At 34.1% G+C, this 115,343-nt stretch carries 102 protein-coding genes, 1 other RNA gene and 6 pseudogenes (2 of these 109 only partly in view); 49 read left to right on the top strand and 60 right to left on the bottom strand.

The genetic code is table 11. The annotated features are described in order from the left end of the window. From G7A72_RS15685 to G7A72_RS15575, 23 genes and pseudogenes are all read right to left on the bottom strand, one after another. Window positions 1–1,340, bottom strand: partial view of a magnesium transporter MgtE N-terminal domain-containing protein gene (locus tag G7A72_RS15685; RefSeq protein ID WP_165153306.1) — the 5' portion only. 253 nt of this gene lie to the left of the window's left edge; 1,340 of the gene's 1,593 nt are visible here — the first part of the coding sequence; its start codon is at window positions 1,338–1,340; the stop codon falls past the left edge of the window. 81 nt (window positions 1,341–1,421) lie between these two features. Continuing rightward, window positions 1,422–2,897 carry a nitrate/nitrite transporter gene (locus tag G7A72_RS15680; protein WP_165153304.1) on the bottom strand — a complete coding sequence of 492 codons (1,476 nt, stop codon included), beginning with the start codon at window positions 2,895–2,897 and terminating at the stop codon, window positions 1,422–1,424. Between the two features lie 384 nt (window positions 2,898–3,281). Next, window positions 3,282–4,286: a GTP 3',8-cyclase MoaA gene (gene moaA / locus G7A72_RS15675; RefSeq protein WP_165153302.1), complete on the bottom strand. Its 1,005-nt coding sequence runs from the start codon at window positions 4,284–4,286 to the stop codon at window positions 3,282–3,284. After that, complete coding sequence (moaCB, locus tag G7A72_RS15670) at window positions 4,276–5,190, bottom strand: bifunctional molybdenum cofactor biosynthesis protein MoaC/MoaB (protein WP_165153300.1); 915 nt, start codon at window positions 5,188–5,190, stop codon at window positions 4,276–4,278. The genes moaA and moaCB overlap by 11 nt, the downstream gene beginning before the upstream one ends. 190 nt (window positions 5,191–5,380) lie before the next feature. Continuing rightward, complete coding sequence (locus G7A72_RS15665; RefSeq protein ID WP_165153298.1) at window positions 5,381–5,887, bottom strand: molybdenum cofactor biosynthesis protein MoaE; 507 nt, start codon at window positions 5,885–5,887, stop codon at window positions 5,381–5,383. A 143-nt stretch (window positions 5,888–6,030) separates the two neighbouring features. Then, entirely contained in the window at window positions 6,031–7,086 is a 1,056-nt protein-coding gene (locus tag G7A72_RS15660; RefSeq protein ID WP_165153296.1) for a HesA/MoeB/ThiF family protein, read from the bottom strand. A gap of 10 nt (window positions 7,087–7,096) precedes the next feature. Beyond that, window positions 7,097–7,339: a MoaD/ThiS family protein gene (locus G7A72_RS15655; protein WP_165153294.1), complete on the bottom strand. Its 243-nt coding sequence runs from the start codon at window positions 7,337–7,339 to the stop codon at window positions 7,097–7,099. After that, the gene (locus G7A72_RS15650) at window positions 7,336–7,905 is read right to left on the bottom strand and encodes a molybdenum cofactor guanylyltransferase (protein ID WP_165153292.1); all 570 of its coding nucleotides are present in this window, start codon (window positions 7,903–7,905) and stop codon (window positions 7,336–7,338) included. Before G7A72_RS15650 ends, G7A72_RS15655 begins: the two co-directional genes overlap by 4 nt. Window positions 7,906–8,052: 147 nt before the next feature. Beyond that, a complete protein-coding gene (locus tag G7A72_RS15645; protein WP_165153290.1) occupies window positions 8,053–8,802 on the bottom strand; it encodes a sulfite exporter TauE/SafE family protein in 750 nt (249 codons plus the stop codon). Beyond that, window positions 8,799–9,128 (bottom strand): winged helix-turn-helix domain-containing protein, encoded by a 330-nt coding sequence (locus tag G7A72_RS15640; RefSeq protein ID WP_241258530.1) that lies wholly within the window; start codon window positions 9,126–9,128, stop codon window positions 8,799–8,801. Before G7A72_RS15640 ends, G7A72_RS15645 begins: the two co-directional genes overlap by 4 nt. Before the next feature lie 53 nt (window positions 9,129–9,181). Then, window positions 9,182–10,351, bottom strand: coding sequence for a gephyrin-like molybdotransferase Glp (gene glp / locus G7A72_RS15635; protein WP_165153288.1), 1,170 nt, complete (start codon window positions 10,349–10,351; stop codon window positions 9,182–9,184). A gap of 155 nt (window positions 10,352–10,506) precedes the next feature. Further along, the gene (locus tag G7A72_RS15630) at window positions 10,507–11,769 is read right to left on the bottom strand and encodes an alginate export family protein (RefSeq protein WP_165153286.1); all 1,263 of its coding nucleotides are present in this window, start codon (window positions 11,767–11,769) and stop codon (window positions 10,507–10,509) included. A 2-nt stretch (window positions 11,770–11,771) separates the two neighbouring features. Beyond that, window positions 11,772–12,452 carry an SCO family protein gene (locus G7A72_RS15625; protein WP_241258529.1) on the bottom strand — a complete coding sequence of 227 codons (681 nt, stop codon included), beginning with the start codon at window positions 12,450–12,452 and terminating at the stop codon, window positions 11,772–11,774. A gap of 18 nt (window positions 12,453–12,470) precedes the next feature. Then, complete coding sequence (locus G7A72_RS15620) at window positions 12,471–13,169, bottom strand: formylglycine-generating enzyme family protein (protein WP_371807572.1); 699 nt, start codon at window positions 13,167–13,169, stop codon at window positions 12,471–12,473. A 101-nt stretch (window positions 13,170–13,270) separates the two neighbouring features. Next, window positions 13,271–13,576, bottom strand: a pseudogene (locus tag G7A72_RS15615) (cytochrome c); the annotation flags it as partial. Window positions 13,577–13,700: 124 nt separating this feature from the next. Next, the gene (gene nirK, locus G7A72_RS15610) at window positions 13,701–15,191 is read right to left on the bottom strand and encodes a copper-containing nitrite reductase (RefSeq protein ID WP_165153282.1); all 1,491 of its coding nucleotides are present in this window, start codon (window positions 15,189–15,191) and stop codon (window positions 13,701–13,703) included. Window positions 15,192–15,300: 109 nt separating this feature from the next. Beyond that, window positions 15,301–15,537, bottom strand: a complete 237-nt coding sequence (locus tag G7A72_RS15605) for a cytochrome C oxidase subunit IV family protein (RefSeq protein ID WP_165153280.1) — start codon at window positions 15,535–15,537, stop codon at window positions 15,301–15,303. A 3-nt stretch (window positions 15,538–15,540) separates the two neighbouring features. Then, a complete protein-coding gene (locus G7A72_RS15600) occupies window positions 15,541–16,122 on the bottom strand; it encodes a cytochrome c oxidase subunit 3 (protein WP_165153278.1) in 582 nt (193 codons plus the stop codon). 23 nt (window positions 16,123–16,145) lie between these two features. Then, the gene (locus G7A72_RS15595; protein WP_165153276.1) at window positions 16,146–17,111 is read right to left on the bottom strand and encodes a DUF438 domain-containing protein; all 966 of its coding nucleotides are present in this window, start codon (window positions 17,109–17,111) and stop codon (window positions 16,146–16,148) included. A gap of 8 nt (window positions 17,112–17,119) precedes the next feature. After that, entirely contained in the window at window positions 17,120–18,895 is a 1,776-nt protein-coding gene (locus tag G7A72_RS15590; RefSeq protein WP_165153274.1) for a nitric oxide reductase activation protein NorD, read from the bottom strand. Window positions 18,896–18,906: 11 nt separating this feature from the next. Then, window positions 18,907–19,686 carry a CbbQ/NirQ/NorQ/GpvN family protein gene (locus G7A72_RS15585; protein ID WP_165153272.1) on the bottom strand — a complete coding sequence of 260 codons (780 nt, stop codon included), beginning with the start codon at window positions 19,684–19,686 and terminating at the stop codon, window positions 18,907–18,909. Between the two features lie 134 nt (window positions 19,687–19,820). Beyond that, window positions 19,821–21,248 (bottom strand): cbb3-type cytochrome c oxidase subunit I, encoded by a 1,428-nt coding sequence (locus G7A72_RS15580; RefSeq protein ID WP_165153270.1) that lies wholly within the window; start codon window positions 21,246–21,248, stop codon window positions 19,821–19,823. A gap of 15 nt (window positions 21,249–21,263) precedes the next feature. After that, window positions 21,264–21,695 (bottom strand): cytochrome c, encoded by a 432-nt coding sequence (locus tag G7A72_RS15575; RefSeq protein ID WP_165153268.1) that lies wholly within the window; start codon window positions 21,693–21,695, stop codon window positions 21,264–21,266. Window positions 21,696–22,000: 305 nt separating this feature from the next. On the opposite strand from G7A72_RS15575, the gene ric reads away from it, so the two are divergent. The 20 genes and pseudogenes from ric to G7A72_RS16780 all read left to right on the top strand — a co-directional run. After that, complete coding sequence (gene ric, locus G7A72_RS15570; RefSeq protein ID WP_165153266.1) at window positions 22,001–22,732, top strand: iron-sulfur cluster repair di-iron protein; 732 nt, start codon at window positions 22,001–22,003, stop codon at window positions 22,730–22,732. 37 nt (window positions 22,733–22,769) lie between these two features. Then, entirely contained in the window at window positions 22,770–24,881 is a 2,112-nt protein-coding gene (locus G7A72_RS15565) for a ribonucleoside triphosphate reductase (protein WP_165153264.1), read from the top strand. A gap of 111 nt (window positions 24,882–24,992) precedes the next feature. Beyond that, entirely contained in the window at window positions 24,993–25,154 is a 162-nt protein-coding gene (nrdD, locus tag G7A72_RS15560; RefSeq protein ID WP_165153262.1) for an anaerobic ribonucleoside-triphosphate reductase, read from the top strand. Beyond that, on the top strand, window positions 25,138–25,827 hold the full coding sequence (locus tag G7A72_RS15555) for an anaerobic ribonucleoside-triphosphate reductase activating protein (RefSeq protein ID WP_165153260.1): 690 nt from the start codon (window positions 25,138–25,140) through the stop codon (window positions 25,825–25,827). Before nrdD ends, G7A72_RS15555 begins: the two co-directional genes overlap by 17 nt. Window positions 25,828–25,946: 119 nt before the next feature. Beyond that, on the top strand, window positions 25,947–26,411 hold the full coding sequence (locus G7A72_RS15550; protein WP_165153258.1) for a hemerythrin domain-containing protein: 465 nt from the start codon (window positions 25,947–25,949) through the stop codon (window positions 26,409–26,411). A 64-nt stretch (window positions 26,412–26,475) separates the two neighbouring features. Next, the gene (locus G7A72_RS15545) at window positions 26,476–26,910 is read left to right on the top strand and encodes an Rrf2 family transcriptional regulator (protein WP_086455120.1); all 435 of its coding nucleotides are present in this window, start codon (window positions 26,476–26,478) and stop codon (window positions 26,908–26,910) included. 135 nt (window positions 26,911–27,045) lie between these two features. After that, window positions 27,046–27,756, top strand: a complete 711-nt coding sequence (locus G7A72_RS15540) for an endonuclease/exonuclease/phosphatase family protein (protein WP_165153256.1) — start codon at window positions 27,046–27,048, stop codon at window positions 27,754–27,756. A gap of 206 nt (window positions 27,757–27,962) precedes the next feature. Next, complete coding sequence (locus tag G7A72_RS15535) at window positions 27,963–29,222, top strand: pyridoxal-dependent decarboxylase (RefSeq protein ID WP_165153254.1); 1,260 nt, start codon at window positions 27,963–27,965, stop codon at window positions 29,220–29,222. A gap of 73 nt (window positions 29,223–29,295) precedes the next feature. Then, window positions 29,296–30,225 carry a quinolinate synthase NadA gene (gene nadA / locus G7A72_RS15530; protein WP_165153252.1) on the top strand — a complete coding sequence of 310 codons (930 nt, stop codon included), beginning with the start codon at window positions 29,296–29,298 and terminating at the stop codon, window positions 30,223–30,225. Then, complete coding sequence (gene nadB, locus G7A72_RS15525) at window positions 30,225–31,745, top strand: L-aspartate oxidase (protein ID WP_165153250.1); 1,521 nt, start codon at window positions 30,225–30,227, stop codon at window positions 31,743–31,745. The genes nadA and nadB overlap by 1 nt, the downstream gene beginning before the upstream one ends. 298 nt (window positions 31,746–32,043) lie before the next feature. Beyond that, the gene (locus G7A72_RS15520; RefSeq protein WP_165153248.1) at window positions 32,044–32,655 is read left to right on the top strand and encodes a TetR/AcrR family transcriptional regulator; all 612 of its coding nucleotides are present in this window, start codon (window positions 32,044–32,046) and stop codon (window positions 32,653–32,655) included. A 3-nt stretch (window positions 32,656–32,658) separates the two neighbouring features. Next, window positions 32,659–33,909 (top strand): TolC family protein, encoded by a 1,251-nt coding sequence (locus G7A72_RS15515; RefSeq protein WP_165153246.1) that lies wholly within the window; start codon window positions 32,659–32,661, stop codon window positions 33,907–33,909. A gap of 25 nt (window positions 33,910–33,934) precedes the next feature. Beyond that, on the top strand, window positions 33,935–34,822 hold the full coding sequence (locus G7A72_RS15510) for an HlyD family secretion protein (protein ID WP_165153244.1): 888 nt from the start codon (window positions 33,935–33,937) through the stop codon (window positions 34,820–34,822). A 3-nt stretch (window positions 34,823–34,825) separates the two neighbouring features. Further along, window positions 34,826–35,194, top strand: coding sequence for a cupin domain-containing protein (locus G7A72_RS15505; protein WP_241258528.1), 369 nt, complete (start codon window positions 34,826–34,828; stop codon window positions 35,192–35,194). After that, window positions 35,194–36,090: an ABC transporter ATP-binding protein gene (locus tag G7A72_RS15500; protein ID WP_206531510.1), complete on the top strand. Its 897-nt coding sequence runs from the start codon at window positions 35,194–35,196 to the stop codon at window positions 36,088–36,090. The genes G7A72_RS15505 and G7A72_RS15500 overlap by 1 nt, the downstream gene beginning before the upstream one ends. Window positions 36,091–36,183: 93 nt before the next feature. Next, window positions 36,184–36,918, top strand: a complete 735-nt coding sequence (locus tag G7A72_RS15495) for an ABC transporter ATP-binding protein (RefSeq protein ID WP_165153242.1) — start codon at window positions 36,184–36,186, stop codon at window positions 36,916–36,918. 76 nt (window positions 36,919–36,994) lie between these two features. Further along, entirely contained in the window at window positions 36,995–38,101 is a 1,107-nt protein-coding gene (locus G7A72_RS15490; RefSeq protein WP_165153240.1) for an ABC transporter permease, read from the top strand. Window positions 38,102–38,152: 51 nt separating this feature from the next. After that, complete coding sequence (locus tag G7A72_RS15485; protein ID WP_165153238.1) at window positions 38,153–39,274, top strand: ABC transporter permease; 1,122 nt, start codon at window positions 38,153–38,155, stop codon at window positions 39,272–39,274. Between the two features lie 153 nt (window positions 39,275–39,427). Continuing rightward, a pseudogene (locus tag G7A72_RS16785) lies at window positions 39,428–39,601 on the top strand (DUF2141 domain-containing protein); the annotation flags it as partial. A 183-nt stretch (window positions 39,602–39,784) separates the two neighbouring features. Beyond that, a pseudogene (locus tag G7A72_RS16780) lies at window positions 39,785–39,955 on the top strand (tyrosine-type recombinase/integrase); the annotation flags it as partial. Here the strand turns inward: G7A72_RS16780 and G7A72_RS15470 are convergent. After that, window positions 39,898–40,945 (bottom strand): annotated as a pseudogene (locus tag G7A72_RS15470) (hypothetical protein); the annotation flags it as partial. The pseudogenes G7A72_RS16780 and G7A72_RS15470 sit on opposite strands and share 58 nt — an antisense overlap. A 342-nt stretch (window positions 40,946–41,287) precedes the next feature. On the opposite strand from G7A72_RS15470, the gene G7A72_RS15465 reads away from it, so the two are divergent. From G7A72_RS15465 to G7A72_RS15455, 3 genes are all read left to right on the top strand, one after another. Beyond that, window positions 41,288–41,881: a Crp/Fnr family transcriptional regulator gene (locus G7A72_RS15465; protein WP_165153236.1), complete on the top strand. Its 594-nt coding sequence runs from the start codon at window positions 41,288–41,290 to the stop codon at window positions 41,879–41,881. A 6-nt stretch (window positions 41,882–41,887) separates the two neighbouring features. Continuing rightward, on the top strand, window positions 41,888–43,120 hold the full coding sequence (locus G7A72_RS15460; protein WP_165153234.1) for a hypothetical protein: 1,233 nt from the start codon (window positions 41,888–41,890) through the stop codon (window positions 43,118–43,120). A gap of 67 nt (window positions 43,121–43,187) precedes the next feature. Further along, a complete protein-coding gene (locus G7A72_RS15455; RefSeq protein WP_165153232.1) occupies window positions 43,188–43,745 on the top strand; it encodes a fasciclin domain-containing protein in 558 nt (185 codons plus the stop codon). Between the two features lie 69 nt (window positions 43,746–43,814). Here G7A72_RS15455 and G7A72_RS15450 read toward each other — a convergent pair whose 3' ends face one another. The 8 genes from G7A72_RS15450 to G7A72_RS15415 form a co-directional block, all read right to left on the bottom strand. After that, the gene (locus G7A72_RS15450; RefSeq protein ID WP_165153230.1) at window positions 43,815–44,186 is read right to left on the bottom strand and encodes a group III truncated hemoglobin; all 372 of its coding nucleotides are present in this window, start codon (window positions 44,184–44,186) and stop codon (window positions 43,815–43,817) included. 11 nt (window positions 44,187–44,197) lie between these two features. After that, window positions 44,198–44,491, bottom strand: coding sequence for a hypothetical protein (locus G7A72_RS15445; RefSeq protein WP_165153228.1), 294 nt, complete (start codon window positions 44,489–44,491; stop codon window positions 44,198–44,200). Next, on the bottom strand, window positions 44,491–45,258 hold the full coding sequence (locus tag G7A72_RS15440; RefSeq protein WP_165153226.1) for an ABC transporter permease subunit: 768 nt from the start codon (window positions 45,256–45,258) through the stop codon (window positions 44,491–44,493). Before G7A72_RS15440 ends, G7A72_RS15445 begins: the two co-directional genes overlap by 1 nt. Then, window positions 45,242–45,964 (bottom strand): ABC transporter ATP-binding protein, encoded by a 723-nt coding sequence (locus tag G7A72_RS15435; RefSeq protein WP_165153224.1) that lies wholly within the window; start codon window positions 45,962–45,964, stop codon window positions 45,242–45,244. Before G7A72_RS15435 ends, G7A72_RS15440 begins: the two co-directional genes overlap by 17 nt. Continuing rightward, entirely contained in the window at window positions 45,961–47,190 is a 1,230-nt protein-coding gene (locus tag G7A72_RS15430; RefSeq protein ID WP_165153222.1) for a nitrous oxide reductase family maturation protein NosD, read from the bottom strand. Before G7A72_RS15430 ends, G7A72_RS15435 begins: the two co-directional genes overlap by 4 nt. A gap of 83 nt (window positions 47,191–47,273) precedes the next feature. Next, a complete protein-coding gene (locus G7A72_RS15425) occupies window positions 47,274–48,290 on the bottom strand; it encodes a nitrous oxide reductase accessory protein NosL (RefSeq protein WP_241258527.1) in 1,017 nt (338 codons plus the stop codon). Between the two features lie 64 nt (window positions 48,291–48,354). Beyond that, on the bottom strand, window positions 48,355–50,328 hold the full coding sequence (gene nosZ / locus G7A72_RS15420; protein WP_165153220.1) for a Sec-dependent nitrous-oxide reductase: 1,974 nt from the start codon (window positions 50,326–50,328) through the stop codon (window positions 48,355–48,357). A gap of 16 nt (window positions 50,329–50,344) precedes the next feature. After that, on the bottom strand, window positions 50,345–50,842 hold the full coding sequence (locus G7A72_RS15415) for a c-type cytochrome (protein WP_165153218.1): 498 nt from the start codon (window positions 50,840–50,842) through the stop codon (window positions 50,345–50,347). Window positions 50,843–51,036: 194 nt separating this feature from the next. On the opposite strand from G7A72_RS15415, the gene G7A72_RS15410 reads away from it, so the two are divergent. After that, a complete protein-coding gene (locus G7A72_RS15410) occupies window positions 51,037–51,501 on the top strand; it encodes a hypothetical protein (RefSeq protein ID WP_165153216.1) in 465 nt (154 codons plus the stop codon). Between the two features lie 95 nt (window positions 51,502–51,596). Here G7A72_RS15410 and G7A72_RS15405 read toward each other — a convergent pair. After that, window positions 51,597–51,858, bottom strand: a pseudogene (locus G7A72_RS15405) (aspartate aminotransferase family protein); the annotation flags it as partial. Between the two features lie 474 nt (window positions 51,859–52,332). Here G7A72_RS15405 and G7A72_RS15400 point away from each other — a divergent pair. Then, entirely contained in the window at window positions 52,333–53,517 is a 1,185-nt protein-coding gene (locus G7A72_RS15400; protein ID WP_165153214.1) for a PAS domain-containing sensor histidine kinase, read from the top strand. A gap of 769 nt (window positions 53,518–54,286) precedes the next feature. On the opposite strand, the gene G7A72_RS15395 is transcribed toward G7A72_RS15400, so the two are convergent. The 8 genes and pseudogenes from G7A72_RS15395 to G7A72_RS15365 all read right to left on the bottom strand — a co-directional run bounded on the left by G7A72_RS15395 (window position 54,287) and on the right by G7A72_RS15365 (window position 63,724). Then, on the bottom strand, window positions 54,287–54,577 hold the full coding sequence (locus tag G7A72_RS15395) for a hypothetical protein (RefSeq protein ID WP_241258526.1): 291 nt from the start codon (window positions 54,575–54,577) through the stop codon (window positions 54,287–54,289). A 680-nt stretch (window positions 54,578–55,257) separates the two neighbouring features. Further along, window positions 55,258–57,894, bottom strand: coding sequence for a cyanophycin synthetase (cphA, locus tag G7A72_RS15390; protein ID WP_165153210.1), 2,637 nt, complete (start codon window positions 57,892–57,894; stop codon window positions 55,258–55,260). Between the two features lie 394 nt (window positions 57,895–58,288). Next, a complete protein-coding gene (locus G7A72_RS16775) occupies window positions 58,289–58,498 on the bottom strand; it encodes a PQ-loop domain-containing transporter (protein WP_165153208.1) in 210 nt (69 codons plus the stop codon). 10 nt (window positions 58,499–58,508) lie between these two features. After that, on the bottom strand, window positions 58,509–59,069 hold the full coding sequence (locus tag G7A72_RS15380) for a DUF72 domain-containing protein (protein WP_371807571.1): 561 nt from the start codon (window positions 59,067–59,069) through the stop codon (window positions 58,509–58,511). A gap of 19 nt (window positions 59,070–59,088) precedes the next feature. After that, a pseudogene (locus tag G7A72_RS16770) lies at window positions 59,089–59,145 on the bottom strand (hypothetical protein); the annotation flags it as partial. Between the two features lie 279 nt (window positions 59,146–59,424). Then, the gene (locus tag G7A72_RS15375; protein ID WP_165153206.1) at window positions 59,425–60,045 is read right to left on the bottom strand and encodes a ferritin-like domain-containing protein; all 621 of its coding nucleotides are present in this window, start codon (window positions 60,043–60,045) and stop codon (window positions 59,425–59,427) included. A gap of 945 nt (window positions 60,046–60,990) precedes the next feature. After that, a complete protein-coding gene (locus tag G7A72_RS15370) occupies window positions 60,991–61,560 on the bottom strand; it encodes a ferritin-like domain-containing protein (protein ID WP_165153204.1) in 570 nt (189 codons plus the stop codon). Between the two features lie 19 nt (window positions 61,561–61,579). Beyond that, window positions 61,580–63,724: a catalase gene (locus G7A72_RS15365; protein ID WP_165153202.1), complete on the bottom strand. Its 2,145-nt coding sequence runs from the start codon at window positions 63,722–63,724 to the stop codon at window positions 61,580–61,582. A 798-nt stretch (window positions 63,725–64,522) separates the two neighbouring features. On the opposite strand from G7A72_RS15365, the gene G7A72_RS15360 reads away from it, so the two are divergent. The 7 genes from G7A72_RS15360 to G7A72_RS15330 all read left to right on the top strand — a co-directional run bounded on the left by G7A72_RS15360 (window position 64,523) and on the right by G7A72_RS15330 (window position 74,178). After that, on the top strand, window positions 64,523–64,846 hold the full coding sequence (locus tag G7A72_RS15360) for a helix-turn-helix domain-containing protein (RefSeq protein ID WP_165153200.1): 324 nt from the start codon (window positions 64,523–64,525) through the stop codon (window positions 64,844–64,846). A gap of 1,214 nt (window positions 64,847–66,060) precedes the next feature. Further along, the gene (locus tag G7A72_RS15355; protein WP_165153198.1) at window positions 66,061–66,756 is read left to right on the top strand and encodes an ABC transporter ATP-binding protein; all 696 of its coding nucleotides are present in this window, start codon (window positions 66,061–66,063) and stop codon (window positions 66,754–66,756) included. Window positions 66,757–66,790: 34 nt separating this feature from the next. Further along, the gene (locus tag G7A72_RS15350) at window positions 66,791–69,244 is read left to right on the top strand and encodes a TonB-dependent siderophore receptor (RefSeq protein WP_165153196.1); all 2,454 of its coding nucleotides are present in this window, start codon (window positions 66,791–66,793) and stop codon (window positions 69,242–69,244) included. A gap of 9 nt (window positions 69,245–69,253) precedes the next feature. Next, a complete protein-coding gene (locus tag G7A72_RS15345) occupies window positions 69,254–70,702 on the top strand; it encodes a DUF3526 domain-containing protein (RefSeq protein ID WP_165153194.1) in 1,449 nt (482 codons plus the stop codon). A gap of 1 nt (window position 70,703) precedes the next feature. Further along, entirely contained in the window at window positions 70,704–72,050 is a 1,347-nt protein-coding gene (locus tag G7A72_RS15340) for a DUF3526 domain-containing protein (RefSeq protein WP_165153192.1), read from the top strand. 138 nt (window positions 72,051–72,188) lie between these two features. Next, complete coding sequence (locus G7A72_RS15335) at window positions 72,189–72,671, top strand: hypothetical protein (protein WP_165153190.1); 483 nt, start codon at window positions 72,189–72,191, stop codon at window positions 72,669–72,671. 358 nt (window positions 72,672–73,029) lie between these two features. Further along, a complete protein-coding gene (locus tag G7A72_RS15330; protein WP_165153188.1) occupies window positions 73,030–74,178 on the top strand; it encodes a saccharopine dehydrogenase family protein in 1,149 nt (382 codons plus the stop codon). A gap of 250 nt (window positions 74,179–74,428) precedes the next feature. Here the strand turns inward: G7A72_RS15330 and G7A72_RS15325 are convergent, their stop codons facing one another. Continuing rightward, the gene (locus tag G7A72_RS15325) at window positions 74,429–75,283 is read right to left on the bottom strand and encodes a DMT family transporter (RefSeq protein ID WP_165153186.1); all 855 of its coding nucleotides are present in this window, start codon (window positions 75,281–75,283) and stop codon (window positions 74,429–74,431) included. A 125-nt stretch (window positions 75,284–75,408) separates the two neighbouring features. Between G7A72_RS15325 and G7A72_RS15320 the strand changes: the two genes are divergently transcribed. Then, on the top strand, window positions 75,409–77,439 hold the full coding sequence (locus tag G7A72_RS15320) for a beta-N-acetylhexosaminidase (RefSeq protein ID WP_165153184.1): 2,031 nt from the start codon (window positions 75,409–75,411) through the stop codon (window positions 77,437–77,439). A gap of 20 nt (window positions 77,440–77,459) precedes the next feature. On the opposite strand, the gene G7A72_RS15315 is transcribed toward G7A72_RS15320, so the two are convergent. After that, complete coding sequence (locus G7A72_RS15315; protein WP_165153182.1) at window positions 77,460–78,392, bottom strand: WG repeat-containing protein; 933 nt, start codon at window positions 78,390–78,392, stop codon at window positions 77,460–77,462. 259 nt (window positions 78,393–78,651) lie between these two features. On the opposite strand from G7A72_RS15315, the gene G7A72_RS15310 reads away from it, so the two are divergent. From G7A72_RS15310 to G7A72_RS15270, 9 genes are all read left to right on the top strand, one after another. Continuing rightward, window positions 78,652–80,271 (top strand): ABC-F family ATP-binding cassette domain-containing protein, encoded by a 1,620-nt coding sequence (locus G7A72_RS15310; protein WP_113635707.1) that lies wholly within the window; start codon window positions 78,652–78,654, stop codon window positions 80,269–80,271. A 115-nt stretch (window positions 80,272–80,386) separates the two neighbouring features. After that, window positions 80,387–80,578 carry a hypothetical protein gene (locus tag G7A72_RS15305; RefSeq protein ID WP_165153180.1) on the top strand — a complete coding sequence of 64 codons (192 nt, stop codon included), beginning with the start codon at window positions 80,387–80,389 and terminating at the stop codon, window positions 80,576–80,578. Window positions 80,579–80,737: 159 nt separating this feature from the next. Further along, window positions 80,738–81,922: a DUF418 domain-containing protein gene (locus G7A72_RS15300; RefSeq protein ID WP_206531509.1), complete on the top strand. Its 1,185-nt coding sequence runs from the start codon at window positions 80,738–80,740 to the stop codon at window positions 81,920–81,922. Between the two features lie 84 nt (window positions 81,923–82,006). Beyond that, complete coding sequence (pyrR, locus tag G7A72_RS15295; RefSeq protein WP_091168558.1) at window positions 82,007–82,546, top strand: bifunctional pyr operon transcriptional regulator/uracil phosphoribosyltransferase PyrR; 540 nt, start codon at window positions 82,007–82,009, stop codon at window positions 82,544–82,546. Between the two features lie 46 nt (window positions 82,547–82,592). Continuing rightward, complete coding sequence (locus G7A72_RS15290) at window positions 82,593–83,519, top strand: aspartate carbamoyltransferase catalytic subunit (RefSeq protein WP_091168554.1); 927 nt, start codon at window positions 82,593–82,595, stop codon at window positions 83,517–83,519. A 73-nt stretch (window positions 83,520–83,592) separates the two neighbouring features. Beyond that, a complete protein-coding gene (locus tag G7A72_RS15285; RefSeq protein ID WP_113666635.1) occupies window positions 83,593–83,925 on the top strand; it encodes a ribonuclease Z in 333 nt (110 codons plus the stop codon). An 88-nt stretch (window positions 83,926–84,013) separates the two neighbouring features. Beyond that, window positions 84,014–84,919: a ribonuclease Z gene (locus tag G7A72_RS15280; RefSeq protein WP_165153178.1), complete on the top strand. Its 906-nt coding sequence runs from the start codon at window positions 84,014–84,016 to the stop codon at window positions 84,917–84,919. Window positions 84,920–85,015: 96 nt separating this feature from the next. Next, window positions 85,016–85,660, top strand: coding sequence for a pyridoxamine 5'-phosphate oxidase (gene pdxH / locus G7A72_RS15275; RefSeq protein ID WP_165153176.1), 645 nt, complete (start codon window positions 85,016–85,018; stop codon window positions 85,658–85,660). Between the two features lie 379 nt (window positions 85,661–86,039). Further along, window positions 86,040–87,701, top strand: a complete 1,662-nt coding sequence (locus tag G7A72_RS15270) for an MFS transporter (RefSeq protein ID WP_113666638.1) — start codon at window positions 86,040–86,042, stop codon at window positions 87,699–87,701. A 113-nt stretch (window positions 87,702–87,814) separates the two neighbouring features. On the opposite strand, the gene fsa is transcribed toward G7A72_RS15270, so the two are convergent. The 3 genes from fsa to ffs form a co-directional block, all read right to left on the bottom strand. Then, complete coding sequence (fsa, locus tag G7A72_RS15265) at window positions 87,815–88,471, bottom strand: fructose-6-phosphate aldolase (protein WP_073353076.1); 657 nt, start codon at window positions 88,469–88,471, stop codon at window positions 87,815–87,817. Between the two features lie 206 nt (window positions 88,472–88,677). Then, window positions 88,678–89,481 carry an SDR family oxidoreductase gene (locus G7A72_RS15260; protein WP_165153174.1) on the bottom strand — a complete coding sequence of 268 codons (804 nt, stop codon included), beginning with the start codon at window positions 89,479–89,481 and terminating at the stop codon, window positions 88,678–88,680. Window positions 89,482–89,561: 80 nt separating this feature from the next. Next, window positions 89,562–89,659, bottom strand: an RNA gene (ffs, locus tag G7A72_RS15255) — signal recognition particle sRNA small type. A gap of 87 nt (window positions 89,660–89,746) precedes the next feature. Here ffs and G7A72_RS15250 point away from each other — a divergent pair. Beyond that, window positions 89,747–90,823 carry a glutaminyl-peptide cyclotransferase gene (locus G7A72_RS15250; protein WP_165153172.1) on the top strand — a complete coding sequence of 359 codons (1,077 nt, stop codon included), beginning with the start codon at window positions 89,747–89,749 and terminating at the stop codon, window positions 90,821–90,823. Window positions 90,824–90,835: 12 nt separating this feature from the next. Further along, entirely contained in the window at window positions 90,836–92,074 is a 1,239-nt protein-coding gene (gene hutI, locus G7A72_RS15245; RefSeq protein ID WP_165153170.1) for an imidazolonepropionase, read from the top strand. A 52-nt stretch (window positions 92,075–92,126) separates the two neighbouring features. Here hutI and G7A72_RS15240 read toward each other — a convergent pair whose 3' ends face one another. After that, window positions 92,127–93,011 (bottom strand): hypothetical protein, encoded by an 885-nt coding sequence (locus G7A72_RS15240; protein WP_113666641.1) that lies wholly within the window; start codon window positions 93,009–93,011, stop codon window positions 92,127–92,129. 101 nt (window positions 93,012–93,112) lie between these two features. Between G7A72_RS15240 and G7A72_RS15235 the strand changes: the two genes are divergently transcribed. The 3 genes from G7A72_RS15235 (at window position 93,113) to G7A72_RS15225 (ending at window position 96,376) form a co-directional block, all read left to right on the top strand. Then, on the top strand, window positions 93,113–94,153 hold the full coding sequence (locus G7A72_RS15235) for a formimidoylglutamase (RefSeq protein WP_165153168.1): 1,041 nt from the start codon (window positions 93,113–93,115) through the stop codon (window positions 94,151–94,153). A gap of 311 nt (window positions 94,154–94,464) precedes the next feature. Beyond that, window positions 94,465–95,721: a DEAD/DEAH box helicase gene (locus G7A72_RS15230; RefSeq protein WP_165153166.1), complete on the top strand. Its 1,257-nt coding sequence runs from the start codon at window positions 94,465–94,467 to the stop codon at window positions 95,719–95,721. Window positions 95,722–95,899: 178 nt separating this feature from the next. Then, window positions 95,900–96,376 carry an Hsp20/alpha crystallin family protein gene (locus G7A72_RS15225; RefSeq protein ID WP_113666643.1) on the top strand — a complete coding sequence of 159 codons (477 nt, stop codon included), beginning with the start codon at window positions 95,900–95,902 and terminating at the stop codon, window positions 96,374–96,376. Between the two features lie 106 nt (window positions 96,377–96,482). Here G7A72_RS15225 and G7A72_RS15220 read toward each other — a convergent pair whose 3' ends face one another. The 3 genes from G7A72_RS15220 to aroC form a co-directional block, all read right to left on the bottom strand. Next, on the bottom strand, window positions 96,483–98,678 hold the full coding sequence (locus G7A72_RS15220; RefSeq protein WP_165153164.1) for a response regulator: 2,196 nt from the start codon (window positions 98,676–98,678) through the stop codon (window positions 96,483–96,485). 190 nt (window positions 98,679–98,868) lie between these two features. Next, window positions 98,869–100,149, bottom strand: a complete 1,281-nt coding sequence (locus G7A72_RS15215) for a dicarboxylate/amino acid:cation symporter (protein ID WP_113666645.1) — start codon at window positions 100,147–100,149, stop codon at window positions 98,869–98,871. Window positions 100,150–100,261: 112 nt separating this feature from the next. Continuing rightward, window positions 100,262–101,320 carry a chorismate synthase gene (gene aroC, locus G7A72_RS15210; protein WP_165153162.1) on the bottom strand — a complete coding sequence of 353 codons (1,059 nt, stop codon included), beginning with the start codon at window positions 101,318–101,320 and terminating at the stop codon, window positions 100,262–100,264. Window positions 101,321–101,503: 183 nt separating this feature from the next. Here aroC and G7A72_RS15205 point away from each other — a divergent pair, with 183 nt between their 5' ends. After that, entirely contained in the window at window positions 101,504–102,343 is an 840-nt protein-coding gene (locus G7A72_RS15205) for a UDP-2,3-diacylglucosamine diphosphatase (RefSeq protein ID WP_165153160.1), read from the top strand. Window positions 102,344–102,458: 115 nt separating this feature from the next. Further along, the gene (locus G7A72_RS15200; protein WP_165153158.1) at window positions 102,459–102,962 is read left to right on the top strand and encodes a hypothetical protein; all 504 of its coding nucleotides are present in this window, start codon (window positions 102,459–102,461) and stop codon (window positions 102,960–102,962) included. 50 nt (window positions 102,963–103,012) lie between these two features. Here the strand turns inward: G7A72_RS15200 and G7A72_RS15195 are convergent, their stop codons facing one another. From G7A72_RS15195 to G7A72_RS15150, 10 genes are all read right to left on the bottom strand, one after another. Further along, window positions 103,013–103,441, bottom strand: a complete 429-nt coding sequence (locus G7A72_RS15195; RefSeq protein ID WP_165153156.1) for a protease complex subunit PrcB family protein — start codon at window positions 103,439–103,441, stop codon at window positions 103,013–103,015. Between the two features lie 70 nt (window positions 103,442–103,511). Next, window positions 103,512–104,645: an N-acetyl-alpha-D-glucosaminyl L-malate synthase BshA gene (bshA, locus tag G7A72_RS15190; RefSeq protein WP_165153154.1), complete on the bottom strand. Its 1,134-nt coding sequence runs from the start codon at window positions 104,643–104,645 to the stop codon at window positions 103,512–103,514. A 77-nt stretch (window positions 104,646–104,722) separates the two neighbouring features. After that, on the bottom strand, window positions 104,723–106,735 hold the full coding sequence (locus G7A72_RS15185) for a heavy metal translocating P-type ATPase (protein WP_165153152.1): 2,013 nt from the start codon (window positions 106,733–106,735) through the stop codon (window positions 104,723–104,725). A 208-nt stretch (window positions 106,736–106,943) separates the two neighbouring features. Then, window positions 106,944–107,564 (bottom strand): phosphatase PAP2 family protein, encoded by a 621-nt coding sequence (locus tag G7A72_RS15180; RefSeq protein ID WP_165153150.1) that lies wholly within the window; start codon window positions 107,562–107,564, stop codon window positions 106,944–106,946. Between the two features lie 155 nt (window positions 107,565–107,719). Continuing rightward, window positions 107,720–110,716 (bottom strand): glycoside hydrolase family 3 N-terminal domain-containing protein, encoded by a 2,997-nt coding sequence (locus G7A72_RS15175; protein WP_165153148.1) that lies wholly within the window; start codon window positions 110,714–110,716, stop codon window positions 107,720–107,722. A gap of 13 nt (window positions 110,717–110,729) precedes the next feature. After that, on the bottom strand, window positions 110,730–111,212 hold the full coding sequence (locus G7A72_RS15170; protein ID WP_165153146.1) for an ABC transporter ATPase: 483 nt from the start codon (window positions 111,210–111,212) through the stop codon (window positions 110,730–110,732). A 65-nt stretch (window positions 111,213–111,277) separates the two neighbouring features. Next, on the bottom strand, window positions 111,278–112,069 hold the full coding sequence (locus G7A72_RS15165; RefSeq protein WP_165153144.1) for a (Fe-S)-binding protein: 792 nt from the start codon (window positions 112,067–112,069) through the stop codon (window positions 111,278–111,280). 95 nt (window positions 112,070–112,164) lie between these two features. After that, complete coding sequence (locus G7A72_RS15160; protein ID WP_165153142.1) at window positions 112,165–113,496, bottom strand: (Fe-S)-binding protein; 1,332 nt, start codon at window positions 113,494–113,496, stop codon at window positions 112,165–112,167. 5 nt (window positions 113,497–113,501) lie between these two features. Next, window positions 113,502–114,467 (bottom strand): MlaD family protein, encoded by a 966-nt coding sequence (locus G7A72_RS15155; protein ID WP_165153140.1) that lies wholly within the window; start codon window positions 114,465–114,467, stop codon window positions 113,502–113,504. Between the two features lie 32 nt (window positions 114,468–114,499). Then, window positions 114,500–115,343 carry the 3' portion of an N-acetylmuramoyl-L-alanine amidase gene (locus tag G7A72_RS15150; RefSeq protein WP_241258525.1) on the bottom strand. The gene runs 368 nt beyond the window's last position, so the window shows 844 of its 1,212 coding nt (coding positions 369–1,212); its start codon lies beyond the right edge, outside the window; its stop codon occupies window positions 114,500–114,502.

Here is a 115,343-nt window from a genome sequence, read left to right as displayed (position 1 = left end):
ATTCCAGTAAATAAAAACATGGCCAATATTACCCCAACAAAAATAGGAAACTGCTCCATACTAGTTGGTGCAACCAATCCTTGGGTAACTAATAAAATAGCACCGGCCAAAATCCCCAAACCGGTAATAGTTGTCAAGATCGCCCCACCTACTTTATCGGCAACAAAACCAAAAACGATTCTACTGGCAGAACCTATAAGTGGTCCATAAAAAGCATATACTAAAGGATCTGGAGCATCTGGAAAATCACCATATAAAAATTTAATCATCAGCGGAAAGGCGGCAGATAATCCTGCAAAAGTCCCAAAAGTCATAACATAAGTAATCGTACAATACCAAGTATGTTTATTGCTGAAAATATCCAATTGTTCTTTTATGGACGCTTTCATCGGAATACTTTTTAGGTAAAACCAACTGATAACTGACAATATTAAAAGAAAAGGTATGTACCAAAAAGCAGCCGATTGAATGTACACTTCCTTGTTTTTGACGGCAGCATTTTCCGGGCTGATATTGTTTAGTATTTTCTCTGCCAATTTTGGATTGGCATTAGCAATCGCCTTCGATTTTGCTTTTAAAGGCAAGGAGGAAAATATAACGGCATTATCAGTAGAATTTGTAACCGCTGCAACCGAATCTAATATAGGTTTTTTAACATTGGATAAAATTTTGGTTTGCACTTCAGTGTCTAGGGCTGCAAAAACTTCTTTTTGTTTTTCAATACTTGAATTTTTAAAAACAGCTAACGTTTCTTTTGCATCTATACTTGTAAACACTGATGCCGCACCGTAAATACTGACACTAAGAATAAGTGGCGTAATAAACTGCGCCAACGAAACTCCAAAATTCCCAATACCCGCCTGAATTCCTAGGGCAGTTCCCTTTAATCTTTTTGGAAAAAACAAACTTGTACTTGGCATATAGGATGAGAAATCTCCTCCACCAAAACCACAGGTAAATGCTAATACAGCGAAAATCCAGAATGGTGTATTGACATCCATTACCGCAAAACCAATTCCAATCACCGGAATTAATTTAATAAAAGTGGCCAAAGTGACTACATGCCTCGTCCCGAAAATAGGCAATATAAATGTGTGAATAATTCTTAAAATCCCTGCTGCTAAACCAGGTATTGCAACCAACCAAAATAGTTGATCTTTTGAAAAAGGGAAACCAAGCCCTGGCAATTTCACTGCTATCACACTCATCATAAACCAAGAGGCAAATGATAAAATCAGTGACAAAGTTGTAATTGTCAACGTTTTCCAAGCGATTTTACTCCCCGCTTCATTCCAGAATTTTTCGTCTTCCGGTTCCCATTTGTCTAGCCAAGTTTTCATGTTCTCTTTTATTTAAATTGATATTGTAATTTTTGATTGACGTTGGAATTGCTCTTGATATTGTAATTTACATCGCAATTTCTAATGATTGTGTTCGATTCCTCTTGTGAAATTAGGCATTTTAGTTCTCATGATATTGATAATCGTTCTGTGCATCCATAATAAACAAATGATAGAAATGATAAAAATAAAAATCCATGAACTTGTCCACAAACCCGTGAAATTAAGCAGATAGCCAAAAATTATTGGCCCAACAAAACCGCCCAAACCGCCTATTAATCCAACCATTCCTCCCACAACACCCACTTCATTAGGGAAATATTCAGGAATGTGTTTGAACACTGCTGCTTTACCAATACCCCAAGATATTCCAATAAGAATAACCAGTATGACATAGACCCACATATTTGCACTAAATTTAATCTGGGTAATTCCCTTAGCCAAAAGCTCTTTCTTTTTTACCTCTTGATCTTGTTTAACTACAATTTCTTGCCAAGAAGTTTTAACGGGCAATATAGCGTCTTCGCCCCCAGTTGTAGCAGTTTTTGAATTTACTTTTTGTACTTTTTCATTTATACTAATTTGAGAAGGAGTCACTGCTGTAACAACTCCACTTTCGGAAGCCAAAACGCCTGGTCCTGCTGTAATAATTTCCATTTTTGGAAACATCAATAAGAAACTGATTGCAATAGACGAACCCAAAACCCAATACATCACTTTTCTGGCTCCAAATTTATCAGATAAATATCCGCCAAAAGCCCTTATGATACCTGATGGTAAACTAAACATGGTGGCAAACATTCCTCCCATTACAAGAGACGTTTGGTAAACATTCATAAAATTAGGCAATAACCATTGTGAATAAGCTACAAAACAACCAAACACTAAAAAATAGTAGGCTCCGAAACGCCAAACTCTGGCTGATTTCAAGGGAATTAATAATGTTTTAATATTTTTAGAATCGCCTGCAGGTTTTTTATTTTTGGCGAATATTATAAAGAGTATCCCAATACACACTAATACAGAAGCATATGTTATGGGTAACATTTTCCAGCCATTTATGGGATCGCTTTCAGAAAATCTATTTAATAAGGTGGGAGCCATAAATGTGGTGATGGCAGCACCGGCATTTCCCATTCCGAAAATACCTAAAGCTCTTCCCTGCCAATTTTGTGGATACCAAACCGAGGTATACCCAATACCAACGGCAAAACTGGTTCCTACTAATCCAAATAGAAAGCTCAATACAGCAAAACTCCAAAACGTATCGGCAAAAGGAAGTAAAAACAACGGAATGGAGCAAAGAAATAATAAGATAGAGAATATAATTTTACCTCCGTATTTATCAGTCAAAATACCAATTGGCAAACGAAAAATGGCTCCAGATAAGATTGGAATTCCCAGTAACCAGCCCACTTCTACCACGCTCCAATTAAAAATGCCTTTGTCAACCAAAAAAGTAACTAAAACACCATTTAAAGTCCAACAGGCAAAACAGATGGAAAATGCTAATGTGTTCAGAAATAAAATTTTGTGGGATTGCGATAAACTACTCATATAAAATCCATTTGATAATGATGTAAAATTAATCTGTTGCCACAACGAATAATATGATATTTGTCAGTCAGTCCATAAAAAGGAGCATTTTATCCTGTTTATTTTTTTTGTTTAACCCAAATTTACACACAAATAATTAATAACAAAACAATTACGAACTTATGATTGCAATTAATTTTAATCATAAAAAAAGTCTTTCAGAAGAAAGAGTGCAGCTTATTGCAAAAAAAAATGTTATTTATTAATCATAGAGCAGTAAGTGGAAGCTGCTATTGAAAAAAGGAAACGGATTAAGAAACAGAATTCAACATAAGAAATCATTATTAAAACAAAAAGTTACTTTATGAGCTTATCAAAAACTCTTGTGCTCTTAGCGTAAAAAAATCATCCACCAATTTTAACCATGCTCCTGTTCTGTGAGAACAATTTTGGATTTTGAAATTTGGCGTCATCATCCATCCCGCCTCTCATCGCAAATTTTGATTTTATGTTTTGGTAAATCAGCGGCTCTATGTCTCCCCCGGCTCTTAAAGTGTCGAGCAGGGAAGTTTCCGTATTTGAGAAAAGACAATTTTTCAGTTTACCATCAGCCGTGAGGCGAATGCGGTTACATGTGCTGCAAAAAGGATTCGTAACGGAACTAATCACCGAGAAACTTCCTTTGTAGGATGCTATTTTATGGTTCTTGGCAGTGTCGTTTGGCTTGTCGATCATTCGTTCTACTTTTTCAGCAGAATAGTTGTAATTGACTTGGGTAAGGATATCGGCATAAGACACCAATTTATCTTTATTCCATTGGTTACCGTCAAAAGGCATAAATTCAATAAATCGTATCTGAATGTTGCGTTCTTTGGTCAATTCAATAAAGTCGACTATTTCATTATCATTGAACCCTTTTATCACCACTACATTCAATTTCAACTGAAACCCATTAGCGTCAAGCAGTTCTAGATTTTCCCAAAATTTATCGAAATAATTCCTGCGCGTGATTTGGTTGAACTTCTCTTCCTGCAGGCTGTCAATACTGACATTCATTGTGGTTATTCCTGCTTCTTTAAAAGTATCTATAAAATCATGCACCAGAATTCCGTTAGTTGTTAAAGTGAGCTCCACTCCCAGTTTTCCTAATCTTTGAATAATGGCTGCGGCATCTTTCCTAACCAAAGGCTCTCCACCGGTAAGTCTAATTTTATTTACTCCCAAATTGACAAAAGTTTGTGCAATGGTAATAATTTCATCTGCAGTCATCAGATGCGCTTTTGGCGTAAGCGCAATCCCTTCGGCTGGCATGCAATAGGTGCATCTCAAATTACAATTCTCTGTAATCGAAATGCGCAAATAACTGTGTCCGCGTCCATGAGAATCCTGAATTTGAATGTTATTTTCCATGGTTGAATCCGTTTAGAAGTTTAAATAAATGCAATACCGAAGGAAAAACGGCATCCATAGATTCACCAGCTCCCGCAGTAGAACCGGGTAAAGCCATAATCAATGTATTTCCTTTGAAACCCACCACGCTTCTTGATAACATCGCATAAGGCGTACGATCCTGACCGTAGGAACGAATAGCTTCTTCAATACCCGGAATACGACGATCTAGCAACGGAATAACAGCTTCGGGAGTTACGTCTCTATTTGACAATCCGGTACCACCAGTAATAATGATTAAATCCGTTTTTTGAGCACATAATGTATTAATGGTGTTCTGAATATCCAAAACCTCATCCGGAATAATAATATAATTGGAAACTTCTAATCCTAAGTTTTTGATTTTATCCGAAATTACTTTTCCCGCTTTATCTTCTTTCTTTCCGCTGGAAACACTGTCCGAACACACCATGACTGCAACCGAAAGATTTTGGACTTCTTTGTTACCATAATCGGATTTCCCGCCTTTTTTGTGCAGTAATTTTATCGTCGAAATTTCCACCCTCTTGTCAATCGGTTTGAGCATGTCGTACATCGTCAAGGCCACGATAGATGCACCGTGCATGGCTTCAACCTCAACGCCAGTTCTGTAAATCGCCTTTACGGTCACTTCTATTCGAACCTCATCATCCAAACATTCAAACTGAATTCCGGTAAATTCTATCGGCATAGGATGGCAATCCGGAATAGCATTAGAAGTGTTTTTTACAGCAAACAAACCAGCCGTTCTGGATACTTCCAGCACGTCGCCTTTTGGGACGGTTTTATCCAAAATGGCTTGCATAGTTTCTAGTGAACCTAGTTTAACAATAGCTTGGGCTGTTGCCGTGCGCTGGGTAATTATTTTATGGGTGATATCTACCATTTTTTAATGTTTTGGGCCACAAATGACACGAATTATACAGATTTTTGTTGATTACATTAAATTCGCAATAACTATTAAAACTTAATCTTACTACATTTTTTGCTCCAATACACTTAACAAAAAGACACTCGAATTGATGCTTTAAAAATCTGTGTTTATCTGTTTTATCTGTGATATCAGTGGCCTATTTTTAAATGTTTTTTTTCCAAGTATACGATTCGTCTTCAAATAATTCTTTACCAAAAACGGCTGTTTTTTCTTTTATTTCTTCAACCAAAAATTCCAAGGCTTCGTAAACCACTTTTCGTCTTGGTGCCGATACAAAAACAAACAAACAGATTTCACCTGTTTTTACTGTTCCCAGACTGTGGTAAATGTGTAAACACGAAAGCTCATATTTGGCGAAAGCCGCCTCTCGAATTTCGTGGAAAGTTTGCTCCGCCATTTCTTCATAAGCTGTGTAATCAATAGCTGCAACCATTTTTCCGTTAATCACATCAGCGCGAACTTGTCCTAAAAAAATATTATGTGCGCCAATAGTTGTTTTACTTTGGTGCTTGGCAATCGAATTTCCTATAAATTCTGCCGATATAGGGCCTTGAATAAAGGATGTTTTTTTAGGTTTTTCTGTCCCTACATCAACCCTTCCCGAAGGGAAGGGAGCCGAAACTGATCCTATATTTTCTTTTTTTGACATAATTATTGTATTTATACCATTTCTTCTGATTGTTTTTGTAACTCTTAAAAGAAGAATGAGCCGTGTTCGAAAATTTTTAACTTATTATGCGTACTCTGTTTTTATTCTTTTATTTAAATTGTCATTGCTATTGCCATTGACATTTATAAGGATTGAATTCCATTTTCAAGATGCGAAAGCCTTGTAAATCCTTCTTTTTCCAAATAGGCTAAAGCCAATCGACTTCGTTGTCCGCTTTGGCAAAACAGCACGATGGATTCCTCCTTATCAAGTTGACTGCAATAGTTTTCTAATGCGACAAGAGGTACATTGACAACGTTCGATCCCTTCCATTTCGGTTCTTCGTAGGCTTCCCTAATGTCAATAACCAAACAATTATCCTGACGGCATTTTTCTAAAAAAGCTTCTCTATCTAAAGCCTTTAATTCAGCATTTTCTTGGTTAAAAATTTTCAAACCGTTTCTACTTCCTTGCTCTATTGCTGCTGGATTCTTGGCAAAATCGACTAGTTGGGTTTGAAAATGCAATCCATCATAGATTAATAATTTCCCCGACAGTACAGATCCTATTTCAAGAATAATTTTGAGCACTTCTGTAGCCTGAAATGCCCCCAAAGTATTGGGTAAAACTCCCAAAACTCCTGATACAACGCAATTAGGAACCACTTTTAAACTTTCGGTTTCGGGAAAAAGACAGCGGTAACTTGGACCGTTTTTATAATTGAACACCGAAACCTGCCCTTCAAATTTATAAATCGAAGCGTAAACTACCGGAATATTTTTTATCACCGCCACATCATTAATTAAGTAGCGGACCCCAATCAAATCAGTACAATCGACAATGATTTGGTAATTCCCAATGATTTCGAAAGCATTTTTTTTGTTAAAAAACTCAGAAAATACAGTAACATCCACATCTGGGTTTAATATCAAAACAGCTTCGGCTGCTGTAGCTGCTTTACTTTTTCCGCAATCTTTTAAGGTGTACAACAACTGACGGTGCAGATTGGTTTCCTCCACCACATCCCCATCCACAATCCCAAGGCTTCCTACACCAGCAGCAGCCAAATTTTGTAGTACGGGACAGCCCAAACCACCTGCACCAATTACTAAAACGTGAGCATCGCGTAATTTTTGCTGTCCTAAAACTCCAATTTCTGGAAGGACTATTTGTCTGGAATAGCGTGTAATATTTTTCATTTTCTCTATTTTATCCTCCAGCAAAAGGTGGCAAAAAAGCAATTACATCCTGATCTTTTATAGATACCTCCATCCCCGAAAGTGTCTGATTTACAGCTATGGAATAACTGTTTTTTTGCAATTCCTGATAAACAGATTCCATTTTTAATTTTAAAGAATTCACCGTCAGATTGGAATCATCCAATACCAACTGCTCTTCTTTCTTCTTGGTTATATCAGCCAATACTCCAAAATATTTAATATTTAAAATCATAATTGTATTTTTTGATACTCTTCAGGAGTATTTATATTTTGTACCTGATCACTCCATTTTTCAGAAATCACCAGTGTTTGATGTTTTATTTCCTTAATTACCTGACGCAACCTAAGCTGATTTTTTTTCAAATTTTCTTCAAAAATAGATGCTAAGGATTGGTCATAAATTGCAATAAGCGGATAGGCTTTATCCTCAAATTGTACCTGAGTCATTTTAAAAGAATCATCTCGGTTATCTAATATCCAAAGTAATAGCTCAGCCGAAATTAAAGGCGCATCCACGCTTAGTATAAAATTCAGCCTTGTTTTAGTTCGTTGCAAAGCGGTATAAATTCCGCCAACTGGTCCTTTCTCTGGAACGATGTCTTCTATGCGGGTATATCCTAAAAAATCATACTCAGCATTAGCGGAAACAATCACAATATTCTCACCCACAATAGGTTTGACAGCTTCACAAATATGACTTACAAATGATTTTCCGTTCAAAAGCAACAAGCCTTTATCGGTTCCCATACGCTGGCTTTTTCCTCCAGCCAAAATGAATGCTGTAAATTTGTCTTTCATTAGTATCTTTTTTTCCTCCCCCCAACCCCATCCGAAGAAAGGAAAGAAGAAATGGAAATATAATATTTGGTAAGTTATTTAGTTCTTGTATGCTGATACATTTCTATTCTCTTTATTCTTTTTTCTTAATTCCATTTTCTTGCACCTTCAAGCTGTCACGTATAATTTATAAATTGCTATTCCAAGAACAAGCGCGAGTATATTTTTTAAAATAACAGAATTAAATTTCTTGCTTCCGTAATAAGCACCAAAAAATCCACCCACAAAAACAATTCCGATTAACGGAAACGATGATTCAGGCAATATGCCTCCTTTTATCAGAAAACCCGAAATTCCCGAAATGGAATTCACTAATATAAATAATGCTGAAACGGCAGCAGTTTGTTTTATGGTTCCCCAGCCCAGTAGAATGATTACAGGACTCAAAATTATTCCGCCTCCAATTCCTATCAAACCAGACAAAAAACCTATTATTGCTCCTACAAATAAGGCGGTATATAAATTTAATGGCTTTATCTCCTTTTTTTCTTTACCCAAAAATCCTACTAATCTAAGTACTGCAAATAACAAAACTGTCGCGAGGATTACTTTATAATAAAACGTAGGAACGGTAATATATCCTCCAAAAAACGAGAAGGGAATAGATGTAATAGCAAAAGGATAAAACAGATTCCATCTGAATTTTTTCTCACGATAATAAAAATAAAAGGAAATTCCAGAAACCAAAATATTAAGCACTAAAGCAGTTGGTTTCATAAACGCTACAGGGAAAGCGAATGCGCTCATCAAGGCTAAATAACCACTCGCTCCGCCATGACCAACACTGGCATACAAGAAAGCTACTACTGGCAATAAAAGCAGCAGCAGAGGCATTTCTAATAAATCAGCTACCGTCATAATGAATGTTTTTTGAGCTGTTCGTCCAGGAATTCCCAACAGGCCGCATTGATTGCTTCAAAAGAGTTTATAAGTGATTTTCCGTAAGGAGTAAGTACTGTACCACCGCCTTTGTTTCCGCCTACCTGCGTTTCTATCAATGGGCTTTTAGCTGCTTTATTAGAGGCATCCACAAGCTTCCACGCTTTTTGATAAGATATGTTCATAACTTTGGCAGCCTTATTCAAAGAGCCCGTTTCTTCAATTAGTTTTAACAATTGAACCCGACCTTCACTGATAAGAATCCTATCGTTAGTTTCGATCCAAATTTTACTCTTTATTTTCAAAACGAAATTTCTTTGCGTTATACTTTTACAAATATAACGAAAAGAACAGCAGCTTAAATATGATATATATCAACTTTTGCTCCTTTTTCTAATTCGTATTCACCCTCAGAAAGATACAAAAGAGCATTGGCCACCGAAAAAGTATTGAGCATAGAAGAATTTTGATGCGATAAAACAGTTGCTTCATCATTAACAATACTTGCTTTAAGAAATTGACTGCGGGTGTTACTTACAGAATAATCATGAGCTAAAGAAATCTTTTTGGACTGATTATAGTGGATTGCTTTTCCGGAAAGTATCGATAACGTTGGCAACACATACACATAAAAGCAGGTCAAGCAAGCAGCAGGGTTTCCAGGCAAGGCAAAAATTATTTTATCTTGTAATTTACCTGCAAAAAGTGGTTTACCCGGTTTTTGATTTACTTTATAGAAAAGTGTTTCGACTTCCAATTCTTTTAAAGCTCGGGCCACAAAATCATAATCGCCAACGGATATACCGCCAGAAACTAAAACTACATCATTATCAGATAAAGCATCGTGCAATTTATTTTTTGTGTTTTCAAAATCATCATTCACTTCATATAATGTAATTGCATCAAAATAAGCGTCGTTTAACGCAGACTGTAGCATGATGGCATTACTTTCATATACTTTTCCGTATTCTAAGGTGTTGCCGGGTTTTATCAATTCATTTCCCGTAATGACAATTCCAATACTTGGTTTTTTATAAACCATTACCGAAGTGAAACCAAGACCTGCCAAAAAACCAATAGCGGCAGCATTGAGCATGGTTCCTTTTTCTAAAGCCAAACCGCCTTCCGAAATTTGCTCTCCGATTGGTCTTACATTGACACCTGATTTTGGTTGTTCGTGAAGATACATTATTCCTTCTTTGACCGAAGTTTTCTCAATTTGGATTACCGCCTGAGCCGAATCCGGAACGGCAGCTCCCGTGAATATCTTAATGGCTTGTCCCGGAAGCAAAGTCATTTGGTGTGTGTCTCCCGCCTTTATCTCCCCGATAATATCATATTCCAAAGTATCGTGCAAACAAAGTGCAAAACCGTCCATAGCTGATTGCCTGAATGGTGGCATATTTACGGGTGAATTAATTGCCTGCGACAAAACGTGATTTCGAGCCTGAAGCAACGTATATTGTACTTCTTTATATTCTGGTAAACTATTTTTAAGTATCGAAAAAGCATCTTGAACTGAAACCATATTTTGTGTTTTATTTAAATTCAAAAATACGATTCAAAAATGATTTTCCATCTTGTATTTTCCCTATTATTTCAGAATTTATATTATTTGTACGAAACAAAAAAAAGGCTGTGCTAGAAAACACAACCTTTCTAAAACTAATAAACGACCTCTGTTTATTTTAAACTAAACAATCTAGGACTAAATGAAACCATTACCCATGCCCAATTGTTAGTATCAGCAGCATTAGTGACATTTTTTAATCTTTCTAAAGTTCCAGAACCAAACATTTGAGAGTATCCAGCGGTAGCTACAATATCTTTCTGAATGGTATAATTTACCGTGAAATCAAACTCTGTTCCTAAATAACTATCCATTTCATTATTGGATGCATCCAAAATAGTATTTGGCGCATTAAAAATATGTGGCATCAATGTAAACTGCCATTTATTAGATGTATAATTTAACTTTAAATAAGCATCCTGCAATCCCACGTTATTTTGATGATTTCCAACATAGAAATAATCCATAAAACCATTAAAACCATGGTTAGTTCCAAAAATTGGGTTAAACGATTTTATATCGGAACTGCTGTCATTTTGGTTTTTACCCGAAAGATATTCATATCCTAATCCCACTTTAAATGTATTGGTAACTGAATAACCAACGAACGCTCCTGCATACCAGGCGTTCACCTTTTTATCGGCGCTTTTCCCAGTTTGTCCGTAAGCCCCAAAATTAGTATCCCATTTTTTTTCCTTAAAAGAAAGATACGTGCCAAAAGTTTGTTTGTAATCTGTTTCTAAATTTCCAATGGATTTTTCAAATTCATATCCAGTGTTTAACAGCAGTAAACTTAAATTTAATTTGCTAAACTGAGTATGATACCATGCATATTGCAAGTTTTTGTAGTTCGTCGTGTAGGCGGTTTTTGGCTCCAATACATTTTCTGCATTAGCATTCAACGCAAATCCTAAATCTAATTGTTGATTCTTAGGATGAAACGTTATCACCGCCGCATCATGACTTTGTGCTTGCTGCGCCCAATCAATTTCTCCAAAAATACGCTGATTGTCATGCGAAATCACTTGGCGACCTAATCGCGTACTCCATTTGGCATCAAAATCATACTGCGCCCAAGCTTCAAATAAAGCAATTCCGTTTTTATCTGCTGTAGCTGTTGTCGCCACATCACCCCAAGTACGAATGTTCTGAAAAGTCAATTTGGCTTTTAATTTTTCTTGCTTGTAATTAAAATTTAATCGGGAACGTTGCGAAACAAATGAAGTTGCCTTATCATCATTTGAGATGAGGCTTTTAAAACCGTTTCGGTATTCATAACGAGGTCTGAGTTGCAAATTAGCATCCAACTCTTGGGCATAAGTCCCAATGCTTACCATTCCTAAAAATGACAAACCAATTAATTTAAGTAGTTTCATGTTTAATTTATTTTTTGAGCTTCCTCAGTAATCTTTTGAATAGTTTGGTCTGAATTGACACCTAAACCTTCCTGTTGATAGGCTAATTCCCCGTCAGTATTAAATACACTTATGATATTGGAATGGGAGAATTCCACTGGCGCTATTTTTTTATAATTCACAGCCAAAACTGCGGCAAATTCTCTTGTATTTTCTTCTGTTGAGCGCAAGAAAACCCATTGTGGACCATCCATTTTATTTTCAATGGCAAATGCTTTCAAACGTTTGGGCGTATCTACAGCAGGATCGATACTCACTAAAACCAATGTCACATTATCCTTAATTTTATTGGGCAATCTTTGTTCGATATTACGCATATCTGCCACTAATCTTGGACAAGCAGACTTACAAGAAGTGTAAATCATTACCATAACAAGCACTTTTCCTTTCAAATCTTTCATTTCTAGATTTTCACCTTCTTCATTCGTCCATTTTGAAGGAAGATTATAAATGGATAAATCCGAAATAGGTTTGTCTATTGTTTCTGCTTTTGATTTATTAACACAAGATTGAAGTGATAAAAGAACTAAAAGGAATCCTAAAAAGACTGTTTTACAGTTGTTTTTTTTAGTTTTTATCTTTGAAAAATTCGCTTGTTCTGATAAGCTGGAGTTGTGACTATTTGATTTCATTTCTATTGTCATTTGGGTTGATTTTGAGCGCTACATTTTATCTTTCGCACATCGAAAACCGAGGTTTTTAGTAGTAAATCGTGCCTTAAGACTTCCTCGAAAAGCATAACGCATAAAAGCGGCATAATTCATTAAATCTGTTGCATTTACAGAACCGCTTCCGCAAAATAGATTCCGGTCCGTATCCTTGTCTTTTCTGGATTCCCCGGAAAGAAAAACACTATTAAAATCGGCTGTCCATTCCCAAACTAATCCATGCATATCATAAACACCCCAATAATTTCTGAAGGTATGACCTACTGGATTCGCATAGGTTTTTGGTTTTTCATACCAAGACAAGATGTAATTATTAAAACTTTCTTTAGAACGTGCATCAATTCGTTTCTCATCGGCCATGGCGACATATTCCCATTCGTCCATGGTGGGTAATCGTTTTCCTTGGCACTCACAATATTTTTTGGCTGTAAACCAAGAAATATTAGTTACCGGAGCAGTACTTAAATTGGCAGTGCCATAATTAAAATCACTTTCCCATTGCGATAAGTAACTTTTATCAGCGAAAATACCTTTCATTCTAGAGCGACTGTTTTCTGGATATTTCTTCAAGAATTCTAAAAACTGGGCATTGGTCACCGGATAAATGTCAAGACTAAAAGCGTCAACTTGTACTGGTTTTTTACTTGTAGCTCCATAAAGGGGAACAAAAGTCCCCCTTTCAATAGAAGCCATTTTAACAACTTGAGACCATAACGATGCAGTAATAAGAAACAAAAATATGGGCAAAAATCTTTTCATATTATACATGACTATTTTCTTTTAAGTTGTACGAATTATTTTCTTTGGGCTTTTACCATTGCTGGTGTAACCTTGGTTTTATTATTTCCCCAACTAGCGTAAACATACGTCATTGCATCTGCTATCTGTTGATCACTTAATGCTTGTGCGGGCATAGCGCCACTGTATTTCTTACCATTTACGGTAATCGGTCCAGCTAATCCTTTTACGACTCCTTTTATAGCGCGATTCACATCTTTATTTAGGTAATCTGATTTGGCTAAAGGAGGGAAAGCACCCGGAATTCCTTGCCCGGCAGCTTGGTGACAAGCGATACATGTTTTTGCATAAATTGCTTTTCCTTTTTCAGCGCTTTGACTGTATCCTTGTAAAGCCAATCCCATCATTCCGATACATAAAATATACTTTTTCATTTTATTATAATTAATGTTAAATACTTATTTCAATTTGAATTAATTCCCATTTTTATTCATGAATATCTTTTACTTTTGGAACCACTTTTCCTCTCAACGTTTTTACCATTGCCGGAGTTACAACCGTTTTATTATTTCCCCAACTATCATAGACATAAGTCAACACACTGGCAACTTCATCGTCAGTCAAATTTTGACTGGTCATGACGTTATTGAATTTTTTACCATTTACTGTAACTTCTCCACTTAATCCGTGTAAAACCGCATTTATTGCTCTTTCAGGATTAGCGTTTAAGAAATCTGATTTGGCTAATGGAGGGAATGCGTTAGGAATTCCTTGCCCTTCAGATTGGTGACAGGCTAGACAGGTTCTGCCGTAGAGTTCTTTTCCTGCTTTTACATGTTCAGCTACCGTTTTCACTGCAACGCTTTTAGTTGCGCCTTTCACCTTAGGCATATTTTGAATAGTACCACCTTCTGGTAAATAAATTCCTTCTTGGGTAGTTCCGGAATAGACGTTTTTATTATCCTCACCTTCTACTTTTAGCATTCCTAAGGCTCCTTTATTGAAAGCTCTAAAAATGGAGTGATCTACCAGAATAAATGTACCGGGAACTTCTACTTTAAATTCAACTATTGCAGCGCCACCGGCAGGTATCAAAGTTGTTTGAACATTTGTGTTGATCATATCACCACCTTCGATGTGAACTTTATCGAATATTTCACCAATTGCGTGAAACGAAGACACTAAGTTTGGTCCACCGTTACCCATATAAATACGTACTGTTTCTCCTTTTTTGGCTATTAACGATTTATCTCCTGTTAGCGCTCCTACTTTTCCATTAAACACTACGTAATCAGGTTGCTCTTTGATGGCTTTATTCATATCAAATGGCTGAGAACCTTGTTCTCCATAATTTCCTTTTGTATAAAAATCCCCTTGCATGATGTAGTATTCTTTGTCAACTGGAGGCAAACCACCTTCAGGTTCCACTAAAATCAAACCATACATACCGTTTGCAATGTGCATCCCAACAGGAGCTGTAGCACAATGATATACATACAAGCCTGGATTCAATGTTTTGAAATTGAATACTTTTTCATGTCCCGGTGCCACTAATGAAGAAGTGGCTCCTCCACCAGGTCCTGTTACCGCATGTAAATCTATATTGTGCGGCATTTTATTATCTGGGTGATTTTTCAAATGAAATTCTACCTCATCACCAACTCTTGTTCTTATAAAACTTCCAGGAACTGATCCTCCGAAGGTCCAATAGGTATATTTAACACCATCTACCATTTCGCCCTCTTGCTCTTTTATTTCCATATTTACCACTAATTTTGTGGCTGCACGATCGCCCACTGGTTTTGGAACAAAAGGAGGTGCAGTCAGCTCTGCTGTTTTTTGACCTTCTACCTTAATACTCTCATAATATTTTGCGTCTTTTTCCTCATTTTTAGAACAAGAGAACAGACCAAGGGCTACAAAACAAGCAATGGCCACTACCCTGCTCTGTTTGTTGAAATTTAGTGTAATTTCCATAATAATTTAGGTGTTAAATTAATCGTGATTTATAGTGTAAAAATAAAAGATACTTATGTCCTTTATTATGACATTTGTCATGTTTTTAACTTTTATTTAAGACTTGTTTCTACAAAATTATACCTAAAACAATCAGTGCTAAAACCGTAATCACACTCACTTTCCAAAAAGAATTTGCTTTTTTAAGTTCCATGAATTCGAAAGAAACTAAGAGAAATTTCAATCCGGATAATCCCATAATTAAAACAATTGCAAGTCCGGAAACGGACATTGTATTCGAAATAAAAGCCGTTGAAGCCGTCAATACAATTAATAAACCATAAGTAATAAAAAGTGTCTTTTTCATTTTCTAAAAAATTAAGTATAATACGGGAAACAGCAATAACCAAATCAAATCACACATGTGCCAGAAAGAAGCACAAGCTTCAACATCATCAATACCCGTATCTGAATTTTTTTTCATCATTCCATAATTGGTCCAAATTAAAATGATCATTCCCATAATAACATGAATCAGATGAAATCCGGTTAACATCCAATAAAAAGTAAAAAACATATTGGTATCTAATGTAATCCCCGAATCTATTTTATGATAATATTCAACTCCTTTTAATAGTAAAAATAATGAACCGCCTATCATAGTCAACTTAAAATACTGAGATGATTTATAACGGTTATTACTCTTAAATTCCATAACCGCATTGGCCATAAAAAAACCACTTGTCAATAGAAAAATAGTGTTTATTGCTCCAAAAGTGCTGTTGAGTTGCATCCGTGACTGATGAAACAATTCAGGTTGCTCCTTTCCATAATATACAAATGCAACAAGTGCCATCCCGAAAGTAAGAAGTTCCAGAAAAATAATAATCCACATCAAAATACCTCCTGGAGGATAGTAGATGTTTTTGTAATCGATTTTATTTGTGTTCATTTTAATATGTTTCTTTAAATAATTTATTCCCAGTCCAATAATCGTTTTTCACCTTCTATTTTCTTGATATCGGTAATATCCTGAGACATTTCAATGACACCTTTGTAGTTCTTATCAGCATCTCTGACTGCAAAATAGCGGATGTAAATCAGACGTTCTTTATAATTAATCCAGAAAGAAGATTCATTTTGTGTTCCTTTTCTAAATTCATCTAAGATTTTAAGCACAGTCCCCACACTTTTTGGTGGATGACAAAACTTGACTTCACGACCAATAATACCGGCACTTCTGGGAAAAACACGTTCTTCTCCCCGATTATAGAAAATCACTTTGTCGTTTTCATCCACATAAGTCAAATCTAACGGCAGGGTTTTAAAAAGTAAATTCACCTGCTCCACCGTCATATATCCTTCATCGTAATGTGACGTATTTTCGAGAGAAAAAGACATTTCTCTTTTCGTAAAATCTTCACTTGGGTGAATGTATTCTTGTTTTGGATAAGGAGCAGGAGCTTGTGACAGCATCCAGCCTATTTCTTCCTCGCCTTTGCGCATTTCAATCCAGTCGGCTTCAGTAAGGAGTTCTAAGGCATTTGGAAACAAAACCGCTTCTTCCATCTGCATTAATCTTTCAATTCCATTGACTAGGAAAGGAGTATTGATATTAATTTTCTCTGGATTATTCATTTTAAGATAATATTGAATTAAACGGAATTGCTCTCTTAAATTATCATGAAAGGACCACATTCCTTGCGAGGGACCGTTCCATCCTTTTTTTTCTAAAAATGGAAAAAGCTGATTTTCTTTTCGTGCAAAGCGTTTTTCAATAGTGTGAAGCTGATTGAATATATTAGTATATTTCTGTAAATCATCCTCAGCATTTACAGCTGATAATTCTTCTATTAGAGTTTTAATTAAGTCTTTTTCCAGCAAGTAAATCTGCACTGGATGTCCTTCGGGAAGTGTTGTGGTATTGGAAATATCGTTCATTATAGTATTTATTTTTGATGTTTAATTTTTTCGTACAGTTGCACCAAAGAACGCAATAGCTCGACTGGTGTTGTTAGAATTTGATAATGATTTTGCCCAAACATTTGCGGCAGATAATATTTTGCCTGGGCTTCAATGGCCAAAGCATAGGAATTAATATTCCTGTTATTGAGTTCACGAAGTGCTTGTTTCACATCATTGATGCCGTACTTTCCTTCGTATTTATCGTAATCATTGGGTTTTCCGTCAGAAATCAGGATAACCCATTTGTTTTTAGTGTTTCTTTTATCCAGTCTTGCGCCGGCATGTCTCAAAGCAGCACCAATTCTGGTATAGCCATTCGGTTCTATAGCTCCAATTTTATGTTTGGCGATGTTCCAGTTTTCATCAAAATCCTTTACCGTTAAATAGGTCGAAAAATTTCGCGTTTTCGAGTAAAAACTGTCAATGGAAAAATCGATATTGAACTCGTTTAAGATTTCTCCAAAAAGAATAGAAACCTCTTTCTCCACATCAATCACACGATTTCCAGCGGCATATCCATCACTAGAAAGGCTGATATCCAAAAGGATTAAAATCGATAAATCCTTCTCTTTTTTCCGATTAGAAATGTATATGTTTTCTGACGGTGTTCGTTTAGAATGAACATCGATATACAAATCCGTAATGGCGTCAATATCGAATTCGTCTCCTTGTGTCTGGCGTTTTTGCTGTTGCATTCTGTTGTTGACATTGGTCAGCATTTTACGCAAACCCAACAAGGTCGAAGCATTTTTTGTAATGGTCTTTTTATAGTAATTAGGATCCGTTTTCTGTTGTGATTTCGGATACACTTTACAAAAATTTTCTTTGTAAATACGCTTACTAAAATCCCATTCGTTGTACGTAAGATGGAATCCTTTGGCATCAATTTCGGCACTTTCGGAGATGGAAGTGTTCTCAATAAAATCAGATTGATAAACGGAATGTGCCGTATCATCTACCCGAACGGTATATTTCATATTCAATTCTTCTAAAGCTTCGTGGTGTTCTTCGAGTTCATCAGAACCGTCAAAATCGCGCCAAGTTCCATTGAATTCTTCGGCAGTTTCCGCTTTTTCAAAATTGTGAAGCAAGACATAATCTTCTTGTTGTTTTTTATCTAATTCAACAGTGATCACTTCCTCTACTGCTTTTGATTTTAATGTAGTAAGTGGTTTACTGTCATTTCCTGCTTTAGTTTTATCAGAGAAATTTTCGAGTACGGAATCAGCTTTTAATTCTTTTTCATTTTGCATCCATTTTCCGTACAACCACGAGAAATCAGCCTCTGTTTTCTCATTTCCTTTTTGAAAATAATGCAGTTTTGTTTCGGTATGAAATTTTTTATCGATAGAAAATTCTTCAAATAAAATTTCTAGAATTTTTTCCGATGTTTCAAATGCTTTTTGTTGTGAAAGTGCCAAAGGCTGATCTTTTTCTTCCAAAGTCCAATTCAAATTCAGTCGCTGTTGTACACTCAAGTATAACGTTCTGAAAAGGTAAAAAGTAAGATTGTCTTCCTTAGATGGTAATACCGCAAAGTAAATGGGAAGGAAAAAATTATTGTTTTTATATCCTCCTTCTCTTTCGGCAGGGAAAATTTCGATTGGTTTACCCGTCAAAGCACGAGCCAAAATAGTCAATCGCGGTTTTATATCATTAAGCGTTACAGTTCTTGCAATAATTTCGGGATGTATTCTTTTACTTTTTTTTAAGTGTCTAAATAACTTCCCAACTATATATTCATCTATTTCGAAACCCATTTTTTTCTGATTTAAATCATCAAATCACACAAATCTTTCAATGCTTCTACCGTTTGTAAATCATCGGTTAACGGTTCTACAATAGCCACATGAACCGACAATCGTTTTGGAAGACCTGAATGAATAATTTTGGCGGCATCCACTAAAAGTCGGGTCGAAACGGTTTCTGTCAACCCCAATTCGGTTAGATTTCTGATTTTGTTTCCAATGGCTACCAGTTTTTTGGCTACATCATGATCAACATTCGTTTCTTTTACCAAAATTTCAGTTTCAATTTTCGTTTCCGGATATTCAAAAGAAACGGCAATAAATCGCTGACGGGTTGATGGTTTTAGTTCTTTAAAACCTCTTTGATAACCGGGATTAAAGGAAGCAACCAACATAAAATCGTCATGCGCTTTCACGGTTTCACCTAATTTGTCAATGAATAATTCTCTTCTGTGATCCGTCAGGGAGTGAATGGCTACAATAACATCCGGTCGCGCTTCGGCGATTTCATCCAAATAAATAATCGCTCCTTCTTTTACGGCAGTGGTTAATGGTCCATCCAACCAAACTGTTTCGGCACCTTTTATGATAAATCGGCCAATTAAATCTGTTGAAGAAGTTTCCTCGTGACAACTAATAGTGATGATTTTTTTATCCAATTGATGTGCCATGTATTCCACAAAACGGGATTTACCGGTTCCGGTTGGTCCTTTCAACAGGAAAGGTATTTTGTTTTTATAGGCATGTTCAAAGACCTCTTTTTCTTTGCCTACGGCGTGATAATAGGGTGTATTTACTAACATTTTTTTTTATTTTATAAAAAAAAACCAGAACACAATAACTATTGTTTTTTCGGAAATGCAATTCTAAAAAACGGTTGTTAAAGCATTCTGGAAATTTTATTTAAGTATTTCGTTACACGAAAAAGGTTTCAGTTTTAAATCACTGTTTTCCCTTTTTTCTCACTTGTTCCTGTTAGATTTTCAATTATATGACCATCAATTTTATACCCATCTACTCTAAGTCCTTGATTGTCTATTTCAAGAGCTTCATCTGTAGGTCTGCCGTACTTGATAAAATCAAAAATAAATAAACCAATTCCTATGGTAAACATCGTAGCACAAATAAGAAGCACTACAAAGTGAATACTGATTTCGCTTTGAACAACCATAAAATCCATTTTCATTTTTCGTTCCATATACACTTGTGCAACTCCGGCAACACCAAAGGCTACTGTCATTCCCAAGATTCCAATATTAGACAGCCAGAAAGCCATCATACCTTGTGCACTTTCATAACGTTTACGTCCCGTCAAATTGGGTAAAGCATAACTAATCATTGCTAGAACTATCATTGCATAAGCACCCCAGAACGCATAATGAGCATGCATTGCTGTTACTAAAGTTCCATGAGTATACAAGTTTGTTTGTGGTAAAGTATGAGCAAAACCAAGCAATCCTGCACCAACAAAAGAAACAATTGCGGAACCAATAGTCCAAAATAAAGCAATTTTGTTCGGATGACTTTTTTTTCCTTTTCTGTACATGTTTACAGCAAATAATGCCATCGCTAAGAAAGCCAAAGGTTCCAAGGCAGAGAAAATTCCACCAACGATTAACCAAATTTTATTTACTCCAATATAATAGTAGTGATGTCCTGTTCCTAAAACTCCGGAAAGAAAGGTTAGACCAACAATTACATACAACCATTTTTCAATAACTTCTCTATCCACTCCAGTTAACTTGATCAATAAGAACGAAAGGATACCTCCCATAATTAATTCCCAAACACCTTCAACCCACAAGTGAACCACCCACCAACGGAAAAATGAATCCATTACCTGGCTGTCAAACCAAATCATTCCGGGTATATAAAGCAGGGCTGCAAAAAATAATCCCATTGACAGTACTAAAGCCGTTGTAGTTTGGCGTTTTCCTTTGTAAAGCGTACCCAAAATTATAAATAAGAACAACAGTACATTTATGACTACTAAATAATCCAACTCTCTCGGAATTTCAAGAAATTTTCTTCCTTCCCAATGGTTGAAGTGAAAACCAATTATGGTAACAACACCAACAATAGCTAAGGATATCAGTTGAACGTAAGCCCATTTCACGCTTATCAACTCACGTTGCGCTTCTTCGGGAATAATGTAATATGCCGCACCCATAAAACCGGTTAACAACCATACTACTAACAAGTTAGTATGCACCGCTCGTGCTACGTTAAAAGGAATAATTTCATGTAATCCTTGAATTCCTATTCGGTCAAAGCCCATGATAAAACCGTAGACAATTTGCAGCGAGAACAAAAGCATACACAATGCAAAAAACCAGTAGGCTACTTTCTGTGATTTATATTTCATTTTTTTTTATTTTAATTATTTTTCTTTAGCTAAAGGGGAAACGATTCGATCGAAACCATTCAAATCTAATTTTCCAATCCATTCGAAATAGGCTACCATTGCATTGGCATCAGCTTCACTCATTTTATAAGCCACCATTTTTCGCCCGTTTGGTGCCCAAGGAATTGGCGACATCAAGACTGCTTTGATATAACCTTCGCCACGGCGATCCAAAACTTTTGTCAGCTCCGGAGCATAATAACCTCCCTCACCCATAATACTGTGGCAACCCATGCAATTATTGGTTTCCCAAATTTCTTTTCCTCTCACTACTTCTTTAGTAATTTTACTGTAGTTTGTTTGATCATTGCTAGGCATGAACGAATAAATAGTCAATCCTATAAAGATTAAAAAGGTGACCACCGTTCCTCCTAAAAAAAATGCTCTTGCTTGTGATTTTGAAAGCATAAGTATCCGTTTTTGTTAGTTAATAAATGAACTGAATTTAAATAAAAGATAAAAAGGTCTTTTATTTGTTTGTTGCAAATTAATGACTTTAAAAAAAGCTAAAACATGATAAAAATCATCTTTTGATTATTTTTTCAATTTTTAAATTAATATCCGTTAAAAATGATTTTTAAAAAACACATACCCCTTATAATAAACACTTTATAGATAAAATTAAATAAAAAAATTAATTACGGATAAATTTGTCTTTTATTAAAAATAATGATTATTTTTGTATAAATAAATTTTAATAGAAAACAGATCTTATGGAAACTTTAGAGAAAATAACAATCGGAGAATACGTTGCGAAAGATTTTAGAACAGCAGCTGTATTTTCAAAATACAAAATTGATTTTTGTTGCAAAGGAAATCGAACAATTGAAGAAGCTTGCGAAAAAAAAGACATTGACTCGGATCAATTAATGGAACAAATAAATACCGTTTTGGCAACTAAAAATGACAGTGCGATCGATTTTAAAACTTGGCCTTTGGACTTATTGGCTGATTACATTGAGAAAACGCATCACCGTTATGTAGAAGAAAAAACGCAAGTTATACTTCCGTTTTTAGACAAACTGTGCAAAGTACATGGTGCAAATCATCCTGAATTATTCGAAATCAATGAACTGTTTATTGGTTGTGCCGGTGAATTAGCGCAACATATGAAAAAAGAAGAGCTGATGTTATTCCCTTTTATCAAAAAAATGGCAAAGGCATCGCTTACCGAGGAACCAATTGTGAAACCACAATTTGGAACTGTAAAAAATCCAATTGCCATGATGATGGAAGAGCATGAAGCCGAAGGAGATCGTTTTGTTAAAATCGTAACATTAACCAATAATTATACTCCGCCGGCAGATGGTTGCAGTACGTTCCGCGTGACTTATGCGATGCTAGCTGATTTTGAGCAAGATCTACACAAACACATTCATTTGGAAAACAACATTTTATTTCCAAGTGCTATGCTTTTAGAAAAAAAATTCTCCGAACAAGAATAAAACACTTCAATAACCTAACCTTAAATCATCCAATGCTATGGAAAAATATGTTATCAAAAGAAACGGCGAATACAAACCTTTTGAGAGTTTTAAAATAAAAGACGCGATTGAAAAAAGCTTTCAGAGTGTCTCCATAGCATTTGATGAAATTCTTTTTGAAAAAATTATTCAGGATTTACAATCCAAAGAAACCTGGGCCGTTGAGGAAATTCAGGATTTAATCGAGAAAAACCTTTTTGAAAAACAATATTTCGAAGTCATGCGTTCCTTTATGTTGTTCAGACATACGCGCAAATTACAACGCGAACATGTGAATGGTTTAAACGAAGACACCACTTACGTTGACAGCACGCAAACTATCGAAGAATATATCGAACAAACGGATTGGCGCATCAATGCCAATGCCAATACCTCCTATTCTAATGCGGGATTGGTCAACAATGTTGCCGGAAAAATTATTGCTAATTATTGGCTCGACAAAGTATATACAAAAGAAGAAGGTTATGCGCATCGCAGTGGCGATATTCATATTCATGATTTAGATTGTTTGACTGGATATTGTGCCGGTTGGAGTCTGCGGGTGTTACTTAACGATGGTTTTAATGGCGTTCGCGGACGCGTGGAAAGCAAAGCGCCTTCGCATTTTAGGGAAGCTTTGGGACAAATGGCTAATTTTCTTGGGATTTTGCAAAGCGAATGGGCCGGAGCGCAAGCCTTTAGTTCTTTTGACACCTATCTTGCTCCTTATGTTTTCAAAGATGATTTGTCTTTTGAAGATGTTTTGAAAGCCGTCCGTAGTTTTGTTTATAATTTGAATGTTCCTGCGCGTTGGGGACAATCGCCTTTCACGAACATCACTTTGGATTGGGTGGTTCCCGATGATTTAAAAACCCAAATTCCTACGAAAAATGACTATCATTTTTTCGAAAATAATTTTGAATATGACCTCTTATTACGAGCAAGAGAAAGAGGCGTTACGAAGTTAACCGAATTGCGTTACGAGCATTTTCAAAAGGAAATGAACCTCATCAACAAAGCGTATTACACCGTAATGACCGAAGGCGATGCGAATGGACAGCCCTTCACCTTCCCTATTCCCACGGTAAATATCACCGAAGAATTTGATTGGGATGGAGAAAATACCGATTTGCTTTTTGAAAATACAGCGAAAATTGGTTCTTCTTATTTCCAGAATTTCATTGGAAGCCAATATATTTTGGATGAAAATGGCAATAAAACAGAAAACGAAAACGCGTATAAACCCAATGCCGTTCGCAGTATGTGTTGTCGTTTACAACTCGATTTAAGAGAATTGTTAAAACGTGGAAACGGACTTTTTGGAAGTGCAGAAATGACAGGAAGTATTGGCGTAGTGACCATTAATATGGCGCGTTTGGGTTATTTATTCAAAGGAAATAAAGCAGAATTATTCAAACAATTAGATCGTTTATTATATATTTCTAAATCTACTTTGGAGAAAAAAAGAGTGTTTATCCAAGAAATGTACGACCGTGGTTTATATCCGTACACGAAACGGTATTTACAGCATTTCAGAAATCACTTTTCGACCATTGGTGTAAACGGAATGAACGAAATGATTGCGAATTTTACTGGAAATCAAGATGCCATAACTTCATCGTCAGGAATCGAATTTGCATCAGAAATCTTGGAGCATATTCGGAACCGAATGAAAGAATTCCAGGAAGAAACCGGGAATTTATACAATCTGGAAGCCACACCGGCCGAAGGTACCACCTATCGTTTTGCTAAGGAAGACAAAAAACGTTTCCCAAACATTTTACAAGCCGGACAGGGCGACAATATTTATTACACGAACAGTTCCCAGATTCCGGTGGATCACACCGAAGACCCTTTTGAAGCGTTGTTTTTACAAGACGAATTGCAATGTAAATATACCGGAGGAACGGTTTTACACTTGTATATGAGTGAAAAAATCAGTTCGCCAGAAGCTTGCAAACAGTTTGTAAAGAAAGTAATATCCAATTTTAAATTACCTTACATCACCGTCACGCCAGTGTTTAGTGTATGTCCGGTTCATGGTTATTTGAATGGCGAACACGAATATTGTCCAAAATGCGATGAAATTCTAATTGAAGAAAAAAGTTCAAGATTTAAAGTTGAGTTATAAAACTTTAAAACCATTAAGAAATTAAGTTCCGTTAAGCCAAATCACACTTAATTTTATTAATTTCTTAATGGTTCAAAAAAATAATTTTAATTTTTTAAACCATAAAAAAATATGAAAACCACCAACCCGATTTTAGAAGAAAACCAACATTTGAGAACCAAATGTTTAGTGTACACGAGAGTAATGGGTTATCACAGACCCGTAGAAAGTTTCAATATTGGAAAAAAAGGAGAACACAAACAGCGAACTCATTTCAGTGAAGGAAAATGTTAATACTCCCATTTACAGCATAACGCCCTTTACTTTATTAGATTATGCGCATAAATCAGCTTGCATTCTTTGGTTTGCAGGCTGTAATATGCGCTGTTTGTATTGTTATAATCCTGAAATCGTAATGGGAAAAGGAACAATTTCATTCGAAAAAGCACTAACTTTTCTTCATTCCAGAAAAAATTTGTTGGACGCGGTGGTTTTTAGCGGAGGGGAATGCTTGCTACATAAAAATAGTATTCAACTTATAACCGAAGTCAAAAAAATGGGCTTTTTGGTAAAAATTGACACCAATGGTTCACGACCTGAGGTTTTGCAACAATTACATAAAAATCAATTGATCGATTATGTTGCGCTGGATTTTAAAGCCATGCCTATTCATTTTGAAAAGATAACACAGTCCAATCTTTTTTTGCCTTTTGAAAAATCGTTGCGTTTGTTAGTAGAAAGTGGGCTCCCGTTTGAAGTCCGCACCACGGTACATTCGGATTTGATTGATACGAATCACATGAAAGCCATGATACAGTATTTAGAACAACATAACTATCAGGGAAATTACTATATCCAGCATTTTGTAAATGGAGCGACTACGTTAGAAAAATTGGGCTATTCTGTTAAGGAATTGGAAAAGGAAAATCTTTCTACCGCACGTATTAAAGTACATTTTAGAGGTTGATTCTAAAGTAGCATTGCTGACAAAAGCGTATCTTTAAAAACAAATAAAATTTTACATCAAGTAAGCACCGCACTTTGGGTGCTACACATCAGTTAATTCGGATTTTATATTAACATCTTATGATATCAAATAAACCATTAAAAAGAGCTCCGGAACTGCAACCATTAAGTCACGATCATCATCATGGCTTGCAACTGTGTTGGAAAATACGAACAGGTTTTTCGAAGCAAATTGAACCAAACCGCATCAAAAAATATACAGATTGGTTTTTTAAAACGCATTTAAAACCTCATTTCGAACTGGAAGAAAAACACGTATTTCCCATTTTAGGTGCAGAAAATGAACTTGTAAAAAAAGCTTTGGCGGAACATCGTCGTTTGAAACGCTTATTCAAACAAACTACCGATTTAGAAAAGTCTTTAGGACTCATTGAAGAAGAATTAGATGCGCACATTCGTTTTGAGGAACGCATTTTATTTGTTGAAATCCAAAAAATAGCCACCCAAGACCAATTGGCTAAAATAAAAGAAATTCATACCGAAGAATCTTTTACAGAGAAGGACGATGATCCTTTTTGGATTTAAAAAAATAGCCAACACAAAGAATAAAGGATAGCACTTATTTCTATAAATTTGTAAAAAAAAAATTATGTTTTCTAAAACCTGTGAATACGGAATCCGAGCCACCATTTTTATAGCATCAGAATCCTATCAAAATAATAGAGTTGGGCTTAGAGATATTGCAAAAAAAATAGATTCTCCCGAGGCTTTTACTGCCAAAATTTTACAAATACTATCGAGAGATAATATCATCCATTCTATTAAAGGCGTAGGTGGCGGATTTGAAATCCCGAAAGAAACCATGAGCCAAATAAAACTATCCCAAATAGTAACGGCACTAGATGGAGATCGGGTTTTTACCGGTTGCGGTCTGGGATTAAGTCACTGCTCCGAAGATCATCCTTGTCCGGTTCACGATAAATTCAAGTCTATCAGAAATGAATTGGCGTTCATGCTCGAAAACACCAATCTAGAAGAATTAGCCATGGGAATAAAATCTGGCGATACTTTCTTGAGGTATTAATCAAAAGTAATCTTATTATTTACAAAACTGTTTTGTGACATAATAGCTAAGATTTTGGATGGATTCTAGCCCCTTTATGTGTACTTATACAAGTTACCTAGAACTGTATCGGACAAAATTACAACAACAAACAGAATGAAAATAATAACTTGGAATTGTAATATGGCTTTCCGTAAAAAAGCGGAATTTATTCTGAAAGAGCAGCCAGATATTTTAATTGTACCTGAATGCGAACATCCTGACAAATTGATTTTCAAAAATGATATAGCTAAGCCGACAGACCTATTTTGGTTCGGACAAAACCCAAACAAAGGGCTTGGAATATTTTCATATTCAGACTTTAAGATTGAACTTCTAAGTATTCACAATCCTGAATTTAAATATGTTTTACCATTATCCGTAAGCAACGATGAAATCGAGTTTACAATTTTTGCAATATGGGCTCAAAAACCTAAAAATCACGATTGCTATACAGAACAAATTTGGAACGCAGTTCATTTTTATAGTGACTTGTTAAATAATGAGAATGTAATTCTTGCAGGTGATTTTAACAGCAGTTCAATTTGGGACAAACCAAACAGAATTTACAACCATTCTAACCTTGTTGAACTTTTGAAAAATAAGAATATATATAGCACCTACCATAGTTTCTATAATCAGGAACAAGGAAAAGAAACTGCTTCAACTCTATTTATGCATAGAAAAATTGATAGACCATATCACATTGACTTTTGCTTTGCATCGAATAATCTAATTAACAAAATTACAAGTGTACAAATCGGAGAATATGAAAATTGGACTAAATATAGCGACCACAAACCTGTAACTGTAATATTTGAAATATGACGACAGAAATCGCAAGCTGCACAAAGTTTCCCTTCTAATTAAATAATTTTCTAGTCAAGGCTGCAAATATCTCTGACTTTGCGCAATTTCCTGAACCAGAACTATCAAAATTACGCTTATAAAATTTCTATTTTTTAAAACGAAAACCTAACATTTATCATATTTTCTGATTTTTTTAGCATGTAGCTTTGGTAAAAATAGTAATCATGCAATTCTGGAAAAAAATCACCCCCACAGAAAGGCAAATTCGCATTCAAAAAGCATTAGGCGAGAATGTGAATTTCTCTCACGATGCTTCTTTGGGGTATCCTGCATCCAAGTTAGATGGAAAAGTATTCAATGAAGATGCTCAATTTCTAAAAGATGCGCCCATTTTACAAACCTATGTTGCTAATCCCAATCATATTGGTTGCCATACTTTTGGCACTTCTGAAAAAGCTTTCAGAGGAACACAGGAAATAGAACGGGAGGTTTTAAATGTGCTCGCCGTTGATGTTTTTAAAGCTGAACCGAATTCCTTTGACGGTTATATTGCCCCTGGTGGCACCGAGGCAAATATTCAGGCCATTTGGATGTATCGCAACTATTTCATGAACAAACTGAATACGAGTCTGTCCGAAATTGCTATAATAGCTTCAGAAGATACGCATTATTCCATTCCGAAAGCAGCCAATGTTTTGATGCTGGATTGGTTAAAAATCCCTGTTGATTTCGAAACCCGCACTATTGATATATTCGCGCTAGAAAATAGCATTATCAATGCTAAAAAACGAGGAAAAAAGTATTTTATAGTAGTTGCTAATATGGGAACGACGATGTTTGGCGCGATTGACAACCCGAATGATTATATTGAAATTCTAGAAAAACACGACTTAAAATACAAATTACACATTGATGCCGCTTATGGTGGTTTTGTATATCCGTTTAGCAATAAAGCCTCCGAAATCAATTTTGAAAACCCAAAAATCAGTTCCATCACCATCGATGCACACAAAATGCTTCAGGCTCCTTATGGAACGGGAGTTTTTATTTGTCGAAAAGGATTAATCGAAAATGTTTTGACAAAAGAAGCCGAATATGTCGAAGGAATGGATTTGACGCTCTGCGGAAGCCGTTCCGGTGCAAATGCCGTAGCGGTTTGGATGATATTATTTACGTATGGCCCTTTTGGATGGTGTGAAAAAATTCGCATTTTACAAATGAGAACAGAGTGGTTGTGTGAACAATTAGATGCTTTACATGTGAAGTATTTCAGAGAACCTTTCATGAATATTGCAACCATTCAAGCCAAATATATTACGCCAGAATTGGTGAAAAAATTCGATTTGGTTCCCCAAAAACACGACGGAAACAATCAATGGTACAAAATTGTAATTATGGATCATGTCGAAATAGACCATTTGATGACTTTTATAACAGACTTAAAAACTACACTTCAACAAAAAAACGAAATTGTTCCAGTGTGATGCACTATAAAATCTGCTTCTAGAATTTGAAGTGGGAATGCATAACAAATGATGTTTTTTTTAAACTTAACTAATGAAAAATCTTAAAGAGCGCATACTGGAATTGAAAAAAGAGAAAAATGCGGTTATTTTAGCCCATTATTATCAAGAAGCCGATATTCAGGATATTGCGGATTATGTGGGTGACAGTTTGGGATTATCACAAGAAGCCATGAAAGTGGATGCCGATATCATCCTTTTTGCAGGCGTACATTTTATGGCCGAAACTGCCAAAATATTGAACCCGACAAAGAAAGTAATTCTGCCCGATTTGAAAGCAGGTTGCTCACTGGCGGAATCGTGTCCAACGGATTTATTCAAAAAATTTATTGATGAACATCCCGATCACATTGTCATCACATACGTAAATTGTTCCGCCGAAATTAAAGCGTTGAGCAATATTGTCTGTACCTCCTCAAATGCTTTAAAAATAGTGGAATCCATTCCCAAAGAAACGCCCATTATTTTTGCACCGGATAAAAATTTAGGAAAATACATTATCAGCAAAACAGGAAGAGACATGTTGCTTTGGGATGGTTCCTGTGTGGTTCATGAAGCTTTTTCGCTAGATAAATTAATCGAAGTCCATAAACAATATCCTGATGCAACCATAATAGCACACCCAGAATCAGAAACACATATTTTGCAAACGGCAAGCTATATTGGTTCAACAGCCGGGATGATTGACTATGTAAAAACAAATCCGAACAATCAATTTATTGTGGCTACCGAAGCGGGAATTTTACATAAAATGCAACAGGAAGTTCCGCATAAAATATTGATTCCGGCTCCTGCAAAAGAGGATAATACCTGTGCTTGCAGCGAATGTGGCTACATGAAAATGAATACGTTACAAAAAGTTTATGATTGCTTGCTTACTGAAAGCCCGGAAATTGATGTTCCTGAAAATATTAGAAAAAAAGCCTTAATTCCCATTGAACGAATGCTTGAAATGTCCAAATAATGATTACTACAAATTACTTAATCATTGGTTCTGGCGTGGCAGGATTGACTTTTGCCATAAAAATCGCAGAACGTTTTCCTGATAGAAAAATCACGATAATTACCAAGTCTAACGAAGATGAATCCAATACAAAATATGCGCAAGGTGGGATTGCCATTGTCACTGACAAAACCGAGGATTCCTATCAAAAACACATTGACGACACCCTCATTTGCGGAGACGGTTTGTGTGATGTTGATGTCGTCAAAATGGTCGTCACCGAAGGTCCAAAACGACTAAAAGAGCTGATTTCGTGGGGTGCCAAATTTGATAAAACGGTCAAAGGAAATTTTGATTTAGGCAAAGAAGGCGGCCATTCGCGCAACAGGGTGGTACATCATAAAGACCAAACGGGTTATGAAATTGAACGTGCCATTTTAGAGCAAGTGCATCAAAAAGAAAACATAACCGTTCTGAACCATTATTTTGCACTTGATTTGATAACCCACAATAATCACTGTTTTGGCGCTTATGCCTTGCATGAAAAAACAAACGAAATTATCCCATTCCAATCTGATTTCACGGTGCTGGCCACTGGTGGAATAGGTCATCTTTACGGTCATACGACCAATCCGGTTATAGCAACTGGAGATGGTATCGCCATGGCTTTTCGTGCAAATGCATCCATCAAAGACATGGAATTCATTCAATTTCATCCTACCGCTTTATATGATGCTTCAGCAGGATCTAAATTTTTAATTTCGGAGGCAGTTCGAGGTTTTGGAGCGTATTTGCGTACCCAAAAAGGACTTCGGTTTATGATGAATTATGATGAAAGGGGCGAATTAGCATCCAGAGATATCGTTTCGCAAAGCATTGATTTGGAACTAAAAAAATCAGGAGACGATTGCGTTTATTTAGATTGTACCCATTTGGATTTAGATGCTTTTATCAAGCACTTCCCCATGATTTATGAGCGTTGCAAAAGCATAGGAACTGATATAGCAAAAGACTGGATTCCCGTGGTTCCCGCACAACATTATTTGTGTGGCGGAATTACAGTTGATAAAAACGGAAAAACAACTATAGAAAATTTATTTGCCTGTGGTGAATGTTCCCATACAGGATTACATGGCGCCAATAGATTAGCCTCTAATTCCTTGTTAGAAGCGCTCGTATATTCAGAGAAAATTTATGATTATTTGGCGAATATTTCTATTGAAAAAAGCCAATTTAATGGGATTATCTCGAATTGGGAATCCGATGAAAAACCTAAAGTCAGTTCGAATTATTTGGCTAAAATGAAAGCCAAATTACAGCTTTCAATGCGTCAGAATGCAGGAATCATGCGAAATGAATTGGATTTACCGAAAGCCAAAAAACAGCTTTTACTTTGGAAAAATGAAATGGAAGAAGTTAGTAAAACACATCAAATTAATGTTGCGCTTTTCGAATTACTGAACATGATTACAATTGGGAATTTAATTGTGCAGCACTCCATTGAACGAAAAGATAACCGTGGTGGTTTTATGAAAGTCTAGTATTTATGCAAATCAAAAGCTGATTTTTGCCACCTGAAACTAAACCTTGCTAGAAAAATCAGTTGCATGCATTCAACGTGCCGCAAGCCCATCTAATCTATCGATCTTTTTTGTAAATAGTAGGCTTGCTATTATTTTTTTGAAACTGAACACTATTCGTATTAAATGCCTTACGGCATAAATAAAGTCTTTATCCTCTTAATTATTTTTATTTGTTATAATATACTTAAATGATATTTTAATGAATACTTTTTTATAAATTTGTTAACCAAACGGTTAAACTATATAATTAAACAATATGGATAAGATAAAAACTGAAAATACAGAAACTGAGATATTGATTGCAGCAAAAGAAATTTTTCAGCAAAAAGGCATGGCGGGAGCTAGAATGCAAGAGATTGCAGATAAAGCCAAAATCAATAAAGCCTTACTGCATTATTATTTTAGGAGCAAACAACTTTTATTTGAGGCAGTTTTCAAAAGCGCTTTTTCGTTATTAGCACCTCAATTAAATAAAGTATTGAATGATGACAGTGATTTATTTGAAAAAATAAAAAGATTTACTGAAAGTTATGTTTCGTTTGTAATTAAACATCCTTATTTGCCAAATTTTGTAATTCAAGAATTAAATAAAAATCCAGAGTTTGTACTAAAACTTCGATCAGAAAAAAATTTTCCTTCTATTAGTAAATTCAAACTTCAGGTTAGTGATGCCATCCAACAAGGAATTATTAAACCAATAGAAGCGGAACAATTATTTATCAATATAATGTGTTTAAATATATTTCCATTTATAGGAGAACCACTTTTAATGGCTCTCGTTAATGTGGACAAAGACAACTACAATAAAATATTAGAAAATCGAAAAACTGAAGTGGCAGAGTTTATTATCAATTCTATAAAAATCTAAGTTATGAAAAGTAAGTTAGTCCTATTATTACTATTTCTATTGTCCGTAAGTTCGAATGCACAGGAAACTCTGACATTGGAAGATTTTTATACATTAGCTGCTAAAAATTATCCTTTATCAAAACAAACGGGATTGCTACAACAAAAATCAAGTTATGAAATTGAGGCACTAAGTAAAGGAAAATTACCAAAAATTGACGCAAATGCTCAAGCAACTTATCAATCCGCAGTAATAGGATTCCCTTCAACTTTACCTGGTGTTGAACCTCTAAATAAAGACCAATACAGAGCAACTTTAGATGTAAATCAATTAATCTATAATGGAGGGACAATCGATGCAAATGCTAGATTAAAAGAAGCACAGACCAAAACACAACAACAACAAATTGAGGTCAGTTTATATCATTTAAAAAGTAAAATCAATCAATACTATTTCTCGATTTTATTGCTTCAAGAAAAAAGCAACTTATTATTGTCTAAAAATGAGTTGCTTCAATCTAAAGTTAAAGAAGTAAAATCAGCGGTAAAATTTGGCGCTATTCTTCCCGCATCCGAACAGGTTTTGGAGGCTGAAATCATTAAAATCAATCAGCAATTAACGGAAATTAAATTTGAAAAAATAAAATTACTGAATAACCTTTCTGAATTAACTTTTTCAAAAATTGACTCCGAAACAGTTTTATTACAACCCGATTTTAATTCTATAAATACAACAAGAACAAGACCGGAAATTGCTTTTTATGATTTGCAAAAACAACAATTAGAATTTTCTAAAAATGTAATTTCCAAATCTAATCTTCCTAAAATAAATGCTTTTGGTCAAGCCGGTTACGGAAATCCAGGACTGAATATGTTAGATAATTCATTTCAGCCTTTCTATGTGGTAGGCTTAAAAGCCAATTGGAATGTTTTTGACTGGGGTAAAAACAAAACAGATCTAAAGGCATTGGATATTTCAAAAGAAATAGTGACATCAGAAAAAGAAACATTTGAACTGAACAACAAAATGCAATTAGAAGAGCTCGATTATGAAGTTAAAAAAATGGAACAACTCCTACTTTCAGATAGCGAAATAATTAAAATACGTGAAAAAATCATTAAATCCTCTGATGCTCAAATGAAAAATGGTGTGATAACTTCATCAGAATATCTTACAGAATTATCTAATCTGTTTGAAGCAAAAAATATTTTAAAAACACATGAAGTTCAATTGTCGTTAGCCAAATCGAGTTACGAAATAATCAAAGGAAAATAAAAAAGAATCAGAAAAAATTTTTAAAATGAAAAAAATAATTATCATAATTCTAGCCACAATAGGATTAATTTCCTGTAACAAAAATAGCGATAAAGCCGATGGTTACGGGAATTTTGAAGCAACAGAAATAACTGTTTCCTCCGAAGCGAACGGGAAAATTGAGTTCCTGAAATTAGAAGAAGGAGATGTTTTGAAATCTCAATCACAAGTAGGATTAGTTGATACTTTGCAATTACATTTTGCAAAACAACAATTAATCGCATCTAAAAGTACTGTTTCGTCTAAATCCGCAAATGTAGTCTCGCAGAAAAGGGTTTTGCAGGAGCAATTAAAAACCACCAATTTAGAGAAAAATAGAATCCGTAATATGTATGCAGAAAATGCTGCAACCAAACGCCAAGTGGATGAAATTGATGGAAAAGTAAAAGTCATCGAAGAGCAAATAAAAAGCGTTGGAACTCAAAATGCACCAATTTTAAATGACTTAAAATCTATTGATGTTCAAATCGAAAAAATCAACGACCAAATAGCCAAAAGCAAAATTATTAATCCTATCAATGGAACGGTGTTAACTAAATATTCAGAGCCAGGCGAAATAACCGCATTTGGAAAACCGATATACAAAATTGCCGATATTTCAGAAATGACTTTGCGAATCTATGTAGGTGAAAACCAGTTATCAAAAATAAAAGTAGGACAAAATGTAACCGTAAAAATAGATGCTGAAAAAGATATGAAATCATATCAAGGAATTATTTCATGGATTGCATCTTCGGCAGAGTTTACTCCCAAAATTATCCAAACCAAAGAAGAACGGGTAAATCTGGTTTATGCCGTGAAAGTAAAAGTCAAAAACGATGGCAGTTTAAAAATTGGGATGCCTGCCGAAATGTGGATAAATTTAAAAATCTAAAAAATGAAAATAATTATCGTAATGGCATCCATGTTTATTTTAATTGGATGCAAAACAACTCAAAACAACTCAATATCAACAACTATGAATTTAAAAAATCTGCACACCGAAAATAAAGCCGTTCAAACTAATGTACTTTTTCAACCTACCGATGGAAAAGTAATTTCACTACAAATTGCCAAAAACAAGCAATTAGCAGAACACATTACTAAAGTTCCTGCTTTATTAGTGTGCGTTTCTGGTAATGCAACGTACAATGATGAAAACGGAACTACTATTAAATTACAATCGGGTGATTATTTCAACATTCCTGCAAATGTAAAACACTGGGTTGACGCTCACGAAGAAAGTAATTTCTTATTGATAAAATAATGAGCATTTCAGTCAACAACATATCAAAATCTTACAACAAGTTAAAAGCTGTCGAAAACATTACTTTTGATGTAAAAGAAGGAGAACTGTTTGGTTTAATTGGACCAGATGGTGCCGGAAAAACAACTATTTTCAGAATTCTGACGACACTTTTAGTCGCTAATGAAGGCAGCGCAGAAGTAGCTGGTTTTGATGTAATCAAAGGACTCAAAGAAATTAGAAATTCTGTGGGATATATGCCCGGGAAATTTTCGTTGTATCAGGATTTAACCGTGGAAGAAAATTTAGATTTTTTCGCAACTATTTTCGGAACCACTATTGAAGAAAATTACGATTTAATCAAAGACATCTACGTTCAAATAGAACCTTTCAAAACGAGAAGAGCAGGAGCGCTTTCTGGCGGAATGAAACAAAAATTAGCATTGTGTTGTGCTTTAATTCATGCTCCAAAAGTATTGTTTCTGGACGAGCCAACCACCGGAGTTGATCCCGTTTCACGGAAAGAATTTTGGATTATGCTCAAACGATTGCAAAAAAAAGGCATTACCATTTTAGTTTCTACACCTTATATGGATGAAGCTTCACTTTGTGACAGAATTGCGTTGATACAAAAAGGCAAGATTTTAAAAATTGATTCGCCAGAAAATATTATCAATAATTATGAAAAAATAATTTATGATGTACAGGCAAAAAACACGCATGGATTGATTCACGATTTAAAGAATTATCCCAATCAATACAGTGTTTATGCGTTTGGCGAATTCATTCATTACATTCATAAAAATGCAGATTTTAATCTAAATGATTTACACGATTATTTAAAAAATAAAAATCACACCGACATAGTGATAAAACCCGCAATAATAACAATTGAAGATGTTTTCATGGACTTATGATTTGAACCATTAAGAAATTAAGAAAATTAAGATCAAAAACTTAATGAACCTTAATTTCTTTATGGTAAAAAAATAACTAATGTTTTAAAATAAATGAAACAAGAAAAAATTATAACCGTACAAAACTTAACCAAAAAATTTGGCAATTTCACGGCGGTCAAAGGTATTTCATTTGATGTGTATAAAGGGGAGATTTTTGGATTTTTGGGAGCCAATGGAGCAGGAAAAACAACAGCAATGAAAATGTTGATTGGAATTTCAAATCCCACTTCCGGAGAAGCCAACGTGGCTGGTTTTGATGTCCATACTCAAGCCGAAATGGTTAAAAAAAGTATCGGATATATGAGCCAGAAATTCTCTATGTACGATGATTTAACCATCAAGGAAAATATTACTTTTTTTGGCGGAATTTATGGTTTATCAAGAACTCAAATCAAACAAAAAATAGCGCAATTAGTCGAAGAATTACAGCTTCAGGATGTGGTTAATAATCTGGTTGGTTCGTTACCATTGGGTTGGAAACAAAAATTATCGTTTTCGGTAGCCTTGTTGCACGAACCAAAAATTGTTTTTCTGGACGAGCCCACAGGTGGTGTTGATCCTATTACCAGAAGACAATTTTGGGAAATGATTTACACCCAAGCCTACAAAGGAACTACCATTTTTGTAACCACACATTACATGGACGAAGCCGAATATTGCGACCGGGTTTCAATTATGGTAGATGGTGCCATTGAGGCGCTTGATTCGCCAAAAAATTTGAAAGAACAATTCAAAGTAAATTCCATGAATGATGTGTTTTTAAAATTAGCGCGGAATATTGAATAAAAAGATCTACACCATTAACATATTAAGGTTTATTAAGTTTTCTATCTTAATGGTTTAAAAACCTAAAAAGTTTAAAATGAAAAGATTCATCGGATTTGTAAAGAAAGAATTCTACCATATTTTCAGAGATAAACGCTCGTTGTTTATACTTTTTGGTATGCCAATTGCTCAAATTTTACTTTTTGGTTTTGCTATAACAAATGAAATCAACAATGTTGATATTGCCATTTTAGACCAGTCAAATGATGTTGAAACGCAAAAAATTATTTATAAAATAAAAGCATCCCCTTATTTTAATGTTGCAAACCAAATTGAAAAAGAAAGTGATGTAGAGTCGGAATTTAAAAAAGGAAAAATTAAAGCAGTCCTGATTTTTGAGCCGAATTTTAGTAAAAATTTAGAAACAAAAAAAGTAGCAGTTGTACAAGCAATTACAGATGCAACCGAACCTAATGTAGCCAATACCATAGCTAATTATACATCGGCAATTATTCAAAATTATCAATCTCAAAAAAAACAATCCAATAGCAGTCAAGTAAAGGTTGAAGTACAGACAAGAATGTTTTATAATCCGGAACTCAAAAGTGTTTTTAATTTTGTCCCTGGAGTTATGACGGTAATTTTAATGCTGGTTTCGGCCATGATGACCTCTATTTCTATTACACGAGAAAAAGAATTAGGAACTATGGAAATCCTTCTGGTTTCTCCATTAAAACCATTTCAGGTAATTATTGGCAAAGTATTTCCGTATATTTTTCTTTCGATTATTAATGCAATTGTAATTGTAACATTGGGCTATTTTGTTTTCAGAATGCCAATTAATGGAAGTATCTTTTTGTTGGCTTTTGAAAGTATTTTATTCATCGTTTCAGCACTTTCACTGGGCATATTAATTTCAACCATTTCTAATTCACAACAAACCGCAATGATGCTTTCCTTAATGGGATTGATGCTGCCGGTAATCATTCTTTCGGGATTTATTTTCCCTATAAACAGTATGCCGTTGCCAATGCAGGTAATCAGCAACATCATTCCAGCAAAATGGTTTATCATTATTGTAAAAGCCATTATGCTCAAAGGAGTCGGTATTCAATACATTTGGAAAGAAACGCTAATATTAATTGGGATGACAGTGTTTTTTATAACATTGAGCGTCAAAAAATATAAAATTAGATTAGAATAATAATATCCCTGACAAGGTTTTAAACTCCTGACAGGGTTAGAAAAATAATTTATGAAAACAATTTTATTCATCGTACAAAAAGAGTTTAAGCAAATTTTTAGAGATAAAAGTATGCTGCAACTGATATTTATTTTGCCTATTTTGCAATTATTAATTTTGTCAAATGCAGCCACATTCGATGTTAAAAACATTGCTATCACCTTTGTTGACAATGACCAAAGTCGGGATTCAAGAGATTTAGTAAATGCTTTTAAAGCCTCAACCTATTTTAAAGTTACAGAGCCTCATTTTTCTGAAAAAGAAGCTGTCGAAGAAATGCAAAAAGGTAAAACTGATGTTATAGTAAACATTCCGGTTCACTTCAATCGTGACCTGCAAAAGGCACAAAAAGCGAGCATTTCAGTAAGTATTAATGCCATCGACGCCGCAACAGCTGGTGTTGAAAATGTATATGTAACACAGATAATAAACACCTACAATCAAAACATTAAAATGCAGTCAAAATACTTCTCCGAAAATAAAGAAGTATCGCAAAACATACTGGTTATCCCCTCATTTTGGTACAACAACACCTTAAATTATAAAACTTTTATGGTACCCGGAATTTTAGTTTTATTGGTCACTATGTTAACTTTATTTCTGTCATCGATGAATATTGTCCGAGAAAAAGAGCTGGGAACATTAGAACAAATAAATGTAACACCAATAAAAAAATATCAGTTTATCATTGGAAAATTATTTCCCTTTTGGGTGCTTGGATTAGTGATTTTAACCGTGGGTTTAGTAATAGCCAAAATGGTTTTTAGTGTTCCCATGTTAGGTAATATCTTTCTGGTTTATGGCTTTACAGCAGTGTATTTACTTTTAATTTTAGGATTAGGACTGTATATATCCAATCATACTGAAACCCAACAACAAGCCATGTTTATTGCCTGGTTTTTCATGGTAATCTTTATTTTGATGAGCGGTTTGTTCACACCTATAGAAAGTATGCCTAAGTGGGCTCAAAATCTAACGTTGTTAAACCCTATTCGGTATTTTGTAGAGTTCATAAGAATGGTTCTTTTGAAAGGTTCCGGTTTTTCTGACGTGCTGAATAATTTATTAATCGTCAGTGGCTTCGCAGTATTTGTCAATGGTATGGCGATTTGGAGTTACAAAAAATCAAATTAAAATCTTAATTAACTTCAAAAAAATCCCAACGAAAAAACTTATATCTGCATTTTTCTTACCAACAGTTTCCGATTATTCCTTAAGTCAGCGATTAAAGTAAATGATTTAAGAAATTCTAGAAGAGCTATTCTATTGATGTGATTTAACAAAGAGGATTCAATACCAGATGAGAAATTCTATAGATATTATAAAAAAGAAAGTACAACGATTTCAAATAATTCTTCATCGGCAACCTTCTCTGATCTACTAAAAGGGAATTATGCAGTGTTTATATTAAACGATGAAAATAAAAACAGTGATAATCAAAAAAATTATTTTGCTTACTGATGGTGTTAGACTTTCAACTTTTAAAAACATAAACCTGACTAAGAATCCTAATATTCCTTAAGCAAGTTTCAAGGTAAACGAAAACTAAAAAAAACTATTAAAATTATTTATAAATAATGAGTTCAAACTATTTCAATGTGAGATAATCATTAATTCGGCTTTAAACGATTAAATTAGTCAAATTATATTGCCCGGCATACTTTTGCAACCACGGTAACGCTTACAAATGGTGTTCCGATCGAAAGTGTAAGCAAAATGTTAGGGCATAAAAACTTACGAACCACCCAGCATTATGCAAAGGTTTTAGACAAAAAAGCAAGTGAAGACATGAAGATATTGCGAGACAAATTCACTTTGGCTGCGGCCAATGATGCTAGGGTGAGTTTATCAACCGAAGTGGCTTCAGGAACTAATAAAAACGGCGAACCCCAACCCACAGAATCCACATCATAATGATCCAATAGAAAATCGTGTTCTCCAGCAGCTCCTATGCCGCCTTGAAACGTGATTTTTAAATCCAATGGTTGTTCCGGAACATGCATTTCTTTTTGTCCCAATGCTTTAACCATCAACTCATGCGAAGATTGAATCAATTGCTCTTTTTTCTGTTTGAATTCTTCTAAAATCGGTCCCAACAAACAGCCTTCGGTGGCAAAAGCGTATCCGCCACAATTCAGTCCGGATTCAATTCGATATTCAGAAACCCAAAGTCCTTTTTTAGCTAAAAAATTCCCTTGAATCATTGCCGAACGAAAGTCACTTACTTTCAGCGTGATTTTCTTTTTCAGTGCATTATTCGCATCCGGAAAGAAGGCCGAAAAACTTTCAAAATAGCTGTATAATCTTGGATTCATCCCAGCCGATAAAACAACCGAAGATTCTAATGTACTGTTTAAAAAACCACGCAATGCGGCATGCGCGTCATTAAAAATAATTGGTAATTGTTCCTCTTTGATGAAATTATCCTTATCCAATTTAGTCATAATATTAACATCAATATTGCGTGGGTAAAGATTTTTCTCCAGATAATTTTTGATATTTTCTTTGAAAGCGAAACCGTCTTCCATCAAGTTTTGCAAACCTGCTTTAATCTCTGATTTGTTGGGCAGCATCGCAATGTAATTTTCCAAAGCTGATTTGCTTTCCGATCATTCCGTTTTGAAATTTTTAAATTTTCCTTTCACGATTTTGTCGACCAAATTCAGATAAGATGTAATGTATTCTGCGCGATAATCATGTGTTTTTTTGGGTAATTTCCTGATACGGCAAATCAAATTTCTTGCTGTAAAAAGCATTCATTTTTTCGATAAGCTAATCATCCATAATTGAAATAACGGATGAAATTCCTTACTTCGCCACTCGTATCGAACTATCAATAGCATAAGCAAGTCCAAAAAACGGGATATAAAAAGTATGAAGTGGTTTAAGTGTTGTCATGCTAAAATCAATTAAATAAATAAACCACAAAAGTCGAGAAACTAAAAACTGATAAATATCATACGCTATGATACTTTAATAAAATACTTTAGCCATTTTAGGTCCTGTTTTAAGATTATTTCAAAAACATTACATTTTACACTTTTCTAGTATGATTACAATCATAAGATTGTTAAATTTATACAAATTATATTTGCAATTGCTGCAAATATGCGTCCTAAAAAACACATTCTTAAATCCGCTTTAATTATGCAAATAGACATAGATTTACTTTTTTCTTGGGGCGCTGTTGCGAAAAAATACAAAAAAAACGAAGTAGTTTTTAATGAAGATGAAGTGGCCCATTTTTATTATCAAATTATTGATGGAAGCGTGAGAATGTTCAATTCAAATGACGAAGGAAAAGAGTTCACACAAGGACTTTTTTGTAAAGGAGAGAGTTTTGGCGAACCTCCATTGTTTATTGACCAACTATATCCCTCGAAAGCAGTTTGCCTTCAAGATTGCACCATTATGAAGCTATCAAAAGATAAATTTTTAAAAATTCTTGATGAATATCCTTTAATTCAAAAATCATTTTTGGTTTTACTTGCCAATAAAATTCATTCAAAATCCAATACTTCAAAAGAGATCATCAACCAGAAACCAGAGTTTAGAATTCTTGCTTTTTTGAACACACACAAAAGAAAATCGGAATGTAATGACCAAAAAGTATTAATTCCTTACACACGTCAGGAAATTGCAAATTTTACTGGTTTGAGAGTCGAAACGGTGATTCGGGTTTTTTCGAAAATGAATGATTGCAACAAAGTTGACATCATCAATCATAAAATATTTTATTAAAAAAAAATGAAATTAAACATACAATTCTGGCTAAAATTTTCGTTGCTAAATCTATGTATTGTAGCCTCGCTTGGGGTTTTAATGCGTTATAAAATTGGTTTTGAATTCCCTTATTTCAATCAAAAAAACATATTACATTCTCATTCCCATTTTGCATTTTCAGGATGGATTACCCATACCTTGATGACGTTGATGGTGTATTATCTTCAAAACAAAACCGCAGACTTTCAACTAACTAAATACCGAAAAATAATTATAGCCAATCTCATTTGTTCCTATGGAATGCTGATTTTCTTTATTATTCAGGGCTACGGAATGATTTCCATCCTTTTCTCAACAGCATCGATCTTGGTTTCCTATGTTTTTGGCTATTATTATATCAAAGATTTAAGAAAAATAGATACCGATTTAGCTGCTATTAATTGGTTTAAAGCCGCCGTAGTTTTCAATATTATTTCCTCTTTTGGGACTTTTTATCTAGCCTACATGATGGCTAGTAAAAATGTTATTCAGGATTTGTATTTAGCATCTATTTATTATTTTCTCCATTTTCAATATAACGGTTGGTTTTTCTTTGGTTGCATCGGTTTATTTTTTGGCTTTTTAAATCTAAAAAAATCAGAACATTCCTTTTACGAAACTTCCTTTAAGCTGTTTGCTGTTTCTTGTATTCCTGCCTATTTTTTGTCCACACTTTGGTTGGATTTACCCGTTTGGCTTTTCGCAATTTCTGCCTTTGCAGCAGTAATTCAAGTTTTTGCATGGTTTAAACTTCTTTTAATTTTGATACAAAAACAAAAAGAATATTTGAAAAATTTCGCTTCATTGTTACGCTATATTTTACTCTTTTCCTGTTTGGCATTAAGCATAAAATTCATTCTGCAATTGGGTTCAACAATCCCATCTTTAAGCCAGCTTGCCTTTGGTTTCAGACCAATTGTAATCGCCTATTTACACTTGGTTTTATTGGCGGTAATCACGTTGTTCTTGTTGTTTTACATCTATGCCAGTCATCTGATTATTATCAATAAAAAGATAAAAATTGGCTTGGTTCTATTTTCCGTTGGCGTTCTATTAAACGAGTTGGTTCTCGCCATTCAAGGTGTTGCATCGTTCACTTACACCATTATTCCGTATGTAAATGAACTTCTTTTCGTTGTCGCCTTACTCTTGCTTTTAGGAATCGCGTATACTGCATATTTTTCTATCAAAAAAGTTAAAAACAACCCGCCTTTATGATTGAACGCATAGAATAAACAATTGATAATTAAGTACTTTGCTATATAAAACCAAAGTAACCTTAATTATGAAAAAATCAATTCAATTAGTAGCCGTCGTTTGTTTCTGTACCATTTTTGGTTGTAAACAAAATAGCGAAGCTCCATCTGAAACAACAACAGAAAATACAGCAACCCAAGGTCCTGGGCAATCTGCCGTGGTTGACGAAACTTCCAGTCCAAACATTGTTCAGACAGCCTCTGGAAGCAAAGATCACTCTACATTAGTAACTGCAGTAAAAGCAGCAGGATTAGTAGATGTATTGAGCAATGCCGGGCCATTTACCGTTTTTGCACCAACAAACGCTGCCTTCGATAAACTCCCAAAAGGAACCGTTGAAGGATTATTAGAACCTGGAAAAAAAGATGACTTGAAAAACATATTAGAATACCACACATACGTTGGGAATCTAAAAACCGAATACATGCAAGATGGAGAGGAATACGAGCAAGTAAATGCCGGAAAAATAAAAATCACCAAAGTAGGTGACAAGGTATTTGTAAACGGTTCAGAAATAGTCTCTTCTATTGCAACATCAAACGGAATCATACACGTCATAAATGATGTTTTACTTCCAAAAAAATAATATTATTAATTCATTTTGCCAGATTGAAAAAAGCGTAAACTAAAATAGTTCACGCTTTTTTTATGCTTTTCAACCTATTGTTTTGTACATCAATACCCCCGAAATATTCATAGCTCTTTGTTTGATTTCTTCAGCTTTTGTTCCTGTGAATAACTCATCAACAGTTTCATTGAACAAGGCGTTCCAATGCTTAAAATGAGCTTCTTTCATTTCACTTTTTTGATGTAATTCTTTATGCTTAGTCATCGGGTTTCCGGTATAATTCCCTTTCGAAAACATAATATTCTCCCAGAAATCATACATTTTCGGCAAGTGCTCTTCCCAATTCAACTTGGCTACATCCGTGAAAAAATAACCGATTTTAGTGTCTGTTTTTATTTTACCGTAGAAAGTGTTTATCAGCTTCTCAATGTCGTTTCTGTTTTTTATATCTGTTTTCATTTCTAGATTTTTTAGCCTTTAAACAATAAACACAAACTGTCTTCCAATGCTTCTACGGAATGCAAAACTGCTACCGGAATTTCTTGTTCGTCATAAAGAAAGAGTTCGTTTTGTAGCTTATCCTCTTTATAAATCACGTTTCCTTTTATCACCAATAATTTAGCTGGAACATCCGTTTTATGCTCCTTGAGAATCATTTCTTTTTTGAAAGCAATTACCATTACTTTACTGCAAGAAGTATTTTGAACCACCTGCGCCACAGGATTAGCGGCATTTTCTAGTTTTTGAAGTATATCTTTAAACACTATAAATCTTTGTTTTTAAATTTGATTAATGAAATGAAAAATGGGATAATAATCCACAAACACAGCAACGAAAAAGAAAGAAGCAGTCCCAATGATGTCCCGAAAAAATCTTTGAATATTGCTCCGGTATATCCCATCATCGCTGAAACATCCAGATGCAACAGGATTTGAATTCTGGCTAAATCTATTGGACTAAACGCCGTAACAACAATCATTGCTTTCTCGATTGGATAATCTGAAAATTGAAACAACAAATACAAAATTATTCCATCAAAAAGCAACGCAAAATACAACCAACCCATAATGGCAATACCTATTCCTTTTGCTTTGTCTCTGGTTAGTATCGAACTTAAAAATGCCAAAGCCACGAAGACCAACGTAATCAGACAACCTATGACGAGCATCATAATGCCTACGCTATCCGGCGCATTGATTAAAAGCGGAATTCCGGCACCAATAAAAAAGGCTAAAACCATTGCTAACGAAAGTCCGAGATACAGACTCAACCAAATTTTCTTGCGTTTAATGGGTTGGCTTAACAAAAGCTCAATAAACTCTGTACTATTGTACAAATAAATCGTGGCAAAAAGAATGGAAACCAGCGGAACCGTGAATAAAATTATATTCAAAATGGTAAGCAATCCTTTGGCTGAATTGTCTTCCAGCCCAAATGAACTCCACGAAAGAATGGCTAAAATAAGGGTATACGCCAGTATAATTTTGTTCTTCAGAATGTCTAGAAAAATGATTTTAATGATTCTGTTCATTACTTTTGTTTTTTAGAATTTTGGCAATTGCTTTGGATATTTTTTGTTCGTTTGTTGATTTCAATAAATCCGCAATACTTTGATGAAAATGTACTGTTCCGTCTTGCATGTAAATAATTTGGGTTATCAAGTCATCTAATTCGCTCAAAAGGTGGGAAGTAATCAAGATGAGTTTTCCCTTTTCTTTTTCTTTTATAATTTTTTCTTTCAATATTTCGGAAGCCAATGGATCTAATCCCGCTGTAGGTTCGTCTAAAATCAACACCTCAGGATTAAACAAAAAAGCTAGTGTAGCACTTACTTTTTGCGTTGTTCCACCCGAAAGTGTCCGCATTTGTTTGTCGACTATTTTTTCGAGTTGAAAAGCATGGACTAAATCCTCATCTAAAACCTGATCCGAATTTCGAATTTGCTTTATCATTTCGATGATTTGCCCAACTGTCATATAATCCGGATAACGGCCTATTTGTGGCATGTAGCCTATTTTTTCCCGATATTTAAATTCCTTTAAAATTGATTTTTCATTGAATAAAATATCTCCTTTAGAAGGAATGACCATTCCCAATATACTTTTTATCAGAGTGGTTTTTCCACAGCCATTTGGACCAATTAAAGCAATGCATTCTCCTTTTTTAAAAGAAAGATTGACATCATTTAAAACCTCTAATTTTCCGAATTTTTTATATATATTTTTTATTTCAATCATAATGGTAATGAATGCATTAATGGCGAATTGTCAATGAAATTATCCGGGGTTATACTGGGCAACACTTTTTCGGATTTATCTAAAAGTGTGATCATAAAACTCCGGAACAACAACATCGCCGAGGGATTATTTTCAACTAAAACTGCAAATAAACTCAACGGATGATACGGCACATCACCGACACCATTTTTGTCTAAATCATATCCTTCGTATTTATCCCAATAATTGGTATCAAACTTGTTTAAAACTAAACTTCCGTTAGTTCCCATATCAAAAGTATTTCCAATAAAATTATTATTTACGATTTCATTATCTACGCAACTGGCCTGAATTTTCATCGCCCAACCGTTGGCTTCAAATACATTTTTTTCAATTCGAATCCGATTGGTTCCTTCCATGTGAATTCCAGAAGTGTTTTTAGAAAATTTATTTCCAATGATATGACTGTCCGTGATTTCCTTAAGGAATAATCCATAAGCGCCATCACCCCAATTTTCTTCGAAATAGTTATTGAACATCTTGACATTTTTGGTAAACATTACCGCAACGCCGGCACCGTTATTCTTAAAAACATTGGTAATATAAGCGTCGTCATTAGAGAACATAAAATGCAAACCATACCGAATATTGTTAGTTGAAATATTTCTCCAGATAACGGAATTGGTCACAAATTCAAAATAAATCCCATCCCGATGACCAGAAATAGTGTTGGCGATAATTTGAAGATTTTCACTTTTCCAACAATGAATTCCGTTGCCTATTTGCTGTTCTTCTTTACCATACGCTACAATGGTGTTGTTTTTTATCAGGCAGTTTTTACCATTTTGGATATAAATTCCAAAGAAATTATCATCTAGAATATTGTTCTGAATAACAACATGGCTTTTATTGTACACTTTTATCGCACAAGGATCTTCGAGTGAAGCATACCCTGATTTTATCACTTTAAAACCTTGTACAACCACACTATCCGCTTTAATGGAAAGTACTTCATATTTCTTTTGCCCATCTAAAATTGGATAGTCTTTACCCAGAAAAACAATTCTTTTATCAATAACAATATTGCCTTCTCGATAAACACCTTTATGAACTAAAACCGTGTCACCTATTTTAGCCAAACTAACAGCTTTTTTTATTGATTTTACAGGTTTATTAGCGCCAACTTCAATCACATGCGCATGAAGGAATGAAGAAAAAAACAGAAATAAGTAGAATAATTTTTTCATTATTTTTTTAAAATTAAACCGTCTGAATTTAATTAAGAAAACACACTGTTTTTAATTGCTTACTGATTCAAAAAACGACTGGTCTATTTTGCAATTATAGCTTCCCAAGTAATTGGTTTTGCTTTAAATTTTATTCCAAATTCCTTTGCATCATTTTCAGAAGAAAAAGCTATAACCCCACCTCTCATTGGACTTTGAATAGTTCCTTCAGAGATAAAAAAAGCAGTTTTAGCAGGAATCAAGACATTGTCTTGCACATAATCACTCACATAATAAGCGGCTATTTTTGTATTGGCATTTTCTTTTCCATACTGTATCATGCACATGATGTCATCAAATTTGAAAACTCTGCCTTTTTCACTAATCACTTCTGCCGCATATTTACCATCGGCGATCGTCATTTTACAGAAATCGCACGTGTCAACGTTCAATTTAATGGGAACCACTTCTGTTTTGGCACAAGAAAAAAAAGAAAAAGTTAAAAAGACTAACAACGCTGCTGTTGTATTTGATTTTTTAAACCTGTTTAACAAATTAGTTTCTTTGATTACTGCGATAAACAGTAATAATCCTGCAGCAATTAACATCCATCCTCCAGTATCAGGAATAGAATACGCACCAAAATTTAAAAGTTGTTTGTAACCTAATAATGGCGGCTGATATGACATTCCTGGCACTTGAATTGCAGCATTAGGGTCCAAATTATGCCCGTATTCATAGTTCCATCGGTAAAAATCGACTCCTGCTAATATCCCAAAAAGAATAAAAGATATAAATAAAGCATAAAGTCCTTTTTTCTTAGCAATTACCGCAACTGCCAAAGCACACAATGCAAAAAAACCAATAATATAAGGCAGTAAAGTAAATTCTATAAAATCCTCTTTATGCAGGGTTTTCATACCAATATAATGGTTCAATCCATTAATAATATCGACATCACCCGCAATTTTATCAGCATGCAACAGCAGTACTAAACCTTCAGGATATTGCGGAGCTGACAATTCAATTCTCCACATTGGAACAAAAACCGATGACACTAATAATGCCATCACAACCAAAAGCATCACTTTTGAAAGCGTTGAAATTTTTGAATTATTCATGATTTTTTTATTAAAAAAGGGAACAAACTAGATAATTTGTTCCCTCTTGATTTTGAAGTGATTGTTATTTAGCTGGCATATTAGTTCCCAGACTAAATGTTATTGGAACATTACTTCCTGCAGGAGACACTCTTAAATATCCTGACATTTCTTGGTGTAGCGCACTACAAAAATCAGTACAATAAAATGGAAATATCCCTATTGTTTTTGGTATCCACTTCAAAGTAGCTGTTTCACCAGGCATAATTAATAGCTCTGCATTATCAGCACCTTTGATTGCAAATCCATGTGGAACATCCCAATCCTGTTCAAGATTAGTAACATGGAAGTATACTTCATCTCCTAGTTTTATTCCTTCGATATTATCAGAAGCAAAGTGAGAACGTATCGAAGTCATATACACATGAACTTTGTTTCCTTCTCTGACTACTTTAGCTTCTTTTTCACCTTTGGCAACATAAGGATGATTATTTTCTTCGATTTTATAAAATTTCAACTGACCATTGTTTCTGATTAAATCAGCTGGTGCAGATTGTGCATAATGCGGTTCTCCAGTGGTTGGATAATCCAATAAAAGCTTCATTTTATCGCCACTGATGTCAAATAATTGCGCACTTTGAGCTAATTCTGGTCCTGTTGGTAAATATCTGTCTTTAGTGATTTTGTTGTAAACAACCATGTATTTTCCAAATGGTTTTTTACTGTCTCCACCAGGAATAGAAAGATGTCCAGGAGAATAATAAACAGGTACTCTGTCTAAAATTTTCAATGATTTAATGTTCCATTTCACAACTTCTGACGAAACGAAAAACGTAGTATATGCATTTCCTTTTCCATCAAACTCAGTATGTAGGGGTCCTAGACCTGGTTTTTTAACTTCACCATATAATGCAGCCTCATATTTTATAACGGGAATACCTTCGTAGTCGCCATCATATTGTTTTTTGGCAATCGCATTTTTCATTTTGTCAAAACTAAAGACCGGAATCAAAGCCGCTAATTTCCCACTTCCTACAATATATTCTCCTGTAGGATCTACATCACATCCGTGAGGTGATTTTGGACAAGGAATCAAATAGCAAATATCTTTTAACATTTTAGAATCCAACACTAATACTTCAGTTCTCATTTCAGATTTTGCAGTATGCGTTTTTTCATCCCAAGTATTATGAGCATATTTAGCTTTAATTTTTTTACCTTTTCCTGCTTTAATGTACTCTTCAGCTTTTTTCCAGTTTACTGCCATAATAAAATCTTTGTCATTCTTTGAAGCGTTAACTTCAAGCAAAGTATTGGCTTGTTCTGAATTATAGCAAGAGAAGAAGAACCATCCGTGAGATTTGCCTTTACCAGCATGACTTAAATCCCAGTTTAAACCAGGAGTTTCAATTTGGAAAGCAATATCCATCTGACCTTCCTTACCTACTTTTACAAAACTCAAATATCCTTTGAAATTTTGTTTGTAAGTGTTAATAGGAACATCACCATTGGCATTATCAGGAGGAACGCTAAATCGGGTTCCTGCAACAACGTATTCAGTATTCTCAGTAATAAATGGAGAAGAATGATTTCCAGCACTGTTTGGCAATTCAATTATTTCAACCGTTTTAAATGTTTTCAAATCAACACGTGCAATTCTGGGCGTGTTATTGGCATTAGCGAAAAGCCAACGACCGTCAACCTCACCGTTAGTCTGAGATAGATCTAAATGGTGTTGATCATCCCAAGGCACATAGCCGTGAGAAGTATTCAACATTGGTTTGGTTTCTTCGCTATATCCATAACCACTTTGCGGGTCTTGAGAAAATACTGGAATGACTCTCAATAATCGTGCGCTTGGTAAACCATAAACACTCACTTGTCCGCTAAAACCACCTGAAACGAAATTATAGAATTCGTCATATTTTCCTGGAGCAACATAGACTTTTTGCGCAGCGTCGCCACCTACGGCATCAGCTGTATCTTTAGGTCTGCAAGAGCCAAAAAATGCACTAACCAAAACGATGGAAAGACTTGTTTTTATAAAAATATTGTTCATTTTATTTTGAGTTAAATTATTTTACTCCGTCATTTTTACGCATATATTCCAACAAGTTTCTTGCATCTGTATCGGTCAAGGCTTGATTTGGCATACGAACTAAACAAAGTTCTAACTGCGCTTGAAGTTTTGGATCTTTATCAATCATTGGATCTGGATTAGTGATAAAGTTCATAATCCATTCTGGTTTTTGTCTTTGAGTAACTCCTTTCCATCCTGGACCAACTAATTTTTCATCAGTCAATTTATGACAAGAAGAACATTTAACGGATTGTATTTTTTCTCCTTCGGCAGCCATTGCCTCATCCAACTTAGCACCTAAATCCACTGAGGTGTGTTTTCCGATACCTCTGTTTGGATCATAAGTGGCGGCATCTGCTGCGGAACCTTCCGGTGCGGCCATTCCTTCATCAGATGAAGTGGTTGGTGTAAAATCCTCCTCAGGTTTGTTTTTTTTATCACCACATGAAGTTAACATTACGAATGCAACTACAAAAAAAGTTAATTTGTACATAAATTTGTTTTTAGAATTGTTTAACAAATTTGCGATTAGATTAGTGAATTAATTATGACTTGAATCATACTTATAGAACTATTTTCCAGATTTATCTACCTGTACTTGGAAAACCAAACGATAAACTTTTGTTAACGATTAAACTTTTCAAACCTATCCTTGTCTTATATCTATAAAACGTAAAACAATACAAAATGAAAAAATTATTTATAGCTGCATTATTAGTTGTCGGAATGACAAGCTTTGCACAAGAAAGAAGAGCAACTACAGAAAGAGCCAAAATGGAACAAATGACTCCTGAACAAAGAAATCAGTTGCATTTAAAAAAAATGACTTTAGAATTAGATTTGAATGCTTCTCAACAAAAAGAAATGAGTAAAGTTATTGCTGAACAAAGTAGTAAAAGAGAAGCTAAAATGGCAGAAAGAAAAGCAACTAAAAATTCAGCTAAAAAACAACTTACTGCTGATGAACGTTTTGCTCAGAAAAATCAAATGTTAGACGAGCAAATTGTGATGAAAGAAAGAATGAAAAAAATACTTTCAGCTGACCAATACAAAAAATGGGAGGACATGAAAGGAAAAAGACATCACGGAATGAAAAAAAGAATGATGCACCTTAAAGATGGGAAACCTGCAAAAATGGGTGATAAAAAATAATCCTTCCACTTGAAATATTTCATCTTATTTCATAGAAAAGCCCCAAATTTGAACTTGCCCCAAAAAGTTAGACACTATTTGGGGTATTTTTTTTATTAATATGTTTTCGAAATTTTATCTATCGCTCGAATGGTAAAATCTAAATCCTCATACGTTAATGCATTGGTAATAAACCGCGTTTAATAAGCGGATGGCGCAATATAAATTCCTTCTTGCAATAACCGTGAAAGAATTTTTTAAAAGTTTAATTATGGCCTTTTGCGGCAGTTTGAAAGTCTACAACAGGAGCAGCGTAAAATGATCCAAAATCATTGAGCCAATAGTGTTGATTTTAATGACAACATTATTTGCTTTCAAAAACAGTCAAGTTCTATTTTATGTTTTTCAATAAATACGTTCCATGTTATTGAATCTAAAATTTGAATCAAATTCTTTTTAAAGTCTTCTATGTAACTAGGGTTTGGTTTGATATTAAGAAAAGCTTTATTGAGTGCTTTGAGCGCTGCCAGCAGTAGTGTGTGCATGCGTTTATTTCAGAATTGGAAAGTACCAAACTTACTATTATAAAAAATGACAACTACAATTAATGACATACTATTTACCTGACTATTTGTAATGTGTCACCAACCAGATATTCGTTCATATGGGATTTCTAAACTAAAACAAAATCTACTCGTATTGTCTTATGCTTTTGCTAAAAATCCGAATAAAATGCAACTGTAAAAGAAGTTAATTATGTAAATAATAAAGTTAATTATACAACTCACTCCGCTATGAAAATAGGAAATTTGCAGCTAAAATAGACATACCCTATTTTATAAATCCAAAGAGATGTCTACATCAAAAACTTCGAAAAATCTTAAAGAGCAGTACGTTCCTACTGCAGAATTTTACAGCCAAATCATTGATAGTTTGCAGGACTATTCCATATTTACAGTCGATATAGACTTAAATATAAACAGCTGGAATTCAGGAGCAACAAATATATTTCAATATGAAACAGAGGAAATTATAGGAAAGCCATTTGAAGTTATTTTTACGCAAGAAGATAAAGAAAAAGGAATTCCACAAGAAGAAATTGATCTTGCTTTAAAAGATGGAAGATCCGTAGACGTGAGATGGCATGTTTGTAAGGACGGGAAAACGTTTTTTGCAGATGGTCTGGTATTTCCATTGAAGGATGAAGACGATGCTGTCATAGGATTTATAAAAATATTGCGCGATATCACTGCCAAAAAAGAATCCGAAGACTCCATAAAAAAATATGCAAAAGAGTTAGAAGAACTTAACACACATAAGGAAAATGTACTTGCTATTTTATCTCACGATTTAAGAAGCCCTCTAGCAGGAATTATTCAGGGTGCTCAATATTTAAAATCAAATTTCGATACCATAGACCCTACTTTTGCAAAAGAGTTGTTGCAAGAATTTCATACTGCAGTTATAAATGAAATGAACATGTTGGACTATCTAGTCGAATGGGCTAGGATTAAGTATGCTGCTGAAGCGTTTAAACCTGCTTCTGTTGAACTTATACACTGTGTAAAAAAAGTTTTTGAATCATTAAAAGAGACTGCAGCAATCAATACCATAAATCTTCTCAATGAAATAGAAGAAAATTGTAGTGTGTTTGCCGATGAGAAAATGCTGCTTTCTATTCTGCAAAACATAGTTTCAAATGCGATTAAACATTCGCATAAAGGAGGCCAAATTACGCTATCAGCCACGCAAAGTGATGACATGATTATTGTAGCAATCAAAGATTCAGGGAAGGGCATGTCAAAAGAAATAATAGATACGCTCTTTGCTCCACAAGTAAAATCACTTTCTAAAGCGGTTGAAGAAAATAAAGGAGCAGGAATCGGTCTATTATTGGTGAAAGGATTTTTAGAAAAAAATAATGGTAAAATATGGGTTAAAAGTGAAGAAGGTAAAGGATCTTCTTTTTATTTTTCATTACCTATCAACCAACACGCAAATAGTACTACTCTTTTAGAAAAAGAAACTTATGTTTAGCGGATCAACAGGTAAATTACAGTGAAGAAATAGTATTACATTTTACTGCTATACAACCTAGCAGGTAATTCAAATTTTTTTTGTGTCTGAAAACATAGTTGTATAGCCCACTTCGGGTAATTAAATTAAAATGTAAAAAGTTAAACATTGCATCATTAATTTGTAATGATTTTGTCATTTTAAGCAGTAAGAGTTGGGCGGCAACCAACAGATAAAGTAAATTTTATTTTATTAATTATTCATTTGAGTCTATTTTATGACAATAAAATAGTACTGAATGCAGTAAGTTTCTCAACCATAAATGCACTTCGATCTGCGCAGATGTAAACATAAAAAGAATTAAATTTCGGCATTCTTGGGCTCATGTAATTTTGATTTTCTATAAAAAAGTAAGCCTTCTCAAATTTTTACAAAATGTATTTCGGTGTGTTAAAATAGTAAACCTAATAGCTAAAATTTACTGTCCTATTTGAACAAAACAGTAATTTTTTGCAATAGATTTCACAGATTAATTCGTCACATAGCTTTAAAATCTTTTTAATCTTCTTAATCTGTGGCAAAAACTCTTTCAATAATTGGCTACAGTATATCTTTTTTGCTTTTTATCTGATTGTCGACTTATCTTTTAACTTTCCCAAAATCAAAGCGATAAGTAGCTTCTATGTTCAAAAGAAGTGTATTTGACATTTTTTCTAATAATGGAATTCGGTTATCCCCAAATTGTAATGCCAGAATTTGTAAATCAAGTTTTTCATCTATTAGATACACATTAAACTAATTTGAAAAGGTCTCCCATTTTTAGTCGCAAAAGAATTTTTTTATCCAAAACGCTTCTTTGTAAATAAGTACAAAATTCTATAGAATTATTTTCTACATAATTCGAACGTAAGTTATTAGTGGTCAATTTGTAATTGTTTCCATGACCCAGAAAATCTATACTGACCCTTGTTTTATCAGTCAAACTATAATTGATATCAGCTTCATTTGGCATAAAGAAATTTATTTTAAAACGTTTATTGGGACTGCGGTAATAGAAAGTCATAATTGGAATTAACGACATAACGACAGCTTCACTGTTGCCGTAAATTCCGAAACCATAGCCAAAACGTTCGTTTTCTTATACTATAATAAAGCCAATCCGACAAGATAAATAGCTTCATTGCTAAGATTGATAGGAACAGATCCCACTTTTGGGAGAAAAAAGGTAGACTCCACTCCAATGCCGGAATAGTTGATACTTTAACCCGCTCTTAAATTTGTGGAGTATAAGTGATTGTTATCAGATTCAGTAAAAATTGTAGATTGTAGCTGCTGAAATTTACACCGGCAACAGCAATATATTTTTAATTTAAAACAATGAGTAAAAGAAGGATTGTTTGAAAGGTAGAAATGTCTGTGTTTATAGATCAATTTTTGAAAATTTATTTTTGTGATTTCCCAAAAATTAATGAAAAACAGATTGATGTCTTCTTGTGAATTACAGAAAAGGGGGGCTAATAAAAACAATATTGGTAATTATTATCTTTTCATTTTTTAAATCGTGAGGTAATTATATTATTTGAATTTAGAAAAGAAAGGTTTCTATTTTTTGATAATTATATGAAACCTTTCTTTTTTTAGAGGCTAAAAAACAGTGCATTTTTTTTATAAAAACGTAGTTTGGGTGCTGTTGAAAAAAAATTATTCCTCTTATATTTTACTTCAAGTCGCTTGCACAACTAGTAATTACGCAATTCATTTTTATATAGATTGCGGCACAAAATTGACTTTTGTATTTTCTTTTTCTATTTGTTGGCGCACGTAGGCAATCGTATTTTGAATGTTATCGACACACACAAAAATAAATTCTCCTTTTTGTGCCTGATCAATGGCATATTGGATAGATTCTATTTCATCAGAGATGATTTTTACTTTCACATTGCTTTTTGTTTCCCGTAACCCATCACAAAGCATAGCGCTTAGTTCCTCTGTCGTTCTGCCCCTGTTTTCACCATGTCTTATTATTATTTCATCAAACATTTGCGCAGCATAACGGCCAATGTTTTTTATATCTTCTACACGACGGTCGCCAGTGGCTGAAATAATTCCTGTTTTTTTTGTTGCATTAACTTGCTCTATGAATTTTTGCATCTGAATGTATCCATCCGTATTATGAACATAATCAATCATTAATTTGAAATTTTTAAATTCAAAAACATTCATTCTGCCTGGTGTCAATGCTGGCGAGGGGATAAAAGATTGAAGCGCAGCTGTAGTCGTTTCGATTGGAAAATTACTTATTGAAGCCGCTAATAATGCCGGTAAAATATTTTTAATCATAAAAGCGCAGGTACCGGAAAAGGTCAGAGGCACTTGATTAACGGCTGCTATTTTGGTTTTCCAATCCCCGTTGCTGATAACAAAGTAATTATCCTCAACAAAAGCCGCTAATCCGCCCTCACTACAATGTTTTTTTATCCGTGCATTATTGGCATCCATACTGAATAATGCGATAGCACAAGTAAGCGTATCTTTCATTTGATAAACCAAATCGTCATCCGCATTTAGAATTGCAGTTCCGGTATCAAAAGTGCTTTGCGCAACCACTGCTTTAACCCGTGCCAATTGTTCTATGGTATCAATGTCGTTTAAGCCCAAATGATCCTCGGTAACATTGGTTACCACGCTGATGTTGCAGTTATCAAACCCTAAGCCGGCCCTAAGTATTCCGCCTCTATCACATTCGAGTACGGCAAAATCAACAAGTGAGTCACTAAGCACGGTAGCGGAACCGACAGGTCCGCTGCAGTCTCCAAAACGAATTGCGGTTCCATCAATATAAATTCCATCCGTTGTCGTATATCCTGTATGATGGTCAGCTGCTTGAGCCAAATGGGCAATCAATCGAGTAACCGTTGTTTTACCATTGGTACCGGTTACAGCAACTACCGGAATACGCCCGCTGGTATTATTTGGGAAGAGCATATCTACCAAAGGGACAACCACATTTCTGGGTGTACCTTCGGTAGGAGAAAGATGCATTCTCAAACCTGGACCAGCATTTACTTCTATTACAGCACCATTTTCTTGAGTGATGGGAATAGTAACATCTTCTGCGATGATATCAATACCGCAAATGTCTAAATTCATCAGACGCGCAATGCGTTCTGCCATGAAAACATTTTGTAGATGTACAAAGTCCGTTACATCTGTAGCAGTTCCACCCGAACTTAAGTTGGCAGTATCTTTCAAAAATAAAATTTCTCCAATAGATAAAACCGAATCTAGTCTAAGTTCTTTTGCCGCTAAAATGGATAATGTTGCCGCGTCAATTGTTATTTTTGTGAGTACTTTTTGGTGACCTTCCCCTCTTTTTGGATCACTATTAGTTTCACCAATCAGTTCTGCAATAGTAGACTTACCATTGCCTGTCACTAAAGCCGGTGTTCGTTTGGCTACCGCTGCTAATTTGTAATTGATAACTAGAAAACGATAGTCATTACCTGGTATAAAACGCTCGATTATTACTTCTTCGGAAATTTTTTGGGCATCATAAAAACCCTTTCGCACTTGGTTTAAAGTTGTCATTTGAGTAGTAATTCCTCGGCCATGGTTGCCATTTACCGGCTTGGTTACCAGTGGAAATCCAATTTTCTTAACAGCTTCTTCCAGTTCAGTTATATCGTCGATTAACGTACCTTTGGGTACCGGAATATACGACCGGGATAATAAGTTGCGGGTAGCATTTTTATCAGAAGCCAAATCAACGGCTATGCTACTTGTAGTTGATGCAACGGATGCACGGATAATTTTTTGATTATGTCCTTGTCCCAGCATTAATAAAGAATCATTATTTAGTCTGGTATAGGGGATGTTTCTACTTTGCGCTTCATTTACAATGGCAAAAGTACTGGGACCCAATTTTTCGCTATTGTGCAGGCGTTGCAACTCTTTTATAACTGCATCCAAAGAATAATCTAAGCCGATCAGCAGATGCTCTACTAAATCAACAGCAGCTTTGGCAGCATATTTCCCAGCTCTTTCAGTACTATAAGAAAATACAACGTGATAAATTCCCTTTACATTGGTAGAACGTGTTCGTCCGAAACCACAATCCATCCCCGCAAGACTTTGCAATTCAAGCGCAATGTGCTCTATCACGTGTCCCAGCCAAGTTCCTATTCGTATACGCTCAAAAAAACCGCCTTCAACTCCTTCTGAGCATCGGTGACTTTTCAAAGATGGCAGTACGCGTTCCAACACTGCGCCAAAACCATCAATTGTGTTAGTAGGGCGTTGCTCCCAATCTCCAATGTCAAGTTTCATGAAAATAAGTTTTTTCCTGTATCCAGACCAATAATTAGCGCCTCGCATCACCTTAATCTCTACTATCTCCATTGTTTTTTACTTTTTTTGTAACGTATTATATCATTATTTAATCCATCATTACTACCACGATTTCCTGTCAATTCCCCTGCGATAAAAAAGCAAATTGGATATAAATCACTAGAAAATAGCTCAAATCGTCCCGTTCTATTTCAATTTTCTAGCGAAAAATTTCCATACTTAATTATTTTATTTTTTTTGATTGCATTACCTAAACGATATTTATGGTCATGCGAAAACGCTACTGTAAAACTATTGGTTTATGTAGTCATGGTATTTATATTATAATTTAAAATATTTATACAATTCATTCATTTTAAAATCAAGATTTGCAGTCCAACTTATTTTTTATACAAATCATTATTTTTTCAAAGTTCATTTCATGATTAGAATAATGGTGGAAAACTTAACATATATTCGTTAGGGATTGTATGAAAAATTTCTTTCCAAAAATTCTGTAGGCGGTCCACATGATTCTGCCTGCAAGCAGCAAAACATAAGTGATTACCGTCCTGTCTTTTATTGATTTTGTTTTATGGATATTGTAGGTCTGTGGAAAATCAGCACCAGTGGTGATAGCAACACCGACTAAACCCAGTATCTTTCCATACTCCACAAATTGCCAACTAATATTTAAATAGTCTGCTCAGTTCTAATGCATTTAAAACTCCGGTTGCACTTGCGGTATTATTGAAGTAAATAAACACTTCTTCGAACAAGTGTTTATTTACAATAGATGCATTTAGATTCATTAGATCGGTGTGGCTGTATTCAGAATAAAACATTTTTGGATTTCCGTGAAGCCTGAGGCAGCCAACGAAAGTGTTGGCAATAATATCGGATGGCATCGTCGGGTGGCTGACGCTGCAAAAGATGATGTTGTTTTTTGCCAACTGGTCATACGCGTCTTTAGAACACCAAATTTGGTGTCGGAATTCGACCGCTGTTTTAAAATTGCGAGTCAGGGATTCTATTATAAGATTGAGCTTTTCAGAGCTGTAATGAAAACTGGAAGGAAGTTGGAATAGGATACAGCTCAGTTTATCGCTGAGCCCGCGTTTGCAAAGCGCATACAATTGATCGATTTCGGGTTTGCATCCAAGGAATTTTTTGATATGCGTTATCACTTTTGGGGCTTTAACGAAATAGATAAAACCATCGGGACTTTTCTTAAACCAGTTTTCCAAAACTCGCCAGGTTGGTAACTTATAAAAATGTAGCGTTAATTTCGAAAGTGTTGAAATGTTGGCAATAAAATTCAAACCATTTTGCCGAAGGTCTATTATAGGGATAAAAAACATTTTTCCATTAGGCATTGCAGAAGGAGGAACAGCCGATATGTATGTTTTTTTGCAGACATAAAAATAAGGATTGCGTTTATAAAAAGAAAGAGGCAGCCGTTGCAAAGTTGAATTTGTACCGTCTCTAAACATCAAGTGTAAAAAAGATAATAATTCCAAAAAAAGACTAAAAATACAAGCGCCCAAATCTTTGATCCGGGCGCTTTGTTATCACGATAAAGCTGTGCTGGAGAACTACTATTTATTTATGGCCTTCTTGAGTAGCATCAACATTGATATGGGCCATAGCGATTTCGGTTAACTTTACGTCAGCGTTTTTCTCTTCTTCAAGTGTTTTTGCAAAAAGCAGGGCTGCTTTTGTTTCACCAAGAGTAACGGCATAAACACGCAAAGTGCCATAGGTGGCTATCTCATAATGCTCTACTTTTTGCGCTGCGGCAATCATAGCTGCATCACGTACATCACCAACTTTAGTTTCTTCGATTATTCCGTTAGCCTCATCAAGTAAACCTGCCATGGCGTCGCATTTCTTGCCAACGGCTTTAAGACCCAATGATTCGAATACTTTTTCCAGTCGAGTAACGTGTTCTTCAGTTTCTTTCAAATGATGCTCAAACGCATGAATTAATTCTGACGCCGTAGCATTTTTGGCCATTTTAGGCAGAGCTTTTGTTAATGCCTTTTCTGCCCAGTAAATGTCTTTTAATCCATCTTCAAAAAAATCTCTTAAGTCTTTCGCCGCATCAGGTTTTGCCTTTATCACTCCTTTTTTAGGCTCAGCGGCTTGTTTCTTAAGTGCAGTTCCTCGTGTTTTTTGGGACGGTACGCCCGCTTTTGTTGGCTGATCTTTTGTCGTTTTCATAACTTTTGATTTTAGAAATTAATTATGTTATTAAATGAAAAACAAATTTAAAAATTAGTTAAATCTATTACATACAAAATTCTTATAAATGTTTACAAAATTCACATATATCTATATTTAATTAACTTAAACTTTACAAGTATGCTTATCTTTTTGATATAATTAGCAAATATGCTAAATGATAAAAAAGAGTAAATCATACAAAAAAATCAAAAAAAGCCTTACTTTTAAGAGTAAAGCTAACAATGTGCAGTTGTTCACTACACATGTCCGCTGTGATTCTTTGGGTGGTCTACAACAACAATAAAAAAACCGCTTTATTACATTTCAATGCTCCATTTCAGGACTAACTCGTCTGCGATTCTTAGGATTTTCCCCTTTGTTCCAAATCAAGGAGTGCAAGAGGTTTAACAAGTATTTACATGCGCTAAACTCTTTTTCTTCCTTGATAATTTTTTTTTTCTAATTAAGCTTTTGTAAATAGCCACGCTTTAAAATAAATTCTACGCCATAATTACTTTGTTCCGCTATAAAATAAATAATTTTAAGGTAGTTCCTGTTTCGTAAAAATGAACTTAAAATTTTATTTTTAAGATAATTATGATTCTAAAAAAGGAAAAGAAAATCCAGTACACAAATGCATTTTATCAGCTTTGGCCGTGATTAAAATCCAAATTCTATTTTTAATTTATGCCTTGGTCAAGATGAATTGATATCAAAATTCCATTTTATTTGGAACCAATTATTTGTAGCCATTAATACAGTTTTGCAATCAATCTATTACATATCATGTACTTAATAGCGTTAATTCCTTCTCCTTATTATCATGATAAATTTTATGCCTAAAATACTTTTAATACAAAAACATCTGCACTGGGTACAGATGTTTTAGTACTTTAGAAATCAGTAATTAAAATAGGTTGCTCGATGACCCGATGATAATTACTATTCAGCCGCTTCAATATTAACGATATTGAGTGCAATGTTATTGAGCAGACAGTCTGCCTCTTTTTCTTCAGCCAGCGTTTGTGTTAATAATTTTGCAGCATCATTTTCGCCAAGTGCTTTTGCAAAGGCAGACAAGGTACCATAAGTTGCAATTTCATAGTGTTCAATTTTTTGCGAAGCAGCAATGATACCAGCATCCCTTACAGGCCCTAGCTCGGTTTCTTCAAGAATACTGTTGCCTTCTTTTAACAGTCCAGCCATAGCCTCGCATTTTTTTCCTTCTGCTTTTTCTCCAAGAATATCGAAAACTTTTTCAAGTCTTGTAACTTGATTTTTTGTTAGGGCAAGATGTTCTAAAATTGCACTCGCAAGGCTGGCCGATGTAGCATTTTTAGCCATTTTAGGCAAGGAATCAACAAGTGCATTTTCTGCCCAATAAATATCCTTAAGACTATCAATAAAAAAGTTTCTTAAATCAGCAGCTGCGTTTGACGAAGGCGATACGGTATTATTTTTATTGTCTTTCGCACTAGGTTTACTTTCAATATTTTTTTCTGAATTTTTCATATATCTAATTTTTTGAGGGTTAATTGTATAAGTTTATCTCACGCTCCCAAAAACGATGATCGCCCATAGCAGCTATAAAATCTTTAGCAAAAGTTTCATTTGCCACATCGTTCGTTAATAGAATACCGCCATCATCCTTGCTTATTTTCGAAGCAAATGGTGCTGTTATTATCAATTCTGTTGCTTTTCCATCAGCACCAATAACTTTACAATGTTTATAGGCATCGCTCAGGAATTCCGTAACATCATCATTTTTCATTAGGGTATTAAATCCCAATCCATGCGGAATGTAAACAGCGTCAAATAGAACTGATGATGCGGTCAGAAAACTAAAGTCAGCAGCAATCGCCCCTTCTGTATCAGTGAGAACTGATCCTAGATGTGGTGCAATTATTAACCCTACGGCATCTTCTTTTACAAGAGCATTTTTCATATTCATAACAGCTGCTTCCGAAACTCCATGGGTACAAATAATTGCCACTTTTCTCGAAGCAATTGTAGCTGAATTGGTTGGGTTTTTAAGCATCGAAAGAGCGTCAGAAGATACAACTGACGACTCCACAATACGTGGCTCCTGCTGACCTTTTATTTCATTTTCTGGTGAAACTCCTCTGTTTAAAGGGGTTTCAAGTACAGTCGGGACAGCAGCACCAAGACCAATAGCAACTTTTTCTGCCAGTTGAGTGTCTACTTGAGATAGAAGCCCCAACATTCGGATTCTGATGGCGGTCGTTTCAACTTTACCCAGTTCAAAGCGCAAAGCTTTTACGATATGGCTTTTTTCTGTTGGTGTCTGACTGTTAAAAAATAATTTAGCCTGACCAAAATGGTCAGCAAAACTTTCGCTTCTTTCTCTAACTTTATGCGAATCGACGCGCTCGTTGAAACTTGAAAATCCCCCTTCACTAATTTTGGCTTGGTAAGGACATCCTCCACCAAGTGAATTAGGATGATAACTGACACGCCCTACATTGATTTCCTGACGCATATGTCCATCTCGTTGATTGTTATAGACTGGCGCAATGCTTCTATTAATTGGTATTTCATGAAAATTAGGACTACCCAATCGGGATAGTTGTGTATCTGTGTAAGAAAATAATCTTCCCTGAAGCAACGGATCATTGGAGAAGTCAATTCCTGGCACAACATGTCCCGGATGAAAAGCAATTTGTTCTGTCTCGGCAAAGAAATTATCAGGATTTTTATTTAGCACCATTCGACCAACAACAGTAACTGGTACAAGTTCTTCAGGAACGATTTTCGTTGGGTCAAGTAAATCAAATTCATATTTGTGCTCATCTTCTGCTGGAATTATTTGTATCCCTAATTCCCATTCAGGAAAATTACCCGTTTCAATCGCTTCCCATAAATCCTCTCTGTGAAAATCAGGATTCTTTCCTGAAATTTTTTGTGCTTCGTCCCATGCTACTGCATGAGTTCCTAATTTAGGTTTCCAATGAAATTTTACGAAACTAGACGTTCCAGCTTCATTGATTAATCTAAAAGTATGAACTCCAAACCCTTCCATCATGCGATAGCTTCTAGGAATCGCACGGTCAGACATGACCCACATAATCATGTGCATGGATTCTGGCATGAGAGAGATAAAATCCCAAAAAGTATCGTGAGCAGAGGCCGCCTGTGGCATTTCATTATGAGGTTCCGGTTTTACTGCATGAACAAGATCTGGGAATTTTGAGGCATCTTGAATAAAAAATACTGGAATGTTATTCGCCACAAGATCATAGATTCCATCCTGCGTGTAAAACTTAACAGCAAATCCTCTAGCATCTCGGGCAAGATCAGTAGAACCTCGGGAACCCGCAACTGTTGAAAATCTTGCAAAAACAGGAGTTCTTAATCCTGCCTCTTGCAAAAATCCAGCTTTCGTTAATTCAGGTATCGGATTAGTTACTTCAAAGAAACCATGCGCTCCAGAACCACGCGCATGCACTATTCTTTCAGGAATTCGTTCATGGTCAAAATGTGTGATTTTTTCTCTAAGAATAAAATCTTCAAGCAACGAAGGTCCGCGTTCGCCCACTTTGAGTGAATTGTTATCGTCATTAATACGGACACCTTGATCGGTAGTCAGGAACTTGTTGGTCCCATCTGATTTGTTACCTGACAAATCGCGCTGTTTTTCATCTTGCAAATTTTTCATTCAATAAAATTTATTAGTTAAAATACTTTGAACCTGCCAGAACATTTCATGATTATTAATTTATTACTAACACATTTAGAGCAAGTTACAGTCTTAAAATCATCTAGCATATCAAAGTTAATTAATATTTTATTATCGCCATTGCATAATTATTTTATAATATTGCACAATTGCCACTTTTATCTACAATTTTATCGTAAAGTATTTTAAAAATTAACTTAGGGGCCGAGTCCCATGCCTTCTCTTATTTCACGTACACGAAATTTGATCGTGAAAGCTTTATCTTCGTAAAAAAATAGAGAAAAATTTACTTTGCCAGTTTTGAAAAAATTCAAAATCAGAATCCCACATGAGGTATAAAATCACAAACGGATTCCACAACTGGATAAGCAAATAAACTACAGTTGGTAAGCTAAAGATGTTGAATCACTATGATACAAGTCGCTGAAAGAGCTAATATCGCAAGGGTAACATTAAATCTAATCAAGTCGGGGCAACCAAGCGTAACAAATGAAGTGATTGAATCAGATGATTTTAAAAGAATAAATAATCTACAGAAAACATTTCCGCTGTAAACAACATGAGCAATCAAGCGGTCTCTCTTCGGTTGTTCTCTTTGTTCCGTTGGGCAGCTATAGTCGGTCAACCTTACACTTTCCGAAATGAATAATTATTATCTATTGCCCTACAATCAGTAATAGTTAGAAATCAAAAGCCAAACTCTCCCTTTTAAGGACATCTTTTATCTCCAAAGTCGGTAATAAATACTTTTACATGAGATTTAAATAACCGATCACCATGAAGCCATTTACTTTTGACCAAATACCTGTAATGATGAACAAAATTCATGATAAATTGGAGCATTTGGAAAAACTTATTCTAAGAATCTCTATTGTAGAGGAAAATGAGAACGAAATTCTAAACATTCAAGAAACATCAAAACTTTTAAATCTATCGGTATCAACAATCTACAGTAAAGTATGTAAAAGGGAAATCCCCGTCAATAAACAAGGTAAACGCATTTATTTTTACAGACATGAGTTAATGAAATGGATTAAGTCTGGTCGAGTAAAAACTTATTTCGAAATCCAAAATGATATTGAAAAGAGGTCAAAAATCTAAAGTTAATACTAGATTTTTGACCCCTTTTCTTTTTACCCCTAATATCTAAGTATTCTCATCATACAAGACTTAGCTTTTTTATGTTAATGATATAATCAACATTCAAAATTTATAACTATTTTTGCATAAACAACTCCATTGAGTTATGTCATCTTGATAAGGATACTTTGTTTTGTTTTGCGATGATGTGTTTTAAATTGTACCATAATTGTACCACCTAAGTTTAAAACCCTATTAAAGTAAGGAAAGTTATTTTCTGTATCGGAAAGTAGCAAAACAAAACATCACAAACCAACGAGTTAAAATATTGATATAAAATATTTTAACTCGTTTTTATTTAGACTTTATTTTAGATATTATGCGTTATTTTGATTCGATTTGTACCTCAAATTATGGCTCTTAAATACACAGAGTAATAATTTAAATTTACTTAAAGTAGTTAGTTTTTAAAGTTATTTCAACTCATAACTTAAATTAATCAATAAAAATTTAGCAAACCCAGTACTAAAATCGCAATTAAGATTCCTATATTTGCTGCCAAATTGCATTACTTCGTTTATAAAATCAATGCTGTTTGCATAAAATTAAGAATGAAAAAGAAAATTATCTTTATTAATTTTTCAGTGTCTCTAATGGTGTTGTTCGCAATGCTATTTCAGACTGTCCATTCTTATGAACATATTTACAGGCAGATCACTGAAAAACATTGTGATCATAGCAATAACCTAAACAAATATCAAATTACGCACAGCCACTCGGTTGATGCCAACTGCTCTATTTGCCATTTTGCTTTTAGTACATTTATCCCAACTGATTTTTATCCTTATTCCTTTGCTAAAGTTATTAACGCAATTACGATTGAATTCATTTATTCCAAAATAAATTCGACTTTTTTTAAAGGAAGTCTTTTTGCACTTCGAGCACCACCTTCCTTGGTTTAACATTACATTTTAATTTATCTATTGAGAGTTCACGTATTCCTATTTTTTAAATACGGGAGAAGTGGCTAGTTTGCGACTGCTTGTTCGTACGCATAAATTATAATTTGTAGTCATAAAAAACTTTTTGGCTGAAGTATTATCTACTTTATGCCAGTCTGTTTTGTGTTTTAAAATCACTCCATTTAACAATTTAAATCTGATTTTCATTAGTGTAGCTTCTGAATATTGGTGAATTGTATCTATTTCTAAAATTCAAATAAAACTATTTATACTATGCTTACAGCTAAAAACCTGACCAAGAAATACGGGAATCAAATTGCTTTAAACGATTTAAATTTAACCATAAAAAAAGGAGAGATTTTTGCTCTGTTGGGTCAGAATGGTGCAGGAAAAACCACAACAATTAATCTCTTTCTAGGTTTTATAAAACCTACCTCTGGAGAATTAAAAATAAATGATATTTCGGTTGAACAAAGACCGGAGGAAACCAAAAAACATATTGCTTACATTCCCGAAACAGTCACTCTATATACCAATCTTACGGGTCTCGAAAACCTAAAATTCTTTTCGTCTTTAGCGGGTTTTAAATATTCGAAAGATGAACTAACGTTTTTTTTAAACAAAGTAGGTTTGCAAACTACGGCTCATAATCAAAATCTGGGAGGCTATTCTAAAGGAATGAGGCAAAAAGTAGGTATTGCGATTGCAGTAGCTAAACAGGCAAAAGTCTTACTTCTTGACGAACCCACCAGCGGATTAGATCCAAAAGCTTCTAATGAATTTTCGCAAATCCTGAAAGAACTCTCAGCTGATGGAACGGCAATATTAATGGCTACCCACGATATTTTCAGAGCAAGGGAAGTCGCCACACATATCGGAATTATGAAACAAGGAAATCTTGTCACCATCATCGAAGCGGATAAAATATCGGCAAATGAACTCGAAAAGTTGTACCTCCAAACTGTCTAAACGGAAATAAGAATATTTCCATCAACCTAAAAAAATGAAACATTTATATATCTCTTTACTCCTTATTTTAGGGAGTTACACTGCTAACTCCCAGAAAATTTCAGGTAAAATCACAAATATTGACACTAAAGAAGCAATCGCTGGTGCAACCATAAAAATAGTTAATTCTGAAATAGAAACAACAGCTACTCCAGACGGAAATTTCGTTATGGAGGGAGAAGGAACAATAGAAATTAAGGCTTCGGGCTACAAAACGATTCAAATAAAATCACGTTCTACATTTATGAACATCGAAATGATTTCGAATACAACTGAATTACAAACCGTAGAAATAGTTGGTCGCTCTTCCAAAAAGTACAATAGCGATTATTCTTTTTCGGCAACAAAAATTGCAGCACTTAACAAAGATATTCCGCAATCTATTTCTACGATTACCAAAGAATTGATTACAGATAAAAATGCTTTTTACCTCGGCGATGCCGTAAAAATGGCCAGCGGTGTGATTCCGTCGAGCTACTATAATCAATACTCGATTCGAGGCATCAGCCAAAATGAAGAAGGGCAAATCATAAACGGAATGCGTACGCGTCAGTATTATTTTCTGCAACCTTTGACCAATAATATTGAACGTGTTGAAGTAATTAAAGGACCATCAAGTGCTACTTTCTCTTCCGTTGATCCTGGGGGAAGTATCAATTTAGTTACCAAAAAACCATTGGCAGTTGATCGAAAAGAAGTTAGTATGAGCGTGGGAAGTTTTAGTACCCTTCGGGGAACTTTAGATTTTACAGGTCCTTTAAACGAGTCCAAAACGCTACTATATCGCGTGAACGGAGCGTACCAGGAAGCAAAATCCTTCCGTGATTTGGTTAGCAATAAATCGTTTTTAATAGCTCCTTCTTTCAGTTATATTCCAAATGAGAAAACGGCTATAAATACGGAAATGATTTTGAGTAATATGGTTGGAATTCTCGACAGAGGACAACCAATTTTCGGCGCAATTGCTGGTGTTACAAACCTAAACAAAACCCCGATAAGTCTTAATCTAGGCGCTCCAAATGATTTTTTCAAGTCGAAAGAAATGATTTTGATGACTAATCTGGCACATAAATTTACTTCTAAAATTAGTTTTAATGCCTCTTACATGAAACAATCCTGGACGGAAGATCTTCAGGAGCATCGAACCACTAATGCTTTTGCAGTTGATATGAACAATCAGGCTGTGGCAAGTCTGGCAATGATGCAATTTGTGCAACGCCAGCAATACTGGAATGTTGATAATTTGAGTGCTTTTTTAAATTTTGATTTTAAAACAGGAAAACTCAGTCACAAACTACTCACCGGTTACGATTTAAGCAGCTGGAACAAAACCAAAGGTGGTGGACAAAATGCCTCCAGAGGTTATCTTCTAAAAGACGGAACAGTTGCTAATTCTTTTGTCGTAGCAAATGCTACCAATTATCAAACTATTACCGTAGACGGAGTTCTGTTGCCTAAACCCAATGTAAATTATTTCAACTTAAATAATCCATCATACACCATTCGAAATATCGAAGATTATACCTTAAATGTACGAACTGCACTTCCTTCTGCACTTACCTCAACCAATGCCATTTATATTCAGGACCAGATTCAATGGGAGAAATTCACTTTTTTATTGGGTTTAAGAAACGAATGGTTTGAAGACATTACCAATTATGAGACAAATAACGAATTGGCAGTAAAAAAAACGGCTTTATTACCACGAATTGGAGTTACATATGCAATCAATGACGCTCTCAATATATATACGACTTATCTAGAAGGGTATCAACCACAATCAAATACGGTTACTTTGATGCCACAAACGGGTTCTTTGCCAGGGGGAAGTTTGTTTGACCCTTTGGAAAGTAATTTGAAAGAATTTGGAGCCAAAGCCACTTTATTCAACAATAGAATAAGCGTAAATATGGCAATTTACGAAATCAATCAAAAAAATATTTTGATGAATGCAAATGACCCAAACAACCCAGATTTATTGGTTACTAGAGGTGCTGAACGCAGTCGCGGATTTGAGTGGGACATTGCAGGATATATCACATCGAACTGGCAAATTAACGCTTCGTACAGTTATATTGATGCAAAAATTATTAATGATAGAGATGTTTCTTTGATTGGAGCACGAAAGCAAAATACACCAAAGAACAGTGCCAATTTCTGGACTCGATATAATTTTGATCCGACTTCAGCTTTAGGTGATTTCGGAGTTGGTTTTGGAGTACAATATCAAAGCAGTAAAGTGCCATGGTTTACCAGATCTTTCATCATTCCTGATTTCACTGTTTTTGATGCCGCCCTTTACTACAAACCCAACAAAAGCAACATGCAAATTGCTATAAATGCCGGTAATTTATTGAATAAAACTTATTGGTTAGGAGCTCAAAACTTCCTTCGATTATTTCCTGGAGCCCCCAGAAATTTAAACCTTACGGTAACTTATAAATTTTAATCATTACACATGTCATTACACAACGAAATTTTAATAGCCAAACATCTTAACAAAGCTATTTTTAAGAATAGGGCTGTGCCTATCATCATAATTTTTATTGGCATATTATTACTTTACGCAACTTTTTCAGGTTGGGAAAATTACACCAATCAAAAGCAGACCAGCGAAAAGTACCAACATGAATCTAGGGAAGACTGGTTGAATAATCCTGATAAAAATCCCCATCGAATGGCACATTATGGTAATTTCGCTTTCCGCAAAAGTACTTCTTTGAGCATGTTCGAATATGGGATGGAACCTTTTTTTGGAAATGCTATTTTTCTGGAAGCCCACAAGCAAAATTCGGCTAACTTTTCGGAAGCAGGATTTTCTAGCAGTATGATGCGTTTTGGTGAAATCAGTATTGCTATGGTATTACAAATTCTATTTCCGCTGCTGATTTTCTTTATTGGTTTTAATGCTATAGCAACCGAAAGAGAAAACGGAACTTTAAAACTCCTTTTAAGTCAAGGCGTCAGCTGGAAACAAATACTATTAGGCAAAACTTTAGGAATTGCCAGTGTTGTTGTGCTTCTTTTTATTCCAATAATTTTAGTCCTGCTTTTGGTTTGGATGTTGCTCCAAAACTTTACTGTTTCAGCAGATGAAATTCTTAAAATGATGCTATTTATTCTTTTCCATTTTATTTATTTGCTGTTTTTTTGTGTGATAGCAGTTTTAATTTCTGCTGCTAGCAAAACTTCTAAAAATGCATTGGTATCCTTAATTGGAATATGGCTGCTCTTTACGATTATTTTGCCTCGAACTACTCAGTCCATTGGAGCCTACGTGTATCAAGCACCGTCGAAAATTGAATTTAATAGCGCTATCGAAAAAGACATTTTAAAACAAGGAGACAGCCATAATCCGAATGACTTGCATTATAAAGCTATAAAAGATTCGCTGCTCAGCGTTTACAACGTCGATTCGGTACAAAAACTTCCTTTCAATTATTCCGGTTTTATCATGACCGAAGGCGAGAAAATCAGTAGTACTATTTACAATAAACATCTAGATACTTTGTTGCAGGTATATGCCAAACAAAATAGTTTTTCGAAAGCGGTTTCTTTTATCAATCCGTATATCGCCATTAAAAATATTTCGATGGGATTATCGAACACAGATTATGATTCGTATATCAATTTTCAAAAACAGGCGGAAACTTATCGCTACGACATGGCTCAAAAAATGAATGCTTTGCAGATAAAATACATCAGCAATAAAAAACAAAATCCTACTGATAGACCTCAGATCATCAATAAAAATTATTGGGCAGATGTACAAGAGTTTCATTATGAACCAAAAGATGTTTTTACAATTTTAAAAAACGAATTACTTTCTATCATCTCCATTGCGTTATGGATCGGCATTCTTTTATTCTTGCTTAAAATCGCCTACAAAAATCTTAAAGCTATTTAATATGTTAGTATTACTCTTCAAAAATTTCATTCGCTCGAGGGGAACCAAAATCGGATTATTATTTCTATTCCTTATTTGTTTTATTAGCCTGTTGATTGGAAAACAATTTCAGGAAAAACAAGCAAAAAACGTACAGGAAGCTATACTTTATCAAAAAGAACACATTGCTAAAAATGTTAACTTTCATCAAGATGATTTGGGGCTTCTGTTGTATTATTTAAAATTTTCGCTTGTCAATAAAAGTTTCCCCGTTAATAGTTTGGCTATTGGACAACGGGATGTAAATCCTTCGATACAAAGTGTCACTATTCGTGGTTTAGAAGGGCAAAAATACGATGCCGAACTCAATAATCCGAACAACCTTTTGCTCGGAAATATCGATTTTAGTTTTGTTCTCATCTACCTGTTTCCATTGTTGATAATTGCTTTTTCATACAATCTAATTTCGGAAGAAAAAGAAAGCGGTACTTGGAAAATTGTTGTCACTCAGAGTCAAAATACTTTTTTATACATTCTGAAATTATTCTACATCCGAATTTTAAGTTTGACTCTATTACTAACAATTGTACTTGCAATTGCCGCTTTTTTACTGAATATTCCCTTAAATATTTCATTTCTGACCTTTTATGGAATTAGTGTTCTGTACCTACTTTTCTGGTTCGCTATATGCTTTTTTCTGGTTTCCTTACAAATGAATTCAAATTTCAATGCGGTTATTTTATTGACAACGTGGTTATTTTTAATTATCATTTTACCCGCTTTAATTAATACGTACATTGTAAACAAATATCCTATTCCAGAAGCGTTAGAACTCACTGTAAAACAACGTAATGCTTATCATGAAAAATGGGATATGGATAAACAAGAAACTTTAGATAAGTTTTATACGCATTATCCTCAGTTCAAAAATTATCTTTTACCTGACAAAGAATTCAGCTGGCTTTGGTATTATGCGATGCAACAAATGGGCGATGATGAATCGGCAAAAGAATCCCGTGATCTAGAGTCAAAATTAGAGCAACGCAATCAATCTAGTCAACAAATTACGCAATTCATACCAACGTTGCATGCACAAATGCAACTCAACGAAATCGCTAGAGCCAATTTAGGAAATCAGCTTTTGTTTTTAAAAGAAACCAAACAATTTCACGAGAAATTACGCTTGCATTTTTATCCTAAAATATTTGACGATGAAGCAGTAAATAAACAAAAATGGGACAACTTCAAAGTCGAAACTTTTAGTGACAAATCAAAAATTAACTTGAAGAAAACTTTTCTTCCCTTAATAATATTCAATTTTATATTACTCTTTTTGGGTTGGTTAAATTTTAGAAGAAAAAACATTTAAACTACCATTACGGATAAGAAATAGCAAATCGACAAACAAAAAATCAAGCTAGCGATAGTCAATATTTTATACTATTTCATCTATAAAAGCATTATTTTGACTAAATTAGCAATAATTAATAACTAAAAATTTAGTCTTATGAAAACTCATCTTCTTTTTTGTTTAGTGTTTGCTAGTATAGGATTCCAAAGTTGTAAAAAAAATGAAAACGAAAAAGTCGTTAATTCTAAAAAAATCCCAGTTGAAAAACCTGTAAGTGTCCAATGCTATCAAGCTATGTACGAAAAAGACACAATAGATTTGAAAATGAACACTTTGCAAGACGGAAAAATAACTGGCGAGATGGTGATGAAATTTTTTAATACCCCAAAAAAGATTGGGAAAATTGCAGGTGAATTCAGTGGAGACACATTATTTGCTAGCTACACCTTTATTCAGGACGATAATAAAAAAATAACATTTAAAAACCCGATGGCATTTTTAAAACGAGGTGAGCAACTTATTTTAGGCAATGGAAAAATGTTAAATACTATGGGAGCAACCTATTTTGATAAAAGCTCACCTATAGACTTTGACAAAATAAAATTTAAGTTTACAGCTGTTGAGTGCGCCGCTGAATAGTAAATATTTAGAGTCTAATGGTACTCTTTTTGATAATAATCAAAATTATACTCCATATTTTTTTAATTCATTATTTGTAACCGATTGTAATAAATTAAAGAGTTTTATCTTAATTCTTCATTACATTCCAATTATACTGTCCGGGCTGGCTATTCACTGAAAGTCCGCAGGAATCAGTCCATAAAATAAACCCTAAAACGAGCTTCTTGTAGTCGCTGTTTTAAGGTTTATTTTATAAAAGGACTTCTTCCTTTGCAGGCTTTCCGTTTCTATCCTTGACAGAGAACCTACATTTAATGACAATCAAATTAGTACACTTCTCAAATGCTTATCCAATAAAAAAGGGTATCTTTAAGATATGAAAAAGCATCACACTATTATTATAGCAGGAGCAGGCGGTATTGCAGAAGCTGTTGGTTTATTATTGATGGAATGGAGTGAAGTTCCTCCTACTCTTTTCATTGGTGACAGAACCCTTTCTAAAGCCAAACAAGTAGCCCTTTGGATTCAAGAAGGAACTACGAAATCAGGATTTATTCAAGATTTTCATCTTGCTGAAAATGGCATAACAGATGAAATGAAAATAATCTTCCGTCAAGCAGATATTATTCTGGACTGTTTACCAGGTAGCCAAGCACCCAGAATAGCCCAGTTTGCTAAAGATTTTAATCTACATTACGCAAATCTTACAGAATATGTTGAAGAGACTGAAGAAATAATAGCACTGGCAAAAGACGCAAAAACAGGTTTTATACTTCAAACGGGTTTAGCGCCGGGATATATCGATTTGCTTGCTAATGGACTTTTCCAACAGTTTTGTGAGGACTTTGAAGTTGATAAAGTAGACAAGCTGGAATTCAAAGTTGGAGCGCTGACCAATCATGCAGTTGCTCCACATTATTATGGTTTTACGTGGAGTACTGTGGGTGTAGCTACAGAATATTTGAAAGAAACTATAGTATTAAGGAATTTCAAAAAAACTAGCCTACCATCACTCTCAGAAAGAACTACTATTATTATCGATGGCATTGCTTATGAAGAGGATCTTACTTCAGGCGGTGCAGCAGATTTGCCTGACGCATTATTAGGAAAGGTTCGCTCCCTCGATTACAAAACCTTACGTTATCCTGGACATTATGCTTGGATACAAGAGCAGATTGCTAATTTAGAACATACAACTGACACAATTAAAGTCTTACAAGAAAAAATGGAAGCCATTATCCCTCACATTGAAGACGACAAAATTATTTTATATGCAGCTGTAGAAGGCAAAGATGCAACAGGTATTTTACGCAGACGTGAGATTGCAAAATGTATACTTCCTCAAAAAGTGGGAAAACATCAATTGAGGGCAATCCAAACAACTACCGCAGCACCATTGGTACAAGCAGCGCAACTATTACTCGAAACACCGCTTAGCGGAGTTGTATTACAAAGCAAAATTGATCCAATTCCCTTTTTAAATGGAAACTACATCGTCCCAGTTTATGGTAAATTAATTAAATGAAAAACGCAGTGATTCCCATATATCTATTATCCGAAGACTTACTAAAGAAAATCTTGAAAAAGCGAACCGCTTATTTATAACAATAAACAATCATTTTTTGTACAATACTATTGTTCTACGAAAGCTTTATTCTGCTCAAGAACAGTTTTTTACAACTGATACCTTTACATTCAACAGCAATCAAAACCGGAACTTGTACAAAGATTTTTTTTTTAGCTAAAATTTTTCAATCTAAATCGCTTAATTCCCTTTAAATGATCTGCGACATTACGATCAAAACAATGGCTATCAACGCTAGAAAAAGGCCAGCATAATTCATTTTTGTTAGTTTTTCTTTAAAAACAAAAATGCCTACAAGGCTTCCTATGACAATCACACCCATGTTCATCCCTGCAAAAACTGTTGAAGGATTTTCAGCGAAAGCTTTATGAGCTTTTAGATAAAAAAGAATATTTCCAAAGTTAAAAATACCTACCAAACCTCCAAAAATAATATTTTTAAAGTGCATCGGCTTTTTAGAAACTATGACATCATAGACTACTGCTCCTATCATAATGAGTAGCGCAATTCCAAAAACTACAAACAACGAAGTGGTATAAGGCAGACTTGTGTAAAGAGCAATTTGTTTAAAAAGAATGTCTATAGTTCCAAAGCCCAGTAAAACTACTGCAGGATAAATCCATTTGTTTTCTGTACTTTGAGAGGGTTTAGTAAGAATAAGCAATAGCGCCGGAAATCCAACCAAAAGCGCTATGATTTTTAGGATATTAAAGTCTTCTTTAAAGATCAGCCATGCAGCCAAAATGGGAATAAACAACGAAAGCCTTTGAGCTGCATCTGTTTTTACAATACCTACCTGTTTTATGGAGGCTGCCAAAAAAAGAAAAATTGCAGGCAATAAAATACCAATAGGAACATAAATACCCCAAGGTGCCAAAGTCCTTACCTTGCTAAGATCTGGACTGAATGACAAATAACAAAAAATAAGAGCAAAAACATAATTCCAACCAACAATTTGAACCTGACTTACATTATAACTGCGTGCAATTTTAAACAACACTCCAACAGTCACACTGCATATAATACTCAAAATTAGAAATAGCATAATTCAATATTTACCTTGCAAAATTACTATTTATATGCGTACTTTATATTTGTTTCCACAAATTATAGAAAAGCTTTTTTATAAAAGTAATTGTTTACTACAGGACAATAATAAAAATATAAAGTATGAAATATATCCTAATGCTATTGTTCGGAAGTTTTGTTTCGAATGCTCAAATTACCTCCGAGCAATTAAACTTGATGCCTTGGCCACAAAATATAAAGTTGTCTGAAGGCACTTTTGCTTTAAGCAAAAATTTTAAAGTGAATATTACGGGGAATCCTAATCCTAGAATTTTTCTAGGCGCAACCAACTTTGTACGACGATTGGACGGCAGAACAGGATTGTTTCTCGAACAAAGTTTTTTGACGAAAGTCAACGAAAGTCCAGAAGCCGAATTACAAATTAATTGTGTTCGCAATGGAAAAATAGAAATTAATGAGGACGAAAGTTACCAACTTATAATTACCTCGAATAAAATAATCATTAATGCCGCTAATGATTTAGGAGCGTTGCATGGTTTAGAGACTTTATTACAATTGCTACAAAACAATAATACATCGTTTTACTTTCCAGTTGTTGCGATTTCGGAATCGCCACGTTTTACCTGGAGAGGATTGATGATTGATGCGGCCCGACATTTCCAGCCGGTAGATGTTATCAAAAGAAATCTGGACGCTATGGCTTCGATGAAAATGAATGTTTTCCATTGGCATTTAGCCGATGATCAAGGTTGGAGAATTCAATTAAAAAATCATCCAAAATTAACAGAATTAGCCTCAGATGGATATTTTTATACTCAGGAAGAAATCAAAAATATTGTAAAGTATGCCGATGAAAGAGGAATTCTGGTTATTCCTGAAATAGATGTTCCGGGACATGCTTCGGCATTGTTGACTGCTTATCCGGAGATAGGAAGTAAAGTTGGCGAAGGAAAAATCACATATGAAGTACAAAGAAATTCAGGGATTTTCAATGCGACTCTAGACCCCACAAATCCCAAAACCTATGAAATAGTAAGCTCAATTTTTGATGAAGTGTGTCCGTTATTTCCAGGCAGTTATTTTCATATTGGCGGTGACGAAAATAATGGAAAAGAATGGAATGCAAATCCTGAAATTCAGCAATTTAAGAAGGAAAATAATCTGGCCAACAATCATGATTTGCAGACTTACTTTAACATGAAGTTAATTCCAATGCTAAAAAAACACAACAAAAAATTGATGGGTTGGGAAGAAATAATGACTGAAAACATGTCTAAAGATGCTATAATTCATGCTTGGAGAGGAACGAACGAAGGTCAAGAAGCCGGTGGAGCTTTGATCAAAGCTGCAAAAAGTGGATACAATACCGTTTTGTCCAATGGGTATTATATTGATTTGATGTTAGGTTTAGAAAGTCATTATATGAATGATCCCTTACCTAAAAAGATTATTCTTAGTCCAGAAGAAAAAGCAAGAGTTTTAGGAGGAGAAGCTGCGATGTGGAGCGAACTCGTAACGCCATTAAATATAGATTCCAGGATTTGGCCACGAACTGCTGCAATAGCTGAGCGATTATGGTCAAATGCAGAAGTGAATGACATGAACAGCTTGCGCAAAAGGTTGAAAACAATCTCTTTTCGATTAGAAGAACTAGGAATTACACACATTAGAAACAAAGAAGTGATTTTGAGAAACATCAGCAACAATCAAGATACGCGTGCCTTGAATGATTTTTCGAACCTTTGCGAACCTCTGAAAAATTATAAACGCAATGGTGGCGGAAAGAAATACAGAATACATTCACCGTTAACCTTATTTGCTGATGCTTGTAATTCGGATGCTTCTGAAGCGCTAGATTTTAATCTTGCAGTCAATGCGTATTTAGCGGATAAAAGTAAGGAGAATAAACTAATAGTGATTAATTTTTTTAAAAAGTGGATTGCCTTAAATTCCGATTTAATTGCTTTAAGTTCCAATGCTCCGTTGGTGCAACCTCTTTTGCCTTTGTCTAAAAGTTTGAGTGATGTATCGGAGCAGCTATTGCTTTTAATGGATAAAAAACAAAAAGTTAATCAAGCGTTATTGGAGGATTTATTGGAGAAATGCAATACCAGAAGTCCTGCTGATGTAGAATTAGCAGTTTATGGGAGTTTGAAAAATTTAAGTCAATGACATGGAGGTTGTAGGTAGTACTATTTATTAAGGTTTTCTTTAATCCATTTATCTACTGGAATTTTTCTTTCAATATATTCTGAATACTCTTTGTAATTAACTAAGTCCATGTAAACAACATAAAAAAAATTTCCATCTGCAGAAACTTTAAAGTTTTTGAAATCATCATAATTTTCGTCAGCTCCATTTGGATATTTATTACATAATTCAAAAGTTTTTATTTTATAAAAAGAATCAAATTCCGATGGTTTTTCGACAATTTCAAAAAACAACTTTTTATCAGAACAATTAAAGCCATTAATCTTGATGATTTGATTTTTTCTTTTTTCAAAAAAAGCTAAAATTTCTTGTTCTGTTTTATTGTATTTGAATTGATAGGGAATGAATTGATGCTCTTTTGTTTCTATATCTTTCGGATGATTTCGTTTTGTAGTTGTTTTAATTTCTTTTCCATTCCTGTCAACAAAACCCCAAACACCTCCAACTAAAGGCGGATGTTCTTCATCTTTGGAAGTGTCCCAATAACAACCATTGCAATATTGTGCAAATCCAAAATTCATAGGTGATATATAATCATATTTTGCTGAAATAATTTTATTTCCAAGTCTGTTAGCTAATCCAGACTTTCCATTATCTTCATATAGAATATATCCTTCATGAAAATCACTATATCCCAATGCAGCCAAAGCAGTTTTGAATAAGTAATTTCCATTTCTATCAAAATATAAATCACCTTTATTTTTAAAACTTAATAAAAAAATACTTGACTTTATTTCAATTGTGTCTTTGTACATAGATGTTCCCCAAGTCACATCAGCAGGAACAATAATTTTTCCATTTTGATTTTTGATACCTAAAAGACTATCTTTTTCTGAATAATAGAATAACTTTTCAGTTTGTGAAAAGGTTAAATGAGAAATCAAAAGCAATAAGAAAGTGCAAATTTTTTTCATAATAAATCAATTGAGGTATTGGGTTCAATCTGTTGATGTTTTTTCTATTTGTTAGCGCTAAAAAATATTTTTATATAAGATATAATTTTATTTAAAGGTATTAAAATTGAGGTAACTATTCTCAAACTAAAAAACCGAAATTAACTTTTTATAATTTTAGTTTGATATCAAAAATAGCTATTGCTAACTACATTGTTATTTAGTTCATATCTGTGTATTTTTTTCGTATTTTTGCAAAAATTTTATAAAATAAACATTCATGTTAACAGTAAATAATTTATCAGTTCAGTTTGGCAAACGAATTTTGTTTGACGAAGTAAATACTACCTTCACACACGGTAATATCTATGGAGTTATCGGAGCCAATGGCGCTGGAAAATCTACTTTTCTTAAAATAATTGCAGGTGAAATGGACCCAACTTCGGGAAATATTCACTTGGAACCAGGAAAACGTATGTCGGTTTTAAATCAAAACCACAATATGTTTGACGAAAGTACCGTATTAGAGACCGTTATGATGGGGAATAAAACCCTTTATGCGATCAAAAAAGAAATGGATGCTTTGTATTTAGATTACAATGATTCAAATGCAGACAGAATTGGCGAGTTACAAGTGCAATTTGAAGAAATGAACGGATGGAATGCTGATTCTGATGCAGCATCAATGTTGTCAAATCTTGGAATTACAGAGGAACATCATTATACTTTAATGGGAGATTTGGAAGGAAAAATAAAAGTTCGTGTCCTTTTGGCACAGGCGCTTTTTGGAAATCCGGATTTACTTATTATGGATGAGCCTACCAATGATCTGGATTTTGAAACTATTGCTTGGTTAGAAAATTTCTTGGCCAACTATGAAAACACCGTAATCGTAGTTTCTCACGACAGACACTTTTTGGATTCTGTTTGTACGCATATTTCGGATATTGATTTCAGTAAAATAAATCATTATTCAGGAAATTACACTTTCTGGTATGAATCCAGCCAATTAGCAGCAAAACAACGCGCACAACAAAACAAAAAAGCAGAAGAAAAGAAACAGGAATTAGAAGAGTTTATTCGTCGTTTTAGTGCGAATGTAGCCAAATCAAAACAAGCTACTTCGCGTAAAAAAATGATTAGCAAGTTGAATATTTCTGAGATAAAACCATCAAGTCGTCGTTACCCGGCAATTATTTTTGACCAAGAGCGTGAAGCAGGAGATCAAATTTTGAATGTTCAAAATTTAAGCGCTTCCATAGATGGAGAAATTTTGTTTAAAGGAGTAGATTTGAATATGGCCAAAGGCGATAAAATTGTTCTCTTCTCTAAAGATTCACGTGCTACAACTGCTTTTTATGAAATATTAAACGCAAATCAAACCGCAGATTCAGGAACTTTTGATTGGGGAGTTACCACTAACCAAGCCTATTTGCCGGGTGATAATCATTCATTTTTTGAAAGTGATTATTCTCTTGTAGATTGGTTGCGTCAATGGGTAAAAACCGAAGAAGAACGAGATGAGGTAAATATTCGTAGTTTCCTTGGTAAAATGATTTTCTCTGGTGAGGAAGCGTTAAAAACCTGTAGAGTATTATCTGGAGGAGAAAAAGTGCGTTGCATGTTGTCACGAATGATGATGGAAAGAGCTAATGTTTTAATGCTTGACGAACCTACGAATCACTTGGATTTAGAATCGATTACGGCTTTTAATAACTCATTAAAAAACTATAAAGGTTCCGTAATCTTCACTACACACGATCATGAATTTGCTCAAACCGTTGGAAATAGAGTTGTCGAATTGACACCAAATGGTGCTATTGATAGATATATGACTTTCGATGAATACTTAGATAACGAAGGTGTTCAGGAATTAAGAGCTAAAATGTACACCGTATAAAAAGTGATATATATTAAATAGAAAATCTCCCGCAATAACGGGAGATTTTTTTTGAAGAGGTTTCAAATATTGGTTTGAAAGTAATGTTGTTTACTTTCTACCAAAAATTTTGCTGATGATAAATATTATTATGGCTATCACTGCAATAACTATAAAAATACCAACTCCTACGCCGGCTTTAAATATTCCTTCTATTATTGAACAGCTTGAAAAAGATATTAATACTATAAAAAGCATCAATAATCGGGTTAGTTTGTTTTGCATGATTTTTATCTTTAAATTGAAATATAAAATTACTAAATCATGAAACGAATTTGTTATATAATTTCTACAGTTTATTATAAAATTTCTCAATAGTTTAAAAAAAAATCACAAAATACACCTTTACAACTATTTTTTAAACTACTATGTATGTAAAAAATATATTTTTGAGTTTTATTATTTCTATTTAATCAAAGCTATCAATATGACCAACATTACTTTAAATTTAAAATCTCCAAGAATAGAAGTGGTAGATGCCTTACGTGGTTTTGCCATTATGTCTATTATGTTACTTCATAATGTAGAACATTTTGAATATTATCATTTGCCTGAAAATTTTCCTGCTTGGCTTGTCATTATAGATAAAATAGTTTGGGACTCAATGTTTTTCATTTTTGGAGGAAAATCATATGCCATTTTTGCGCTTCTTTTTGGGTTTAGTTTTTACATTCAAAATGATAATCAAGCTAAAAAAGGAAATGATTTCCGGGGGCGATTTTTTTGGCGTATGATGCTATTATTAATTTTCGGACTTATAAATACTGCATTTTATCAAGGAGATATTCTGACCTTATATGCTTTTCTTGGCCTTTTATTAATACCAGTTGTCAACTGGAGTAACAAAGCCGTTTTTATTACGGCTGTTATATTGATGTTGCAACCTTTAGAATGGGCAAGATGTATTTATTATATGCTGAATCCAGATTATGTAGCACCACCTAACGTATCAACTGGGTATTATGAAGGTATTGCTCTTTATATGAAAAATGGTTCTTTTCTAGATTATGTAGTAGGAAACTTGACGTTAGGAAAAATTGCTTCCCTGTTGTGGTCATGGGAAAATGGAAGATTTTTTCAGGCTCCGGCATTATTCTTATTTGGAATGTTGCTGGGTCGAAAACAGCTTTTTGACACAACCGATGCAAACCAACAGTTTTGGAAAAAAGTATTACTGTATTCAAGTATTTTATTTATACCATTATTTGCTTTAAAAACTCATACGGTAGATGTTATAGGAAGAGTAACATTATCTAATAAACTCACCATTATATTTGCTTCTTGGTCAAACGTAGCATTTATGTTAGTTCTCGTTTCAGGATTTATTTTATTGTATCAAAAGGGATCTGTTAATAAAGTATTATCTAAGTTGATTCCTTTTGGAAAAATGAGCTTGACTAATTACATCATGCAATCCATGATTGGTTCCTTTATTTATTACCGATACGGATTAGGGCTTTTTGAATATACAGGTGCAACGTATTGTTTAATGATAGGTATTGTATTATTTATTATCCAATTGTTATTTTGTACCTGGTGGCTTAAAACCCATAAACAAGGACCTTTAGAAACGATTTGGCATAAAGCTACATGGATTTCATGGGGTAAATAATAAATGACTCTATTTTCTCCCTTTTTAATTATAAAATCATAAATTGGAATTTGTATATTTGCCAAACCAAACCACACAATTATTATGAGTCAAAAAGTATTACTTACTGCAAAAGAAGTTACTATCATATTACATCGTTTGGCCTGTCAATTAATCGAAAAACACTTAGATTTTTCAGATACAATATTAGTTGGAATTCAACCAAGAGGTGTTTTTTTGGCGGAGCGTTTAAAAGAAATTTTAGAAAAAGAATATCAAACTCCTGAAATTCAGCTTGGTTATTTGGACATCACTTTTTTTAGAGATGATTTTAGAAGAACTGATAAGCCATTAGAAGCCAATAAAACCAAGATTAATTTTATCGTCGAAAATAAAAAAGTCATTTTCATAGATGATGTTTTGTTCACTGGACGAAGCATTCGATCTGCATTGACTGCTATTCAATCTTTTGGACGACCTTCGGAAATTGAACTTCTAGTATTGATAGACCGACGTTTTAGTCGCAACTTACCCATTCAACCGGATTATAGAGGAAGGCAAGTAGACGCAATCAATAATGAAAAAGTAAAAGTGAGTTGGAAAGAAAATGAGGGCGAAGATGGCGTGTATTTAATTACAAGTTAGATTGCATTCAAACGCTGACTATTAAAAAATATAATCGTAAATAAAAATGAAAGAATTAAGCGTAAATCATTTATTAGGAATAAAATACATCAACAAGAATGATATTGACCTGATTTTTGAAACTGCCGATCATTTTAAAGAAGTCATCAATCGACCAATTAAGAAAGTGCCTTCGTTACGAGATATTACCATTGCTAATATTTTCTTCGAAAACAGTACCAGAACAAAACTCTCTTTTGAATTAGCACAAAAACGGTTGTCTGCGGATGTCATTAGTTTTTCGGCCGCGCAATCTTCTGTCAAAAAAGGAGAAACATTGATAGATACCGTAAATAATATTCTTTCGATGAAAGTAGATATGGTAGTGATGCGACATTCCAATCCCGGTGCTGCTTATTTTTTATCCAAAAACGTAAAAGCCAGTATCGTAAACGCAGGAGATGGCGCACATGAACATCCTACACAAGCGTTGTTAGACAGTTATTCCATTCGGGAAAAACTAGGTGAAGTAGCCGGAAAGAAAGTAGTCATAGTAGGCGATGTTTTACATTCCAGAGTCGCTTTGTCCAATATTTATGCATTGCAAATGCAAGGCGCTGAGGTGAAAGTTTGCGGACCTAAAACGCTTATTCCAAGATATATTGAATCATTGGGTGTTACCGTAGAACCTGATTTACGAAAAGCATTAGAATGGTGTGATGTTGCGAATATGTTGCGTGTGCAAAATGAGCGCATGGATGTCAATTATTTCCCGTCCACTAGGGAATATGCGCAGCAATATGGAGTTGACAAACCGCTTTTGGATTCTCTTAGCAAAGAAATTATAATCATGCATCCCGGACCTATTAATCGCGGTGTCGAAATTACAAGTGAAGTAGCTGATTCCAATCAATCCGTGATTTTAAACCAAGTAGAAAATGGTGTAGCAATCAGAATGGCAGTTATTTATCTTTTGGCTTCAAAAATTCAATAAACTAATTTAAAACTTTGTAAATTAGCTACTTATAAACCACACTGCCATAAAGCAGTCTTTGAAATTTAATACAATGAAAGTAGATCAAAAAGGACATACGGTAATAATTAGGGATACTCAGGGTGATTTTACTTCTTTTTTAATGAAGGTTACTCATCAATACAAAACTTTCGAAAAACACAATATCATAATTGATCTTTTGATGCATAATGATTTGTCAACAAATGATATTAAATTATTTATGCCGTTATCAAAACAACATAAAAAATCTAAAAAGTCATTTGTAATCGTTACTTCTGATTTTGATTATAATGCTGTTCCTGCTAAATTAACAGTGGTGCCTTCGTTATTAGAAGCGCATGATATTATAGAAATGGAAGAGATTGAAAGAGATTTAGGCTTTTAAATTAGTTGATTCGGTTACTTGTTTAGCCGCCTAATTTATTTAACCAAATATGCATAACCGATTAAACAAATAACCGAATAAATTAAAATTGAAACTAACAATCCTTGGTTGCTATGCCGCAACACCCCGAACATTTACCAATCCAACTTCCCAGATTTTAGACATAAAAAACAGACTTTTTCTGATTGATTGCGGGGAAGGAACCCAAGTGCAATTGCGCAAGAATAAAATCCGATTTTCTAAAATAAACCAAATTTTCATTTCCCATTTACACGGAGACCACTTTTTTGGATTAGTAGGTTTAGTATCCACATTTACTTTACTGAATAGAACTACGGATTTACATATTTATGGTCCAAAGGGCATCAAAGAAATTATCAAATTGCAACTGCGTTTGTCTAATTCCTGGACGAATTATAGTTTGTTTTTCCATGAATTGGAATCTTTGGAAAGCGAAATTATTTTCGAAGACGAAAAAGTTTTGGTCAAAACAATTCCTTTGAAACATCGTGTCTATACAAACGGTTTTTTGTTCCAAGAAAAAATTGGAGACCGAAAATTGAATTTGGATGCCGTCCAAAATTATGAAATAGAGAGTTGTTATTACCAAAAAATAAAAAACGGAAAAGACATTACGTTGGAAGACGGAAGAGTAATAGAAAACGAAAAGTTGACATTTGATCCTATTCCGACAAAGAATTATGCTTTTTGCTCTGATACAGTTTACAATGAAGCCATGCTTCCAATTATAGAAAATATAGATGTGTTGTACCATGAATCTACTTTCCTGCAATCTGAGGAAAATCTAGCTAAAAAAACATTACATTCTACTGCTAAAGAAGCGGCAACTATTGCTTTGAAAGCCAATGCTAAACAATTAATTTTAGGTCATTATTCGACTCGATATGAAAGTATCGAATTGTTTAAGGAAGAAGCCGAAACTATTTTTCCCGAAGTACTCTTGGCTGATGACGGAAAAAGCTTTGAGTTTTAATTAAAAGAAAACAATTTTAAGCATCAAATAACTGCTGAATTTTTCGATGATTTTAAATCGAATGGTTCAGCAATCAACATTTTTAAAACAAAAATTATGAATGACTTAAGTAATTACAGAAAATCATACGAGAAGAGTGAATTATTGGAATCTACTATCCCAGAAGACCCAATAAACTTGTTTAACCGATGGTTTCATGAAGTAGAAGACTTTGGAGGTGACAGTGAAGTTAATGCGATGACAGTCGCTACAATAGGCTTAGATGGTTTTCCAAAATCTCGAGTTGTATTGTTAAAAAAGTTTACTGAGGAAGGTTTTATTTTTTATACCAATTATAATTCTGAAAAAGGTAAGGCTATCACAGCAAATCCGAATGTTTGCCTGTCTTTTTTTTGGCATACGATGGAGCGTCAGGTAATCATCAAAGGAATTGCAAAAAGAACTTCGGAAATAACCTCTGACAGTTATTTCGAATCCAGACCCGATGGAAGTAAACTGGGAGCAATTGTGTCCAACCAAAGTGAAGTGGTGCCTTCGAGAGAATATTTGGAGGAAAACTTAAAACAGTTGGAAAAAGATTTTGAGAGTATGGTAATTCCAAGACCGAAGCATTGGGGCGGATTTTTAGTAACTCCTTTAGAGGTAGAGTTTTGGCAAGGAAGACCGAATCGATTACACGATAGAATTCGGTATACAGGTCAAGAGGATTATTCTTGGAAAATAGACCGTCTTTCTCCTTAACCAAATAAAAAAATAATTTTCAAATATGTTTTTCAAATTTTAATTAACTCCTGCAACTACAAAAAACGGACTTCCCTATTTATCGAATCCTAATATTAATCTTGTTTTCGTGTAAATTACTATTCACTTACCGAATCAAATAATATTGATACGTCTTAGATTGAAATACCAAAATCCATATTTCTTAATAATCAAATTAAAAAAATTTAAATTCAAAAAAGTTTGAAAAAAAAGCAGGTATTTTCAACAATAATTGGTTATTCAATAATTCTAACAATATTTAGTCTAAATTATTTTTTTTTAATTTACTTAACAAATATATTTACGGTCTTACAGCAATAAAAAGTATTTAACACTAATCATTAACCCATTTATACCTATGAATTCAGAACAAACAAAGTCTAATAATTCCGCGCTCTATACACTCATAACCGTATTTTTCTTTTGGGGTTTTATTGGAGCTTCAAACGGAATTTTTATTCCATTTTGCAAAGCTAAATTTGGCTTAGACCAATTTCAAAGTCAACTAATCGATTTTGCTTTTTATGGTGCTTACTATATCGGAGCGTTATTACTTTTCATTTTTAGTAGTATTGCAAAAAAAGATATTCTTAACGGTTGGGGATTCAAAAAAGGAATTATTTACGGCTTATTGGTCAGTACATTTGGAGCTGTACTTATGATAATTGCAGTAACACAAGGAAGTTATTTGTTTATTCTAGGCGCATTATTCATTGTTGCTCTTGGTTTTTCACTACAACAAACATCGGCTCAGCCTTTTGCAGCCTCTCTTGGTGAACCACATTCCGCTTCCAGCAGATTGAATCTTGCAGGAGGAATCAATTCATTGGGAACCACTATAGGACCAATAGTAGTATCTATAGCCTTATTTGGAGTTATTGCAGGTGTAAATATTGAAGAATTTGCTCAAAAACCAGATTCATTAGATTCAATGAGAATCTTATATGTATTTGTAGGTGGACTGTTTTTATTGGCTGCAGCCTTATTCCATTTTTCTAAAAAGTTACCGTCTGGAAAAAGTGATTCTACTTTTGAAACAGCTAACAAAGCTATGAAAACCTTAATTGCCATAACTGTAATTTTGGTTGCCATTTTTGCTTATATATTTTCTCGTTATGAAGATGCTGAATTTATCACTCGTTTTATAGAGAACAAGGAAAAAGATTACTTAGGGTTAGCCTTAACGGCTTCTACCCTTTTAGTGGTCGTTATCGGATTATTCTTTGCAAATACAACTGCTCAAAAAAATCCTGAAGGATGGGGAGCAATGAAATACCCACAATTAGTTTTGGGAATGTTAGCCCTTTTCGCTTACGTAGGTGTCGAGGTGACTATTGGAAGTAACTTAGGTGAATTATTGGTAACGGCTGATTTTGGTTCTATTTCAGGTCCAGCTTTGGCGCCATACATGTCTATGTATTGGGGAAGTTTAATGATTGGACGTTGGGCAGGAGCTATTACGGTTTTCAACCCATCATCACAATTAAAGAAAATTTTACTTATCGTTGTTCCTTATATCGCATTTGGAGTAGTTTTAGCTGCCAACGCCATTTCCGGACAAGATGTAACGCCTTTATATGCGTACGCATTTGTAATTTTGTTCCAAATCGCTGGTTTCTTTTTAGGAAAAGACCAACCATCAAGAACATTAATGATTTTTGGTATAATGGGAATGACAGCTATGCTTATTGGTTTATTCACTACTGGAACGATCGCTATTTTTGCTTTTATGAGCGGTGGATTATTCTTAAGTATTATGTGGCCTTCTATTTTCTCATTAGCAATTGCAGGTTTAGGAAAATACACGTCTCAAGGTTCAGCCTTCTTGGTAATGATGATTCTTGGTGGTGGAATTATCCCGCCATTACAAGGAAAATTAGCGGATATTATCGGAATTCATACGTCTTACTTCATTCCTGTTTTATGTTTCGCTTTCATTGCGTTCTACGGATGGAAAGTAATTGGAATTTTAGAAAAACAAGGAATTGGAAAAGAAATAGAAGTTGGTGGAGGACACTAATTTCAAAACAAACTAACCAAAACCACACCAATAAAAAAACTCCCATTTTGCTAAGCATAATGGGAGTTTTAATTTATACCGAAATCTCAAATCAGAAATCGTTAATCTTAAATCTATTTATTTCCTTTCTCGAAATCAGCAACAAACTGTGCCAATCCAATATCAGTCAATGGGTGTTTCAACAAACCGTAAATAGCAGATAATGGTCCAGTCATTACATCAGCACCAATTTTAGCACAGTTTACAATGTGCATGGTGTGACGCACTGAAGCAGCAAGAATTTGAGTTTCGTAACCGTAGTTATCATAAATTAATCTGATTTCTTCAATCAAAGCCAATCCGTCCGTTGATACATCATCCAAACGACCAATGAATGGAGAAACATAAGTAGCTCCCGCTTTTGCAGCCAATAAAGCCTGTCCAGCCGAAAACACTAAAGTTACATTTGTTTTAATTCCTTTATCCGAAAAATATTTAGCAGCCATAACTCCTTCTTTAGTCATAGGCAATTTCACCACGATTTGCTCGTGTAAATCCGCTAACTCTTCTCCTTCTTTAATCATTCCGTCGTAATCCAAAGCATTAACTTCGGCACTTACATCACCATCAACTAGGTTACAAATATCAACATAATGCTTCAAAATGCTGTTTTTCCCTGTAATTCCCTCTTTGGCCATCAACGAAGGATTTGTTGTAACGCCATCCAAAACGCCTAATGCCTGTGCTTCTTTAATCTGAGCTAAATTAGCCGTGTCAATAAAAAATTTCATATTATATAAATTAATTGTGTGTTTCTAATTCTTTGGGCGTGCCCCTTCATGAAAACTTCGGGTCGGGCTTTCCGTTACAATCTTTTATTTTTTAAAGAAAAAAATAAAAGGATTTTCACTGCTATCCCTCACGCAAAATAAAATACCTAACAGCCACTGGTTGTTCTCTTCTTAATCTCAAATCTCACGCAAATTTCCGTACAAAATTACAATTTATAATGGTTCATCAGCATTTTTTCATATACTTTATCCGGTAAAATTCTCTTCAAAACAATTGATAATTTTTGCATAAAAACGCCCACTTTATAATGAATTTCAGGTTCCCGAGTTTGTATAATCTGATAAACTGCTTCTGCCATTTCATTAGGGTTACTGCCGCTATCCACATGTTCATCCATAGTTTTCAATGTATTTCCGTATGGGGTTTCGTAAGCCGAACCTTTTAGAATCGGAGCATGAAAACGTCCCGATGCAATATTTGTCGCAAAATCTCCCGGAGCCACATTAGTAATATGCACACCAAACGATTTTACTTCCATACGCAATGCTTCCGTGATAAGTTCTAACGCTCCTTTTGAAGCAGAATAAACACTCCTGTAAGGCAAACCCATATACCCTGCAATCGAAGTGACATTGATAATCAAACCCGAGCTTTGCGCACGCATTTGGGGCAAAACCGCTTTCATCACTTCAATTGGGCCGAAAAGATTGGTCTCAAAATTATTCTTGATTTCATGCATTGGAATTTCTTCCAAAGGCCCCGTAATCCCAACACCAGCGTTGTTAATAACAACATCTAATCTTCCAGAGATCGAAATCACTTTGGCAATAGCCGCATGAATCGAATCCGCATCCCGAACGTCCAAAGCCACTAAAGGAAAAACCGAATTCAAAATTCGATCCGGATTCCTACTGGTTCCATACACAACAAAACCTTTATGATGCAAAAATTCGCCAATAGATTTTCCTATTCCGGAAGAACCACCTGTAATTAGAACTACTTTATTCATGATAGTTGTTGTTTATGATACGAAAGGTCCAAAAATAAAAAAATCCTCCCGAAGGAAGACTACTTTTGTAATAAATAAAAAAATGGCAAGCGACCTACATCGCACCGCTCAACCACGTACCCTTGCTATGTTCCCATCCTGGGGGAGTCTGCAGGAGCTGGTCGTGTAGGACTTGCCGGTGCAAATATACAATCTTTTTATATTTTTACAAGACCTTTAATCATTAAAAATAACATTGTATATTGGTACAACAAAAAAACAAATCATGAAAAATTATAACTTCCTATCTGTCATTTTATTAGGAATCACCTTAGCAAGTTGCAACGAAACAAAAAAAGGTGAAAATACTTTATTCTCCTTTGATAATTCCAAATTTAAGGAACAATATAAACCACAGGAAGCTCTTTCTTTGGATATTTTGAACTCCAATTCCAAAACTATTGACAGTGTTATCTACTACGTAAATGACAAAAAAATTGGTTCAAAAAAAGGAGCTGATAAACTAACTTTTGAATTGAAAGATCAAAAATTGGGTTATCAAAATCTAAAAGCTTTGGTCTATTACGAAGGTCAAAACTCAGAAGCTACCACTAGAGTAGAATTAGTTTCTGATATTCAGCCAAAATTATTAAAATACACCATCGTAAATACGTATCCACACGATATTCAAGCATACACACAAGGATTAGAATTTTACCGAGACACGCTGTACGAAGGAACTGGAAACGGTTCTGGAAATAGTACCGGAATAAAAGGAATCTCAAGTTTAAGAAAAACAAATTATAAAACTGGAGAAGTTTACAAAAAAGTGGAATTGGCAGACAAATATTTTGGTGAAGGAATTACGATTCTTAATAACAAAATATACCAATTAACGTGGCAAAATAATGAAGGATATGTGTATAACGCGGATACCTTCAAAAAGGAAATAACGTTTACGTATTTCAAACCTATTGAAGGTTGGGGATTAACAAATGACGGAAAATATCTTTATCAATCTGATGGTACCGAAAAAATTTGGATAATAGATCCAACCACATTCAAAGAAGTAGATTACTTGAACGTATATTCCTTTGAAACAAAAATAAAAGCAGTTAATGAACTCGAATGGATTGACGGGAAAATTTATGGAAATGTGTATCAAAAAGATGCTATTGCTGTCATCAATCCTAAAAATGGAGCGGTCGAAGCAATTATTAATCTTGCCGATTTAAAGAAAAAAATAACTCAATTACCGGATACGGATGTCCTAAACGGAATTGCGTACAACCCTAAAACAAAAACCATTTTTGTAACCGGTAAAAATTGGGACAAAATGTTTGAAATCAAAGTTTCTGAATAATTATCATATAAAATGACAACATTAATCATCAATATCAAAGAGTTGCTCCAGGTTCGGGATTCTTCAATTTTGAAAGTGTCGGGTGCTGAAATGGCTGTTCTACCCACTATCAAAAATGCCTATTTAGTACTTAAAAATGGACTTATTTCTGATTTTGGCTCTATGGAGGATTTGCCTAACATAAATCCAGAAAAGTGTATTGATGCAGACGGAAAAATAGTTTTACCATCTTGGTGTGACAGTCATACCCATATTGTGTATGCGGGAAATCGAGAACAGGAATTTGTAGATCGAATCAATGGTTTGACTTATGAAGAAATCGCTAATCGTGGCGGTGGAATCCTAAATTCAGCTAAAAAACTGAACGAAACTTCCGAAGAAGAAATATACCAACAATCCAAAGCGCGACTGGAAGAAGTCATGCGTTTGGGAACCGGAGCAGTAGAAATCAAATCAGGATACGGATTAACCGTTGCTGGAGAATTGAAAATGCTTCACGTGATTCAGCGATTAGCTCAAAACTATCCAATTACAATCAAAGCAACTTTTCTGGGTGCTCATGCTTTCCCATCGGAATACGCAACAAACCACCAAGGTTATATCGATTTAATCATCAATGAAATGCTCCCTGAAATTGCTAAAAATAAACTGGCAGATTTCATCGATGTATTTTGTGAAACGGGTTATTTTACTGTTGAAGAAACCCAACAAATCATCGAAGCTGGGATTAAATTTGGCTTAAAGCCAAAAATCCACGTCAATCAATTTAACTCAATTGGAGGAATTCAAGCGGGAATAAAACACAATGCACTTTCCGTAGATCATCTAGAAGTAATGAAACCGGAAGACATTAAAGCGTTGGAAAATACGGAGACGATGCCTGTTGCATTACCTTCTTGCTCTTATTTTTTGAGTATTCCTTATACGCCAGCTCGAGAAATGATTGCGGCTGGACTTCCTCTAGCTCTCGCTACGGATTACAATCCGGGTTCTACTCCATCCGGAAATATGAATTTTGTAGTAGCAACTGCGTGCATCAAAATGAAAATGACTCCCGAAGAAGCCATTAATGCTGCCACAATAAATGGAGCTTACGCCATGGGAATTTCTGAAACTCACGGAAGCATCACCATTGGAAAAAAAGCAAATCTAATTATCACAAAACCCATACCCTCCTATTATCAAATACCTTACGCTTTTGGCAGTAATCTGATTGAAACTGTACTTTTAGAAGGTGAAATTTTTGCATAAAAAAAAGAGGAACATTAAAGTTCCTCTTTTTTTATTAATATTTTTTGGATGATTATCTTAAGATAAAACTTGTTTTAGAAACCAATATATCAGTATCAAAAATATTGATAAAGTAAGTTCCTTTAGCAAAATCTTTACCTTTAAGATCTTGAGTTACCTGAACAGTTTTATTGTCATATTGTACAACCGTTGTAAAACTGTAAGTTAATGTGTTATCTCCAAAAGTTTGTGTTTTTTTGTCTCCTAAAACATTGTTTTTACTATCAATTACTTGAACGTAATACATTTTCTCACCAGATTTAGCAATCGGGTTTTCAGGAATTGTAAAACTAACTCTAAGGACGTCAGCTCTGCTAGCTTTGTCTGTTTCAATTTGTTTTCCAGAACTTCTTAATTTAAAAGCCGATCCTCTTGTGTTTAAAACTGTCAATTTTGAACCAATTTCAACCGCTTTCGCTAATTCTTCGTTTTGACCTACCAAAACTTCATTGTATTTCTTTGATTCTCCCAAAACAACTACTGTACTATCACGTTGTGTAGTTAAAGTTGTATTTTGCTTTTTTAGCCCTTCATTTTCCGCCATTAAAACTTTCATATTGCCTTGCAGCGCGTTGAATTGAGTTCTATATTTTGACAATGAAGCCACATCACCTTTTGATTTGCTTAAATCAGACATTAAGTTTACCACTTTGTCTCTTTCCAAAATTAACTCATCAGACATTGAAGTGTTTTCTGCAATAGCAGCATCATAAGTCGATTTTAATTCCTGCAAGTCTTTCATCACCGATTCTTTCTCGGTTAACGTAGTTTTTAATTCCGTTTTAACGACTTCAGTATCAGAGGTCATTTTAAAAATGTAGATTAAACTACCCACTAATAAAATCGCCAATACAGCTATTACGGCTTTAAGACTTGAACTGCTTTTTTGATTTTCCATCTCGATTTAATTTTTATTTATTTACAAATTTAACAATATATAACTACCTAATAACGTAAGTTAACACAATTATATTATTTTTGACCAAAATATTTTTTTTAATGGAGAAGATTATCCCGTTCACAATTAAAGATCTCGCAAAGATAACCAACCACAGAAGTGGCGAAATAAAATTTGGAGAAAAAATGATAACCATTCCAAAAGATGCTGATCCTCTTGAATTTCTAAAAACTTGTGAAGCAAAATATGTATTGTTTGGTATTCCCGAAGATATTGGAATAAGAGCAAATTACGGTAGACCCGGAGCTGCTTCAGCTTGGGATAGCGCCATAAAAAGCATCGCAAATATTCAGCACAATCGTTTTTGTAAAGGCAGTCAACTTGTCGTTTTAGGTCAACTTGATGTAAGTGAACTTATGAATAATGTTGAAATTCTTGATTTTAATGATATTGATGACCGTTCTAAATTGAGTCAGCTCGTTGATAAAATTGATAAAGATGTATCGCATATCATTTTCAGTATTGTAAAATTAGGAAAAACTCCTATCGTTATTGGTGGCGGACACAATAATTCCTACGGAAATATAAAAGGAACTGCTCTTGCTAAAGGGAAACCTATAAATGCAATTAATTTTGATGCACATTCTGATTTTAGAATTCTCGAAGGACGCCACAGTGGCAATGGTTTTTCATATGCTTTTGAAGAAGGTTTTTTGAAAAAATATTTCATTTTTGGATTGCATGAAAATTACACTTCAAAAAGTGTTTTGGACATTATTAAAAAAATTGAAGATAGAGTTCGATATATCACGTATGATAGCGTTAGTATTAGAAAAGAAAAAGACTTCGACCAAGAAATGATCTCCGCATTAAGTTTTATAAATGATGATTTTTTTGGAATTGAAATCGACTTGGATGCCATTCCTAACATTGCTTGCAGTGCTATGACAATGAGTGGCTTTTCTGTGGAACAATTGCGTCAGTTTATTTCATTTTTTGGAAAAAATAAAAATGCTTCCTATTTGCATATTTGCGAAGGAGCACCCGATTTAGGAGAAGAAAAAAACAATCATCTGATAGGAAAACTGATAGGTTATTTGGTAACAGATTTTATTAAATCCAACAGCGCATTACCAATTTAAAAAAACACTTTGGACTAAAAGACTATTGATTTAGTTGGCAAACATGAAGTCTGCACCGTTACTATTCGAAATAATAGCCACGAATTTCACAATTTAGCATAAATCACTTCGTGAAAATTTGTGGCATTTTCTTGTCAAGCGAAAAACTAAATACACTAAAACAATTGATTTTACTTATTTTCAGAACCAACAACTTTTAAAAACTCCATAAATTGGGCTCCTAAAAAAGTTATAAAAAACTGTAAAAAATATTAACACTATCTTTGTCGAACTATCTATGTACTTAATACAAGATATTTAATATCCAAAATATGTTATTCGAAGATTTATCACTTTCAAAAAGTATACAAAAAGCCGTATTTGAACAAGGCTATCTGAATCCCACTCCTATTCAAGAACAATCGATTCCTCTAGTATTAGCGGGGAGAGATTTAATCGGATGTGCACAAACCGGAACGGGAAAAACAGGCGCATTTGCTATACCAATTATACATCAATTACACCGAATTGTAGGTTCGTCAAAAAAAGCCAAAGTAATCAGGTCTCTAGTTGTAACTCCAACGCGAGAATTAGCCGTTCAAATAGGCCAAAGCTTTGACGATTATAGCAAATATACTAATTTGACTCAACTGACGATTTTTGGTGGAGTTTCACAAAATCCTCAAGTTGATGCCTTAAAAAATGGTGTAGATATCCTGATAGCAACACCAGGAAGATTACTTGATTTACACAAACAAGGTTTTATTGATTTAGATCATTTGCATACTTTAGTGCTGGATGAGGCAGATCAAATGCTGGACATGGGATTTGTAAACGATGTAAAGAAAATTGTAAAGCTTACGCCAAAAAACAGACAAACTTTGTTTTTCTCAGCTACGATGCCAATTGCCATCCGAGAATTAGCCGAAATGTTTCTCACGGATCCTGCAACCGTAACTGTTTCGCCAGTTTCCTCAACAGCTGAAAACGTAGAACAAAGGGTTTATTTTGTTGAAAAGGCCGAGAAAAGAAATTTACTATATCATTTGATTAAAAATGAAAATTTATCAGATGTACTGGTTTTTTCCAGAACGAAACACGGTGCTGATAATGTTGTAAAAGCATTACGAAAAAACAACATTGCCGTCGAAGCCATTCACGGTGACAAATCACAGAATGCAAGACAACGTGTTTTGGATGCTTTCAAAAATAAAGAAGTTGGCGTATTAGTAGCTACTGATATTGCTGCCAGAGGAATTGATATTGACCAATTGCCGTTTGTAATTAATTTTGATTTACCAAATATTCCTGAGACGTATGTTCACCGAATTGGTAGAACCGGTCGCGCCGGAAATGGCGGAATTGCAATCTCTTTTTGCAGTAAAGACGAGCACGGATATTGGAAAGACATTCAAAAACTGATAAAAGTTGATGTAAAGACCGTAAATGATCATCCGTATCATTGGCATTCAGGCAGTCCGGAAACAGCACCCGCATCTGCTGCACAAAAAAATTCAAACCGAAGCGGTGGAGCGCATAAGTCAAGAAAGTCTGACGCATCTAAACAAAATAAAAAGCGCTGGTATTAATTGTATTTCCAAATCAATTTTTCAGCTGTAAGAATTGCCCTTTTAACCAAAACATAAAAACGTAATTAAACGTTAATACATTGTTATTCAACGTTTTAAATGTTAAAAGCGGTTTGTAAAAATAATTAAATCAATACATTTGATTTAAGATATTATAAACAACTTTAAACACAAAATTATGGAAACTTTAGTTAAAAGAAACGGATTAGTGCCAGTAATGAATACCAGTTTATTTCCTTCAGTAAATACATTTTTTGATGATTTTATCTCAAGAGATCTATTTGATTGGACTGATAAAAATTTTACCGCTATGGGCAGTAATTTACCTTCAGTGAATTTAAAAGAAACTGATGACAAACTACAAGTAGAACTAGCTGCTCCGGGAATGAAAAAAGAAGATTTTAAAGTTGAAATTGACAATAACATGCTCATGATTTCTTCTGAAAAAAAAGAAGAAAAAGAAGAAACAAGAAAAAAAGATAATTACGTTCGAAAAGAGTTTAGTTATCAATCCTTCTTTCGATCTTTTACTTTACCGGATTCAATTGATGAAAATAAAATTGAAGCAAGTTATAAAGATGGAATTCTTCATGTCGATATTGCAAAAAAAGACAATGGAAAGAAAAAGTTGTTAAAAAAAATTGCAATAAAATAATAAAATATTCAATTTTTAACAGATAAAAAATCGTTAAATCTAAGAGTTTGTATAAGACTTTAAAGATTTAACGATTTTTTTTTAGTACTTAAAAAATATCGTTTCTTTAATTTTTAGAGATTAAAATTGTTATGATTTTATACAATTTAACCGAATCAAAAGGTTTTATAATAATATCATTAATTCCAGCTGAGAGCGCTTCTTCTGTAATTTCAGCTTTATCAAAAGCTGTCAGTGCTACAATTGGTGTTTCGATTCCCATCAGACGAATTTTGCGAGTAGTTTCAAACCCATTTATTAGAGGCATATTGATATCCATCAAGATAATATCAAAATATTCTTTATCAAGAATTTCTAATGCGGCATATCCGTTATCAACTACGCTACATTTATAATTATTCTTTTCTATAGTTTTTTTGGTCACCAACTGATTAATACGATTATCCTCAACAACCAAAACATTTATGGAATGAGGAGGAGAAATATCAACTTGAATGTTATTGATGATATCAATTGTTTTCTCAGGATTGTATTCGAAAGCAATCAAGAACTTAAAAATAGTTCCCTGACCAATGGTGCTTTGTAATGAAATACTACTATTGAATAAACCTAAGAGTTGTTTTACTATTGAAAGTCCAAGTCCAGTTCCTTGATAATCCGTTTCTTTTCGACCTACCTGTACAAATTTATCAAAAATCTTCTCTTGATCTTCAGCTGCAATTCCAATTCCGTTGTCTTCAATTCTGAACTCTAAAAAATAAGATTTACCTTCTACTCTTTCTAAATTTACGTGAATTATTACTTCACCATTTATCGTAAATTTCAGAGCATTACTCACCAAATTCATAATGATTTGAGAAAGCCGTAATTTATCCCCAATTAAATATACAGGAATAGTAGGATCAATTTTTACTACTATAAAATTATTATTGTTTTTAGCTAAAAAGGAAAGTGAATTTTTGACCATATTAATTTCATCCGAAATATTAAAAGTCAAATTCTCCAAAATCATTCTATTATCTTCAATTTTGTTGATTTGAAGAATATCATTTACGAGCGAAAGCAAGTATCTAGCCGAAAATTTTAGCGAACTCAAGTGCGGACTGTCGGCTAATTCTTTATGCTCGTCCAACAACATATTTGTAATTCCAACCACTCCATATAAAGGAGTTCTGAGTTCATGGCTAATAGTTGATACAAATTGCGATTTTAAAACAGAAGCTTCCTCAGCTTTTTCCTTTGCAATTAGTAGTTGTTTGTTAGTCGCTGAAAGTTCCGCATTCAATTTTTTTTTGAAATTATTGTTTTTGAGCAAAGTATAAAGCAAAAGCAATAAAACGATGGATATTACTGTAAATAACACCAAAATCGTTTTAGATTTTTCAACAATTTGAAGTTGGGCTTCTTTTTCGATTTCAAAATTATCAATTTCTCTTTTGTACTCATCTAATTCAACATTAATTCCGGCAATATTAGCTTTCTCCAGTTTTTCCTTGTTGTAGAGTAATGCGGTAATTTCGTTGTATCGATTAAGGTTTTCGTACGCATTTTTATAATTACCTTTGTTCATTAAATGCTTAGAATATTCAAGATGTGCAAAGGATAAATCAGACTTTTCATTGGCTTCATTCCCAACTTTAATAGCATTTAAAAAAGAACTAGTTGCTTTTTCATGATTGCCTTGTTGGGAATAATACATTCCGTTGAGCATATTTATAGCAGCAGCATTAGATTTATTACCGTATTTTAAATTGTACTTATTTACGAATTCTAAACTTGGATGTCCTTTTTCAAAATGGCCAACGTCAAAATAAGCCCAAGCAATATTCAATTTGGTCATGAAAATCTGATTAGTGTCCGCTATTTTTTGACTGTATTTAATAGCATTTTCATAGAAATTTATCCCTTTATTATATTGCTTCTTTTCAAAACAGTAAATGTTGCCTAAATTGTTATGAATCCTACTTTGAAGAGTATCATTACTAATCTTGTTAGCGTACTTTAATGCTTTATTGTAGAAATAAATAGCTTTGTCAAATTCAGCAAGTTCAGCGTAATTAGCAGCTATGGTAGTGTAGGAGATTGTGGTTGCAGCAGAATCATTAGCAGTAATGGCTTTTTGTAATGCTACCTTAGAAATTTCTAATGATTTTTCAAAATTAGCCTCCTTTAAATAGTGAGAAGCCAGATTCGTTAGTTTGGTAATTTCTTTTTCAGAAAAAATTTTTGTTTGTGCAAAAATAGTATTGTTAACCGAATTTACCGTCAACAATACCCACAGAACAACACGTATTTGATACATAAACAATTAAATTTTATCAAATATACATTATATTAATAAAAAAAAGAGTAAAAGTATAAATTATGTCTTAAAATCAAACACAAGAAAAGAAAAATTTAAAAGACAGTAAATATCCAATTATTTAAACAAAAAAACCTGCTCAATAATTGAACAGGTTAAAATAGATACTTTAAAATACTATTAATTTCTATTACTCGATAACAACTTCTTCTGTTTCATCAGCACCCTCCCATTGCCCTACAACTGAAGTCGCTAAAGCATTTCCTAAAACATTTGTTGCACTACGAAACATATCGCAAAAGTGATCAATTGGTAAGATCAAAGCAATTCCTTCAATTGGAATGTCAAACATACCGCATGTTGCGGCAACAACCACTAAGCTCGCTCTTGGAACGCCTGCAATACCTTTACTGGTAAGCATTAAAACTAAAAGCATTGTCATTTGAGTTCCTAAATCTAAATCGATTCCGTAGGCTTGCGCAATGAAAATACTAGCAAAAGTCATGTACATCATACTTCCGTCCAAATTGAAAGAATATCCAAGTGGCAACATGAAAGATACAATCCTGTCTTTGACACCAAAACGTTCTAATTCTTCTGTCAATTTTGGAAATACAGCTTCACTGCTGGTTGTACCAAAAGCAATAATTAACGGACTGACAATTCTTTTAAGCAAGACAGTCATTCTGCTTTTCAGAAAAATATACCCCACTATAATCAATACTATCCAAAGTGATGAAATTCCAATTAAGAACGAACCAAAAAACTTAAAGTAAGTAATGGCTAATTCTTGAAAATCTCTTACCGCAAATACACCAGCAATAGCACCGAAAACTCCAATTGGAGCAAACTTCATTACATAATTTACCATTTTCAGAACAATGTGAGATGTTTTATCCAAAGCGTTTGTAACTGGCTTTACATAATCTCCCAATGCGGCTGCGGCCAGACCAAAGAAAATAGAAAAAATTACAATTTGTAAAATTTCATTGGTTGCCATGGCTTCAAAAATACTTTTAGGCACAATATGTTCTATAAAGTTTTCAAAAGATATATTTTGAGTTTTTGCAGTAACTTCTGAAACTGAACCCATATCAACATTTGATAAATTAAGGCCAACTCCCGGTTCCAATATGTTTACAAAAAACATACCTAATAATAAGGAGATAAATGAAGCTGTAAAAAACCATCCCATCGCTTTTCCTCCTATTCTTCCTACTGCCTTAATATCACCAAGTTTCGCAATTCCTACTACTAAAGTTGTAAAAACCAATGGAGAAATAATCATTTGAACCAATCGAATGAAAATTGTCGCCAGAATTTTGATTTTATTACTAAAATTTTGAGCCGATTCTGGAGAGATCGAATTGTGTATGATAATGCCTAAAACAGCACCCAAAACCATAGCAATTAATATTTGACCCGTTAATCCTGAAAAAAAAGATGGTTTTTTAGTTGTATTGGTATTCATTAATGTGTTTGTTAGGCTTCAGGACTTATTCTGATTAGAACACTATATTTTTTACTTACATTGAAGTTGAAAATCGGTAATGTTTATAATAGAAAAGCTCCAAAAATTAGTATTAATATATTTTGTTTATCAAATAAAAATCAGCTAAAACAATCGCTGCCATTGCTTCAACAATAGGCACGGCACGTGGAACAACACAAGGATCATGGCGTCCCTTTCCAGTCATTTCCGTAATATTGCCTTTATTGTCTAAGGATTCTTGTTTTTGCATAATGGTAGCTACCGGTTTAAAAGCAACTCGGAAATAAATATCCATTCCATTACTGATACCGCCTTGTATTCCGCCTGAAAGATTGCTTTTTGTCGTTCCATCAGCATTGTATAAATCATTATGTTCGCTACCTTTCATTTTTGCACCACAAAAACCACTGCCAAATTCAAATCCTTTTACGGCATTTATGGAGAGCATCGCTTTACCAAGTTCCGCATGAAGTTTATCAAAAACTGGTTCTCCTAAACCAATAGGTACATTTTGAATCACACAGGTTACAGTTCCGCCCACAGTATCGCCTTGTTTGCGAATATCCCGAATGTATTCTTCCATAATTACCGCTGCTTCTTCATCTGGGCAGCGAACCGGATTATTTTCAATTTTTGAAAAGTCTAAATCTTGGTATGGTTTTTCTAAAAATATTGGACCTACAGAAGAAACGTAAGCATTAATTTTTATTTCTGGTAACATTTGTTTTGCCACAGCACCAGCCACAACTCTGCTAGCAGTTTCACGAGCAGAACTGCGTCCGCCACCACGATAATCCCGAATTCCATATTTTTTTTCATATACATAATCGGCATGACTAGGTCTATAATTATCTTTTATATGGGAATAATCGTCTGATTTTTGATTGGTATTCGGAATGATAAAGCCAATTGGTGTACCTGTTGTTTTACCTTCAAAAATCCCAGAAAGAAATTGCACGTCATCTGGCTCTTTTCGTTGGGTAACGATAGCTGATTGACCTGGTTTTCTTCGTGACATTTCGAATTGGATTGCTTCTAAATCTATTGTGATTCCAGGAGGACAACCATCTATGATTCCGCCTAAAGCGTCACCATGGGATTCTCCAAAAGTTGTTATTCTAAATAGTGTTCCGTAGCTATTTCCTGCCATTATAATTTGTTTTGAACAAAAGTACCATTTTAGTTTAAAGTTCAAAATTTTAGCCTTTAAAGTTTTAACCAACATTTCACATTTATTGTTATTAAATTAATATTCTATGACATTTCTTAACTTTTAATTCCATTTCATTTGATAATATTTCGATTATTTTGCTAAACTTCAAATGAAAAAACCTTGAAAAAAAGAAAAGTCGAGTTAGTGGTAATTTCAGATGTGCATCTTGGAACTTTTGGAAGCCATGCCAAGGAACTTTACAATTATTTATCCGCCATAAAACCCAAGATTTTAGTATTAAATGGCGATATTATTGATGTCTGGCAATTTAGAAAGTCCTATTTTCCAAAAGCACATTTAAAGGTCATCCAAAAAATTATCAGTTTTGCTTCAAAGGGAACAAAAGTCTATTACATTACAGGAAATCATGATGAAATGCTCCGAAAATTCAGCGATATGAATTTGGGTAATTTTACTTTAGTCGACAAATTAGTCTTAGATCTTGATGATAAAAAAGCATGGATTTTTCATGGCGACGTCTTTGATGCTTCTGTGCAGCACTCAAAATGGATTGCAAAATTAGGCGGATTAGGATATGACTATCTAATTCTTTTAAACCGATTTGTAAACTGGTGTTTGTTGAAAATAGGAAAAGAACCTTACTCTTTTTCTAAAAAAATAAAGGCAAGTGTTAAGAAAGCAGTAAAACACATTTCTGATTTTGAGAAAACAGCCACTGAATTAGCGATTGAAAAGAAGTATGATTATGTAATTTGTGGTCACATCCACGAGCCAAAAATGATTCAAAAAGAAACTAAAATGGGCAATACAATGTATTTAAATTCCGGAGATTGGATTGAGAATCTCACAGCATTAGAGTACAATAAAAAACGTTGGAAATTATTTCGCTATTCGGAAATGAATTATGTTGAGGAAGATAATCTTTTTGAAATGGAAGATATTTTAAGCAATCAAGTCATTGCTTCCGTGCTATTCTCGAAACAAAACATTTTGATGTGATTCTCTTTTTTGGTCGCTGTGATTCCGGAATATGTAAATTATATAACTTATTTCTGAAATTTTATAAAAATGCATCTTATCTTAGTATTACATTTGTATCAACAAAAACTCACTTATGAAAAAGATTATTTTATCGGCAATAATGTTAATTGGATTAGCATTTACCGCACAAGCACAGGATATTTCAAAAAATGCATTAGGTCTTCGTTTTGGAGATAGCGGTGGATTTGGTGCTGAACTTTCTTACCAAAGAGGTTTATCAGCTAACAACCGTTTAGAATTAGACTTAGGTTGGAGAAACAGAAGTAACTTTAACAATAATGACTACGATGACAGTGCTATCAAACTTACAGGTTTATACCAATGGGTATGGAACATTGATGGTGGTTTCAATTGGTATGCAGGTGTTGGTGGTGGTGTAGGTAACTACAGTTATGATAACAACAATACTTCATACAATGATACTTTTGCATTTGCTGCTGGAGATATCGGTATTGAATACAACTTTGACTTTCCTTTATTAGTATCTTTAGATTTCAGACCTGAATTTGGTGGAAGTGGATACTACAAAAACAACTATGGTTCTGATGTAGCTTTAGCTCTTAAATATCAATTCTAGTTTTATCCAAACAATACATGAAAACGGCCACTAGAAATAGTGGCCGTTTTTTATTTAATTATAATTTCTTTTTTTGAATTTATTTTGACAACACAAAAAGGAGTTGTAAAGGCCTGTGTTAACATGCTGCCCGGTTCAGGATTGGTTTCTTTTACGGTTATAATTACATTTTTATCTGTTTCAACAATATTTTCAATTCCTATACTATAACCGCCAGTTGTTTTCTCTCCCATATTCAAAACAATAAAATTCGAGTTTTGAATATCAGTAACACTAATCTTATCTTTCAAATTTTCATCATTCTGCAGCATTTTAATTTCGTTTGGCTCAGAAAGTATTTCAAAAAAACGAATATTTGCACCGCCATTAGATTGCTGTGTCAAAACTTCATATAATTTGCTTGTATCCGAAATCTTTGAAGAAGTAGTACTACATGAAGCAAGCGTAATAGCAAATGCGGAAAGAATTAGTTTTTTCATTTTTATATTTTTAAATAAACGGAAAAGCTTAAACTACTTATTCTCATTCATAAAATTATCAATCGAGAGTTTATAAATATTTATTGATGGCTTTTTGATACAACGCTTCATAAAGTGGCAAAATGTTTTTAATATCAAATTTTTTCGCAATTGATAAAGCATTTTCTTTAAACTGTTTCAGAACTAAATCATCCTTTAAAATTTTCAAGGCATTTTGAGCCATCTCATCCGTGTCTCCCACGTCACTTAAATAACCGGAAATACCGTCAAAATTTACTTCAGGCAAACCTCCGGAATTACTGGAAATGACAGGAACTTTGCACGCCATTGCTTCCAGAGCGGCTAAACCAAAACTTTCTGTTTCAGACGGAAGCAAAAACAAATCCGTTAGGCACAAAATTTTATCAATTTCGTTACTGTTACCAAAAAAGATGACTTTATCTAAAATTCCCAATTCCTGACATAAATATTCTGCTTTTTCTTTTTCAGGACCATCTCCTACCATCATCAGTTTCGCTGGAATCTCTTTCTGGATGTTATAGAAAATTTTAATTACATCCGGAATTCTTTTTACTTTTCTAAAATTACTGATGTGCGTAATAATTCGCTCATTTTCCTTTGCCATTACTGAACGTTGACAAGGAATACTCGGATCATTTGTGTTTTTTTCCAATTCAATAAAATTTGGAATCACCTCGATTTCATTTTTTATATTGAATAGTTTAAGTGTATCATCTTTCAAACTTTGGGAAACCGAAGTCACAAAATCAGATTTATTAATGCTAAAAGTTACGGCCGGTTTATAAAAAGGATGATTACCAACCAATGTAATGTCAGTTCCGTGTAAAGTAGTCACCATCGGAATATTGATTCCTTCATCTTTTAACATTTGCTTGGCCATGTACCCCGCATAAGCATGCGGAATGGCGTAATGCACATGAAGCAGTTCTATTTTATATAATTTAACCATATCGACTAATTTACTAGACAAAGCCAATTCATACGGTTGATAATGGAATAAAGGATATTCAGGGACATTTACTTCGTGGTAATGAACATTTGGACTTAAAAGTGCCAAACGTACGGGCTGACTGTAGGTTATAAAATGGATTTCATGACCGCGACGCGCCAATTCCAGCCCTAATTCTGTAGCGACAACACCACTACCTCCAAAGGTAGGATAACAAACTATTGCAATTTTCATGTATGTAATTTAATGAAACGAAATTAAGAAAAATAGGAATGAGTTTTATGGAATTTTAAGTTAAAAACGAGATGAATTTAAAATTTCATTCGCTGAATTCTAACCGCATTCAAAATTGCCAGTAATGCCACACCAACATCCGCAAAAACAGCTTCCCACATTGAGGCAAGTCCACCAGCTCCAAGAATTAAAACTATCAGTTTTACAGAAAAAGCCAAACTAATATTTTGCCAAACGAGTTGTTTTGTTTTTCTTCCAATAGCAATGGCGGTAAAAATCTTAGTAGGCTGATCATTTTGAATAACAATATCAGCCGTTTCAATTGTTGCATCGCTTCCTAAACCACCCATAGCAATTCCGGCTTGGGCCAAAGCAATTACTGGAGCATCATTTACGCCATCTCCTACAAATGCAACTTTTAGTTTTTGGTTTATAAGTGCTGTTACTTTTTCGACCTTGTTTTCCGGTAATAAATCCCCAAAAGCTTCATCAATATTCAACTCTTTGGCAACAGCCGAAACTACAGCTTGATTATCACCGGATAGCAGAATTGTTTTGATATTTATTTGGTGTAAACTTTCAATAGCTGTTTTAGCATCTTCTTTTATTTCATCGGCAATAAGGAAATAACCAGAATATTTCTTATCGATGGCAACAATTATAATGGTAAATGGAATTGTATCTAACTGTTTGTCATAATCGATATTAAATTTATTCATCAGTTTAGGATTTCCCACTAAAATTTCTTTTCCATCCGCAACGCCTTTCAAACCAAGCCCTGAAATCTCCGTAACATCAGAAACAACAATTTCATTATTAGTATTATTGGCGAATTCTAGTATTGCAGAACCAACAGGATGCGAAGATTTGGCTTCGATTGCAGCAGTATAATTTACCAAATCAGCCTCGGGAATCCCTATTGAAACTACTTTTTGAACTTTAAAAACACCTTTAGTCAATGTTCCAGTTTTGTCCATAACCACTACCTGAATAGCTGCCATTGTATCCAAAAATGTAGATCCTTTAAACAGTATTCCGTTTTTACTTGCTGCGCCAATACCGCCAAAATACCCCAACGGTATAGAAATCACTAAGGCACAAGGACATGAAACCACCAAAAAAATCAAGGCTCGATACAACCAATCTTTAAACACATACGGTTCAACAAACAAGATTGGAACCAAACAGATGGCAATGGCAAGATATACTACTATTGGCGTGTAGATTTTAGCAAACTTCCTAATGAATAATTCTGTCGGCGCTTTTTTGGCAGTAGCATCCTGAACCATTTCCAGAATTTTAGACAATTTACTGTCCGTAAATGCTGTAGTAACTTCAACTTGAGAAATCGTATTGAGATTAATCATTCCTGCAAGAATTGCTTCTCCTTTTGATTTGGTGTCAGGTTTACTTTCGCCGGTTAGTGCGGCTGTATTGAAAGTAGCATAATCCGAAAGTAATTTCCCATCCAATGCTAATTTTTCTCCGGGTTTTAATTCTATGATTTCTCCAATAGTTACTTCCCGAGCTTTTTTGGAAACAATATTAACCCCATCAAGAACATTTGAAACATCAGGTCTTTCATCCAGTAATGATTTTATGTTGGATTTGGCTTTTTTAACGGCGAGCATTTGAAACAGTTCACCAATGGCGTAAAATAACATTACAGTAACTCCTTCTGCATATTGACCAATTCCAAAAGCGCCAATGGTAGCAACACTCATTAAGAAAAACTCAGAAAAAACGACTCCGTTACGAATACTTTCATATGCTTCTTTCAAAACTGGAAAACCTACCGGAATATAAGCTATAACATACCATGTAATTCGAATCCAACCATTAAACCAAGATTGAGTAAAGTAATTATCAAATAGTATAGCAATTAGCAATACTATAAAACTAATTATGGAAGGTAAAAACATTCTCAAGGTACTTTTATCTCCATCAGAATGATTATGATCTTCCTCATCGTGATTTTCTGAGTCACTGTGAGAAGTACAACATCCCGTATCTAGCCCTCCTTTATTACCTTTTTTTTCTTCTAAATTACAGCAAGATTCTTCAACATCCATATCATGTTTGTGTGTCATTTTAGATAATTTATTTAATAAAAAAAAGAACTAATAACAATCAAAAATGTTACTATTACTGTAAAGTTAGTTGAATTTAGTGTTTTATCTTTTGATATAGTACATAAAATCACCGCTTCTAATAGCCAGACAATTATTTATTTATTATTAAATAATTTAGACTTGAACTCTTTATCATTTTCAAACGTTAATTACAGTACTTCTAGCGCTACTCGTCCTTTATAGAACTTTTTTTATTAATCCATTTATTCACTTTATAGCTAAGATAAGCCGAACCGCTACCAATTATTGCCCCTGCAAGTACATCACTTGGATAATGAACCCCTAAGTGCATTCGAGAATATCCCACTGCGCCTGCCCATACAAAAGACGGTGCAATAACATACCATTTGGGATAGGCTAAACTCAGTGATGTTGCTGTTGCAAAAGCTAAAGAAGTATGTCCCGAAGGAAATGATTTCCCCAAAGACGATGCTGCTTGTTCAATATCAGGATAGGTCTCAAATGGTCTGCTTCTTTTTATAGTATGTTTCAATGCAGTGGTAATAAATGCATTTACTAAGAATGTTTCCCCTATAAAAATTGCTTGTTTCTTGATGGTACTATCTTTCTTTATTAAAGCAACCGAATATAAAATAATGGGGGTTGCGACACTGATTGGAACCGCACTATTCGTTACTAATTTAAAAGTAGGATCTAAATTCATATTCCTATCAGCATTGATATCTCGTAGAATATTAATATCAATATTTTGAGCATTTACAAAAGTCATGCAAAAAAGCAATACAATTAAATTGACTTTTGTAAAAACGGCATTCCTATTTTTCATCAAACTATTTTTATCTCAAATATACTTTAATTCACCTAAAATTTATAATTAAATATTTCTACTAAAATTATTGAAAACGTTTTTAATAGAAATAGTACAAATGAAATTGTTAATAATTTCATTTGTACTATTTCTATTATAACCTCAAAAATAGGTTAGTTTATAATCGCTTCATAAATCACCTTTTGGATATCTTCCCGAATATTTGCTTTGGATAATCTATTCTCTGCAGCAACCGGAAAAGTTCTATTGGATAAAAAAACATATACAATTTGTGTTTCAGGATCGGCCCAAGCCATTGTTCCAGTGTAGCCGGTGTGTCCAAAACTGGTCATCGAAGCACAACCACAAGTAGGTCCCTCAGCACCCAATTGTGGTTTATCAAAACCAACACCTCGCCTATTTCCCACTGCGCAGAAATAACAAGTATTGAAGTCTTCAAAAGTTTTCTCGGAAAAATATTGCTGATTGCCATAATTCCCTTTTTGCAGATAAAGTTCCATTATTTTAGCCACATCCATTGCATTCGAAAAAACTCCTGCATGACCAGAAACTCCACCTTCTAAAGCTGCAGATAAATCATTGACATACCCTTGCAAAAGCTGGCGACGGAAATACGTATCCGTTTCCGTTGGCGGAATTCTATTTTTATCAAATTTATTCAATGGATTAAAACTGGAATTATTCATTCCAAGCGAGCTATAGAAATTTTCCTGAATCAAAACATCTAATGTTTTACCGGTTGTTTTTTCTAAATAATCCTTCAAAATCATGAAAGTAAGATCACTGTATTTGTATTCTTTTTTCACTGACAGCTTACTATCCACAATCATTTTCATAATAGTATCACTAAAATCATTTCGTATAAAAAGACTATCTCCTAATTTTTTCGAGAAATTCTCTTCGGCAACTTTCCTAAAATAAACCTCAGAAGGAGATTTTGATTTATCAATCGTAGCCTTGTAAAATGGAATTCCTGCCGCTAAACCTGCATAATGAGACAATAAATCCTTGAAATTAATATTCGCTTTATTGGTATCTTTAAAAATGGGAGACATAGTTCCTAATGTAGTCTCCAGATTTATTTTTTGTTGATCGTATTGCAACATTACATTGGGTAACGTGGCCAAAATTTTTGTTAATGATGCCACATCATAAATATCAGAATCCTCCACTTTTATCGATTTATCATAAGTATGGTATCCGAATGATTTTTGATATATAACTTTACCTTTTCGGGCTACCAAAACCTGAATTCCAGGTGTCATTTTAGCATTAATAGCGTTATTGGCGATATCGTCAATTTTTGATAAAATAGTTGAATTCATTCCAACATTTTCCGGTGTAGTAAACCCTAAACGATTCAATTTTTCTGTTGGCAAACCATCATTTACTTTGAAAATATCATTGATTGAAACCGGCAATTTGCCTTTTGCTTCGATAGATCCAAAAATTAATTCTGCAGAAACTATTTGAGCAATCTTACTATTTTGATAGGAAACAACTAATCCTTCAATATCCTCAAAATTTGTAATGGGTAATAATGAATAAGGTTTTGCAAAAACATTTAGAATTACATTGTTATTCTTGGCTAAAAAATTGATTTTAAAAACTTCATTCGCTTTTAAATCATCGTTTCTAAAAGCAACATCTGATTTGTGATAGCCAATAATTACCGCTGTAAAAGACTGCAATTTCACTTGCAAACTGTCCAGATTAGTATCTTCAAATACAGTTACTTCAGCGTATTTTTTTAAAGTCGACACAAAAGCATCGTTGCTGTCATCACCAATTTTTACATAAGCAATTTTTTGTTTATCCAAATTTTTAATTGGCAAAACAGCCGAAGTATTTTTTAGAACCGTAATCGCATTTTCATACAATTCATATTGCAGTGCATCATTTTCTAAAGCATTTAAATCATTGTATAAATTTTCAGTGGCAATTGGTATATTCGCATTCAACCCAGCCTTGTACTTGAATTTTAAAATTTTCTTTACAGAAAAAGCCAACCGCTCATCAGTAAATAAATTCAAGGAATATGCCAATCTAAATTTATCAATCGCAGCAGGGACATTCTCAGGAAACAACAAAACGTCATTTCCGGCCATAAAAGCTTCAAAGTTGATTTCACTGGGTAATTTAAAATTACTTACACTTTTCATATTCAAAGCATCGGTAAAAATAAGTCCTTTGAAACCTAGTTCTTTTTGAAGAATATCAGTAACTACATTATAAGAAATCGAAGAAGGAAAATTAGGTCTTGGTTCTAAACTGGGAACGCTTAAATGTGCCACCATAACTGATGCAAGTCCTTCATGAAACATTTTTTTGTAAGGGTAAAACTCAATATCTTTTAGTCTTTCTTTTGAAGAATTGATGATTGGTAATTTTTTATGAGAATCGGTATCCGTATCGCCGTGACCCGGAAAATGTTTCCCTGTCGAAAATACTCCCTGACTTTGAACCCCGTTCATTACGGAAATTGCCCGTTCTGTAACTTTAAATTTATCTTCGCCAAAAGAACGAAAACCTATAATAGGATTTCTGGGATTTGAATTGATATCAAGCACCGGTGCAAAATTAAACTGCATTCCCAATCGCTTGCTCTGCTGTCCCATTTGCGCACCAACTTTCTCTAAAAGTTTCATGTCTTGAATGGCCCCGAGAGTCATATTCCAAGGATAACGATAGGTCGAATCCAATCGCATGCCCAAACCCCATTCCGCATCACTTCCAATAAAAAGTGGGATTTTTGATTTGGATTGAAAACGATTAGTCAATTTAGCCTGGCGAACCGGACCGCCTTGGAAGAAAATTAATCCTCCAATTTTATAATCCAAAATAAGTTTTTCAATTGCATTACTATGAGTAGAATCTTTATTGGAATAAGCAGCAACCATAAATAATTGCCCAAATTTTTCCTCTAAGGTCATAGTATTATAAAGACTATCTACCCATTTGTTTCCTTCGGGAGACAAGTCAAAAAGCTTGGGAATATTAGTTTTATTTGTGCTGTCCAGATTTTCTATTTTGGACGGAACTGTGGATACAATTGTTTTGTTCTTATTCACTTTTGTACCAACGCAACCAGTAGCAACAAAAATAAATAAGACATAAGAAAAAACAATTTTGATGCCTATTTTTTTCATTGAACTATTTTGTTTAAAAAAACCTACTGTGCCAGCTATCAATGGCTGGAACTTCCCAAGATTCATTATATTCTTCTATATTATTAACCAAATTATTGAAAACGATTGTGTTCTCCGTAACCGCTTTATCTTTAACCATCTTTTTAAAATCAATCAATGGCTTGTGTGCAATATGCTCTCCAAGTTTGAAAGTAACATTCATTTTATCTAATAAATCAACGTTATATTTTTGTTCTAAACTTTGGATAAATTCTACAGAGGAATCAATAGAACAACCTGTTGCGGGCTGAACATCTTGATTTACTGCTATAATAATAAAGCGATTATATTTTAATTGATACGATGATTCTAAACTGGTCCCATGCGCAGCCCAACCTTCTAAGAAAGATTGCAAGGCAGTTTCTATTTCAGAAAATTCCGCATCCGAAAACTTTCTGTTCGATTGATAAATCCAAATTCTGGATTCTTCAGGTAAATTTTCAAATGGAACGTACATCTTATTTATGAATTATGAGTTATGAATTTTGATTAAGATAATCAAAATTTGTAATTTTAATTGATTTATAAATCCTGCGCATTTGCGATTAATTCCGCAATATCCATAACTTTTACTTCACCTTCCTTTTCTTTGTTTTTAATCCCATCTGTCATCATGGTATTACAAAAAGGACAACCCGCAGCAATTATTTCTGGTTTTGTTTCTAATGCATCTTCAGTTCTTTCAACGTTGACTTCCTTATTTCCTGGTTCAGCATCTTTAAACATTTGGGCTCCACCGGCACCACAACATAAACCATTTGCTTTCGAACGCTTCATTTCAACTAATTCAGCATCCAATTTAAGAATCAAATCTCTTGGTGCTTCATAAACATTATTGGCTCTTCCTAAATAGCAAGGATCGTGAAAAGTAATTCGCTTTCCCTTGAATTGCCCACCTTCGATAGTCAATCTTCCATCATCCAACAACGATTTCAAAAATTCCGTATGGTGAACCACTTCGTATTTTCCGCCTAATTCCGGATATTCGTTTTTGAGCGTATTAAAACAATGCGGACAAGCAGTGACAATTTTTTTTGCTTCGTAAGCATTCAAAACCTCAATATTCATCATCGCTTGCATTTGGAATAAAAACTCATTCCCAGCTCTTTTCGCGGGATCACCGGTACAACTTTCTTCGGTACCCAAAACCGCAAAAGAAACATTGGAACGATTTAAAATTCGTACAAATGCCTTAGTTATTTTCTTTGCTCTATCGTCAAAACTTCCTGCACAACCAACCCAAAATAAAACTTCTGGTTGTTTCCCTTGAGCTAACATTTCGGCCATAGTTGGCACTATTAAATTCTCTGACATACTATTTGTGATTCGGTTATTCGTTGATTTGATTATTCAAGTAAACGGAAATTATTCTTGTATTATATGAAATAAATTCTTAACAAATAAAACAATTATTCATTTTTCCAATTCAATCGATCTTGCTGATTGTACTGCCAAGGTGCACCATTGTTTTCTATATTGGTCATCATAGCATTCAGAGGCATTGGAGCCGCACTTTGTTCCATAACTAAATATCGACGCATGTCCATAATGATAGAAAGCGGGCTAATATTTACCGGACATTCCTCCACACATGCATTACAAGAAGTACAAGCCCAAAGTTCTTCTGGTGTAATGTAGTCGTTTAATAATGTTTTATTATCCGGAATAAAAATACCTTTATTGGCATCAATATTTCTTCCTACTTCTTCCATTCTGTCTCTGGTGTCCATCATGATCTTACGAGGAGACAATTTTTTTCCTGTTATATTCGCTGGACAAGACGAAGTACAGCGACCACACTCTGTACAAGTGTAAGCGTTCAATAATTGTACCCAATTTAAATCCTGAATATCACTTGCGCCAAATTTACTTGGAACTGCATTTTCATCCACTGGAGCTGCTGCAAAAGGATCAGCGTTAGGATCCATCATTAACTTCACTTCTTTAGTAACAGATTCTAAATTATCAAACTGACCTTGTGGATTCAGATTTGCAAAATAGGTGTTTGGGAAAGCTAACAGAATGTGTAAATGTTTTGAAAAATAAAGGTAATTCATGAATATCAAGATACCCACGATATGCAACCACCAGAATATCTCTGAAAGCAACATTACCAATTCATTTGACATTCCATTAAAAATAGGTTCAATAAATTGACTTATTGGAAAAGAGCCTGCTTTTATAAAATGTGAAAAACCACCCGGAACATTTTGCAAATGCAAATCAGAAGCATTCATCAGCAAAAATAAAGTCATTAGAACCACCTCAAAATACAAGATGTAATTCGCGTCACTTTTAGGCCATCCTTTCAAGTCTGAACTTACAAATCGTTTCAGTTTGATTGCGTTTCTTCTACTCCAAAAAGCAAAAACAGCAACTAAAACTAAAAAAGCTAAAATTTCAAAAGAAGCAATCAGCACATCATACGTTGTTCCTAAAAAAGCAAAAACACGATGCGTACCAAAAAGTCCATCGATTATAATTTCTAATAATTCAATGTTGATGACCACAAAACCTACGTATACAATAATATGAAGTATTCCGGCAATGGGTCTTTTCACCATTTTTGATTGACCAAGAGCAATCATGGCCATATTAGTCCAACGCGCTTTAGGATTATCTGAACGATTTACAGCAGTTCCAAGATTGATATTCCGTCTAATTTTTTTAACACTGTTGAAAAAATATCCAAAACCAATTACCAATAGAATGGCAAATAAAATATTGTCTAAATAGCTCATAATTACTAATTTTTTACATTAGGTATAGAATCGTTCGTAGGACCAACATAAGGTTTGTTTTTCTTTCCAAAAACAGAGATATTCACATATCTTGTCGGGTAAAGTCTAATGTCCTGCAATAGTAATTCTAATTCTTTTGTAGAACTCTTAATGTTTTGGTAGAAAGCCTCATCGTTCAATAATTTACCCATAGAACCTTTTCCAGATTCCAAACCGCTCATGATGCCATCAACTCTTGCTAAAGTTGCATTCAAATTACGGGCAGTTTTAGCTAAATCAGCTTTATTGAGGGAATCGGATATTTTAGAAAAATTTCCAGAAATTTTATTAAAATTGGTTACTACTCCATTTATTTGAGTTTTATTAGCGTCCAATAAATCATTAACATTCATAGAAACTTTGTGGAACTGTTCAATAGTCTTACCTAATTCAGCCAAAGTAAGTTTTAAATCTTGCTGGCCTTTTTGATCCAAAACGTTATTTAATCCTGTCATTAATTTTTCAGTACTTCCCAACAACTTTTCAAGTTTTTCCTGAAGGGGAGCTAATTGATCTCCTACTTTATCAGTAAGACCCATTTTTACTCCACCTTGCAATTTCTGACCATCAACAGCTAAGGTTTTGTCATTAAAATTTGGAATAATTGCAATTTGTTTCCCTCCAATAAATCCAGGCTCATAGATAGAAGCAACACTAGAACTGGAAATAGGAAAATCAGTTTTTAATTGTAATTCGACTAATAATACACCTGTATTTTCATTTATGGTGATGCTACTAACTTTACCTACCACTAAACCGTTTAGGGTTACTGGTGCTGATGTAGCTAAACCTTCTACACTTTTATATTCTACAAAAAAAGTTTTGTAATTGGTAAATAGGTCTCTTCCTTTTAAAAAACTGTAGCCCCAAATAAATAATAAAATCGATGCTATTACTAAAATGGCAGTTTTAATTTCTCTTGATATTTTCAAAATTTAAGTATTTTTTACAAATTTAATATAAATTATTTGACTTGTTGTAATTTTTTCAGCGCTTCTTCAACACTAATATTTTTTCCATTCCTAAACGCTATAATATACGCTGAAGAATACCCTTTGGATTTAACCTCTTTCAAATTCTGTTTCGCAAGACTATAATCCGTTGTAGCGCCATAAGCATATTTATAGAAAGAACCATTGTTTGTTCTAACACTGACATTTTTTAAACCTTTAAAATTAGAAGGATTTAATTTGATATTTTTATTTCCGGCGGCAAATTGAACTTTAAAAACCACTTCAGAATTTTGTGTTTTTGTTTCGCTCTTTTGTGAAACTGATTTTTCAATATTTAGTTTTGATTTTGTGCGCTTTAAATTATTTTTTGTACTGTTTTCCGTTATTTTTTTGGTGGAAGTATCCTGATAAGTATTATCGGATTGTGTTCCAAAATATTCTTTTTTGTACGCGATAATTGCTGTTGCAATTGCCTGCGCCATCTTGTTTTGTCCCACATTTGAATTAAGAAAAATTCCTTCCTCATTATTGGATAAAAATCCTAATTCAATCAATACACTGGGCATGTAAGCGGCGTCCAAAACCCATAACGGAGTCTGCTTTATACCTCTTGATTTTCGATGCACTTTATTTTTAAAATTATTTTCAATTTTTGAAGCTAAATTTATACTTCGGTCTAAATAATCTTCTTGCAGAATTTTCAACCCTATTAACGTTTCGGGATTTTTGGGATCAAATCCTTTATAAGTTTGCTTGTAATCTTTCTCCAATAATATAACTGAATTTTCTTGTTTTGCGATTTCCAAGTTACCTTTACTCCTTGCCAAACCCATTACAAAAGTTTCTGTACCAAAA

The organism is Flavobacterium sp. Sr18 (genome assembly GCF_011064265.1).
Taxonomy (GTDB): domain Bacteria; phylum Bacteroidota; class Bacteroidia; order Flavobacteriales; family Flavobacteriaceae; genus Flavobacterium; species Flavobacterium petrolei.
The sequence above is the reverse complement of the archived record's forward strand: the minus strand, read 5'-3'. Positions and strand labels throughout refer to the sequence as shown.

Coding starts and splice junctions, on each gene's coding strand:
- G7A72_RS15680 (WP_165153304.1), bottom strand. CDS start 2,897: ATGAGTAGTTTATCGCAATCCCACAAAATTTTATTTCTGAACACATTA.
- moaA (WP_165153302.1), bottom strand. CDS start 4,286: ATGGAAAATAACATTCAAATTCAGGATTCTCATGGACGCGGACACAGT.
- moaCB (WP_165153300.1), bottom strand. CDS start 5,190: ATGGTAGATATCACCCATAAAATAATTACCCAGCGCACGGCAACAGCC.
- G7A72_RS15665 (WP_165153298.1), bottom strand. CDS start 5,887: ATGTCAAAAAAAGAAAATATAGGATCAGTTTCGGCTCCCTTCCCTTCG.
- G7A72_RS15660 (WP_165153296.1), bottom strand. CDS start 7,086: ATGAAAAATATTACACGCTATTCCAGACAAATAGTCCTTCCAGAAATT.
- G7A72_RS15655 (WP_165153294.1), bottom strand. CDS start 7,339: ATGATTTTAAATATTAAATATTTTGGAGTATTGGCTGATATAACCAAG.
- G7A72_RS15650 (WP_165153292.1), bottom strand. CDS start 7,905: ATGAAAGACAAATTTACAGCATTCATTTTGGCTGGAGGAAAAAGCCAG.
- G7A72_RS15645 (WP_165153290.1), bottom strand. CDS start 8,802: ATGACGGTAGCTGATTTATTAGAAATGCCTCTGCTGCTGCTTTTATTG.
- glp (WP_165153288.1), bottom strand. CDS start 10,351: ATGGTTTCAGTTCAAGATGCTTTTTCGATACTTAAAAATAGTTTACCA.
- G7A72_RS15630 (WP_165153286.1), bottom strand. CDS start 11,769: ATGAAACTACTTAAATTAATTGGTTTGTCATTTTTAGGAATGGTAAGC.
- G7A72_RS15625 (WP_241258529.1), bottom strand. CDS start 12,452: ATGACAATAGAAATGAAATCAAATAGTCACAACTCCAGCTTATCAGAA.
- G7A72_RS15620 (WP_371807572.1), bottom strand. CDS start 13,169: ATGGCTTCTATTGAAAGGGGGACTTTTGTTCCCCTTTATGGAGCTACA.
- nirK (WP_165153282.1), bottom strand. CDS start 15,191: ATGGAAATTACACTAAATTTCAACAAACAGAGCAGGGTAGTGGCCATT.
- G7A72_RS15605 (WP_165153280.1), bottom strand. CDS start 15,537: ATGAAAAAGACACTTTTTATTACTTATGGTTTATTAATTGTATTGACG.
- G7A72_RS15600 (WP_165153278.1), bottom strand. CDS start 16,122: ATGAACACAAATAAAATCGATTACAAAAACATCTACTATCCTCCAGGA.
- G7A72_RS15595 (WP_165153276.1), bottom strand. CDS start 17,111: ATGAACGATATTTCCAATACCACAACACTTCCCGAAGGACATCCAGTG.
- G7A72_RS15590 (WP_165153274.1), bottom strand. CDS start 18,895: ATGGGTTTCGAAATAGATGAATATATAGTTGGGAAGTTATTTAGACAC.
- G7A72_RS15585 (WP_165153272.1), bottom strand. CDS start 19,686: ATGTTAGTAAATACACCCTATTATCACGCCGTAGGCAAAGAAAAAGAG.
- G7A72_RS15580 (WP_165153270.1), bottom strand. CDS start 21,248: ATGAAATATAAATCACAGAAAGTAGCCTACTGGTTTTTTGCATTGTGT.
- G7A72_RS15575 (WP_165153268.1), bottom strand. CDS start 21,695: ATGCTTTCAAAATCACAAGCAAGAGCATTTTTTTTAGGAGGAACGGTG.
- ric (WP_165153266.1), top strand. CDS start 22,001: ATGGAAACTTTAGAGAAAATAACAATCGGAGAATACGTTGCGAAAGAT.
- G7A72_RS15565 (WP_165153264.1), top strand. CDS start 22,770: ATGGAAAAATATGTTATCAAAAGAAACGGCGAATACAAACCTTTTGAG.
- nrdD (WP_165153262.1), top strand. CDS start 24,993: ATGAAAACCACCAACCCGATTTTAGAAGAAAACCAACATTTGAGAACC.
- G7A72_RS15550 (WP_165153258.1), top strand. CDS start 25,947: ATGATATCAAATAAACCATTAAAAAGAGCTCCGGAACTGCAACCATTA.
- G7A72_RS15545 (WP_086455120.1), top strand. CDS start 26,476: ATGTTTTCTAAAACCTGTGAATACGGAATCCGAGCCACCATTTTTATA.
- G7A72_RS15540 (WP_165153256.1), top strand. CDS start 27,046: ATGAAAATAATAACTTGGAATTGTAATATGGCTTTCCGTAAAAAAGCG.
- G7A72_RS15535 (WP_165153254.1), top strand. CDS start 27,963: ATGCAATTCTGGAAAAAAATCACCCCCACAGAAAGGCAAATTCGCATT.
- nadA (WP_165153252.1), top strand. CDS start 29,296: ATGAAAAATCTTAAAGAGCGCATACTGGAATTGAAAAAAGAGAAAAAT.
- nadB (WP_165153250.1), top strand. CDS start 30,225: ATGATTACTACAAATTACTTAATCATTGGTTCTGGCGTGGCAGGATTG.
- G7A72_RS15520 (WP_165153248.1), top strand. CDS start 32,044: ATGGATAAGATAAAAACTGAAAATACAGAAACTGAGATATTGATTGCA.
- G7A72_RS15515 (WP_165153246.1), top strand. CDS start 32,659: ATGAAAAGTAAGTTAGTCCTATTATTACTATTTCTATTGTCCGTAAGT.
- G7A72_RS15510 (WP_165153244.1), top strand. CDS start 33,935: ATGAAAAAAATAATTATCATAATTCTAGCCACAATAGGATTAATTTCC.
- G7A72_RS15505 (WP_241258528.1), top strand. CDS start 34,826: ATGAAAATAATTATCGTAATGGCATCCATGTTTATTTTAATTGGATGC.
- G7A72_RS15500 (WP_206531510.1), top strand. CDS start 35,194: ATGAGCATTTCAGTCAACAACATATCAAAATCTTACAACAAGTTAAAA.
- G7A72_RS15495 (WP_165153242.1), top strand. CDS start 36,184: ATGAAACAAGAAAAAATTATAACCGTACAAAACTTAACCAAAAAATTT.
- G7A72_RS15490 (WP_165153240.1), top strand. CDS start 36,995: ATGAAAAGATTCATCGGATTTGTAAAGAAAGAATTCTACCATATTTTC.
- G7A72_RS15485 (WP_165153238.1), top strand. CDS start 38,153: ATGAAAACAATTTTATTCATCGTACAAAAAGAGTTTAAGCAAATTTTT.
- G7A72_RS15465 (WP_165153236.1), top strand. CDS start 41,288: ATGCAAATAGACATAGATTTACTTTTTTCTTGGGGCGCTGTTGCGAAA.
- G7A72_RS15460 (WP_165153234.1), top strand. CDS start 41,888: ATGAAATTAAACATACAATTCTGGCTAAAATTTTCGTTGCTAAATCTA.
- G7A72_RS15455 (WP_165153232.1), top strand. CDS start 43,188: ATGAAAAAATCAATTCAATTAGTAGCCGTCGTTTGTTTCTGTACCATT.
- G7A72_RS15450 (WP_165153230.1), bottom strand. CDS start 44,186: ATGAAAACAGATATAAAAAACAGAAACGACATTGAGAAGCTGATAAAC.
- G7A72_RS15440 (WP_165153226.1), bottom strand. CDS start 45,258: ATGAACAGAATCATTAAAATCATTTTTCTAGACATTCTGAAGAACAAA.
- G7A72_RS15435 (WP_165153224.1), bottom strand. CDS start 45,964: ATGATTGAAATAAAAAATATATATAAAAAATTCGGAAAATTAGAGGTT.
- G7A72_RS15430 (WP_165153222.1), bottom strand. CDS start 47,190: ATGAAAAAATTATTCTACTTATTTCTGTTTTTTTCTTCATTCCTTCAT.
- G7A72_RS15425 (WP_241258527.1), bottom strand. CDS start 48,290: ATGAATAATTCAAAAATTTCAACGCTTTCAAAAGTGATGCTTTTGGTT.
- nosZ (WP_165153220.1), bottom strand. CDS start 50,328: ATGAACAATATTTTTATAAAAACAAGTCTTTCCATCGTTTTGGTTAGT.
- G7A72_RS15415 (WP_165153218.1), bottom strand. CDS start 50,842: ATGTACAAATTAACTTTTTTTGTAGTTGCATTCGTAATGTTAACTTCA.
- G7A72_RS15410 (WP_165153216.1), top strand. CDS start 51,037: ATGAAAAAATTATTTATAGCTGCATTATTAGTTGTCGGAATGACAAGC.
- G7A72_RS15400 (WP_165153214.1), top strand. CDS start 52,333: ATGTCTACATCAAAAACTTCGAAAAATCTTAAAGAGCAGTACGTTCCT.
- G7A72_RS15395 (WP_241258526.1), bottom strand. CDS start 54,577: ATGTCGTTAATTCCAATTATGACTTTCTATTACCGCAGTCCCAATAAA.
- cphA (WP_165153210.1), bottom strand. CDS start 57,894: ATGGAGATAGTAGAGATTAAGGTGATGCGAGGCGCTAATTATTGGTCT.
- G7A72_RS15375 (WP_165153206.1), bottom strand. CDS start 60,045: ATGAAAACGACAAAAGATCAGCCAACAAAAGCGGGCGTACCGTCCCAA.
- G7A72_RS15370 (WP_165153204.1), bottom strand. CDS start 61,560: ATGAAAAATTCAGAAAAAAATATTGAAAGTAAACCTAGTGCGAAAGAC.
- G7A72_RS15365 (WP_165153202.1), bottom strand. CDS start 63,724: ATGAAAAATTTGCAAGATGAAAAACAGCGCGATTTGTCAGGTAACAAA.
- G7A72_RS15360 (WP_165153200.1), top strand. CDS start 64,523: ATGAAGCCATTTACTTTTGACCAAATACCTGTAATGATGAACAAAATT.
- G7A72_RS15355 (WP_165153198.1), top strand. CDS start 66,061: ATGCTTACAGCTAAAAACCTGACCAAGAAATACGGGAATCAAATTGCT.
- G7A72_RS15350 (WP_165153196.1), top strand. CDS start 66,791: ATGAAACATTTATATATCTCTTTACTCCTTATTTTAGGGAGTTACACT.
- G7A72_RS15345 (WP_165153194.1), top strand. CDS start 69,254: ATGTCATTACACAACGAAATTTTAATAGCCAAACATCTTAACAAAGCT.
- G7A72_RS15340 (WP_165153192.1), top strand. CDS start 70,704: ATGTTAGTATTACTCTTCAAAAATTTCATTCGCTCGAGGGGAACCAAA.
- G7A72_RS15335 (WP_165153190.1), top strand. CDS start 72,189: ATGAAAACTCATCTTCTTTTTTGTTTAGTGTTTGCTAGTATAGGATTC.
- G7A72_RS15330 (WP_165153188.1), top strand. CDS start 73,030: ATGAAAAAGCATCACACTATTATTATAGCAGGAGCAGGCGGTATTGCA.
- G7A72_RS15325 (WP_165153186.1), bottom strand. CDS start 75,283: ATGCTATTTCTAATTTTGAGTATTATATGCAGTGTGACTGTTGGAGTG.
- G7A72_RS15320 (WP_165153184.1), top strand. CDS start 75,409: ATGAAATATATCCTAATGCTATTGTTCGGAAGTTTTGTTTCGAATGCT.
- G7A72_RS15315 (WP_165153182.1), bottom strand. CDS start 78,392: ATGAAAAAAATTTGCACTTTCTTATTGCTTTTGATTTCTCATTTAACC.
- G7A72_RS15310 (WP_113635707.1), top strand. CDS start 78,652: ATGTTAACAGTAAATAATTTATCAGTTCAGTTTGGCAAACGAATTTTG.
- G7A72_RS15305 (WP_165153180.1), top strand. CDS start 80,387: ATGATAAATATTATTATGGCTATCACTGCAATAACTATAAAAATACCA.
- G7A72_RS15300 (WP_206531509.1), top strand. CDS start 80,738: ATGACCAACATTACTTTAAATTTAAAATCTCCAAGAATAGAAGTGGTA.
- pyrR (WP_091168558.1), top strand. CDS start 82,007: ATGAGTCAAAAAGTATTACTTACTGCAAAAGAAGTTACTATCATATTA.
- G7A72_RS15290 (WP_091168554.1), top strand. CDS start 82,593: ATGAAAGAATTAAGCGTAAATCATTTATTAGGAATAAAATACATCAAC.
- G7A72_RS15285 (WP_113666635.1), top strand. CDS start 83,593: ATGAAAGTAGATCAAAAAGGACATACGGTAATAATTAGGGATACTCAG.
- pdxH (WP_165153176.1), top strand. CDS start 85,016: ATGAATGACTTAAGTAATTACAGAAAATCATACGAGAAGAGTGAATTA.
- G7A72_RS15270 (WP_113666638.1), top strand. CDS start 86,040: ATGAATTCAGAACAAACAAAGTCTAATAATTCCGCGCTCTATACACTC.
- fsa (WP_073353076.1), bottom strand. CDS start 88,471: ATGAAATTTTTTATTGACACGGCTAATTTAGCTCAGATTAAAGAAGCA.
- G7A72_RS15260 (WP_165153174.1), bottom strand. CDS start 89,481: ATGAATAAAGTAGTTCTAATTACAGGTGGTTCTTCCGGAATAGGAAAA.
- G7A72_RS15250 (WP_165153172.1), top strand. CDS start 89,747: ATGAAAAATTATAACTTCCTATCTGTCATTTTATTAGGAATCACCTTA.
- hutI (WP_165153170.1), top strand. CDS start 90,836: ATGACAACATTAATCATCAATATCAAAGAGTTGCTCCAGGTTCGGGAT.
- G7A72_RS15240 (WP_113666641.1), bottom strand. CDS start 93,011: ATGGAAAATCAAAAAAGCAGTTCAAGTCTTAAAGCCGTAATAGCTGTA.
- G7A72_RS15235 (WP_165153168.1), top strand. CDS start 93,113: ATGGAGAAGATTATCCCGTTCACAATTAAAGATCTCGCAAAGATAACC.
- G7A72_RS15230 (WP_165153166.1), top strand. CDS start 94,465: ATGTTATTCGAAGATTTATCACTTTCAAAAAGTATACAAAAAGCCGTA.
- G7A72_RS15225 (WP_113666643.1), top strand. CDS start 95,900: ATGGAAACTTTAGTTAAAAGAAACGGATTAGTGCCAGTAATGAATACC.
- G7A72_RS15220 (WP_165153164.1), bottom strand. CDS start 98,678: ATGTATCAAATACGTGTTGTTCTGTGGGTATTGTTGACGGTAAATTCG.
- G7A72_RS15215 (WP_113666645.1), bottom strand. CDS start 100,149: ATGAATACCAATACAACTAAAAAACCATCTTTTTTTTCAGGATTAACG.
- aroC (WP_165153162.1), bottom strand. CDS start 101,320: ATGGCAGGAAATAGCTACGGAACACTATTTAGAATAACAACTTTTGGA.
- G7A72_RS15200 (WP_165153158.1), top strand. CDS start 102,459: ATGAAAAAGATTATTTTATCGGCAATAATGTTAATTGGATTAGCATTT.
- G7A72_RS15195 (WP_165153156.1), bottom strand. CDS start 103,441: ATGAAAAAACTAATTCTTTCCGCATTTGCTATTACGCTTGCTTCATGT.
- bshA (WP_165153154.1), bottom strand. CDS start 104,645: ATGAAAATTGCAATAGTTTGTTATCCTACCTTTGGAGGTAGTGGTGTT.
- G7A72_RS15185 (WP_165153152.1), bottom strand. CDS start 106,735: ATGACACACAAACATGATATGGATGTTGAAGAATCTTGCTGTAATTTA.
- G7A72_RS15180 (WP_165153150.1), bottom strand. CDS start 107,564: ATGAAAAATAGGAATGCCGTTTTTACAAAAGTCAATTTAATTGTATTG.
- G7A72_RS15175 (WP_165153148.1), bottom strand. CDS start 110,716: ATGAAAAAAATAGGCATCAAAATTGTTTTTTCTTATGTCTTATTTATT.
- G7A72_RS15170 (WP_165153146.1), bottom strand. CDS start 111,212: ATGTACGTTCCATTTGAAAATTTACCTGAAGAATCCAGAATTTGGATT.
- G7A72_RS15165 (WP_165153144.1), bottom strand. CDS start 112,069: ATGTCAGAGAATTTAATAGTGCCAACTATGGCCGAAATGTTAGCTCAA.
- G7A72_RS15160 (WP_165153142.1), bottom strand. CDS start 113,496: ATGAGCTATTTAGACAATATTTTATTTGCCATTCTATTGGTAATTGGT.